Below are 113526 nucleotides of genomic sequence, written 5' to 3' on the forward strand. Positions count from 1 at the left end.
TCGCATCGTCCTTACTCCCTGATCGTGACCAAGGAGAAATAGACATGACAACGAAGAAAAGGCCTGTCGCCCTGATCACGGGTGGATCCTCCGGCATGGGCAAGGATTTCGCCTTGAGGCTGCTTTCGGCTGGGTATGCCGTCTATGGAGCAGCTCGCCGCATCGACCGGATGCGGGACATCGAAGGCGGCGGCGGTGTCGCGCTGGAGATGGACGTTACCGAAGATGTCACGATGGTGGCCGCAGTCGATCGAATAATTCGAGAACAAGGGCAGATCGACGTGCTGATTAATTGTGCGGGTTATGGACAGATGGGCGCGTTGGAGGACGTGCCTGTTGAAGTGGCTCGCCGCCAACTGGAGGTCAATCTCATTGGGGTAGCCCGACTCACGCAACTCTGTAGTGGGCGCCTTGCGTGCCGCCGCGACGCACCTGTGCTGTGCCAACCATTCCTGCGAGCGAGCGGGCCTCCCCGTATCGCACGAACGCTGGCTTACGTCGTTCGCCGGCGTTCGTGCGGTACTGGAGCACGAACACCTTGCGGCCCGTCGGGTAATCTTGCACAGGAACCCGGGTACCAGCATGTCCTGCAGTTCGACGGGCTGCGCTTGAGGTTGTGCCATATCGACGGCGGACTTGGGTGAGCTTGATCTTTGCCATGACGACTCCTCGGAAAGACCCGATTTCCAAGGGTCTGATGGGAGCTATCAGCGGGAAAGCCGGGTCAAGTTTCGAAAAGCACCGACATAGGTTGAACTCACCTGACCCGTTGATAAACCTGCTGTATCGGGTGGTGGCGTAGTCCAGCGAAATGCGATGCTGGAGTCATCGTGAAACGAAAAAGGCGACCGCAAGGTCGCCTTTTTTGTGTTCCACCATTCATCAAAGCAGCCGCAGCCGATAGGCACGCTCGTCCATGCGAGCGAGGCCCCGCGCCCTGAATCGTTCTTCCAGCGCGTCCTGGCTCTCCAGCAGTTCGCTCTCCCAGACATTGCTGGGCCAGCTGCGCACCTCTGCATCGCTGACGGAAAACGGTGGCCCTTCCATCAAGGCCTGATCGTAGTCCAGTGTCACCAGCAAGCCCTGGCTACCAGCCGGCAGTATGTGCTGCAGGTGCCGGACATAACGCTCGCGCATCGCGGGCGGCAAGGCGATCAGGGCCGCGCGGTCGTAGAACAGCGCACAACCCTCGAGCTGCCTGGCATCGAGTGCGAAGAAATCGCCACAGTACAGTTCGATCCGTCCATGTCGGTAAACCCTGAACGCACCTTCCTGGCTAACGTCCGCCTCCAGTCCCCGCTCGCTGAAAAATGCCTCTACGGCCGTCTGCGTCAGCTCCACGCCGATCACCCGATGCCCGCGCTCGGCCAGCCAGGTGATATCCAGGCTTTTGCCGCAAAGCGGTACCAGCACCCGAGCGCCAGCCGGTGCCGCCAGCGTCGGCCAGTGGCGTTGCAGGAATACATTGACCTTCTCGGCGTGAAAACCGATTTGGTTACGCTGCCAACGCGTTTGCCAGAACGCTTCCTGCATGATGCCTCCCAGGAGTAATCAAAAAAACAGATCAAAAACATCATCAAATAGCCGTTGTTCGTCCAGCTTACCTGATAGATCATCCACCTACCTTCAGGAGGTCATCATGTTACCCAGCCTGTTCATTTCCCATGGTTCACCCATGCTCGCCTTGCAACCGGGCGCCAGCGGCGTGGCCCTCACCCGCCTTGCGGCAGAGCTGCCGAAACCACGCGCCATCGTAGTGGTGTCGGCGCACTGGGAAAGCGCCGAGCTGCTGGTGATGAGCGCGGCCCAGCCGCAGACCTGGCACGACTTCGGCGGCTTTCCCCCTGAACTCTATCAGATGCAATACCCGGCGCCCGGCAGCCCGCAACTGGCACAGGACATCCTGCAGCGCCTGAAAGATGCCGGCCTGCCCGCCCGTGCCGATGAGCGCCGACCATTCGATCATGGCAGCTGGGTGCCACTGTCGCTGATGTATCCGCAAGCGGACATTCCAGTGGTGCAAGTCTCCTTGCCCAGCCACCACGGCGCAGCCCTGCAATTGCAGGTCGGCCAGGCACTGGCGGGGCTGCGCGAGCAGAATGTCCTGCTGCTCGGCTCCGGCAGCATCACCCACAACCTGCGCGAACTGGATTTCCACGCCGAGCCGGGAAACGCCGCGCCCTGGGCCGCCGAATTCCGCGACTGGATGGTCGACAGGCTGCAACGCGATGAGCTGGATGCCCTGCTCGACTACCGCCGCCAGGCGCCCCACGCGCGGCAGAATCACCCCAGCGAAGAGCACCTGCTACCGCTGTTCTTCGCCCGCGGCGCGGGCGGTGCCTGCCGTATCGAACACCAGGGTTTCACCCTGGGCGCACTGGGCATGGACATCTACAGTTTTGCCTGAAGACAAGACTGTTCCAGGGTGCTGAGCAGTACCTGCACCTTGGTTATCGACTCCTGGTACTCGGTCTGCCAGACGGAGTCGGCGACAATGCCGCCTCCGCCCCAGCAACTGATCATGCCGTCCTTGGCCAGCAGGCTACGGATGGCGATGGAACTGTCCATCTCGCCACGTACGTCCAGGTACAGCAGCGAACCGCAATACAGGCCACGCCGCGTCGGCTCGAGCTCATCGATGATCTGCATCGCACGGATCTTCGGTGCCCCGGTGATGGAGCCACCTGGAAAGGCCCCCAACAGCAGATCCAGCGCATCCTTGTCGGCGGCCAGCTCACCCGTTACCGCGCTGACCAGGTGATGCACGTTCGGGTAGCTCTCCAGCGCGAACAGCTCCGGCACGCGCACCGAGCCAATGCTGCAGCTGCGCCCCAGGTCGTTACGCAGCAAGTCGACGATCATCAGGTTTTCGGCGCGATCCTTGGGGCTTTCGAGCAAGGTGCGCGCATTGTTCGCATCCTCCTGCTCGTTGCGCCCGCGTGGCTGGGTACCCTTGATCGGTCGCGTTTCCACCTGGCCACGGCTGACCCGGATAAACCGCTCCGGCGACAGGCTCAGCACCGCGCCACCACCTGGTAGCGTCAGGTAGCCGGAGAACGGCGTCGGGCAGGCCTGACGCAGGGCACGGTAAGCCTGCCAGGGCTCGCCCTGATAGGGCGCGCGAAAACGCTGGGCGAAGTTGACCTGATAGCAGTCACCCGAAGCGATATAGGCATGAATGCGTGCGATGGCATCGGCGTATTGATCCGCCTCGATATCGGCCTGAAATGGCTCGAGCAAGGCGAATGGCGGGTTCTCCGACGCTCCTGAGGCAGAACGCTGGAAAAGCTCGAGCAACCGTGCCTGTTCGCTGCCGGCAAGTGACGGATGAAACACCAGTTGGCTGGTTTGCACCTGGTGGTCGCTGATCAATGCCCAGGCATACAGGCCGAAGGTCGCATCACCCAGACCGAGATCATCCCTGGCCTGCTCGGGTAGCGTCTCGATACGACGACCGAAGTCGTAGCCAAGATAGCCCAGCAAACCGCCCGCGAAGGGCAGTTCGAAACCTGCCGGCAGTTCGGCCTCGCCCAAAGCGGACAGCCCCTCACGCAGGCGTGCGAAGAAGCCCGCGCCTGACTCGTCCTCCTGCGGGCTCAGGGTCACCAGTGGCCAGGCGCTGAGCAGGTCATAGCGCCCACGTGAGGCAGCCGGCCGGCCGGCATCCAGCAACACGACACCCGGCGCCTGGCGCACCCGCTCGAAATAAACCGCGGGATCGGCCTGATAGGGCAAGGAGTAGACGAGACAAGTAGACATTAAGCACATCACACAAACAGGGACGGCCGATTGTAGAGCTGCGGAGGGGATCGTCCTAGGGTAACCGTTCGCCGGACACACCTTGCGTGTCTAAACGGGCAAGGATCGATGCAACCTCAGTCCCTGCAGAAAATCTGTCTAGATAGCTAGATCCAAATCAGCTACAAGCCGCAACGTCACGATAAACGTACTGCCCAGCCCCACCCCATCGCTCATACCGATAACTGTGCCGCCATGTGCTTCTACCAGCTCGCGCACAACGGTCAGGCCGATGCCCAGCCCAACATTGTCGAAACTCGTGGCATTTGCATCCTGAACGAATGCGTCGAAGATGTCTGGCAGCACTTGTGCCGAGATGCCTATCCCGTTGTCAGCGATGCTGAGCAGCAGAACATCATCCTCCACCCTCAAGCCCAGTGAAACTGCCCCTTTTTTGGGGGTGTACTTAATCGCGTTGTTCAGGATATTGGCCACAATCTGTACGAGTCGCAGCGAATCGCCAAGCACGTTCAAGGGGCCGTCAGGCAGGTGGCTGGTGAACTCAATCTGGCGCGCTCGCAACATCGGCAGGCTGGCCTCAATCACTGTCTGGATGAGTGGCACCAGATCAACGACGAGAAGATCCATACGCAGCTTGCCGGTGCTTGCTCTGGAGACATCTAGCAAGTCGTCTACCAGACGGGTAAGTTGATCAACCTGACCTTCTATCAGCGCCTGAAGACGCGGCAGCTCTTCAGGCGTTGCGCGGGCCATCTTGCCGGCGATCAAATTGATGGGGGTCAGCGGATTGCGTAGTTCGTGAGCAACCACAGCAAGGATTTTGCGCTCCTGCCCTAGAGCGCGCTCCGCCAGCGCCTGAAGATTCTGTGCGCTCAAGGCAGCTACAATCAGCTGCTCATTAGCGTCGCGGAGCTGTGGGTAGTAGTGCGCCGATTCGGTCTTGTGGACTAAATCAGCGTCCGACTGCGCGGAAAGGATCGTCATGACCAATTGCTGATTGGCTTCTACCAAAAGCGCCACCTGCTGGCGATCACTGACACGATCCTGGGTTTCGACAAGCGTACGTTGAAGCGCAGCTAATACAGCTCGCGCTTCCAGTGTTTGCTCTCCAAGCATCAAGAGTTCGCTGGCGGTTTTTGCCAATGCCCGTTCATTTTGGCTCTTGATGTCAGCCATGACTTCTCACGCTTGACCCCCGCCCGGGCGGGGCGCTTCAACATGCAGCCTTGTAGAACTACCCCCGAGCAGGCCTTCCTGGTCATCCAGCATGTCGCCGATCAGTATGCCCTCGTCGGTGATGCGGTAGAGACGCAGCTCGTCGCAATGAAGGCTCGCGCGCACGTTGACAACGGCCATGATTCGCAGCAGACGGCTCCGAACTTCGATGTAGCGCTGAACAACGATGGCGTCGGTCAGGAAGGCGGCACCGTAAGGGCTGAAGCGCAGGTCGGTGTAGCGGTCTTCCAGTTCGGAGGTCATCAATACAGTGACACCGGCATGGGTCAGTGCGGTGACCATCCTTGAAAGGGATTCGCGAAACGTCGGTGCCAGTGCCAGCTCAAAACCAGACAGTGAGTCGATAACCACCCGTGTCGCTTTCTTGCGACGGACGTCCTTGAGGAGCAACTGGACGATTTCGTCGATGGACAGATCAGACGCGCGGCAATCCACCAGCCCGACTGTTCCATTTTCAATCAACTGCGCCAGCGCTGCGCTCTGTGAATAATTTGGGCGTTGCTCGAACACGGCAATGACCCCGGTCTCGCCTTCGCTGACACCCTGGGCTAAAAACGCCGCCGCCAGAATACTCCTGCCTGAGCCTGATGGGCCTGCGACAAGCAAGAAATAGCCTTGAGGAAGACCGCCGCCGAGCATTTCATCCAGCCCTGGAACACCAGTGGCCAAATGGTTGATTGTCACTTTGGTGGTCATCGGGAAGTACCCTGCGCTTGGAGGGCACTTAGCGGAGCGTCAAACACTGCATCGAGCAAACGAGCGGTGAGCGATACGCCAATCAGCGTGGTCAGCAATTGGTAGAGCGTCCTCAGCAGTTGCTCGCCAAAAAGCAGGGCCTCCTCCTGAGTGCGCGTCTCGATAAGGGAGATGAGGCGTGAGTAATCCGTCTGATCCGACACGCTGCCTAGAGCGTCAACAATATCTGGATAGCTAGGCTCACAGAGATGAAGACTACGACGAAATAGTGCCGTAACGCCTTTGCGGCCAATGATCGGCGCTAAAGCGGTGTCGATGGCTTGCAGCGTTGCAACAATCGCATCGGCGACCCGGGCGTGGTCAGCACCCTGGCCAACACGGTGCGCCAGCGAAAGCGCGATCTTGCTGCCTTCTTCGCTTTCCGTGGGCATGGGGGGGTAGGTTCTTGTGGGCACAGGTGATCGTACACCCTATTGAGCGCACGAAAATTAATCTTTGAACTTATAATCGGTCTTGTTGTTTCCCGAAAATGCGTAGCGCCCAGGAGTGGCTGACCGCGACCTGATCTGACACCACTTTTACCGCTGAGGGTAAGGTGTGTTGATCCAGCGAATACCGAAGATGAGCGCTAGCTCGCTCGGATCAGCCACACGCCTTGCTCAGATGCCAGTTGAGGCTGCCGCACTTCGCTCCACGATGAGCCGACCACATCTGGCATTACCCACGTCAATGACTGGAGGTGAGCATGCAAGCTCAGAGGACACGCTTTATCACCTTGAAAGCAAGATGACCGTGTGGCACCAGTGGTGGTACCTAAATAGAATCTGTTACCGCTTCCTGAGGTACAGCAAGCAATTGCTCAAGGCCCCCAGAACGACTCGGGGGAGCCAATGGCTCCCCCGAGTGTTACAACATCGCGGATCAGTCTTCGCGATAACGGCGCAGCTTCAGCGGCTTGCCGGCAACACGAGTGTCCTTGAGCTTGCTCAGCAGGCGCTCGAGGCCTTCTTCCGGCAGTTCCACCAGGCTGAAGCTCTCGCGGATCTGGATGCGGCCGATGGCCTCACGAGCCAGACCACCTTCGTTGAGGATGGCACCCAGCAGGTTCTTGGCAGCGATGCCATCACGCGCGCCCAGCGCGGTACGGCAACGTGCGCGGCCTTCGCCCAGCGGCATCGGCGCACGGCGCTCACGCAGTTCGCCACGCTCGGAGGAACGCTCACCGCTGCGCTCGCCATCACGGCGCTCACGCGGAGCGCCACCAGCGCCCGGCACCAGTGGCTGCTCACGCTCGACGCTGGCCAGATCCAGAGGCTGACCATTGGTAGCCTTTTTCAGCAGCGCAGCAGCCAGGGCACGCGGGGTGCAGCCGATATCGGCGGTCAGGCGGTCGAGCAGCTCACCGTGGCTGGCTTCGGCATCGGCAACCAGTGGCGCCAGGCTGTTGGTCAGCTTCTTGATGCGTGCATCCAGAACCTGCTGGGCGTTGGGCAGCTTGACCTCACCGACCTTCTGCCCGGTAACGCGCTCGATCACCTGCAGCATGCGACGCTCACGCGGCGTTACCAGCAGCAGCGCACGACCTTCGCGACCGGCACGGCCGGTACGGCCGATACGGTGCACGTAAGACTCCGGGTCGTACGGCATGTCGACGTTGAATACGTGGGTGATGCGCGGTACGTCGATACCACGGGCAGCGACGTCGGTGGCGACGACGATGTCCAGACGGCCATCCTTGAGCGACTCGATCACGCGCTCGCGCTGGTTCTGGGCGATGTCACCGTTCAGCGCAGCAGCCTTGTAGCCCTTGGCTTCCAGCGCAGCGGCCAGATCCAGGGTCGCTTGCTTGGTACGTACGAAGGCGATCAGTGCGTCGAACTCTTCGACTTCCAGCAAACGCAGTACGGCGTTGGTCTTCTGATCGGCATGGATCATCAGATGCGCCTGTTCGATACGCGAGACAGTCTGGGTCTTGGCCGCGATCTTGACGTGCTGCGGATCGCGCAGGTGCTTTTCGGCGATGGCGCGGATCGAGTGCGGCAGAGTCGCGGAGAACAGCACGCTCTGGCGGCTGGCCGGCATGGCTTCGAAGATCACCTCGAGGTCATCCATGAAGCCCAGCTTGAGCATTTCGTCGGCTTCGTCGAGTACCAGGTACTGGATGGTCGACAGTACTTTCTCGTCGCGACGCAGGTGGTCGACCAGACGGCCTGGGGTGGCGACGATAACCTGTGCGCCCTGGCGAATGGCTTTCAGCTGCGGGCCCATCGGCGCACCGCCGTAGACGGCGACCACATTGAGACCGGGCATCTGCTTGGAATAGGTTTCGAAGGCGGTGGCCACCTGCAGGGCCAGCTCGCGGGTCGGCGCGAGAATCAGCGCCTGAGGCTCACGCTTGGCCGGATCGATCTTCGACAGGATCGGCAGGGCGAACGCTGCGGTCTTGCCGGTACCGGTCTGGGCCTGGCCGATCATGTCCTGGCCAGCGAGAATCACTGGAATGGCCTGGGACTGGATGGGCGAAGGCTCTTCGTAGCCGACGGCGATCAGCGCAGCGAGAATATTGGGGTGAAGTCCGAGTGCGGCGAAGCCGCCGATTTCCTGGGTCATGGGTCTGCCTCTAGTGCATCCGCAAAGACCCATGTTCCAAAGCTGCGCATGCCATGTAGGACCTTGTGGGTCACCCTGGCAGCCTGGTCGGCGGGGATTTGCGAAAACGTGGTGAAAAATGAATCGTCAAGATAGCCCGCTTGGCGGACTGGCTGCCGAAAATAGCTTCCGGGCGAGTTGCACTACTTGAACGTGGCCATGAATTGGCCGGCGCGCACTATACCGGAATATCCAGGTGCATGTACGGTTTTTCAAACAAAAAAACCATCGAACTGCCATATGACAGCCCACCCGCGGCGTTGTGCCGCGGTTCTGCCGGCTGCCTGATCGATCGGTCAGGCTCTGCTCGTCAGTTGCGCCTCGATCGCTGCCTTGTCGACCACCGACCAGACTTCAGCGATCTTGCCGGCGCGGAACGCGTAGAACACGTTCTCGCTGAAGGAAACCTTGCGGCCATTCACCGGCAGGTCGAGAAACCGGCCTTTCGGCGAGCAGTGAAAATCCAGGCGGCTGGCGATCATCGACTCTTCGCAGGTCAGCAAGAGGATGTTGAAGCGCAGATCGGGAATTTCGTGAAAGTCCCGCTCGAGCATCTCGCGGTAACCGGACAGACCCAGACGCCGACCATTGTGGATCGCATCGTCGTGAACGAAATCTCCCAGGCTCGGCCAATCCTGACGATTCAGGCAGTCGATATAGGCTCGATACACCGCGGGAAGATCTTGCTCGCTCATGGCATTGCTCCGTCTGAATGGTCTCGGGGCTGTCGATGCTCCACCGTAGCCCCTAGGAAAGACATTGCAGATGCCGGTTAATTCCGGCCTCAGCTGGCCATGCGTACGGCATCGATCAACGGCTGCAGCGAATAACCGAGCCGCGCCTGCAAGGCTGCGGCGCGGCGGCTCACCGCCTCGCGGTCGAACTGCTGATCCAGCTCGGCGGGCACCAGCACCACCACGTTGCCCTCCACCACCGGGCACTCCCAGTAATGACGGTGATAGAGCCCGCGCAACAGCGCCGCGCCCAGGGGCTTGCCATCGTCACCGGCCCACTGATTGATGATCAGCCAGCCGCCCGGATTGAGCTTGGCGCGGCAATCATCGAGAAAGCGCCAGGCCAGATGGCCGACGCCAGGGCCGGTATCGGTATAGAGGTCGACGAAGATCAGATCCGCGGTTTCTGCGCTGGGCAGCAGCTCCATGGCGTCGCCGATGCGCACGGTCAGTCGCGGGTCGTCTTCCAGACCCAGGTATTCCATGGCCAGACGCGGCACGTCGGGGCGCAGCTCGATGGTCTCGACATCCTCGAGCGGCAGGAATTTCAGGCAGGCCTGGGTCAGGTTGCCGGCGCCGAGGCCAAGGAACAACGCCGTCTCCGGCGCTTCGTGACACAGCGCGCCAGCGAACATGGCGCGGGTGTAGTCGTATTCCAGCCAGCTCGGATCCTCGGTGAACACGCAGCTCTGCTCGATCGACTCACCAAACTCGAGAAAACGGTATTCGCCGATTTCCACCACGCGGATCACGCCGAAGGCATCGTGCACCTCGGCCAGTACCACTTCGTCCTTCATTTCCTCCACCGGAGGCAAGCCAGGCATGCGCAGATTCTCCACCATCGCGTCCCCGGCTCAGGCCGGGCTGGTGCCGATTGTCGATGATGCAACGCACTCAGGTCACGCGCTAAATGCCCGGCAATACCGCAACAGGTATGCCTTGGTGCGCACGGTGATCGGTTACCATGGCCGATCATCAATAAGAGATGTCGCCATGAGTCAGCCCTGGAGCCCCGATAGCTGGAGAAGCAAGCCGATCCAGCAACAACCTCTCTACCCGGATTCCGCGCGGCTGAGCCAGGTCGAGCAGACCCTGGCCGGTTTTCCGCCGCTGGTGTTCGCCGGTGAAGCGCGGGAGCTGCGCAAGCAGTTCGCCGAGGTCACCCAGGGCCGAGCGTTCCTGCTGCAGGGCGGCGACTGTGCGGAAAGCTTCGCCGAGTTCAGCGCCGCGAAGATCCGCGATACCTTCAAGGTGCTGCTGCAAATGGCCATCGTCATGACCTTCGCGGCCGGCTGCCCGGTGGTGAAGGTCGGGCGCATGGCCGGGCAGTTCGCCAAACCGCGTTCTGCCAATGACGAGACCATCGACGGCATCACCCTGCCCGCCTACCGCGGCGATATCGTCAACGGCATCGGCTTCGATCCGGCCAGTCGTGCGCCCGACCCGCAACGTCTGTTGCAGGCCTATCACCAGTCGACCGCCTCGCTGAATCTGCTGCGTGCCTTCGCCCAGGGTGGTTTCGCCGATCTGCATCAGGTGCATCAGTGGAACCTGGACTTCATCGCCAATTCGGCACTGGCGCAGAAGTACCACCAGTTGGCCGACCGCATCGACGAAACCCTGGCATTCATGCGTGCCTGCGGCATGGACGGCGCCGCTCAGGTTCGCGAGACCAGCTTCTTCACCGCCCACGAAGCCTTGTTGCTCAACTATGAAGAAGCCTTCGTGCGGCGTGACAGCCTCACCGGTGGTTTCTACGACTGCTCGGCACACATGCTGTGGATCGGTGACCGCACCCGCCAGGTGGACGGCGCCCATGTCGAGTTCCTGCGCGGGGTAGGCAACCCCATCGGCGTGAAGGTCGGCCCGAGCATGACCGACGAGGATCTGATCCGCCTGATCGACATCCTCAACCCGGACAACGATCCGGGCCGCCTCAATCTGATCGTGCGCATGGGGGCCGACAAGGTCGAAGCCGGCCTGCCGCGACTGATCCGCACCGTACAGCGCGAAGGTCGCAATGTGCTGTGGAGCAGCGACCCCATGCACGGCAACACCATCAAGGCGTCGAGCGGTTACAAGACCCGCGATTTCGCGCAGATTCTTGCCGAAGTCCGGCAGTTCTTCGCCGTGCATCATGCCGAGGGCAGCTACGCGGGCGGTATCCATATCGAAATGACCGGTCAGGACGTCACCGAATGCATCGGCGGCGCCAAACCGATCACCGAAGACGGCCTCTCGGATCGCTACCACACCCACTGCGACCCGCGGATGAATGCCGATCAGTCTCTGGAGCTGGCCTTCATGATTGCCGAAACCCTGAAGCAGGTACGCCGCTAGGAAGTGGCAGGTTCTGCCCGGCTTTAACCTGAACCAAGGCAACCGACAAACGGTCTTCCGTTCAGAGACGATCGACACTGATCGCGTGAAGTCTCACCTATCCATAGAAGGAGTCGCACATGCCCTGGTATGCCTGGTTGATCCTGATTGTGGCGATCGGCTCCATCGTCGGCGGCCTGTTCATGCTGCGTGATACGGCGAAGAAACTGCCGCTGAGCGAAGAACAGTTGAAACGCATCCACGAGCGCAATATCGAGCAGGATGCCAAGGACGCTCAAGATCGCTGATCGCTCCCAAGCGCTGTAAACTGCGCCTCTGTTGGGCACGTCTAAAAACGTCGGCGAGGCAGTCAGCGCAAGGCAAAAACAGGCGAGAAAGCGCAGTTTACGAGTTGTAAATGAGCATTTTGATTGGACTCGCACACGAGCCTGTTTTTAACGCAGCGATGACAACGTAGGTAGTTTTTAGAGGTGCCCTGCTCAGGAGGCGCAATGCCCTTACCTCCCCGACTGCTGCTGCCTCTCTTCCCCCTCGCCGCTGGCGTGGCCCTGGGTTTCATTGAGCCTATGGGGTTGCTCGTCGCCTGCCTGTTCATCGCTCTAGTGCTCGCTCCGATACGGTTGCCCGCATGGCTTTGGTACGGCCTGGTCATAGTCGCCAGCCTGCTGCTGGCGGCGCATCGGCTGCCCGGCTTCGAGCCTTGGGTACTTGTGGCGCCCGAGCGGATCAGCGCCGACGCGCCGCCCTACCTTCTGCGGCTGTCGTGGGACAAGCTACTGGTGGGCTGCGCCCTGCTCGCCTGGTGGCTTGGGCAATCCCCAAGACCGACAGACACGTCGATACTGGCCGTACCGGTGTTCGCCCTGACACTGATCGCGGTGCCCGGCCTGGCACTGCTACTGGGAGTCGTGGCCTGGCAACCGAAGTGGCCAGAGATGCTCTGGCCCTGGCTGGTCATCAATCTGGGCGTAGCCGTGCTGGCAGAGGAATTGCTGTTCCGTGGCCTGCTGCAACCGCGCCTGGTCGAGTGGCTCGGCACCTGGCCGGGGATTCTCTGCGGCGCCCTGCTGTTCGGTGCCGCACACATTCCGTTCAGTCCATGGTTCGCGGTAGTGGCGACCGTCGCCGGGATCGGCTACGGCCTGGCCTTCCACCTAACCGGGCGACTGAGTGTCGCCATTGCTCTGCACGGCCTGGTCAATCTGCTGCACTTCACCATGTTGAGCTATCCGCTGCGGATTGCCTGAACATCCTGGAAGGCCATGGATTCATGGAAAGTGGAGATTAAAACGTCAGGACGGCGGCTCGCGCCTCAACCAGGAGCGGTATTCACCCTTAACGTCGGAATTCGAATTGCAGCTCGGCGCCTTCGATCGAATCCCAATAGTCATCGCCGGTCTCCCCAGTGATCAGCTTGCCGCTGAGCTGGAAAGGGTTGAGCGAGGGTTTCTTCTCCTCGAAGAACGACGGCAGGATTGGTGCCAGGCCATCTTTGGCCGCCTGGTCTTCGGCCTCGAGCTTAGCGGCCAACTCCGGCGGCAGGCTCAGATCCAGCTTGGTCTTGGGCGGCGCCTGTACCACCTTCTGCGGTTTCTTCTCCGCCTTGGCACGCTCTACCGCCTTATCAGGTGCTGCCTTTCGCGGTACCGGCGGCTGCGATTTCGGTGCGCTCTCCTCGACGGGCGCGGGCGCCTTGGCAGGCGGCTCGACCGGGTTGGCGGGCTCACGGGTTACCACTGCCGGCTCACTGTTCTTGCGCGGCACATCCCCGCCCCGCTCATCGGAGCCACAGGCGCTCAACAGAAACGCGAAAAGTATTGGCAGTAGGTAACGCATCATGATCGGGGCAGCTCACGCAATTGCGGCTAAAGGGCACCTCTAAAGGCGCATTCTAAAACGGCTGAAAAATAACGCCAGCGGGGCTGCCCGAATGGCAGCACCGCCTGTCGATCACCAGCATCGGCTCAGGGCCCGGGCAAACGCCGCAACTCGGACTCGATATCCAGATCCGGATATTGCGTCTGCAAACGCTCAACCCGCTGTTCAGCCTCTTCGCCCTCACCTCGCGCACGTAGATCGGCGATTTCGCGCAGGGCCTCCACAACCTCATTGTGCAGCGGCGCCGTCTTGGCGGCCATGCGCGCGACGATCTTCGGCGCTTCGGCAGCTTCGGCCATCGCAGAGCTCGGCATGGCCTCCTGGGGGGAGTGCAACGCCATCGGTGCCGGCGCCTGGCGCGTCATGGCCGCGGGTGGCGCGTCATAACTTGGTGGCACCCGCTCCAGGGTTTTCAGGCTCAGGCCAAGCCCCAGCCCAAGCACGGCAAGGCACCCGAAGGCTGCCGACCAGCGCCCACGCCCGGAAGCGCCAGCCAGCCAGTTCTGCAGCCGCTGCCAGGCACTCTCCGTCTGGGGCCTACGCGCCGCCGCAGCCTCAGTTGCAGCCGCCAGAATACGGGCATCCAGCGCCGCCGATGGTTGCTCGCGCTTGTGCTCACGCACGTGCCGCAGCAGATACTCGTCGTCTCGCTCGAGATCGTGCGGATGATCGTTCATGGTGATACCTCTTCGGCCACGCTAAGCAACCGACGCAATTTCTGCATCGCGTAGCGCAGGCGGCTTTTTACCGTTTCTGCCGGCGTGTGAGTCAGCTCGGCAATCTCGTGCAGCTCCAGATCGGCATGGGCACGCAACAGAAAGACCTCCCGCTGCTCCGCCGGCAGGTTATCGAGCGCCGCCTGGATCCGCGTCTGATCCTGGCTCAGACTGAGCTGGCGCTCAGGATCGGGCTCAGCGCTGGGCCGATCATGCAACTGCTCGTCGAACACGTCCTCGTACTGCTGACGCTTGCCATGCTTGCGCCAGTGGTCGATCAGGCGATTGCGGGCGATCTGATACAGCCAGGTTTTGAACAGCACCGCCTCGCGTTGCAGCGACTCGCTGCGGATCAGGCTCATCCAGGTATCCTGGAACACCTCTTCGGCCAAGGCGTGGTCGCTGCACAAACCAAGCAGAAAACGAAACAGGCCGAGCCGATGCCGCTCGTAGAGCTGGGTGAAGGCAACGGCGTCGCCAGCCCGATAGCGACGCAGCAACTCGGCATCGCTGGGCCCGGCGGTAGTTGGGGGATTGGCAGTCACACTCACTCGACTCCGGTGGCACGGGAGTCGCCAGTTTGCAGGCTTTGCGCCAGTTCCACCAGTTGCACGAACTCGCTGCGCAGGCCGAACGGGTCATCGCCCCGACTGCCTCGTGCCAGCGCCACCGTAGCGGCCCAATCGAAATCACCGGTGTAGCGGCTACCACTCAGTTGCTGGGCGAAAGCAGCTACAGAGGCAGCGAAGCGCAGGTCTTCACTGGCCTTGGCGATCGGCACGATGGAGGTCGACGTCTGGATCGCGGTCTCCAGCAAACGGCTGTCGTTCTGTTCGGGCGCCTTGTAACGGATACGCAGCCAGGCCAGCTCACCTTGCCCGGGTGCATCCGCTTGCGCCTTGCCATAACGCAACGGCTCCAGCCAGCCGCGATTGCCTACCGGCACTATCTCGTAGAGCGCGGTCACGCTGTGCCCGGCGCCGATGTCGCCAGCGTCGACCTTGTCGTTACTGAAATCCTCGCGCTGCAGGGCGCGATTCTCGTAGCCGAGCAAGCGGTACTCACTGACCTGGGCAGGATTGAATTCGACCTGAATCTTCACATCCCGCGCCACCGTGGCCAGCGTCGAGCTGAGTTGCTCGACCAGCACCTTGCGCGCCTCACGCAGGTTGTCGATGTAGGCGTAGTTGCCATCGCCGGCATCGGCCAACTGCTCCATCAGTTGCTCGTTGTAATTGCCCATGCCGAAGCCCAGAGTGGTCAGCGAAATACCGGTTTTGCGCTTGTCTGCGGCGAGCGCCTTGAGGCTCTCGAAATCGCTGACACCGACATTGAAGTCACCATCGGTGGCCAGCAGGATGCGGTTGATGCCGTTGCTGATGAACCCTTTCTGCGCCTGTTGGTAGGCGAGCTGAATGCCCGACTCACCCGCCGTAGAACCGCCGGCCTGCAATTGCTCGATAGCCGCACGGATACGCGCCTTCTGCGATCCTGCCGTCGGCTCCAGTACGACACTGGAATCACCGGCATAGACCACCAGCGAGACGCGATCCTGGGGACGTAACTGGTCGACCAGCAGTTTCAGCGTGCTTTGCACCAGCGGCAGGCCTTCCGGCCGATCCATTGAGCCGGACACGTCGACCAGAAACACCAGATTGGCGGCTGGCAACTGGGCAACCTGCATGTCGGATGCCTTGATGGCGATGCGCAACAGTCGGCTTTCCGCGTTCCAGGGGGTCACCGCCAGTTCGGTACCGACGCCGAACGGCACGCTGCCGCTGGGTATGGGATAGGCGTAGGGAAAGTAGTTGACCAGTTCCTCCAGCCGCACCGCCTCAGCCGGAGGCAGACGGCCCTGATTCAGGAAACGCCGTACGTTGGCGTAACTGCCGGTGTCCACGTCGATGCTGAACGTCGATACCGGAGCTTCGGCAACCGACTGCACGGGATTGGCGGCAAGACGTTGGTACTGCTCACGGCTGGCCTGTGCAACTGGCGCATACCGATGGTCTCCAGCTATCGGCATGGCCATGCGCGTCATCATCGGAACGGGGCGGATCGGCGCCTGGATCGATGCGGCTTCGGCGGCAACCGGCGCATGCTTTGCGCTACGCGGCGATTCGGCCGGATCATTCTGGTTGCCACTGCAGGCGCCGAGCAACAGCACGACACCGCCGGTAAGACCGCACAACAACGGTTGGGAAATCATCTTCATGGTGCTTCTCCTGGATCGAAATACCGCTTCGATCCAGTAGACGCAGACACGCCGCGTTTCGGGTTAACCGGGGTCTGTACGAAAGATCGCCGGCCAGATGAGCGACGCTCGAAAGAAGCGCCCTTATCGGAAAAAGTTGCTGGGTGTCGTGCCGAATTGCTTCTTGAACATGCTGGTGAACGCGCTTGGGCTTTCGTAGCCGAGTTCGCCAGCGATATTGATGATCTTCTCGCCCCCGGCAATTCGCTCCAGAGCGAGAAGCAGGCGGGCCTGCTGACGCCACTGGCCAAAGGTCATCGTCGTGGCTTTTTGAAACAGCCGCTGAATGGTTTTTTCATCCAGGTTAAGCCGAGCGCTCCAGTCGGACAGCGTGGAGCCGTCTCCGGGATCCGCCTGCAGGGTCGAACAGATAACCGTGATGCGTGGATCCGTTGGTTGCGGGAGATGCAGCGGCAGCGTCGGCAAGACTGCAAGTTCATCCAGAATCAGGCCCATCACTCTCGCCTCGCGCGAGTTCTGCAAGTACGGCTCCGTTATGTAGACAGAGGTCTTGATCAGTTCACTCAGAAGAGGAGAAATGCTCACGGCCCTGGTTTCGCTTGGCAAATCCGTCAGTTCATCGGGTCGCACGAAAACGCTGCGCATCTTCACCGGGCCTACGCAGCGAACCTCGTGAATTTCCCCACTTGGCATCCAGAGACCCCGGCTCGGTGGCACGATCCACTGGCCCAATGCCGAGCGCACGACCATGACACCCTGAATGGCGTAAATCAGCTGATGCTTGTTATGGCTATGAGGCGCGATATGCCAATCGCTCGGGTAATCGGTAGCGCTGCACCTGACCCGCCAATTCACGGCATCGATCTCGGTAACGAGTTCATTCAATGACTTGATCATTTCGCCCTTTTTGAGAGAGTCATGTCCCTATTCTCGCGAGACAGGCATTTTCATCGCGCCTAGGATAGCGCCGAACCCTGAAATCCAGCAGCCATTTCCGTCGGGCAGACTGCCTGCCGAGCACGCTGCTTTGCCTGGAAGCGTCTCGTATGTCCACCAGCTCCACGTCCTCTGCAACTGCGGCCAGGTCAGTCGCTGACCAGGCCAGTCCTCTGATCATGCGCGTGATCGGCGCCTGCGCCCTGGCGCACCTGATCAATGACCTGATTCAGGCAGTACTGCCGTCGATCTACCCGATACTCAAGGCCAATTACGGGCTGACCTTCACCCAGGTCGGGCTGATTACCCTGGTATTCCAGCTCACCGCTTCGCTATTGCAGCCCTGGGTTGGTTATCACACCGATCGCCATCCCAAACCCTGGCTGCTGCCTGCCGGTTCGCTGTGCACCCTGGTGGGCATTCTGCTGCTGGCCTTCGTCGGCAGCTTTCCGGCAATTCTGCTGGCCTCGGCTCTGGTCGGCATTGGTTCCTCGACCTTCCATCCGGAGGCCTCGCGGATTGCACGGCTTGCCTCGGGCGGCCGCTTCGGCCTGGCGCAGTCGACCTTTCAGGTTGGTGGCAACACGGGGAGCGCCTTCGGCCCGTTACTGGCAGCGGCCATCGTCATTCCATACGGCCAGGGCCATGTGGCCTGGTTCGGCCTGTTCGCGGTATTCGCGATACTGGTGCTCTATGGCCTGAGCCGCTGGTACCGCAATCACCTCAACCTGTTCAGGCTCAAGCAGGGTGGCCAGGCCACTCATGGGTTGTCGAAACGGCGGGTAACTGCAGCCTTGGTGGTGTTGGCGCTGCTGGTATTTTCCAAGTACTTCTACATGGCCGGCTTCACCAGCTTCTTCACCTTCTACCTGATCGAGAAGTTCGGCGTCTCCATCGCCAATTCTCAGATGTACCTGTTCCTGTTTCTCGGCTCGGTCGCTGCGGGTACTTTCTTCGGCGGGCCGATTGGCGATAAGGTCGGGCGCAAGAAAGTGATCTGGTTTTCCATTCTCGGCGCGGCTCCCTTCACCCTGGCGCTGCCCTACGTCGACCTGTTCTGGACCGGCGTACTGAGCATGATCATCGGCTTCATTCTCGCCTCGGCCTTTTCGGCCATCGTGGTCTTCGCCCAGGAGCTGATGCCCGGCAACGTCGGCATGATCGCGGGCCTGTTCTTCGGCCTGATGTTCGGATTCGGCGGTATTGGCGGCGCATTCCTGGGCTATCTGGCGGATATCCACGGCATCGAATACGTATTTTTCCTGTGTTCGTTCCTGCCGTTACTGGGAATCCTGACGATCCTGCTGCCTTCTACCCGGGCGAATAGCGGCGCATGAAACTGTTTCATCGGACATGCGCAGGGCATCGCTCGCGATCTCGGCAGACGCAATCGCCGGATCGCGACGCTCGATGAAGAGGTGGCTGTCGTCTGCCTCCTGGCGGAGCCGGACGACGGCTATATCATCGCACGGCGGGCTCGCTGCAGAGCCCTAGAACCCGCTGGTTGCCGCCTCCTGACAGAGCTGGCTGGCCAGCATGCCCAGGGTCATCAGCGCGCGCTCCGCTTCGCGGTTCCACGGAATGCCGCAATTGAGGCGCACACAGTGGTTGAACTGCTCGGTGTTACTGAAGATCAGCCCCGGCGCAATACTGATGCCCTGCTGCAAGGCGCTGACGTGCAGATCCTTGGTATTGACCCGCGCCGGCAGGCTGACCCAGAGAATGAAGCCTCCATTGGGCCGGGTGATCTGCGTGCCTTCGGGAAAATACTGCTGCACTGCCAACTGAAAGGCGCTGAGGTTCTTGCGGTACTCCTGGCGGATATGCCGCAGATGGCGGTCATAACCACCATTCTCCAGATACGCCGCCACGGCCATCTGGGTGACGCTGCACGCCGAGTGGGTGGTGAACATCTGCAGGCGCTGGACTTCGTCTTGATACTTGCCGGCGATGATCCAGCCGATCCGCACGCCAGGCGACAGGGTCTTGGAAAAGCTCGAGCAGTACACCACGCGTCCTTCCAGATCCCCTGCCTTGAGTGCCTTGGTACGCCCCTGCTCGAACATCAGCTCGCCATAGATATCGTCCTCGACGATCTGGATGTCGAAGTCGCTGGCCAGGCGCAGCAGCTGTTTCTGCCGAGCCTCGGGAATGGTACCGCCCAGTGGATTGCTCAAGCGTGCGGTCAACACCAGTGCCTTGATGGGCCACTGGCTGGCAGCCAGTTGCAGGGCCTCGACGCTGATGCCAGTGGTGGGATCACTGGGGATCTCGATGACCTTGAGGCCAAGCAGATCAGCCAGTTGCAGCAAGCCGTAATAGGTCGGCGACTCGGTGGCGATCAGGTCGCCCGGACGCGTCAGCACGCGCAGACACATCTGCAGCGCGTCCACACAGCCGTGAGTGATCACCACCTCCGAAGGGTCGACCAGCACGCCAGCGTCGCGCATACGGATCGCCACCTGCCGGCGCAGCGGCTCGAAACCCGGGCTGAACATGTAGCTGAAGGCCCGCGGGCTCTGGAAGCGGGTAACCTTGGCCAACTGCTGGTGCAGCGCTCGAACCGGGAGGTAGTCGACATGAGGCACTGCCGCGCCGAGCGGAAATACGCCCTCGCGACGCGCTTCGCCGAGCACCTGGTTGATGATGCTGCTGCGCGTCACCAGGCCGGGTCGTTCGACTCGGGCGATATCCGGGGTATCGGCGGTCAGCGCGGGCGTCTGATGGACGTAGAAGCCGGACTGCGGTCGCGCACGGATCAGGCCGAGATCCTCCAGGTTGGCGTAGGCTTGCAGCACCGTGGCATGGCTAACGCTGAGCTGGGCACTCATTTTACGTACCGAAGGCACCCGCTCGCCCGGCTGATAAACGCCACGGCGGATATCGTCCGCCAACTGCTGAGCGATGCGCTGATAGAGCAACAGATTGGTCATGGCCGCCTCATCCCGGTACTGAACCATAACAGTAGCCCAACTAAATGTTTCTGTACCGGTACAGCCCTGAAATATCTCGACGATACAGCCGTTCGTCAGGCAAGAAAAAATTTCCGGGAGAGATTTTTGACGTCGCTTGTGACGGTCCGAAGGGCAGCCGCCAGGGATGGCAGACCATAAAAAAACCCCGCCCTGCAATGCAGTAGCGGGGTTTCCTGGTCGACAGGCTTAGCGAGTGGCGCCCAGGCGCCCCTGCTCATCGGAAAACACGATCTCGACCCGGCGGTTCTGTGCCCGCCCCTTGGCCGAGGCGTTTTCCGCCACGGGGAAGCTTTCGCCAAAGCCCTGTACCTCGATGCGCTTGGCATCGATACCCAGGTCGGTCAGCGCATCGGCTACGGTCTGGGCGCGGGCCCCGGACAGTTGCAGATTTTCCTCGCGCCCGCCGCTGCTGTCGCTGTAACCCTCGATACGCACGATGCGACGCGGGTTCAGTTGCAGAAACTGCACCAGCTTCAACACGGTGCGGTTGGCGCTGGTCTTGAGCCGTACTTCACCGGCATCGAACAGCACATCACCCAGGGTCATCACCAATCCGCGATCCGTCTGCGCGGTCGCCAGGCTGACGATCCGCTCCTCGAGCCAGGCGTTCTGTTCCTGCACACTGATCAGCTTGGCTTCACGCAACGCCAATTGCAGGCGCTGACGCTCGAGCTCCAATCTGGCCGCACGTTCCTGATCCAGCGCGAGCTGAGCGTGCTCACGGGCGATCTCGCTGTAGCGTTGACTCAGGTAGGCGTAATGGGCCACATCGTCGGCGCTGCCCCAGTAGCCTGACAACCGTTCGGCACGCCCCAGAGACTCGCCGGCACGGATTACGTCCTTGGGCGCACTTCGCAGCACCTGGGGATCTTCCTTGACCGACTGGTAGCTGGCACGGGCAGCCTCCAGCGCGGCATTGTGCTCATCGTTGAGCCCGGCACAAGCCGTCAGGCAGACACCCATCAGCGCCACGGCGCCTACACGCAGGGGGCTCATGGCATTGCTCCAAGCTGATCGCGCAGTCGTTCGATATGACGATTCAATTCCACCAATTGCGCCTGACTACGCAGAGTCAGCACGCGGGCCTCGGCCAGACGCGCATCCAGCTCGGCCTGCTCGGCCTGAATACGCGCGGCACGATACGACTCCTCGTCCATGGCCGTGCGCGCCTGGGCGAGCTTGTCTTCGGCTTGGCTCAGTTCGGCGACAGTTTCGCCCATTGCGACGGTGCGGGCCTGCTCGACCACCTGCTCGGTCAGGCGCATCTGTTCGGAAGGAGCCGGATCGCTGGCACAGCCCTGAAGCAACAGCAGCGCCAGAGCGGCGCCGGTATATCGATAGATCACAGATATGTCCTACTCACTGGCGGCCGGTTGCGGCTGTTGTTCATTCCAGCGCTGCAAGTTGCGTTGCAGAAGGGTTTGCGGCACGCCGGTGGCGGTGAATTCTGTCATTTTCTTGGCCAGCTGTCCGCGCAGCCAGGCATCGTTGCAGGCCGAGTTGTGCGACAGCGCCAAGTGCAGCCCTTCACTGGAAATCGGCGGGTCGAGCACCTGCAGATCGTCCTGCAAACCCAGAGTCGAGGCCAGCGCCTGCCCCGGGTAGCGCTCATAGAGCACGTAATCGGTACGGCCCAGAAGCAGCTTCTGGAAAGCCTGGGTCAAGCTGGAAACGCCTTCGAGGGTGAGGTTGGTCTTGGCATAGGCATCGAACGTCTGCCCGAAGCTGTTGTTGACCAGGGTATCGCCAGTGCGCCCCTGCAGATCCGCCCAACCGGCATACGGAAAATCACTGCCCTTTCGCACCCAGACCACGCTTGGCGTCGATAGATAGGCCGGGTGAATAAAGTCCATGCTCTCCAGGCGCGGCACTGTCAGAAAGGCACCGGCCAGCATGTCGATACGCCCGGTACGCACGTCTTCCTGAGCCCGCGACCATGGCCCGGCGTAGACGACTTCGATACCGACACCGAGCTCCTCGGAAACCGCCTTGAGCAGGTCGACGGTAGCGCCTATCAGCTGCCCCGGGTTTTGCGGGTCACGCCACAGGTACGGCGGGTACTCGGGATTCCCGGTCGCGATCAGCCGCTCGCACTTGCCGGCGGCCTGCGTACCACTCGCCAACATCAATCCAGCAAGCAACCACAGACCTGACCTGACTAAACCTCGCTCAAGCATTGACACTCTCTCGATTCAAATACCGGCCAGCCCTCCATCGGAGGAAGATTCATGACATGCTAGCTCATACGATCTGGATAATCAGCGACAAGACGCAGCATGAAGAAAATGATTCTCGCCGTATTAGTCCTGCTGGCCATCGCCGCGGCGTCGATTCTTTATCTGTCGCCAGCGGCACAATTGGCGGGTTACCAGCACGTTGAGCAATGGCGCGCCGGGCTGCATGAACGCCGCGCCAACGTGAACGACCTGGATATCAGCTATTACGAGGGCGGCCCGCAAAACGCCGAGACCGTGCTGCTGGTTCACGGTTTCGGTGCCGATAAAAGCACCTGGCTGTGGTTCGCCCGGGAGCTTACCGAGCGCTACCACGTCATTGCCGTGGATCTGCCCGGTTTCGGCGCCAGCGACAGGCCCCACGGCAGTTACGATGTCGGTACCCAGAGCGAGCGCCTGGCAGCGTTCATCGATGTGCTATCGATAAGGCGGCTGCACCTGGTCGGTCACTCCATGGGCGGGCATATCGCAGCGCTCTACGCGGCTCGCTACCCGCAGCAGGTCGTCAGCCTCGCCCTGATGGCCAATGCCGGCATCACGGCACCGCAACGCAGCGCTTTCTTTCAGCGTATGGAAGAGCAAGGCGACAATCCCCTGCTGGTGGAAAGCCCGCCACAGTTCGATCAGTTACTCGACTGGCTGTTCGTTGCGCCGCCACAACTTCCAGAGCGCCTCCACCAGTACCTGGCGCAACGCGCCGTCGACGACGGCGCGCATCAGCGGCAGATTTTCGACCATCTGCAACAACGCTATCTGCCCCTGGAACCCGAATTACCACGAATCAACGCACCGACGCTGCTGCTCTGGGGGGATCAGGATCGCATCCTGGACGTATCCAGCGTCGAGGTGATGAAACCGCTGCTGGCCGATGTCAGCGTGGTGATCATGAAAGGCTGTGGCCACACGCCGATGTTCGAATGTCCGGAGGAAACCGCCGGGCACTACCGGCAGTTCATCGATGCCCAGGGGTTACCAACGTCGGGCAGCGCTCAGTAGCCTGTAACGCCCGCAGCCTGACCACACCCAGCACCTCGAAGGAATCACCCTCCGGCAAGCCGAGCTGTGCGTTACCAAACGGTGCCTCGCTCATCGCCCGTGCGCACTGTCGCCACGCAGGGTCATCACCGCACTGGCAATGTTCGCAACCACCTTGCCGTCCTCTGTCCGCACCTCGCAGCGGTAATGGCTGATCATCCGGCCTCGGTGTTCAGCCCAGGCATGTGCTTGCAGGCGTGCCTGCCAGACCGGACGAAAAAAGGTGGCCTTCAGGTCGATACTGGTGAAACTCTCGCCCTCCACCATCAGCGTGGAGTGAGCCGTACCGATGGCAGCATCCGCCAGCTCACAGAGCAGCCCACCATGCACGGTACCTTGCTGATTGCCATGGCGTAGCGCATCGGCTTCCACCTCCACCACCGCCATGGCTTCGTCGATCGCCATGATGCGAAACCCAAGCAGCTGCGAGATCGCCGTGGGATAGCGCATGTGGGTGGTGTGCTCCACCTCGAGCGAGCCATCGAGCTGGCGGCGCAGGTACTCCAGCACGGGAATTGGGCGAACGGTACGCATCATGCCAGCTCCTGTTTCGGCTACACCTCTGGCGACGATAGAGGATCGATTCGCCCCGGGCTTCAAAAGAAAGGTCTCGAGATAAGTTCGAGCCCCAGCACCATCAGAAACCATAGAAAGAACAGACGGAAATGCCTGGTGCTGAGTCGGGTACGAATCGCCTGCCCCAACCACATACCCAGCAATGCCGGCACCACGGCCAGCGAAGACAACCCCAGTTGATCCACGCGAAAGGCTCCCTGCAGTAGCAAGCCGCCAGCCAACGCCAGGGTGGAAACCGTGAAAGACAGGCCGAGCGCCTGCACCAACTCGTCCTTGCCCAGGCGCAAGGCCTGCAGATAGGGAACCGCCGGCATCACGAACACACCGGTGGCCCCCGTGATCAGCCCGGTGACGATGCCCACCAGGGGCGACAGCCTCGCTTCCCATCGCGCAGGCACCGACACGACCGGAGACACCAGGGCATAGCTGGCGTAGACCAGCAGCGCGCACCCCAGCCCGAACGCAGACCAGGACGGATCGACCCGCACCAACAATGCCGTGCTGCTCAAGGTGCCCACCAGGATACCCAGCGCCATCGGCCACAAGCGGCGGAACAAACTCGCCGTCGCCGGCCCCGCCAGGCACTGCCAGACATTGGTGACCAGCGATGGAATCACTAGCAGGGCCGCTGCCGCTACCGGCGACATGAGCGTCACCAGCAGGCCCATGGCGACGGTGGGCAGACCCATGCCGGTCACGCCCTTGACCATTCCGGCCACGAGGAAGATCAGCATCAGCGGCAACAACAGGGATAAGGATTCAGTCATGCAGCCATTTGGCCCGTGAACCTGCCTTGCCACAATCTGGATATTTCATCGTATCCTTCGGTTTTACCGAAGGCTATGGAGTGCTGACATGCGCCCGGATCTGGCAGACCTGCGTCTGTTCATCTGCGTAGTAGAAGCCGGCAGCATCACCCGGGGCGCTGCCCTGGCCAACCTGGCTCTAGCCTCGGCAAGCGAGCGCCTGCGCAATCTGGAGCGCGATGCAGGTGTGCCATTGCTGCTGCGTCTGCCGCGGGGCGTAACACCGACCGAAGCCGGCGAGGCCCTGGCTCACCATGCGCGCCTGATCCTCAACCAGCAGTCGCTGCTCCAGGGTGAATTACGCGATTTCGCCAGCGGAGCACGCGGCACGCTCCACCTGTATGCCAACACCGCTGCACTGACCGATTTTCTGCCGCCCCGGCTGGCCCCATGGCTGGCCCAGCGCAAGGGCCTGCACCTCGAACTCAAGGAGCGCACCAGCACCGACATCGTCAGACTCATCTGCAACGGCCTTGCCGAGGCAGGCATCGTGTCCGACGCAATAGAGGCGCATGGCCTGAACATGCAGCCCGTGGCCAAGGATCATCTGGTACTGATAGTGCCGGCCGGGCACCGCCTGGCCGATCATGGCGCGCTGCGTCTGGCCGACGTGCTCGACGAGCCCTTTGTCGGACTCGCTGCGGGCAATGCGCTGCAGGATCACATCATCGATCACGCTCGCTCGGCGGGTCGCGGGCTGACACTGCGCATCCGTATGAAAACCTTCGAAGGCTTGTGCCAGATGGTGGCCCATGGCGTCGGCCTGGGCATCGTCCCCCAGGGCATCGCCAACCGCTACCGACGGCGCCACGGCTACCGGATAGTGGCCCTGAGCGATGGTTGGGCACGCCGCCAGCTCTGTCTGTGCTTCAGTCAATGGCAGGCGTTGTCCACTCCCATGCGCAGCCTGCTCCTGCACCTTGGTGCCGATCCAGAGAACGATCAGGTCTGACCGAGGGCAATTTCTGGCGGCGCTCGCGACGGCTCGCAGGCAATAAGAAATGGCCGGGAGCCATTTTTAACGTCGCCTGCGACGATCCAAAGAGTGGCCGCCAGGGATGGCAGGCCATAAAAAACCCGCTCAAGCGAGCGGGTTTTCGTGGCTGCAGACGCTGGATCAGACCAGCTTTTCCAGCTCCGGCACAGCTTCGAACAGATCGGCTACCAGGCCATAGTCGGCAACCTGGAAGATCGGCGCTTCTTCATCCTTGTTGATCGCGACGATCACCTTGGAGTCCTTCATACCAGCCAGGTGCTGGATGGCACCGCTGATGCCGACCGCGATGTACAGCTGCGGCGCGACGATCTTGCCGGTCTGGCCGACCTGCATGTCGTTCGGCACGAAACCGGCGTCGACCGCGGCACGCGAGGCACCGACCGCTGCGCCGAGCTTGTCGGCCAGGGTGTACAGGTGCTTGAAGTTGTCGCCATTCTGCATGCCGCGACCACCGGAAACCACGATCTTGGCAGCGGTCAGTTCCGGACGATCGGACTTGGCCAGCTCTTCACCGACGAACGCCGACTTGCCGGCATCGCCGCCCGCCGAAACGTTTTCGATGGCAGCGGAACCGCCTTCGGCCGCCACGGCGTCGAAACCGGTGGCACGCACGGTAATCACTTTCACGGCAGCGGAAGACTGCACGGTAGCGATGGCGTTACCGGCATAGATCGGACGCTTGAAGGTGTCCGGGCTCTCGACGGAGACGATCTCGGAGATCTGGTCGACGTCCAGCTGCGCAGCGACGCGCGGCAGGATGTTCTTGCCGTTGCTGGTAGCGGCAGCCAGGATGTGGCTGTATGCCTTGCCCCCGCTCTGTTCAACAAGAGCAACCACCAGCGGTGCGACGTTTTCCGGCAGTTGGTGGGCGAAAGCGGCATTGTCGGCGACCAGCACCTTGGTGACGCCAGCGATCTTGGCAGCGGCTTCAGCGGTAGCGGCAACGTTCTGGCCAGCGACCAGTACATGGATGTCGCCACCGATGGCCTGGGCGGCAGCGACGGTGTTGAGGGTGGCTGGTGCCAGCGCGGAATTGGTGTGTTCAGCGATAACCAGGATAGTCATTTAGATCACCTTCGCTTCGGTTTTCAGTTTCTCGACCAGTTCGGCAACCGACTTGACCTTGATACCCGCACCGCGTGCAGCTGGAGCTTCGACCTTGGTGGTCTTGACGGTGGAGGCAGTGGAAACGCCCAGCGCGTCAGGGGTCAGGGTTTCCAGTGGCTTCTTCTTGGCCTTCATGATGTTCGGCAGCGAGGCGTAACGCGGCTCGTTCAGGCGCAGGTCGGTGGTGACGATGGCCGGCAGATTCAGCGCGACGGTTTGCAGACCGCCGTCGATCTCGCGGGTGACGTTGACCTTGTCGCCGCTGACTTCCACCTTGGAGGCGAAGGTGCCCTGGGCGTAACCAGTCAGCGCAGCCAGCATCTGGCCGGTCTGGTTGTTGTCGCTGTCGATGGCCTGCTTGCCCAGAATGACAAGCTGCGGCTGCTCCTTGTCGACCACTGCCTTGAGCAGCTTGGCGACCGCCAGGGAGTTCAGCTCTTCGGCCGACTCGACCAGAACGGCGCGATCGGCGCCCAGTGCCAGGGCGGTACGCAGTTGCTCCTGCGCCTGGGTCGGGCCGATCGACACGACCACGATTTCGCTGGCGACGCCCTTCTCTTTCAGGCGCACGGCTTCTTCAACGGCGATCTCGCAGAAAGGGTTCATCGACATCTTGACGTTGGCAAGATCGACGCCGCTGTTGTCCGGCTTGACGCGAACCTTGACGTTGTAATCGACCACTCGTTTGACAGCTACAAGAACCTTCATGGATTCCTCGTTACTCTCCGGTGAATAGGAATGTCGCCAGAAGCGAGCATGCGGGTGATGCAGACAAGCAGAACGCAAACACCATAGCCCAGGCGGCGAGCGCAAAACCGCCCGTATCTTGACCGTACCACCTGGCTCGGTCAATACGCTTTGGCTGCGAGCCATTCGTGTTGTAGTCGGATTCTAGCAGGCCTACAGAAAATTCAAACAAACGTTTGTATTGGCCGTAATCCAGGCTGGCTATATACTGCGCCAGCGTGCTTTGGGAAGGATGCCGGCCCGCCATGAAAAATTAGAGAGCCTTGATGAGGAGATAGCCCGTGGAACGCGAATTTATGGAGTTCGACGTCGTCATCGTCGGCGCCGGCCCTGCCGGCCTGTCCGCCGCTTGCCGTCTGAAGCAGAAGGCCGCCGAGGCTGGCCAGGAAATCAGCGTTTGCGTGGTCGAGAAAGGCTCCGAAGTGGGTGCCCACATCCTTTCCGGCGCAGTCTTCGAACCGCGAGCCCTGGACGAACTGTTCCCCGACTGGAAGGAACTGGGTGCGCCGCTGAATACGCCGGTCAAAGGCGACGACATCTATGTTCTTAGAGATGCCGACAGCTCCGTCAAGGTTCCGGGCTTCTTCGTGCCCAAGACCATGCACAATGAAGGCAACTATATCATCTCCCTCGGCAATCTGTGCCGCTGGCTGGCCCAGCAGGCCGAGAATCTCGGCGTGGAAATCTACCCGGGCTTCGCCGCCCAGGAAGCGCTGATCGATGAAAGTGGCGTGGTGCGCGGTATCGTCACCGGCGATCTGGGCGTCGACCGCGAAGGCAATCCCAAGGAAGGCTACTTCACCCCCGGCATGGAGCTGCGTGCCAAGTACACGCTGTTCGCCGAGGGTTGCCGTGGCCATATCGGCAAGCAACTGATCAAGAAGTATCAGCTCGATGACGAAGCCGACGCCCAGCACTATGGCATCGGTATCAAGGAAATCTGGGACATCGATCCGAGCAAGCACCAACAGGGCCTGGTGGTGCATACCGCCGGCTGGCCGCTGGACGTCTTCGGCACGGAAAACACCGGCGGTTCCTTCCTCTATCACCTGGAGAACAACCAGGTAGTGGTCGGCCTGATCGTCGATCTGTCCTACGCCAACCCACATCTGTCTCCGTTCGACGAGTTCCAGCGTCTCAAGCACCACCCGGTGTTCAAGCAGCACCTGGAAGGCGGCAAGCGTGTCGCCTACGGCGCTCGCGCCATCACCAAGGGCGGCCTCAACTCACTGCCGAAGATGGTATTCCCCGGCGGCGCGCTGATCGGCTGTGATCTCGGCACCCTGAACTTCGCCAAGATCAAGGGCAGCCACACCGCCATGAAGTCCGGCATGCTGGCCGCTGAAGCCATCGCCGAAGCCCTGGCCGCCGGCCGTGAGGGTGGTGATGAGCTGGGCAGTTATGTCGAGGCCTTCAAAGCCAGCTGGCTGTACGACGAACTGCTGCGCAGCCGCAACTTCGGCGCGGCGATCCACAAGTACGGTGCCGTAGTCGGTGGCGGCATCAACTGGGTCGACCAGAACCTGTTTGGCGGCAAGCTGCCCTTCACCCTGCACGACAACAAGCCGGACTATGCCTGCCTGAAGCCTGCGGCAGAGAGCAGGAAGATCGATTATCCGAAACCGGACGGCAAGCTCAGCTTCGACAAACTGAGTTCGGTGTTTCTCTCCAACACCAACCATGAGGAAGAGCAGCCCTGCCACCTCAAGCTGGCCGACCCGAGCATTCCGATCGACAAGAACCTGCCGCTGTACGATGAGCCGGCGCAGCGCTATTGCCCGGCCGGCGTGTATGAAGTGGTCGCCAACGATGACGGCAGCAAGCGCTTCCAGATCAACGCGCAGAACTGCGTGCACTGCAAGACCTGCGACATCAAGGATCCGGCCCAGAACATCACCTGGGTGGCGCCGGAGGGGACTGGCGGCCCCAACTACCCCAACATGTAAGGATCTCTGCGCGTCGGCCCTGCGGCGTTAAAAACAGGCTCGGCAAGCCGCTTGCGGCTAACGCACTTTAGTGCGGCCCCGAAGGGGCGAGCGAAGCGAGTAATGCGTAAACTCCGCTTCCTCGCCTGTTTTTGTGGGGCCGCCTAGGCCTTGCAGGGCTCTAGCTCGCTAGATCGTGCACAAATCCTGGCTATTGAAAGGCTCCCTCGGGAGCCTTTTTCATGGACGCTATTCGAGCGGCCCGATGGGAAAGAAAACCCCGCCGCTCCATACGCCGAGCCAGGGCTGGCCGTCGATCTCGCGGGCTTGCGCCAGTTCGACCAGTTGATAGAAGACGTTGCGATGAATCAGCGCTTCCAGGTTGGCCCGAACGTGGATGTAGGGCGACGGTTCCTGGGTCTGCGCATCCAGCTCGACGCGCAAGAGGTGCTCGTCACCCGCCTCGACCTCGTCACCGACGTTGGTGACGAAACGCAGCACCTGCTCCTCGCCCTGCCCTGCCGCCTGTACAGATACAGCCACGAAAGGCGCGTCCTCGACCTTGATGCCAACTTTCTCCACGGGCGTGACCAGAAAGTAGTCCTCGCCATCGCGGCGAATGATCGTCGAGAACAACCGCACCATGGCCAGTCGGCCGATAGGCGTGCCCATGTAGAACCATGAGCCGTCACGGGCGATACGCATATCGATATCGCCGCAGAAATCGGGATTCCACAGATGCACCGGCGGCATGCCCTTGCTGCCCGCTGGCGGAATCTGCGCCAGCAGATCACCGGCCTTGTCGCTTTCGCTCATTACCTTTCCTCACGCCCACTCAAGCCCTGCGGAGCACCAGGTGGCAGTGCCCTCAACGGCTGAATCCCAGAAGTGTACGCGCATAATCCTCGAGCGGCGCCCTGATCAGATCCTCGGGCCTGGCATCGTAGAACGTCAGGAATCCGCCACGGCTGCGAATCCGCGCCGAGTCCACCAAGTAGCGGGTGTTGGTTTCGATCAGCATCAGTTGCAACACGCTGCGGTCGGTTCCGAGCCGGTCGAAGGCCTCCTGATCTTCCCACTCCGTCATCGTGCCGATGCGGTCGTCGGCGTAGGCGAAGCGAGTGTAGAGCAGGTAGTGGGCACCGGCGGCACGCGCCTCACCGAGTGCTTCTTCCAGGCCGATGGGCGCCTTGGCCCGACGCACCATGGGGAAGTATTCGACGAAGCCCCGGAACGCTTCCTCGGCCACCACATTGGGCCTCGGATAGGCGTGCTTGCCGCTTGGCACGAAGTGGCCCTGGGCGATATAGATGAACGAATCGCCCTGCAGCCGCCAGGACGCCGAGCGCCGTACCTTGCTGTGATCCAGCACGCCCGCATCACGCAGGTGGTAGGTGACGCCATCGGCCATGTCGCTGACATTCATGCAGCCAGCCAGGCTCAGCAACACGGCCGCGACGAACAGATTACGCATGTGAACTCTCCCGACACCGGCGACGGAAAACCGGCGAATGACTGCTCCAAGCAGGTTTCGCGCCAGGCGCCCACTCACGGCCCGAATGGGGCCGCGAATCAGCGGCTCAGGTGGGAGGCGTCTCGCTATCGCGCTTGCGCTTGTTGCCCATGCGCACGCCGATATCCATCAGAAACTGGAAGAAGCCTTCCTGATCTTCCAGCACGTTGCTCCAGAACGGCGAGTGATAGAGCGCCACGGCCCCATGCACCAGCGCCCAGGCGGCGCAGTAATGGAAGTACGGCGGTACGTCCTCGAGCTTGCCTTCGGCGATGCGACCCTTGATCAGTTGGGTGAGACGCTCGAAGTTGGAGGCGCGGATGCTATGCAGGTGCTCGACCAGATCGGGTACCTGATTACCCTTGACCACCTTCTCTTCCAGGCGATCGAACAGCCGGTAACGCTGCGGGTCACGCATGCGGAATTCGAAATAGGCTCGCGACAGCGCTTCCTTGTCACGGTCGATATCGGACGAATGCAGCAATTCGTTCAGATCACGCTCGTAGTCGAGCATCAGCCGCAGGTAGATTTCCGCCTTCGACTTGAAATGCTTGTAGATGGTGCCTTTGCCGATACCCACGGCGTCGGCGATCATCTCCACGGTCACGCTGTCCTCACCCTGCTCGAGGAAGAGTTTCAGGGCGATGTCGAGAATCTCCTGCTCGCGGCGGCGAAACTCACGGATCTTGCGGGGTTCTTTCTGCATAAGGAAATGACAAGGTCGAAATTCAAGTCCGGTATTATGCCTAACTAACGCCAAATTGCACGGATCACGCGCTCATGAATGCCATCATCGACGAGTTTCCCCAACCGGCCGATCTCTACTACCTGAACCACGCTGCAGTTGCCCCCTGGCCGGCACGCACCGCACGGGCCGTGGAGCGCTTCGCCCGAGAGAACATCACCACGGGTGCCCGCGACTATTCGCAATGGCTGGAAACAGAACGCCGCCTGCGCGAACGCCTGGCGCGCCTTCTGAATGCCTCATCGCGGGCCGATATCGCGCTGGTCAAGAACACCTCGGAAGCGCTGTCGTTCGTGGCCTTTGGCCTGGACTGGCGCGAAGGCGACCAGATCATCATCAGTGACGAGGAATTCCCCTCCAACAGAATCGTCTGGGAGGCCCTGCGCCCGCGAGGCGTGGAAGTGCTGCAGGTGAACCTGCAGGGCGGCGATGCCGAAGGCGCCCTGCTCGCTGCCTGCACGCCACGTACTCGGCTGATGGCGATCAGTGCAGTGCAATACGCCAGCGGCTTGCGCCTGGATCTCGAACGCCTCGGTACAGGTTGCGAGCAGCGCGGCGTCCTGCTGTGCGTCGATGCCATCCAGCAATTGGGCGCCTTGGGCATGGACGTGCAAAGCAGCCGCTGCGCCTTTGCCATGGCCGACGGCCACAAGTGGTTGCTCGGCCCAGAAGGCCTGGGCGTGTTCTATTGCCGACAGGATCTGCGTGAACGACTGACCCTGCACGAGTACGGCTGGCACATGCTCGAACACGCCGGCGACTATGACCGCGATGACTGGCAGCCCGCCCGCAGCGCCAGGCGCTTCGAATGCGGCAGCCCCAACATGCTCGGTGCCATGGCGCTGGAAGCGAGCCTGTCGCTGCTCGAAGAGGTCGGCATGCCGCAGGTCGAACAGGCCCTGCATGAGCGCGTGCAGTGGCTGCTCGACGGTCTGCAGGACATCGCCGGGGTACAACTGCGCAGCGTCATCGAGCGTGAGAAGCGCGCCGGTATCCTCACCTTTTCCCTGGACGGCTGGGACAATCGCGCCCTGCATGAGCGCCTGAAGGCCGAGCAGGTCATCTGTGCCCAGCGCGGCGGCGGCATTCGTCTCTCACCGCATTTCTACACCGAGCCGCGAATCATCGAACATACACTGAGGCTGCTGCGGCAATTCGCCAGCGAATGAGCACTCAGCAGCGGGAAAAGTATTCCAAATCCGTTTAAAGCCGAGGATGGACGTCTGCCGCGCATGGCCAATACTTCTAGATACCGGTGCGGCATATCCCCCAAGTGTCGCAGCGGCCGGAGTGCCGAGGATCGCGCACTCCGCTTGACTCCTAATGGTCTTGACCCGGATTCCGCCCCGAAACCGGGTTTTTTTTGTGCCCCGCCATCCCTGGCGGGCACCCTGCGGGCCGTCGCAAGCGACGTCAAAAATCGCTCCCGGCGATTTTTTGACCGCCGAATGCAGGTTGGGCTCAGCAGGCGCTCAGGCGACCCGGGCGAGAGGAAATAGCCGTTTGAAGTTCTCGCCGGTCTGCCGCGCCAGTTCTTCATAGCTGACGCCGCGTAGCACGGCCAGATACTCGGCGACATCACGCACGTACTCCGGCAGGTTGGGCTTGCCGCGGTGCGGGATAGGCGCCAGATACGGCGAGTCGGTCTCGACCAACAGGCGATCGGCCGGCACCTGGCGGGCGACCTCGCGCAGCGCATCGGCATTGCGGAAGGTGACGATACCGGACAGGGAAATGTAGAAACCGATATCCAGCGCTGCCTTGGCCATCTGCCAATCTTCGGTGAAGCAGTGCAGCACGCCGGCTTGCGGCAATGCCGCCTCGCGCAGCAGCGCCAAGGTATCGGCACGGGCTTCGCGGGTGTGCACGATTACCGGCTTGCCGGTGATCTGCGCAGCCTGCAGGTGCAGGCGAAAGGCTTCTTGCTGCAACTCGGCAGCTTCCGGCTCGTAGTGGTAATCCAGGCCCGTCTCGCCAATGGCGACTACGCCAGGGTGATCCAGCTCGGCAAGCAACCAGTCCAGTGCCGGTGCGCTACCCGGCTCGAGATCGAGCGGGTGGATACCAACCGAGCAATCGACGTCGGCGTAACGTTGCGCCAGGTCGCGAACAGCGGCCGCGTTATCGGCACTTACCCCGATACACAGGAAATGGCCGACGCCGCGTGCGCGTGCGGCAGCCAGCGCTTCGTCCAGCGAACCGCCACGGGCGGCCAGGTCGAGGCGATCGAGGTGGCAGTGGGAATCTATAAGCATGGGGTAAAGCCTCAAGCGGCAAGCATCGAGCCGCAAGCAAGTCGCTACTTACTTGTCGCTCGCGGCTGGTAGCTTGCAGCGCTTACATCGTATGAGTGGGACGATCTGACTTGAGGGCGCCGGCCAGATAGGTTTCGATCTTGTTGCGTGCGGTGTTGTCACCCTCGTTGAACTGCACGCCCACGCCTGCAGCGCGGTTGCCCTGGGCACCTTTGGGGGTGATCCACACCACCCTGCCGGCGACCGGAATCTTTTCCGGCTCGTCCATCAGATTGAGGAGCATGAACACTTCATCGCCGAGCTTGTAGCTCTTGTTCGTGGGAATGAACAGGCCGCCGTTCTTGATGAAAGGCATGTAGGCGGCATAGAGCACAGATTTGTCCTTGATGGTCAGGGACAGAATGCCGTTACGGGGCCCCAGATTCGGTGGCAAGCTCATGCATGATTCCTGATGTCGTGACGTGGGCTCGATTCTAGCCCGGTCCAGGCAGGCTTGCCCACTGAACCAGTAAGGCTTCGAGAAGCAGCACACGGTTGAGGTTGGCCTTGCCCAGCACTTTCTGACGCTGTTGCAGCAGCCACTCCTGAATTTGCAGTACTTTGCCCTGCGGCGCCTTCTGGGCCAGGTATTGCACGACCTTGCCCATATCCGCCGGGCCAAGGCCCTGCTCGTCACGCGTCAGCTGATAACGCAGGATCAAATGCGCCCAGTCGCAGAACCAGTCGAACAGCAGCGGCAAGGGCACAGCATTCCAGCTCTCGGTCAGCTGGCTGGCGGAAATCTGCTGCTTGTGCAGCTTCTTCACACCCTCGGCAACCAGAGCACGCTGTTCGCGCACGCCTTGTGCCTGCAGCCTGACCGCCGCCAGCGGTGAACCCGCCGCCAGGTACAGCAACTCGCGGACTTCCTGCTCGGAACTATCGGGCAGCGCCTCGCTCAGCCACTGCAGGCTCACCGCCTCGCTGGGCAAGGGGCAGGCCTGCTGCACGCAGCGGCTCTTGATGGTTGGCAGCAGGCGACTCGGCTGATGGCTGATCAACAACAGCACGGTGTCGCCCGATGGCTCCTCCAGGCTCTTGAGCAGCGCGTTGGCAGCATTCAGGTTCATTGCCTCGGTGGGCTCGATCAGGATCACCTTGCGCCCACCCAACTGAGCCGTCTGCACCACGAAGTTGACCAGCGCACGCACCTGATCGACCTTGATCGGCTTGTCGACCTCTTCCGGTTCGAGCACGTAGTTGTCCGGGTGACTGCCGGCAGCGAGCAGATGACAGGACTTGCACTGCCCGCAGGCCTGCAGCGCCACCGGCGATTTGCACAGCAGCAGTGCCATCAGGCGCTCGGCCAGGGCCCGTTTGCCGATACCTGCGGGGCCGTGGAGCAGGTAGGCATGGGCATGCTGGGTACGCCCGGCCAGTTGCTGCCAGAGCGAGGCCTGCCAAGGATAGACATCAGCCACGCTGCAGCTCCAACAATTGCGGCAGCAGCCCATCCAGATCACGCTGCACGGCTTCGAGCGACTGGGCGGCATCGAGAATGCGGTAGCGCGCCGGCTCGGCATTGGCACGTTGCAGGTAGGTGGCGCGCACCGCTTCGAAGAAGTCGCGACCTTCCTGTTCGAAACGATCCAGGCGACCGCGTGCGGCAGCTCGCGACAGACCGACTTCCACCGGCAGATCGAACACCAGGGTCAGATCCGGGCGCAACGTCCCCTGAACGAAGTGTTCCAGCAGCGCGATGCGCTCGACATCAAGGCCGCGACCACCGCCCTGATAGGCATAGGTTGCATCGGTAAAACGGTCGCAGAGAACCACGGCGCCACGCTGCAGCGCCGGCACGATCACCTGAGCGAGATGCTGGGCGCGCGCCGCGAACACCAGCAGCAGTTCGGTATCGCTGGCCATGGGCTCTTCACTGGGCGCCAGAAGCAGTTCGCGCACTCGTTCGGCCAGCGGCGTGCCACCGGGCTCGCGAGTCAGCAGCACATCGATCCCCTGCTCGCGCAGCCGCGCCGCCAGGTACTCCCGATTGGTGCTCTTACCTGCGCCTTCGGGGCCTTCCAGGGTGATAAACAAACCGCTCACTGGTTGTCCTCATTGTTCCGGGGGATGGGCGCCGGGCTGGAACGATAGTCCGTGCGGCGCTTCAACTGATATTCGCGGACGGCACGGTTATGCGCGTCGAGGGTTTCCGAAAAGACGTGGCTGCCATCGCCGCGGGCAACGAAATACAGGGTCTTGCCGGGCTGCGGATGCAGCGCCGCGTGGATCGCCTCACGGCCGACCAACGCGATGGGCGTCGGCGGCATACCGTCGATGGTGTAGGTGTTGTAGGGCGTCGGTTCGCGCAAGTGGGAGCGGGTGATGCGCCCCTGATAGCGCTCGCCAAGTCCGAAGATCACTGTCGGGTCGGTCTGCAGGCGCATGCCGATCGCCAGGCGCCGGACGAACACACCGGCGATCTCGCCGCGCTCCTCGGGCACGCCGGTTTCCTTCTCGATCATCGAGGCCATGATCAGTGCCTCGTAGGAATCCTTGTACGGCAGGGATTCGGCGCGATTCTGCCACTCTTCGTCGAGCACCACCTGCAGGCGCTTATGGGCCTGCCTGAGCAGATCCAGGTCGCTCATGCCGCGCACATAGCGATAGGTATCGGGGAAGAAACGGCCTTCAGGATTGACGCCAGGCTGTCCCAGTCTGGCCATGATCTCGGCGTCGCTGAGCTCGCTCAGGGTCAGCTCGAGCTTGTCCTGGCGCGCCAGGGCCGCCCGCACCTGGCGAAAGCTCCAGCCCTCGACCAGGGTCAGGCTGTATTGCACCACTTCGCCGCGGCGCCACAGATCGAGCAGATCGCGCACCCGCAGGTCGGGCGTCAGGCGGTACTCACCGCTGTGCAGCGGCTGCCCCTGCAGGTTGAAGCGCCAGTACAGGCGCAACCACAGCGCGCCATCGATCACGCCGTCCGCCTCCAGGCGGTTGAGCACGCCACCAGGCGTGGCACCGGCCGGCACCTCGATCAGGCGCTCCTCACTGAGCACCAGAGGCTGCTCAAGGGCGCGGTGCTGTTGCCAGGCGACAAAACCCAGGGTAAGGCCGGCCAGCACCACGGCAATTTCCAGCACTAACAGCAATTTGCGAATCACGAATCAGCAGTCCAGTAGATGACGGGCAATGGCCTGCAGTTTACGGGTGAGCGGCCCGACCGACCAGTGACGGCCCTGCAACTCACGAACCGGCCATACACCGTACAGGCTGTTGCAGAGAAAGACTTCGTCTGCGGCCAGCAGCTCGTCCAATTCGATATCGCGCACCTGGCAGGCGATACCCAGGGCTTGCGCCTGCTCCAGCAGCTCCGCGCGCATCACCCCGGCCACGCCGCAGCGCGACAGCTCAGGCGTTGACAGCACACCATCACGAACCGAAAACAGATTGCTGAACACGCCTTCGACCACCCGCCCCGACACATCGCGCATCAATCCTTCGGCGTGCTCGGCATCCTGCCACTCGGCACGGGCCAGCACTTGCTCCAGGCGATTGAGATGCTTGAGACCGGCGAGCAGCGGTTGCTCGGCCAGGCGTGTTGCACAGGGGAACAGGCGGATGCCGGTTTCGCCATGCTGCGGCGGGTAAGCCGGCATGGCGCCAGCCTGAAGAATGCGCCGCGGCGCCCCGACCGACGGCGCGTAACCTCGCTGGCCATCACCGCGGGTGACGATCAGCTTGGCAACGCCCTGCCCCAGCTCGGCGCAGAAAGCCAGCAACTCGCTGCGCAGTTGAGCCGCATCCAGACCGATACGCAGCCGAGCACAACCCGCGGTTACCCGCGCCAGGTGGCGCTCGAGCAGCACGGGCCGGCCGCCCTGCACCGCCATGGTTTCGAACAGGCCGTCACCGTAGGCCAGGCCGCGATCCACGAGGGGCAGCGACGTGGCCAGCCGGCCATCGACCCAGGTGAGCATCAATCAGCGTACCGGCGAAATACCAGCGAGCCGTTGGTACCACCGAATCCGAAGGAGTTGGACAGTGCCACCTCGATCGGCATTTTGCGCGCTTCGTGCGGCACGAAATCCAGGTCACACCCTTCGTCCGGCTCGTCCAGGTTGATGGTCGGCGGCGCCACCTGATCACGCAGCGCCAGCACGCTGAAGATCGCCTCCACCGCCCCTGCAGCACCCAGCAGGTGGCCGGTCATCGATTTGGTCGAGCTGACCGCGAGGGCATGAGCGTGATCGCCGAATACCGCCTTGATCGCCGCCACTTCGGCCTTGTCGCCAGCCGACGTCGATGTGCCGTGGGCATTGATGTACTGCACCTCCGACGGCTCGATGCCGGCATCGCGCAGCGCGTTGGTCATGCAGCGGGCTGCACCGGCACCGTCTTCGGGTGGCGAGGTCATGTGGAACGCATCGCCACTCATGCCGAAACCGATCAGCTCGGCGTAGATGGTGGCGCCACGCGCCTTGGCGTGCTCCAGCTCTTCGAGCACCAGCGCACCGGCACCATCGGACAGCACGAAGCCGTCACGGCCTTTGTCCCACGGGCGACTCGCCTTGGCTGGCTCGTCATTGCGGGTGGACATGGCGCGCGCCGCGCCGAAGCCGCCCAGGCCCAGACCGCAGGCCGCCATCTCGGCGCCACCGGCGATCATCACGTCAGCCTCGCCATAGGCGATGTTGCGAGCGGCCATGCCGATACAGTGAGTACCGGTGGTGCATGCGGTGGCGATGGCGTAGTTGGGCCCCTGCAGACCGAGGTGGATCGACAGGAAACCGGAAATCATGTTGATGATCGAGCCCGGCACGAAGAACGGCGAAATACGCCGTGGCCCCTGATCAAACAGCGACTTGCAGTTGTTCTCGATGTTGGTCAGGCCGCCGATGCCGGAGCCCATGGCCACACCGATACGATCACGGTTGGCATCCGTGACTTCCAGGCCGGAATCACGGGCCGCCTGAAAGCAGGCAGCCAGGCCGTACTGAATGAATAGGTCGAGCTTGCGCGCCTCTTTGGCGGACAGATACGGCTCGACATCGAAATTCTTTACCGAGCCACCAATGCGGGTGGAATAGGCGGAAAGATCCATGTGTTCGATCAGACCGATGCCACTGCGGCCGGCCAGAATGCCCTGCCAGCTGCTCGGCACATCGTTACCCAGTGGCGACAACATGCCCATACCGGTAACCACGACGCGTCTACGCGACACAGCAATCTCCTCTTATCAGGTTTTTCGACGCCTTGATGCACCTGGCAAGCCATTGCCCAGGCAGATTGATCATCCGGCGATTGACTCGCGGTGTAATTTCACCCGAGCAGACAGACGCCGTCGGCGCGTCTCTTACATCTTCTACAGCGAACCGTCAAAGAAAAGCCGCACGCCTTTGCAGACGTGCGGCTTTTCCGATTCGGGAAGCGACGAACTGCTTATTGCGCGTGCGCAGTAACGTAGTCGATTGCTTCCTGAACAGTGGTGATCTTCTCGGCTTGCTCGTCCGGGATCTCGGTCTCGAATTCTTCTTCGAGAGCCATCACCAGCTCAACGGTGTCAAGAGAGTCGGCACCCAGGTCTTCAACGAAGGAAGCGCTGTTGGTTACTTCTTCTTCCTTCACGCCCAGTTGCTCGGCAACGATTTTCTTGACGCGTTCTTCGATGGTGCTCACGTGTTGTCACTCCTATTGGACAAATCCAGCCAGCTGGTTGTGCCGGCAAGTGTATAGAAAGGGTTTTCGGCTTTTCAAGCTGAAAGCCAATGGCGCCCACGGAAATACGTCAACGGTCTCATTTTCAAACCTGCGATTTTGCCACGAAGTTTGAATGGATCGAAGACGTTCGCCGACGGCAGCACCCATATTCAGCTCATGTACATCCCACCGTTCACAGGGATAGTAGCCCCTGTGACGTAAGCTGCACCATCGGAAGCGAGGAAAGAAACCACGTTAGCGATCTCTTGCGCCTGCCCCAGACGGCCCAGCGGAATCTGTGTCAGCAGCGCTTCACGCTGTGCTTGCGGCAATTCACGGGTCATATCGGTATCGATGAAACCCGGTGCCACGGCATTCACGGTAATCGAACGCGAACCGACCTCTCGGGCCAGCGCACGACCGAAACCTTCGAGACCAGCCTTGGCCGCGGCGTAATTCACCTGGCCGGCGTTGCCCATGGCACCCACCACCGAACCGATGTTGATGATACGCCCGAAACGCGCCTTGGTCATGCCGCGCAGCACAGCCTTCGACAAACGATAAAGGCTGTTGAGGTTGGTATCGATGACGTCATACCACTCATCGTCTTTCATGCGCAGCATCAGGTTGTCGCGGGTGATACCGGCATTGTTGACCAGAACCAGCACCTGACCGAAATCCTTCTGGATCTTCTCCAGGGTGGCGGCGACGGACTCATCGTTGCTCACGTTGAGCATCAGGCCAGTGCCTTCGATGCCGTTTTCCTTGAGGGTGGCGGCGATGCGCTCGGCACCTGCCTCGGACGTAGCGGTACCGATGACCACGGCACCCTGACGACCCAGCTCCAGGGCGATGGCCTGACCAATGCCGCGGCTCGCGCCAGTGACCAGTGCAACCTTACCTTGCAGACTCATAGCATTCTCCTTGTTCAGACCAGTGCGGCGCGTGCAGCGGCAAAGGCCTCGGGGGTGTCGAGGTTGTGCGTGTTGACGCCCTTGACACAGCGCTTGTTCAGACCCGAGAGCACTTTGCCCGGGCCGCATTCGACCAGATCGGTAACGCCCTGCTCGCCAAGGCGAACCATCGACTCGACCCAGCGCACCGGGCTGTAAAGCTGAGCCAGCAGATCGCGCTTGAGGGTGTCCAGATCAGCCACCACATCGGCGCTGACGTTCTGCACCAGCGGAATCTGCGGTGCTTGCCAGGCAATGGCGGCGACGGACTCGGCGAAGCGCTCGGCAGCCGGGCGCATCAGTTCGCAGTGCGACGGCACGCTGACCGGCAACGGCAGCGCACGCTTGGCACCACGTGCCTTGCACGCCTCCACGGCGCGCGCGACGGCAGCGGCGGAACCGGCGATAACCACCTGCCCCGGCGCGTTGTAGTTAACCGCACTGACCACTTCACCCTGGGCGGCTTCGGCGCAGGCAGCCTGCACATCGGCATCTTCCAGACCGAGAATCGCTGCCATGCCGCCCTGCCCGGCCGGTACGGCCTGCTGCATCAGCTGGCCACGCAGCTCGACCAACTTCACCGCTTCGGCGAAACCGATGGAGCCGGCGGCGACCAGAGCGCTGTACTCACCCAGGCTGTGCCCGGCAACGAACGCCGGTCGCGCGCCGCCTTCGGCCAGCCACAGACGCCACAGGGCGATGGAGGCAGCCAGAATGGCGGGCTGGGTCTTGTCGGTCTGGTTGAGCTGCTCTTCCGGGCCTTGCTGGGTCAATGCCCACAGGTCATAACCCAGGGCGCTCGAAGCTTCGCCGAAGGTATCGAGGATCAGCGCGTGCTCTGCGCCGTGTCCGGCCAACATGGTCAGCGCTTGCGAGCCCTGACCGGGAAAGACGAATGCGAGGGATGCAGACATGTAACGGTTCCCTTAGTGATCTTCTCGTCGAAAAATTACGCTCACCATCGGCAAGCGCTCGAAAACTGACATTTTGGATGGTTGACCATCCATAACAGTCACATATTACGGGAGTAAGTGCTTAATTCGACCACTCAGTCGCTGCGGCAAATTCTCCTGCACATCGGTCATCGCACGACGAATGGCGCTCTTTATACCATCCGGCCCGGCACTGCCGTGACTCTTCACCACGATGCCCTGCAAGCCGAGAAAACTCGCGCCATTGTGCCGCGCCGGCGCCAGCTCGCTACGCAAACGGCGCAGCAGCGGCAAAGCCAGCAGGCCCGTGATGCGCCCCAGCAGCGTGCTCCGGAACAGCGATTCGAGCCGCGACACGATCATGGCCACCAGACCCTCGCTGGACTTGAGCAGGACATTGCCGACGAAACCATCACACACCAGCACATCGGCATCACCGCGGTACAAACCATCGCCCTCGACGAAGCCGATGTAGTTGAGGCCCTCGATGCCCTCGAGCAGCGCAGCTGCCTGCTTGACCTGCTGATTGCCCTTGGTCTCTTCGCTGCCGACGTTCAGCAGACCGACACGCGGTGCCGAGGTACCCTGCACCTCGGCGGCCACTGCGCCCATGATCGCGAACTGACACAGGCGCTCGGCCGTGCAGTCGACGTTGGCGCCGAGATCCAGCAAATGGCAGACGCCATTACGACTCGGAATGGCCGCGATCATCGCCGGCCGGTCGATGCCCGGCAGGGTCTTCAGCACATGCCGCGACAGAGCCATCAGCGCACCGGTGTTGCCGGCACTGACGCAGGCGTGAGCCCGTCCGTCGCGCACCACTTCGAGCGCCACACGCATGGAGGAATCCGGCTTGCCGCGCAGGGCCTGGCCTGGACGCTCGCCCATATCGATGGACTCGGCAGCATGCTCGATTCGCAGGCGCGAGTGATCGACACCGGGAATTCCAGCGATCAGGGTTTCGATAAGGGAGGCTTGGCCGACGAGAACCAGGTGCAACGAGGGGAATTCAGCCAGACAGGCGATGCTGGCCGGAACAATGCAGTGGGGACCGAAGTCCCCACCCATTGCATCAATCGCGATGATCGGAGCGGACAAGATTTACTCGTCAGCGCCCTTGTCGATCACTTTGCGACCACGGTAAACACCTTCCGGCGATACGTGGTGGCGCAGGTGAACTTCACCGGTGCTCTTCTCAACGGACAGAGCGTTACCCTCGAGCGCGTCATGTGAACGACGCATGTCACGGGCGGAACGGGATTTTTTGTTCTGCTGAACAGCCATACTAGTAAACTCCTAAACGTTTGGGTCACGCTTTAACTGTGCCAATACACTGAACGGGTTGGACCGCGTCACCCCGTCCTCGCTCGATTCGGGCTCATCAAGACCCGCCGGCTGCTGGCAATCTTTCGGGTCATGTACCGGCACGATGGGCAAGGCGAGCAACAGCTCATCCTCGATCAAGGCCAGCAGATCCAGAGGATCTTCACCCATTTCCAGTACGTCATAGCCTTGCGGCACGGACTGGGTATTCGCGCCTTCCTTCACCACAGCGTAATCACACTCGCTGAGGATCGGTAAGGTGACCTGATCCAGACAACGCTGGCAAACCATCTTGACTTCGACCTCGAGCTGGCTGTGTATGACCACAGCATGGCGCTCGTCACGCTCGAAAGAAAACTTCGCGCGCACGCTACCGCCATTATCGGCAAGAGGATCGCAGAGCCTCGACAAATCAGCGAGCGGTAACTCACCCTGAAGGGTGGCACCACGGTCGGCGAGTTTGCGTGGATCGACGTGAGGTGGAATCGGGCCATTTGACATAGGCGCCGCATTCTATGGATGCAACCGTGCGCTGTCAAAGGAAATTCCGCCTGTCCAGCCCCTTTGCCGACGGCTAGAATTCTGCGTCCGTCCCGCACAAGGTCAACGCCGATGTCCCTCCTGGTTCTCGCCTCCAGTTCTCCCTATCGCCGTGAACTGCTGACCCGGCTGCGCCAGCCCTTCCAGTGGGCCGCGCCAAGCATCGACGAGTCCCATCGGCCCGACGAATCCGCCGAGGTTCTGGTACGCCGCCTGGCCCAGGAGAAAGCACAGGCGCTGGCCGAGCGCTTCGCGGGGCACCTGATCATCGGCTCAGACCAGGTCGCCGTGCTCGACGGGCAGATTCTCGGTAAACCCCACGATTATAAACGTGCCCACGCACAACTCAGTGCAGCCAGCGGCAAAAGCGTCACCTTTCTTACCGGTCTGGCCCTGCTCGATAGCCGCAGTGGCAGCTGTCAGGTCGACTGCATTCCTTATACGGTACATTTTCGCCCCCTGAGTGCCGAGCAGATCGAGCGCTACCTGCGGGCCGAGGAACCTTATGATTGCGCCGGCAGTTTCAAGGCCGAGGGATTGGGGATCAGCCTGTTTCGCAGCACCGAGGGCAGTGACGTCAACAGTCTGATCGGCCTGCCGCTGATCCGTCTGGTCGACATGCTGCAAGTGGCCGGCGTGCAGGTGCCCTGAAACGGTTTTTTACAACTGGTAAAACTTCCTGCCGCAACGCTTTTCTCCCCTCTATGAATGCCGGCATTGCTCCAGCTCAAGGCTTTCCGAGCAGGGCGGATGCTCGAGCCCGTGTACCTCAGCGCTTTTATCTAAGCTAATTCTTTTAAATTATTGGCTTCGTATTTTTTAGATCGCCTAGTTTGCCTCTACCGGATCACCGGACACCCTGCTGAACCCAGACAGTCCCGTGGCCCGCCTCATTGATGGCTGGCACACCATTGATGAGGCTTACCATGTCACTGCTCCGCCCCGCCCTGATCGCCGCCAGCCTGCTGCTCGCACTGCCCCAGGCCCATGCCGAACCCCTGCGCATCGGTTACCAGAAATCCTCGACCCTGATCAGTATTCTGAAAACCCAGGGCACGCTGGAAAAGGCTCTGGCCGACCAGGACATACAGATCAGCTGGCACGAATTCCCCAATGGCCAGCCCCTGCTGGAATCGCTGAACGTCGGCAATATCGACCTGTCGGCGGATGTCGCCGATACCGTGCCGGTGTTCGCTCAAGCGGCCGGCGCCGAGCTGACCTACTTCGCCCAGGAAGCACCCTCACCCGCCGCCCAGGCCGTCATCGTCCGGGAAGACTCGTCGATCCGCAGCCTGGCCGACCTCAAGGGCAAGAAGATCGCCGTCACCAAGGCCGCCGGCAGCCATTACCTGCTGATCGCCGCCCTGGCCAAAGCCGGCCTCAAGTTCAGCGACATCCAACCCGCCTACCTCACGCCCGCCGACGGCCGCGCCGCCTTCGAGAACAAGCGCGTCGACGCCTGGGTGACCTGGGAGCCCTTCCTCAGCGGTGCCCAGCAACAACTGCCGACCCGCACCCTGGCCGATGGCGAAGGCCTGGCCGACTACCAACGCTATTACCTGACCAGCACCCGTTTCGCCAAGGCCAAGCCCGAGGTACTGGAAACCGTATTCGCCGAACTGGAAAAGACTGGCGAATGGGTACGCAGCAACCCGCGTGAAGCCGCCGAATTGCTTGGCCCGCTGTGGGGCAACCTGGATCCGTCCATCGTCGAGAAAGCCAACGCACGCCGCAGCTACCAGGTGCGCGCGGTGCAGCCAGGCAGCCTGCAGGAACAGCAGAAGATCGCCGACGCCTTCTACAAGGAAGGCCTGCTGCCCGCACCAGTCGATGCGTTGGACGTCGCCACCTGGGCGCCAGAGAAACGCTGACGCCAGGAGCGCATGACAGGGAGGGCCAGGACGATCAATAAAAACTGCCGAAGACATCGACCCAACAACGCCATTGCATCAGATGAAAAGGAGCCTCACATGCACATTCGTTCCCTGTTCGGCGCCGGCGTGATCGCCGTCGCCAGCCTGCTGTCCGCGCCTACCTGGGCCGCCAGCGAGTTTCTGGTCACCACCGACTGGCTGGAGAAGAATCTCGACAACCCCAAGGTGCGCATCATCGAAGTCAGCGTGGTGCCCGGCGTCTATGAACGCGGGCACATCCCCGGCGCGGTCAACCTGGCCTGGCACAGCGATCTGGTCGACCCGGTGAAGCGTGACATCGCCAGCCAGGAAGACCTGCAGAACCTGCTGCGCAAATCCGGCGTATCGGCCGATACCACCACCATCCTCTACGGCGACAACAACAACTGGTTCGCTGCCTGGGGCGCCTGGGTGTTCGATGTCTACGGCGTGGAGAACGTCAAGCTGCTCGACGGTGGGCGGGTCAAATGGGAAGCGGAAAAACGCACCCTGAGCAACCGTGCCAGCAGCCCGGGCAACGGCAATGTCACGCTCAAGGCAGCCAACAAGGATCTGCGCGCTTTCCTGCCGGACGTACTGGCCGCCGCGGAAAAACGCAGCAACGAGCAACTGGTGGATATTCGCTCGGCCGATGAATTCAACGGCAAGGTCTTCGCCCCACAAGGCGTGCAGGAACTGGCCGTACGCGCCGGCCACGTACCGGGCGCCGTGAACGTGCCCTGGGGCCAGGCGGTCGCCGACGACGGCACCTTCAAATCCGCCGAAGAGCTGAAGAAAGTCTACGCAGCCGTGGGTATCGACGGCAGCAAGCCGATCATCACCTACTGCCGCATCGGCGAGCGCTCCAGCCACACCTGGTTCGCCCTGAAGAAGATCCTCGGTTACGACGTCCGCAACTACGACGGCTCCTGGACCGAGTACGGCAACGCCGTTGGCGTACCGGTAGTCAACGTCGCCGGGACGGTCTGGGGCGGCAAATAACCTTCAAGCCACAGCGTTTCACGGGGCGGACGCGCCAAGCATGGCGTCCGCCCTTTTTTTGTGGGTGCCCTGCCCCGGGTATCGCTCAACCAGCATCAATTTTCATATCCGATTCCATCTAACGGACAACCGCCAATGGAGCAACCTTCCATGCTCACCTTGCGCACCGGCAGCGCCACCCTGATCTTCTTCGCCCTGGCCATAGCCGCCTGGCTGCTGGCCACGCCTAGCAACGAAGGGCGGGTTCTGAGCTTTTCGTTGCTGGCTGGCGGCCTGTTCGGCGTGCTGCTGCAGCGTTCGCGGTTCTGCTTCTTCTGCGTCAGCCGCGACTTCATCGAGCGACGCGACCCGCGCGGACTGCTCGGCATTCTCGCCGCCCTGGCGGTCGGCACCCTGGGTTATCACGCGGCTTTCGGCGCCTTTCTGCCCGACCCGGCAAGCGGCCGCCTGCCACCGGATGCCCATATTGGCCCGCTGAGCTGGGTACTGGCGCTGGGCGCCACCCTGTTCGGTCTGGGCATGGCGATTTCCGGATCGTGCATCAGCGCCCATCTTTATCGCCTGGGCGAAGGTGCGCTGGCCTCGGTGATCGCACTGATCGGTGCACTGATCGGCTTCTTCCTCGGTTTCCTGTGCTGGAACACCCTGTACCTGGCCAGCATCCAGGAGGCGCCGGTGATCTGGCTGCCGGCGCAGCTCGGTTACGGCGGCTCACTGTTGCTGCAACTTGCGGTACTCGGCGGCCTGGCTCACCTGCTGCTGCGTTACCGCAAGCACGATGAACCCGGGCAACCGGCTAACAGGTCGTTGAAAAACGTAAGCGAGGCAGCCAGCGCAAGGCAAAAACAGGCGAAAAAGCGGAGTGTACAAGCGGTACATGAGCATTTTGAGCCTGTTTTTAACGCCGCGATGGCAACGCAGGTAGTTTTTCAACGACCTGCTAACAGTCTGCGCCAATTGCTATTCGGCGCGCGCTGGCTGACCTGGGTTGGCGGTGCGCTGATAGGAACCTTGGCCCTGGCCTCCTACCTGCGTGTTGGCCCGCTGGGCGTAACCGCCGAACTCGGTAGTCTGTCGCGCACCGCCGCCAATGGCCTGGGCTGGTTGCCCGAGCGCCTGGAAGGGCTGGATGGCTTTTCCGGCTGCGCCACGGTGGTGAAAGAAACCCTGCTGTCGAACAATGGCCTGTTCATACTCGGCCTGGTCTTCGCCGCCTGGGCCAGCGCCCTCCTCGCAGGTGACTGCGCGCCCCGCTGGCCCAACGCCCGGGAAGCCCTGCGCAACCTGGTCGGCGGCATCCTCCTTGGCTGGGGCGGCATGCTCGCCCTGGGCTGCACCGTCGGCACCCTGCTCTCCGGCATCATGGCCGGCGCCGTCTCCGGCTGGCTGTTCGCCGTATTCTGCTTCATCGGCCTGATCGCCGGGCTGCGCCTGCGCAGGGTGATTGGCTAACGACATACCGCGGTCGTGAAATCCCGTAGGGTGGGTCACGCTCTATCGACCCACCAGGCCATTCAATGCCGATGGTAGCTGGCGAACATCGATACGCCTTTGAACTGCGCTCCGAGCGGGGATCGCAATGGTGGATGAAAAGAGCGTCATCCACCCTACAGGGCCATTCACCGCTGGCGTGCTATATGCTCAACCGCTCCCACAACCCGCTGCGGCGTTCGACGCGGCGCTGGATGGCGGCTTCGAACACGCCGGCGCGGCTTTCGACGAGGCTGAAGCAATGCCGTGCGCGGGTGATGCCGGTATAGACCAGCTCCTTGGTCAGCACCGGATTGAGGTTGTCCGGCAACACCAGGGCGCAGTGGGTGAACTCCGAGCCCTGAGACTTATGCACGGTCATGGCGAATACGGTTTCCACTGCGCCGAGACGGCTGGGCAGGATCGAGCGCAGGCCACCCGAGCCGTCGTTGCGCGGGAACACCACCCGCAGCGCCGAGCGCAACGGGCCGCCCACTTCCAGAGCGGGCTCGGGCAAGCGCAAGGCGATGCCGATATCGCCATTCATCAAACCCAGACCATAGTCATTGCGCGTCACCAACACCGGGCGGCCTTCGTACCAGCCGTGTTCCTGCTCGATCAGTCCGCGCTGCAGCAGCGCATGGGCGATGCGTCCATTGAGCGCCTCGACACCCCAGGGCCCCTTGCGCACGGCACACAGCAGTTGAAAACGATCGAACGCCGCCAGCACCTTCGCGGCCCAGGCATCCCAGAGTTCTTCACCATCCGCCAGCCCTGGCCGCTGCTCACGGAGGATGTTCAGGTAATCGGCATAGCCCACCGGGCGCTGTTCACCGCCCGGCAGACCGTCCAGCAACAAGCGTTCGAAGGCACGATCCTGCTCGCCCGCCAGGCGCAGCTGGTGCAGATCCGTGCCACCGCTCGCCAGCACCTCACGGGCCTCCATGGCCGCGCCGCGGTTGACCGCCAGCGCCAGGCGGCCGATACCGGAACCGCCGGCGAAGCGCCGGGAATGGCGGAGCATGACGATATGCTGCGACAGCGCCCGCTCACCCGGTTGCAGTTGCGCATCGCCAATCCGCTCGCCAGTCTGCTGCGCCAACCACTCGGCGGTGGCCTGGCTGTAACCGCCCGCCTCGGCATCGCGGCACAGATCTCCCAGTACCGCCCCCGCCTCCACCGACGCCAGCTGATCCTTGTCGCCCAGCAGGATCAGCCGCGCGTGCATCGGCAGGGCATCGAGCAGGTTGGCCATCATTTCCAGGTCGATCATCGAGGCTTCGTCGACCACCAGCACATCCAGCGGCAGAGGGTTGGCGGCGTGATGACGGAAGTGTCGGCTGTCCGGGCGGCTGCCCAGCAAGCGGTGCAGGGTGGTGACCGTCTTGGGGATCTGCTCGCGCACCGTTTCACTGACGGGCAGCGTCGCCACCTGCGCACCGATGGACTCGGTCAACCGCGCCGCCGCCTTGCCGGTAGGCGCCGCCAGGCTCAGGCGCAACGGCGCGCCCTGATCCAGCGCAGCCGCCTGCAGCAGCGCCAGCAGGCGTACCACGGTGGTGGTCTTGCCGGTGCCGGGGCCACCGGTGATCAGGGTGAAACGCCCCCGCGCCGCCAGGGCGCAGGCCAGTTTCTGCCAGTCGATCAGGCGCTGGCCATCCAGCTCCAGCGGTTCGGGAAACAGCACCGCCAGGCGTTCGACCAGATCGGCCGGTGCATCCGCTTCGGCCTGCAAGCGCTCGCCGATATCCGAGGCGACGCTGCGCTCGTAATCCCAGTAACGGCGCAGATACAGGCAGGTGCCACGTAGCACCAGCGGCGCGACCTCATCCTCGGCGTCACGCAGCAGCGCACTGTTGACGCAGGCCGCCAGCCAGGCATCCGGGCTCAACCCGGCCAGCACTTCGGAAGGCAGCAGGCTGACGCCCTCGGCGTCCTCGCCCTCCGGCGGCAGCGACAGCGCCGAATCCGGGTCGGCCAGGGTAGTCTGCAGATCGAGGCACACGTGCCCCTGGCCCAGTTGATGGCTGGCCAGCGCCGCCGCCAGCAGCAGCAGGGGTGACGCCTCGGGGTCGAGTTCGGCGAAGAAATGCGCCAGAGTACGATCCAGCTCGCGCAGCCAGCCGCGCTCGCTCCAGGCGGCCAGCAGGGCGAACAGACCTTCGCGGTTGTCGAGCATCGGCGTCATGCCAGTACCTCCACGGACTCGCCGAGAAACAGCGCATCCAGTTTTTCGATCAGCGCCCGCTGCGGTCGTGCCAGGTACTGCCCGGCCCCTGGTGCGCGCAGGAACAGGTACAACGCACCGCCCAGGTGCCTGTCGTAGTCGTAATCGGCCAGGCGCAGCCGCAAGTGGCGATGCAGAGCCAGCACGTAAAGCACGTACTGCAGATCGTAGCGGTGGCTGGCCACGGCCGCGCTCATGGCCTCCCCCGTGTAGGCCTGCTCGTCGGCGCCCAGCCAGTTGGACTTGTAGTCGACCACGTAGTAACGGCCCTCATGCTCGAACACCAGGTCGATAAAGCCCTTGAACATGCCGTTCAGGGTATCGGGGCTCAACAGCGGACGCGCCACGCCGGGCATCTCGAAGCGCTGCACCAGCGCATCCAGGCGCAGCACGTCGACCCGCCGGGCCTCGAACCAGAACTCCAGCTCCGCCTGGTACTCGCCCAGGGTCGCCAGGCTCACCGACTGGCCATTGCCGAGCGCCATGGGTTGCACCAGCAGGCCTTGCAGCCACAGCCACAGCGGCTCGATCCAGGTTTCCAGGCCGCGCCGCTGGCAACGCCGCGCCAGGTGCTCGCGCAGTACATCCGGCGCCGCCGCCATGGCCGCGAAGCCTTCCGCCGCGGCGATCTCCAGCAGGCCATGGAGGAAGGTGCCGGGGTTAGGCCCACGCGGAAAACGGTGCAGGCCCTGGGCGGAAACCGGGATCTGTTCCAGCGCCAGTGCCGGACGCTCGTCATCGCTGGCGATCTGGATAGCCGAGCTGTCCGGAGACAGGTCGTCATGGCGATCCACCGGGTGGCGCCCCACCGAGCTGACCTCGCCCTCTTGCATGCGCAACGCACTGTAGGAAGCGATCCACCAATGCTCGGCGGCGCGGCGTAGCGGCGTGCGCCACTGCGGTTCGAAGGCGTCGGCGTCCTGCGCGCTGTACTGCTGCTCGCTGGCGACCGGTGCGGGCAGCGCCACGCAACGGGGTGGATCGGCCAGCGGGCTCAGCCAGTCGATCAGTTGCGCGCTCTGCGCCAGAGGCTGCCCACCGCCCAGCAGATAACCAAGGGCGCACTGGTGCAGGCGCGAAGTCTTGCCGGTACCGATCTTCAGGTCGGCAACGCCCAGCCAGCAGGCGTGCTGCGCCCGGGTCAACGCCACGTAGAGCAGGCGCAGATCCTCACCGAGGCGCTCCTGTTCGGCCTGGGCCAGGCTGGCCTCGTCGGCCTTGAGCAACAGGCGACGGCGCTCGCCGTCATGCATCTGCACGGGTTTCTTGTCGTCGAGCGGGCGGAAGGAACAGATGAAGGGCAGGAACACCAGCGGATATTCCAGGCCCTTGGATTTGTGGATGGTCACCACGCGCACCAGGGCATCGTCGCTCTCCAGGCGCAGCACCTGCTCCTCGGCGGCCTGACCGCGCCCGGCCAGGGACTCGCCCAGGTGGCGGATCAGCGCCAGTTCGCCGTCCAGCTCGGCAGCCGCCTGTTGCAGCAGTTCAGCCAGGTGCAGCAGGTTGGTCAGAATCCGCTCGCCGTCAGGGCGACTCATCAGCCGTTGCGGCAGACCGAAATCCTGCAGCAACTGGCGCAGCATAGGCAGCACGCCCTGGCGCTGCCAGCGCTGGCGATAACCGCGAAACTGCATGACGCGCGCCTCCCAGAAGCGCTCGTCGAGGTTCAGTTGTTCCAGCTCGGTCAGGCTCAGGCCCAGGGTCGAACTGGCCAGCGCCGCGCGCAGCGGGCGATCCTGATCGGGCTCGGCGCAGGCGCGCAGCCACAGCAGCAGGTCATGGGCCTCCACGGTGGCGAACACCGAATCCTTGTCCGACAGGTACACGCTGCGCACGCCCCGCGCCGCCAGCTCGCCGCGAATCGCCTGGGCCTCCTTGAAGTCGCGCACCAGCACGGCGATATCGCTGGGCCGCAGGGACGTCAGCTCGTCGCCCTTGAGAAAGCCGGCGCGCTGCTGCTGGCCAAGCCCCAGCAGGCGCACGATCTCTGCCGCGGCGCTGCCGGCCAGGGCGTCCAGATAACGGCCCTTGGCGAGCGCTTCGTCGCTGTGCAGGTGCCAGAGATTGAGGGCCGGCTGCGCCTCGCCCTCGACCGTCCAGACTTCCTTGCGCCCCTGGGCGCCGACTGCAATGAACGGCAGATCGTCACGCAGCAGAAAGGCACCCTGCCCGTCCTCGCGGGACTCGGCCAACTGGAACAGCCCATTGACCGCCTCGACCATGGGCTCGCTGGAGCGGAAGTTGGTATCGAGGTTGTAATGCCGCCCGGCGGTGGCACGGCGTGCACGCAGGTAGGTGTGGATGTCCGCGCCGCGGAAGGAATAGATGGCCTGCTTGGGGTCGCCGATCATAAACAGGCCACAATCCGATCTATTGGCTTCAACTTGGTAGAGCGTGTCAAAAATGCGGTACTGCAGCGGATCGGTATCCTGGAATTCGTCGATCAGCGCCACCGGGAATTGCTGGCGAATCACCTCGGCCAGGCGCGGGCCGCTGTCGCCCTGCAGAGCGTCGTCCAGGCGGCTGAGCATGTCGTCGAAGCCCATCTCGGCGCGCTGGCGTTTCTCGCGATCGAAGCGCTGGCGAATCCAGGCGGCGGCGTGGCGCAGCGCGGAATCACTGGGATCGGGAAGATTGAGCAGGCGCTCTTCCAAAGACTCCATATTGGATAAAGCGGCTTGAACAGCCTCGCTCAAATTTAACTCAACGCCTTTCTTACATGCATCTCGCAACCCCTCATGGGTGAGGCGTTTGAAAAAACCAGATTTTCCATAGCTGTCTCTGAATGAAAGGTTTGCAGATTCATCTCCACACCAATCCCGCAACCGCTCAAGGCGTGTATTGAAAATATCCGGTTTCAGCTTATTGCCGTTGAACTTACCTGCCTCGGAGGCCTGCTGATAAAAGGTTTCAAGCTCGGTAATCCAAGTACGCCAAGGTTGCTTGAGGGCGATCAGCGCACGCTGACGCGCCTGCAGGGTACCATCCAGCAGATCGCCGAGCGCCAGGGCGGCGCCATCGTCGTCCTCACCGAGCAGCGGGCGGATGCGCATACCCAGCTCGTCCGGCGCGCCCCAGTTCTCCGCCACCCACTCGAGAGCCAGGCCCTGCAGCGGGTAACAGTGCTGGCGCCAATAGTCGCGCACCACTTCGGCGAGCAGCTCGCTGTGGTCGGTTTCCAGGGTCTGACTGAACAGGCTACCGCTGTCGAAGGCGTGCTCGCGCAGCATGCGCTGGCACCAGCCATGGATGGTGGACACGGCTGCCTCGTCCATCCACTGCGCGGCCAGTTCCAGGCGCCGGGCGCATTCGGGCCATTCGCCGGATGCGAAATCCGCCTTCAGGGTCGCCAGCAAGGCGTCGCCCTCGGCATCGCCGCGAAACACCGTGGCCGCCTCCACCAGGCGCGCCCGAATGCGGTCGCGCAGTTCCCGGGTGGCGGCATCGGTGAAGGTCACCACCAGAATCTGCGGCGGCAGCAGCGGCTCGCGGAAGGCGGCTTCACCGCCATGCTGGAGGATCAGGCGCAGGTACAGCGCCGAGATGGTGTAGGTCTTGCCGGTACCGGCGCTGGCCTCGATCAAGCGGCTGCCGTGCAGCGGAAAACGCAGCGCCAGAGGGCGTGTAGGCTGGCTCATGGCTGGTCGTCCTTGAGTTCGGCGATGTCTGCATCGAGCAGCGATTTGTAGAGCAAGGCGCCCCAATGCGGGAACTGACCGTCACCCAGCAGCGCGTCGAAATCCGGGTATTGGCGAGCCAGGCTGGCGCTCTGCTGCACCTCGCCGGTGGTCTTGTGGCCGTCGCCTTCGTAGACCTTGCGCGCGGCGTCCTCGGCTTTGTCCGCATCCTTCTCGGCGGCAGCGAACCAGGCCGCTGCGGTCTTGATCGCCACCGGCAGCGGCGCCTGCATGCCCTCTGCATACGCCTCCAGCCACTGGCGCAGAATGCGCTCGCCCTCGCCCTGACTCAGCGGTTCGAAGGCCAGGCGCACGTCTTCGGCGACCAGCAGCGTGGTGAGCGGATGCCCACAGGCAGCAGCTACCACATGGCTGACCCAGGGCCTGAGCAGACGGTGCCACTTCAGCGAACGATCCTTGCGCTTCAGGCCACCCGGCTGCAGCTCCAGGCGCGCCAGGGCGTCGCCGGCGCTGCGCAGTTCGCCGAGCCAGTCCTCCAGTTCCAGGCCAGCATGGGCGAAGCTCAGGCGGAGCGGCGACGGCAGGCGATCGGTCCACCTCGCTAGCAGGGCTTCGTAGCCACGCAGTTGCTCCGGCATCGGCTCGAGCAATTGCGCGCGCAGGCGATCACCGAAACCGGCCACCGGCAGCAGACCGCTGCGCTGGATGCGTCGTGCAGCCCGTGCCAGCGCCGCGTCGACACCCTGGCGTTCTTCCAGCGCCAGGGCTGCGGCCTGCAGCAGTTCCTGCTGAATCTGATGGCGCTGCAAGCCATCGAGGGCGAAGGGTTCGGCATCCAGCTCGGCCTGCTCGGCTTCGTCCAGATGCACCTTGAGGCGCACGGTGAAGAAATGCTTCACCGGGTCGCGCAGGAAGCGCTGCAGTTTTTCCAGGTTGAGCGCGGCATCCGCCAGATAAGCGCCCAGAGGCTGTTCGCCTGGTTGCGCCACAGGCGCGCGGTGCGAGGCGGCCCACTCGTGCACATAGCTGAACAGCGGCCCGCTGCCGGAAAAATAGCGGCGGCTGAAGGGTTGCAGTGGGTGTTCGGTGGTCAGGGCGTGGAGCAGATCGCCGCCGTCCGCCAGGCGCCAGGCGCTGGCCAGGTGATCACGCAACTGGCCGATCAGCACAGAAGGCGGTCGCTCGGTATTGTCGCGAATACTGCGCCCCACCCAGCTGATATACAGGCGCTCGCGCACCGCCAGCAGTGCTTCGAGCAGCAGGTAGCGATCGTCTTCGCGGCGCGAGCGATCACCGGGACGGTAGTCGCCGCCCATCAGGTCGAAATCCAGCGGTGCCTGGCTGCGCGGGTAATCGCCATCGTTCATGCCCAGCAGGCACAGATGCCGAAACGGGATGGCGCGCATCGGCATCAGCGTGCACACGTTCACCGCCCCGGCGAGGAAGCGTTGGCTGAGGCCGCCCTGATCCAGCCCGCCCAACCAGGCCTCGCGTACCACGGCCAGCGGCAGTGCTTCTTCCAGGGTTGCCGCATCACAGAGTTCCAGCCAGCCTTCCAGGGCATCCTGGGCCTGGTTGCGCAACACCTCGTCGCGCTCGTCCTGAGGCAGGAAGAAGTCCTCCAGCAGGGCCCGCAGGCGCTCGCCCCAGGTCACTGGCAGCAGCGTTTCGGCCAGGCTGTCGCAATGGGTTTCCAGCACATCCAGTAGGCGCGTCAACGGGCCGATCAGCGCGGCATCCAGACCGCCGATCTCGTCATAGGGTTCGATCCCCGCACGCGCGCCAGCACCGCCCACGGCGTAACCGAGCAGCATGCGGCGCAGGCCGAAGCGCCAGCTGTTCTGCTCCAGCCCGGCGCCCAGACCAAGACTTTCGCGCTGTTCGGCATCCACCCCCCAGCGCACACCGGCGCCTTCCAGCCAGCGGCGCAAGACCGGCAACTGGTCTTCGGCAATCGCGAAACGCGCGCGCACCGCGGCCACATCCAGCAGGTCGAGAATCTCGCTGACGCTGAAGCGGCTGTCCGGCAGACGCAGCAGATGCTCCAGGGCGATCACCAGCGGCTCTTTGCCGCGCAGGCCCTGATCCGCCAGGGTGAAGGGAATGAAGCGCGCATCGTCGCTGGCGAACTGGCCGAACACCGCGCGGATATGCGCTGCATAGGTGTTCACGTCCGGCACCATGACGATGATGTCCCGCGGGCGCAGCGTCGGATCCTCGCTGAACGCCGCCAGCAGATGATCGTGCAGCACCTCCACCTCGCGCTGGGCGCTGTGGGCGACGTGAAAGCGCAGCGAATGATCGTGCTGTGGGTCGACCGCCGGCCAGTGAGTGCGGCTCTCCTCCACCGGGCGCAGGTCGAGAATGTCGTTCTGCAACTGCCCCAGCAGCCGTTCTTCGCCCATCGCGCTGAACAGATCGATGCGCTCGAACTGCTCACGGTAACGCTGCGGCTCGTCGTACTGATCCAGCAGGTTGATGTAGTCGCGCCCCTGCTTGCCCCAGGATGCCAGCAGCGGCTGGCCGTGCTGATGCAGCTCCACGGCGTCGAACAGGCCCAGTTGGCCGGCTTGCCCCGCCTGCCCGCTCGCCTTGCGCTTCTGCCGACGGTACTCGTGGCGCAGCAGATCCTTGTCTTCGACGATATCGCCCCAGTGGTGCTGGGACGGGTTGTGCACGTAGAGCATCACCTGGCTGAAGCGCGCCATGGCGGCCAGCGCTTCCAGCATCTGCGCCGGCAGCGAGGAGATGCCGAACACGGTCACCCGGCGGGACAAACCACGCGGCGGCGTATCCAGCTCCGCCAGTTTGGCGACGAAGCGCGGATGCACGCCGGCACGGCTCTGGGCCAGGTGCTCGTCGCCGACATCCGCCAGCAGAGTACGCCACAACAAGGGTTGCCACAGCGCGGCTTCGTCCAGCTCGCGCACACCGCCGCGGGCCGTGCGCAGCTGATCGCGGCCCTCGGCCCAGTCCGCCAGCCAGTCGGCGCGGTACACCTGGTACTGGTCGAACAGATCGGCCAGGCGCTCGGCCAACTGATGGCGCTTGCGCAAGTCGGCATCGTCCGCCAGGAAGCGCCGCAACGGCGCGAAACAGGGCTCGTTCAACAGGCTCGGCAACAGGCGCATCAACCGCCAGGTCAGCGGCGCCTTGTCCAGCGGCGACTGCTGGGGAATCGCCTCGCTGCCCAACACGCTGCGATAGGCCTGCCAGAGAAACCGCGCCGGCAGGCTTACGTCCGTGGCCGCGGCGATGCCGCACCCCTCCTGCTCGGCCAGCGCCAGCTTGAGCCACTGGGCGATGCCGTTGCTCTGCACCAGCAGCACCTCGTTCTCCAGCGGCCGCAACGGATACCGGCGCATCCACTCCACCGCCAATGCCCTCAATTCCTCGAGGCGGTTGCCATGGATCACGATCAGACCGGGGTTCAGCGCCGACATGGATGGGGTTCCTGGGTGTGCAAATTCAGAGGGCGAATGATGACAGAGGGAGACGACTGCGTGTGACGCGAATACTCGGTATCGGCTGCTGCCAAGCTCAAGGCTTGGCTGGTGGTACGGCGGATACCAACCTCCTCCAGCGCCCGAAGGCGATCGGCAAGAATGTTGCTGGCAATGCCCAGACGGGCCTGGAAAACATCGAAATAATCGTGGTCTGTCCCTCTATTGCTCCAATCTTTCGACAAGATCCCACGTGCAATGACAGCAAAGTGGCGGAAGCAGACATTCGATTTGGTGGGCTTCATGACGTAGGGTGGACGACGTTTCACCTGCGCGGCCCGATCCGTCCACCAACCTAGCGATCGCAATGGTGGATGAAAAGAGCGTCATCCACCCTACGTCTGCTTAACGCCTTATTGCCGCCGATCCATAGGGATACGAGCTCCTGCTATGTACGAACAGGTTCCTAGAGCAAAGAACGCTTTTGCCAATGCCCTGCAGCGAGCCAGATAACACCCACCCAGCAAAAACAAAAAGCCTGATCAGGCTCTAGGGAAATGCATGTGGAGACAGGCCACGAATGGCACGAAATAATCGTGGTCTATCCCTCCGGTTAGCCCCCGTCCTTGCGCGTGGTTCGCTCATTGCTGAGCCGTGCGCGGCGGAAGTTCCAGCCCAGGAACAGCCGCGAGGCCAGGTTTTCGCGGCTGTGCGGTTCGCCGTAATGCAGCAATACAGTGGAGCGCAGCGCTTTCGGGTCACAGGGCTCATTGGCGTGAAGTGAACGGTAGCCCCAAAAAAAATAGGCATTGCCCGGCACGATCTTGATCTTCACGGGTTTGAGCCAGCCGCGTTTGACGGCGAAGGTGATCAGCTTCTGGCTCAGCGTATTCTGCATGACCGCCTTTTCCAGAATGTTGAAATACAGATTCGAACGAATGCGCCGCAAGTTCGGGAAGAAGATGAAATCCCCGCAGTAGCGCCCCTCGGTGGGCGTAACGAGCGGGATCAGCGCAGTCAGCGCTGCGGCGTCGTAGTGGAAATAATAGGACTCGCGCTTGCCGGTCTTGCCCTGCAGGCAACGCAAGGCCGGGAAGATATCCGGGGAGCGCGGTGGCTGGCCGACCCCGGCCTGGTAGATCTGCTGGAACAGATCCATCACCTGGGGCGATACGCTCATCTCCTCGAAGATGCTGCCCTTCACCGCGTCCTGACCCTGCAAGGCGAAATACTCGTGGTCATGCCGTGCCACCTCGTGATTCACATGCTTGCGGGCTGCCTCCAGTTGCTCTTCGGTCAGGAAACCCTTGATGACGGAGTAACCCTCTCGCTCCATTTCGTCGACGATACGAGGCACCACCTGTGGGTCGGCTTTCAGAAAGTTGGCCATCTGTGTCGCTTCCTTATCTGGTGGTTCGACAGTCAGACTAATAATCGGCAGGCTCATTCAGAGTTCTTATCAAGGCTTCCCAGCCAAACCAGACTCGCATGCGTAGCGGCCGCAATGCCGCGCTTCGCCATGCTGCCGAGGCATTTCTGACGAACGGAATACTGGCCATGGGATGGCCACTCGGGCCGGCGCATACCCCGCCGGGCGCGATTCGACGCAGATCCAGGTCATCGATGCAGGGATTGGTCTTTGCCGCACGCTTCAAAGGTAGCAGCCAGAACCATTACGGGGAAAAAGGGGACAGATTCACTGGCCGGCTTTCCTGGCCGGAAAATGAATCTGCCCCTTTCCTTTAGCCGACCTGAACGCAGTACAGCTCGGCACTAGGGCCGTGGTTCCGTCCGTCCGCCAGCGCCAGGCAGGTTGCTCAGCAGCGACCTGGAAAGCACAGCACCTTCGTCCCGGATCAGATCGCGTACCACCTGCGCCCACTCATTGAAACGAAGCACCCCATGAATGATTCCAGGGGCGACTGTCAGGTGCGCCTCCACGCCGGCGGTCTCCAGCTTGCGCTGCAGCGCTCGGTTATCATCCAGAAGCGGATCCAGGTCACCCACCACCAGCCGGGTGGTTGGCAACCCATGCAGATCCGCATGCAGAGGCTGAACCCGCCAGTCGGCCTGGTCGTGCTGTAGATAGCTCTGCCAATAGCCGCGCATCGAATCGGCAGAAAGCCCGTAGCCAGCAAAATTGCTGCAGCGCCTCCACGACTCCGACGTGGTGTCTTTCGAATACACCCCATAGAACAGCAGCAGATGATCCAGCGCCTTCACGCCGTACTCACGTAGCGCGAGCGCCGCTCCCAGCGCCAGGTTGGCGCCAGCTGAGTCGCCGCCGAATGCGAACCGACCGATTTCAAAACCGGCGACCGCACCCATGTCGATCACCTGCTTCGCGACAGCGACAACCTCTTCGAATGCTGCCGGGAATGGATGTTCCGGCGCCAATGCGTAGTCCACAGAAAGGATCGCCACACCGCTTTCGCGCACCAATTGTCTGAGCGGAGCGTCCCACCCCGGCAGTGAGCCATGCCGGAAACCGCCGCCATGGCAATAGAACATCAAACCGGGTGGGTCGCTGCCGTCAGGCCAGTAAAGCTTGCAGGGCACCCGGCGCCCATTTGCCATGAAACCGAGCAGACGCTCGCACTCCAGCGGTACGCTGCTCGCCGCCAGGTATGAGGTCATGCGCTGCAGATAATCCCGGATGCTTGCTACATCGCCGTCAGCGGGCGGCGTCAGCCCGGCGTCACGCAAGCGTGAGACGACCCTGGTGACGTCCGGGTGAACCGCAGGCGCTGTCGTCTCGGCCTGCCCGGCATTGGCATTTTCATCGCAGTTGCTCATGGGCATGCGTCCTTCGCTGCGCGCGCCATCGCTGCGAACAGTGCGTCGTATCCGCTTTGCTGATCGAGAGTCGAAACGAAAGCGAGAACACCCTGCTGCGCTCCCTTGCCGAGGTGTGGAGCAGCCATCTTGCGGAACTTGTTCTCGAAGTCCGCTTCGGTCATGGGCGTCTCGACTGACCCAGGCCCGGTAATGACCTCGCTGACGAGCGCCTCACCGGATCTCAATTTCACGATGACCCGATTGGCCAAATGGTTTGGAAAAAGCTGGGTAAGCACCGGGTCCTCGGTAACCGTGGTTCTCTCCATAAGCCTGGTAACCAGTGGATCGGTTATCTTCTCGAGCGAATAGGATTCGACAGAAATATCCGCATCGATCAATGCCCGCGCCACGTTGTAAGGCAAGCTGTGGTCGGCGGTTTCTCGAGTACGAGGCCGCCATTTATCCACGCCATCGGCCAGCACACGCTTGTTGAACTCGGATGTTTCGATACGAATGGAGTCGACCGCGGATATGTCGCCTATGCGTTGACTGAGTTCAATGCCCGCCCATACGGCGGTGTGCAGCTCTCCGTTGGTGGGGAAGGTCTTGGTCAGGGAGCGCCTGATGGCAAAGTCGTCATTGATGAGCGAGCCGAAGCTGGCCACATCGAGCGAAAAATCCCCGGTGACCTGTTTGTGAAAACCCATTTCGCCTTCGAATATGGGCGATGGCCCGGTCATCCCGTGCCGTGCCATCTGCGCGGAGAATATTGCATTGCGGGCCGCGTTCGCCGCCGAACAGCCTTTCCAGTCGGACAGGGTTCCGGAGCGCACCTGGCGCATCGCAAGATGGCCGCCCAACGATATATTGATCGCCTGCTCGATTTGCTGCTCTGTCAGCTTCATCAGCTTGGCAGCCGCCACGGCCATCGAGACATTGATGTAATTCACATGATCCCAGCCTTTCCTGTTCAAGCTGGCGGCATCCTGCAAGCGCATCTGAATTTCGTAGGCGAGCAAAATGGCAGCAATCAGCTCGCGTCCCCCCGCCTTTTCCGCCTGAGCAACGGCCAGGCAGGCGGGAATGTTGTCACTCGGATGTCCCGGTTCGAGTCCCATGTAGCCATCGTTGTAATCGAGAAAGCGCACCATGACGCCATTGGCAAAGGCAGCGCATTCAGGCGTGGTTTTCAGAAACGTACCGAAAACGCCCGCCTCCCCACTGCGCACGGAAGCAGCATAGGCGACGCTGGCCTGAACGGGCTCCGCGCCATAGGCGCCCACTATGCAGGCAAGGCTGTCCAGCAGCCGATTACGCACAGTGGTGGTCAGATCGTCCGGGTAACCGGTGATGGGAAACTCATACGCGTACCTGGCGATACGCTTCGCTAGGGTGATATCCCCCATGATGCCCTCTCGATTCAAAGCGGGCCGGAAACTGCCCGCGAAACAGGTTGATCTACTTGCACGCGCTCACCCTCTTGCCAGGGGCGGATTCCCGGCACGGCAGCCCCCTCTGGCGGGCTGCGCTTTGCACCGGTAGCCCGCACAACGAGAGGTGAATCCCTGTCTAATCGACAGCGACATCCAGCAGCCGGACGTACTGTTGCCCGGCATGCATATCCCGCTCGACCATTCCGCCCTGCGGGGTCTGCCTGGGATAGGAGATCTTGATCATCTCCAGCTGGGCGACCGGGATGCGTTTTACGAAGGCAGGGTCGGCCCCGTACAGCTTGGCGAACCCCTCGGTAGAGAGGGCTTCACTGTCGTGGTAACGATCGAAACTTTCGCGGCTGTCGAAAAAGATGTCGAAGGTGATCCAGAACGGGCCCGCCTGCTTCGACCTGATGTAGCGAGTCACTTCGCGCAACTTAGGCATGGTGCTTCTCCTGGGTATGGTTGGCTTCAGCCGGGTTCAGCCACTCGGTGCTGACCAGCTCGAAGGGATCGTTCAGCTGCACCACGTGGTTCAACTTGAACTCGTATATCTGGCCACGCGGAATATCGGCGGGTGTGAAAGCGAAACCGTAAGAAGGCAGTTCCTTGCCCATGATGCTGGGATAATGGAAAAAGTACGGATTGCAGGCGTGGGCGATGGTATTGGCCATCTCCTGGGTGGCGGCGGTCGACACGAACAGGATTCCCACTTCAGGAGGGGTTGCCGTGCCTGCCGATGGCCTGAGCCCGGTAACGGCGTTCCAGCCGTACATGCGCAGCGAGATATGGAACTCGCCGAGCTCCTGGGCAGGAATGCACTGACGCGTGCGTGCATACAGGGCTTCCAGCAAGCGATCATGGAACCCATCGATGTCGGCGAGCACATCCGGATCCTGCACGCCCACCAGCATGATCGTCTGGTACTGGCCCGCAGCCGCGCCCTCCAGTTTCATGGTGTAGGGTTTGGCATCCCAGCGTGAGCCCGTCACCCTGACCACCCGCTCATCGAGCAGCCGATACTCGGCCTCTGCCACGTCGAGTACGCCACCGGGTTCGGTGAGGCGGAACGGGTCGCTGTTCTCATACAACATATGCCCGGAGACGCTTTGGGTCGTGCAGCGGTTGCCGGAGTTCAGCGGCTCCACCTCGAAACCGTCGCGGTCTATGCTGAGCAATACTCCGGATCCGGCAGTGGGGTTTTCGGTGCATTGCGCCCCGCACTCGGCGATCTTCCCGGCATGCCAGGAGGGGCCCCAGGGTGCCCCCTTCCAGATCGGAAAAGCGGCGATCACCGCAGTATCGGTGGCCCTGCCGGCCAGAATGATGTCAGCACCACCTTCGAGAGCGGCCACGAAGGGCTCCACGCCAAGGGCAGCGACGATATGCTCGCAAGAGTCGATCGTGGCGTCGTCCAGCGCCTGCGAAGGTGCAAGCGGGGTGATGCGACCCTGCGCGTTCAGCCTTTTGATCGTCTCCTTGTCCTGTTCGCAATGGATCAGTGCGACCTTCGGCGCGATATCCAATTCACCAGCCACCTCCAGCACGATGTCGCGTGTCCAGGCCAGATTGAGGTCACCGCCGGCCTGCCCGGAAGTGCCGATGATGATGGGAATCCCCGTATCCGCGTGGGCCTTCATCAGGATCAGCAGATCACGTTTGACCGCTCCCCGATTGTTCTTCGATTTGCCCAGGGCCAGGTAGGCCGCACCGCTATCGGTAGAGCCCGCATCGGTGGCGATCGCCTGTGCGCCACGCGCCAGCCCGTAGGCGATCTCCTCCTCACGCACGCCAGCGCCCAGGGAGCCGCAGGGCACTATTACTTTGATCGTATCTTTCATGGTGTCTGTCATTGAGGTTTCTCTCTTTCTCGCTTGATGGGGCACGCGCTTGCGCACTCCGGAAAAGTCCGGTTCGCTGAAGATGGATTCACGAAAGCGATTGCGTAGGCTCAGCGACCAGGCATCCTCGCGGAGGCTGCGTGCCGGCGAGCAGCGCCACGACGCAACTCGCCGCAATGGCATTGGTGCGTTGCAACGCTTCGTGGGTCGAGGCTCCCGAATGCGGCGTTGCCACCACATTGGGAAGGCGCACCAGCTCCTTGGTCACCTCTGCCAGGCCTGGATCCGACTCGCTTTCGAATACATCGAGCCCTGCCCCGGCAAGTCGTCCTTCTTTCAGCGCAGCCAGCAGCGCACGGTCGTCAACCAATCCACCGCGCGCGGTGTTGATCAGAAAAGCGCTGCTTTTCATCAACGTCAGTCGGCGCGCGTCGATCAGGTGCCTGTTGTCGGGTTTCAACGGCGCATGAACGGACACGAAATCACTGCGCTGCAGCAGCGTCTCGAGGTCGACGTACTCGATGCCCGCATCCGCAATGGCGGGCTGCGGAGTCGCCACCAGGATGGTCGTATCGAATGCTCGCAAGCGCTTGATCACCTGCCGGGCGATACGGCCTAGCCCGACTATTCCGACTGTCTTGGCATAAAGGTCGTGGCCGATCAGGATCGAACCGGGCCCATCGAGGAGCTGTTGCTGAGACTCTCGAAGGCGATGGGCAACAGCGAGCATCAGCGCCAACGTGTGGTCGGCAACGCTCTCTTCATTGCCTCCAGCGGCGATGGTCACGAACTTACCGGCGTCTACCGCCGCGTCGAGATCGATCCGTTCGTAGCCCACGCCTCTACGCGCCAAGACCTTGAGCCGGGGCAGCGACTGCAGCAGACTCAGCGTCACCCTGGCATGGCCGACTATCCAGGCATCGGCATGCGCCAGGAGCGAGATCAACTCCTCCTCCGTGGCATTGGCATCCGTTCTGCCGTCGGCAAACTCGGCAACCACAACCTCGCAATCATGGGCTTCCAGAAAGCGGATCGTTGAATCATCAATAAACTTGGGCGTTATCACCACGGACTTTCTTTTCATTGATCAGCACCACTATTGAACTTGAGCCTGAAAGGCCGTCGAGGTTAGAAGGCGTAATCGACATACATCCTGAGTTCCTTTCCGTTCACCACGTTATTTGGCTGGGCCGACACCAGGGCAACGAAGTCCTGGTCAATCCAGTAACGGGTATAAATGACTCCCACTGACAAACCCTGGTAATCGGGCTCTTCGAAGCGGTAATTCACGCGATATTCGGTCTGGCTTTCGCGAACATCGGTGGTCATTCCAGAAAGCGGGTTGGTCGCATCGAAGCGACCCCGTTTGAACAAGGCCATCACGTTGAAGCCATCCAGCGAAAGTCCGGCGATGGATTTGCCGTCGAACTCGTATTTAGCGGCTATCTGCCAGGTTCGTTCATCGTCGTTATTGAAGTCGTTACCCGAACGCGTCCAGGCATCCATCAAACCATCGACGTTTTCACCGTGATCGAAGAACGCGTAACCCAGTCTTCCATTGCTCAATTCGGCGCGGGTCTTGGAATAGGAAAGGCCGACGCTCCACCGATCGACTTGCATTCCAAGATTGAGATTCAGCCAACTTGCCTTGTCGTCATAACCCGCCGTACCGTCGAGCCAGTCGCGCTCCCAGATGCTGCCATCGCTGCGGAAATCGTAATACTGGGTCTCGAAGATCACACCGCCGCGCTCTCCGAGCGGCGCACGCAGTGTCATGGCATAACTGGTATTGCGATTGAAATCCTTGGCAACGCCCTGGGCGAATTTCAATGCGAAGAGTTTGGCGTCATAGCCGATACTGAAGGTCTGGATATCGTCTACTTCAAATCCACTGTTACTGACAATGCGTTCGAAGTCTTCCCTGTCTCGCGGAGACACTCTATTGAAGTACGCGGCATCGACGTTCAATACGCCCGGCAACGGGCCGATATCCAGGCCATTGACCTGAATCTGCCCCCTCGCCCCCTGGAGACTGCCCGGCACGGCTCTGGTGTCGAGCGTCACCACCGTACCGGCATCGAACCGCCCGCGGCCCGCCTGAAGCAGGGCGAACCAGTTGTCACCGACATGGCGCAACTTGAGGTTCGCCTGGCCCAACTTCGCGAACCCTTCGCTGTCGCCCGAGGTGTCGTCGAAGAGATCGCGGTTTTCCGGCCGCGCATCGAGCTTCGCCACACCGTAAAGCGAGGCATCGAAGCCGATGCTGTCGCGCCAATAGCCGGAGTTATAGTCCGCCACTAAACCAAGCGCCGTACCACCAAGGCGATCACCGAACGGAAAACCACCGAAGTTATCCTCGATGAGGCCGTTTTCGATCCGCGTATCGATATGTACGGCGCGCAGGTAGAGATTGAACTTACCCTCGTTATTGGTTCTGTTGTAATCATGGATATTGGAAGCGAACGCCTTGGCCTGCGCCCCCATTACCAACAACGAAGCCACCAGAAACATCGTCTTTTTATTGTTCACGTCCTGTTCCTTATATTTATTGTTCACGCAGGAGTTCACTGCAGTTGGCAATCAATCGCCGGCCGCATACAACATTGGTTCACCATGAATGGTTAGGAAATCGCCCCGCTCAGGAAGGCGCCGAGGATGAATACCAGGGACGCCCCGACCGCTGGCAACAATGCAAACTTCTGAAGTTCGCCAACTTCTCTCTTGAGCAAGCCGCTTATTACATAAATGGCAGCGATCAGCGGGCTGAGCGCATGGACGGGCTGGCCGAGCATGGAAGCCCGCGCGATATGAATGGGGTCTACACCATATTCCGCACCGGCTGCCGCCAGGATGGGGACAATGCCGAAGAAATAGGCATCATTGGACATGAAGAATGTAAAAGGCAGCGAGGCGAAGGCCGTGATCAACGCCATATAACTGCCTGCCGCATCCGGAATGATCGAGACAAATGACTGGGACATTGCGTCCACCATGCCCGAGCCGGTAAGAATGCCCGTGAATACACCAGCAGCGAAGATGAGGGTCGCAACCGTAACGGCGTTTTCGGCGTGTGCGGCAATACGTTTCTTCTGCTCAGACAACTGCGGATAGTTGATAACCAGCGCCAAGGCGAAAGTAACCACCATGACCACCGGCAACGGCGCCAACCCGGTTCCCATGGCACCCGCCATTCCAAGCATAAGAAACAGATTGATCCAAACGAGCTTCGGGCGTTGATGGCTACTACCCACCTCAGGCATCTTCACGTCCGCATCCGCCACCAGCATGTCTTTTCCTGGCTCCCAGCCCAGCCGCTTTCGCTCTCTCAGGCCCAGCCACCACGCCACGCCCGTGGCGTAGACCAGGCCCAAAAGGGCAGCCGGTATCAGGCCGACGAAAACGTCCATCACGTCCAGGTGCAGGGCACTGGCTACGCGGGCAGTAGGACCGCCCCAGGGAATGATATTGATCATGGTGTTGGTCAGCAGGATGAGCAACGCAATGATCAGCGGGTTCATTCCAATGCGCAGGTAAACGGGCAGGAATGCCGTCATCACGATCAGTACAGTGCTGGTTCCGTCGCCATCGAGCGAGGTCACCGCACTTAGAAATGCGGTCGCCAGGCTTATGCGCAAGGGATCATGCCCTGCAAAGCGCGTGATCACTCTGACCAGCGGCTCGAACAGCCCAGCGTCATACATGATCGAGAAAAGAAGTATCGCAAATACCAGCATGATCGCGATCGGCGCGACCTGTCGCATGCCATCCATGATCATGCCGCCCATACCACTGCCCAAGCCGGCGATTAACCCAAACACCACCGGAACGAGAATGAGCGCCACGACCGCCGACAATCGTCTGGTCATGATCAACACCATGAACGTAATGACCATCGCGAAACCAATCCAAGCCATTTCATTGTCCTTTCTTATTTTTAGAGGTAGGTGACCTGTTCAGCGATCACGGCACAACGGTACACATTGACGTTTTTTTCGTAAATCTTGATTTTAAACATGCATATTTACTGAATTAATACATGCATGTTATAAGCGCCAATACCTGAAACCCGGGATCTGGTTCACCAGCGGGAGCGGCTTTCCATGAGCGACGAACACCTGTACCTGACGGCCGAGCAGGCGGCTGGCCGCCTCGGCGTGAATCTGCCGACCCTCTACGCCTACGTCAGCCGCAAGAACATCCGTTCCGTGAAAGTCGACGGGTCGCGCAAGCGGCGCTACTGGGCAGCGGATATCGAAAGGCTGGCCAAGGGCGAACGGCGGGCCAAGGTCGCCGAACAACCCGAGCTCGACCTGGGCATCCAGAGCAGTGCCATAACCCTGCTGACGGACAATGGCGTCTACTACCGAGGCGTGAGCGCCACCGAGCTGGCCGACAGCGCGACCGTCGAACAGGCCGCGGAACTCATCTGGCAGTCACCGGGCGCCTTCTCGAAAGCACTCCCCACGATGCCCGCCAGCACGCAGGCGTTGCTCGAGCTGTACCGGCACATGAGCGTGTCGGAAAAGGCCATCGCGCTTTTTCCGCTGGTCGAACACGAAAACCCGCGCGCCTTCGACCTCTCCCCTGATGCCTATGCCCGCACGGGTGCCGACGTGGTGCGCATCCTGGCGTCGCTCATTACCGGCCAGGGCGTTCCCAGTACACAACCATTGCACGAGTTCCTCAGCGCAGGGCTGGGAGTGGATCCGGCGTACCGGGATCTGCTCCGGCGCCTGCTGGTGCTGTTCATCGACCACGAATTCGACCACTGCACCTACAGCGTCCGTGCTGCAGCGCGAACGGGAGTGACCCCCTACTATGCGGCGATCGCAGGGCTTACCACCTATCAGGGCAGGCGAACCGCCTACAGCAGGCATCAGGCAGCCAACCGGCTGCTGACCGAGATATGCACCGCCAGGAACCCCACCCCGACGATACTGCAGTACTTCAGCCAGAGCGGTGAGATCCCGGGATTCAACCACTCCACCCACAAGATGGTGGATCCGCGCGTGGGCAACCTCATGAGCGCACTGGTGGAAGTGTTCGGCGCCGACCCGGAGTTCCAGAACCTGCAGAAAGCCGCAGAGGTGGTCGACGAGCTGGTGGGCAAACCGCCGGAGTTCGTTCTGCTTGCCAGCTTCGTGGGAAGAAAATGCAACCTCGTCGGCGAGGAACTGGCATTGGCCGGCATAGCCCGCGCAATCGGCTGGATCGCCCATGCCAGTGAACAGTGCCAGTTGCCGGTAGCCCGTCAGCGAGCCAACTACACCGGCAAACTACCGGGCTGAACGACGCGCACGCCCGTTCGCCAGGATCCTTCAGCCAATCGAATAGCGCCAGCAGAGCGCCTGAGCGGCCCCGGCCAGGCACTCTGCTGGCCGGCGTTACCGCCACAGCCGCGCGCGCATCACTGCCGCCAGCGCTCATATTGACGATCTGCGTACAGATTTACGACTCGTCAACCAGTGGCATACATTCTCGCCAGCTCACGGGCCAGCCCGGCGCAAGACGCCCCGCCATTCTCCTGATCAGCATCAACGAGACTGCGCTGTTTCGTCGTCGCTCCCGCAGGGAGCGAGCAGCTGAGAGCTGGGATGAACGGCTCTGCCATAGGCCCATTTCTGGCGAGGCGAACGCTCGATGTCGATAGTTGGAACCGTGCCACCGGTACTCCTGCAGATCTGCCTGGCTGCATGTGTCGCTCTTTCACCGAGGGTACTGCCAGCCAGCGAACTGCCAACAGGGCCTCTGGTCGGCGATATGAACCTCGCCCCTTTCTATCGCTGGCACGATGAAATGCCAGCGATGCCCGGCTCACTGCTGCGGAGCGAAACCCTGCCGGTGCAGAAGCAGATGCCCGCAGCCGCGCAGGCCGTTCGCATGCTCTACAGCTCCATGGATCAGCGCTGGAACTCCGGCCCTATTGCCGTCAGCGGCACGCTGTTTGTGCCAGCCGCCGACTCGCCCCCCGAGGGCTGGCCACTGTTGGCCTGGGCACACGGCACACTTGGCATCGCCGACGTCTGCGCTCCCTCCTGGACGGGACTCAAGGATCGCGACGCGGCCTACATCAATCGCTGGTTGGAGCATGGCTTCGCGGTAGTCGTCAGTGATTACCAGGGCCTGGGTGGCCCGGGGCCTCATCCCTATTCGGTCTGGCAGGCAGAAGGCACCTCCGTGCTGGACGCGATTCGTGCAGCCCAGGCGCTCAGGCCGGGCCTGCTGGCGAACCGCGTCATCCTCGCCGGGCAATCCCAGGGCGGCGGCGCGGCGCTGGGCGCGGCGATACTTTCCGCGGCCTATGCGCCCGAGCTCGATATCCGCGCGGCGGTCGTCACGGCGCCCAACAGCACCTTTCCCGATGGGCCAGTGGCGGTTCCAGTTCGCGACTCCATCACCATGTTCCTGTCGTTCGCCACGGGCGGCCTGCGCGCGGACGCCCCGCTCCTGGACGACATACTGTCGGCCAAGGGCCGCGAGCTGCTCAAGGTCGCCCGGCAGGGCTGCACCGGTGAAATCGCCCTCAAGGCCCGAGAGCTGAAGGTCGACTCGTTCATGGATCTGCTGGCCATCTCCCGCGATGCGCTCGCCGCCCTGCGCATGCCGACGACCGATATGCCCCTGGCGCCAGTCTCGATGCCTCTGATGATCGCCACCGGCCAGGCCGACCAGACGATCACGCCGATCAGGCAGTACGCCGTCGCCGCTGCCTTGTGCGCCGCTGGCAACCAGGTCACCTGGCTCAACTATGCGGGGCAGGGCCACGACGGCGTGCTGCATGGTTCGTTGCAGGACGCTTTCGCCTTCGTACAGGCCCACCTCGATGGCCAGGGGGCTGCCTCGAACTGCTCCACTCTTCAGCCGCCCGGCCAGCCGGGAGCGAAGAACCGAACCGCTGCTTTCAACGATGACTGACGAGGAGCGCCCTTGGGCTCAATCATGACAACACGAGGCACCGCCAGGCTCACCGGATGGCTGATACTGATTCTTTTGTCGGCCGGCTCCGCTGCCTTGCTGCATCGGCAGCACGTACCGGCGGCCTTCATGCTCGGCCCCATGCTTGCCGCAGTGGCCATGGCCCTGAGCGGGGCCGGCCTGCGCCTGCACAGGAATTTCTCGCTCGGCGCCCAGAGCGTTCTGGGCTGCTTGATCGCCGCCTTCGTCACCCCGAGCCTGCTCGCCGTATACCTCGAACACTGGTTCGAGCTGACCGCGATCAACCTCGCGACCATGACGGTCATCGTGCTGGTGAGCGTGGTCATCGCACGATACCGCTGGCTGCCCGACACCACCGCCATCTGGGGGCTGTTCCCGGGTGCCGCCTCCGCCATGGTGCTGCTGGCCGACACACACCATTCAGACCCACGGGTGGTGGCGATGATGCAGTACACGCGCATCGTGCTGGTTTCCGTGGCGTCCATCTCCATGGCCGCCTTGCTTGGCGATACCGGCAAAGCCGCCGAAGCGGCAAGCGGCCCGCTGCGGCTCGCCTGGAATCTGCCCACCGACTACCACCCCACCCTCGCCGCACTCGGCCTGGCGCTCTGTGGCTACTGCGCAAGCAAGCTGACCCGCATCGGCGCCCTGGCGCTACTGCTGCCAGCGTTCGCCGGCACCGCCCTGCAGGCCGCGGGCATCGTGGTGATCGATGTCCCGGCCTATCTCTTCATCCCGGCCTTCGCCATGACGGGCTGGTACGTGGGCCTGACCTTCACTCGCAACGCACTCAGGCATTGCCTGGGCCTGTTGCCGATCATGCTGGCTGCGATTGCCGTGATCATTCTCGTCTGCGGCCTGTTCTCCCTCGTACTGGCCAGGCTGATCCCAGGCATCGACCTGCTCACCGCCTACCTGGCACTGAGCCCAGGGGGTATCGAAACCATCGTCATCATCGCCAGAGACGCCAGCGTATTTCTACCGCTGATCCTGGCCTCACAGTTCCTGCGCCTGCTCATGGTGCTATCCCTCGGGCCCTTTGTTGCCAGAACAGTGGCTGGCTGGCAACAAAGGCGCCAGCCGTAAGGGTGCTGAGGTGACGCGCAACGTGCGTGTTACCTCACCTTCCGTACTCATGCAGGTGCTTGGCCTGGCGACCGCCGGACACTCCCTACAGCGCTGAAGTACGCCGCTATGGCGGACTACGATGACAACGCTGATGAGCTTTGCGGATCCACCAACGTACGGCTGGATCAGACGCTAAGGCAAATTCCAATACCCAGGAGCAAAAACGCGGATCGCCCGGCAAGGTAACCGCCCGCTCGTCTTCATAGACTCTCGCCATAGCCGTAGCCGTCGCGCTAACAACAAGAACGCGAGAGTCGAATGAATGCCTACCAGCCGGACATGAAGGCCAAGCTTGGCACCCGCCAGCAACGTGTCGAGGACGCTGCGCTACTGCAGGGTCTCGGACGCTATGCGGATGACGTGGCAGTGCCGCCGGGTACGCTACACGCTGCCATCGTCCGCTCACCTCATGCCCATGCACGCCTGGTATCGATCGATACCGACGCTGCCATCGCACTACCCGGCGTACGTGGTGTGCTCACGGGTGAAGACGTCAAACGCTGGGCCAATCCGTTTCCCGTCGGCGTCCGCGCGCCGATGGAGCACTGGTGCCTGGCAGTGGAAAAGGTGCGCTACGTCGGCGAGCCCGTCTGCGTCGTGATCGCCGAGGATCGCTACCTCGCCGAAGACGCGCTCGATGCCGTGAAGGTGGAGTACGAGCCGCTACTCCCCGTCATCGATCCGGAAGCCGCCGCGACGGAAGACGCGCCAGTCCTTCACGAAGCCGTTGGCGCCAATGTGGTCAACGAGCGGCGCTTTCGCTATGGGGATCCCGAATCCGCCTTTGCCAATGCCGCGCACCAGGTTTCGATCAAGGTGCACTTCCCGCGAAACTCATGCACGCCCATCGAGTGCTACGTCGTGCTCGCTCAATACCAGCGGGCTACCGGCACCTACGACATTCTTTCCAATTTCCAGGGCCCCTTCGCGCTGCACTCGGTGATGGCGCGTGGGCTTAACGTCCCAGGCAACAGGCTCCGTTTGCGCACGCCGCCGGATTCCGGCGGCAGCTTCGGCATCAAGCAAGGCGTGTTCCCCTATGTCGTCCTGATGGGGCTCGCTGCGCGCAAGGTCGGCGCTCCGGTGAAATGGGTGGAGGATCGGCTGGAACACCTGCAGGCGTCATCCAGTGCCACCAACCGGGTCTGCGAGATCGAGGCCGCGGTTGACGGCGACGGACGTGTCCAGGCTCTTCGCTACGACCAGATCGATGACTGCGGCGCGTACCTCCGGGCACCGGAGCCCGCCACCTTCTATCGCATGCATGGCAACCTGACCGGCGCCTACGCCATCGACCACCTGGCCGTTCGCAACCGGGTGGTGCTGACCAACAAGATGCCGACCGGCCTTAACCGGGGCTTTGGTGGCGGACAGGTGTATTTCGCGCTGGAACGACTGATGCAGCGTATCGCGGTCGAGCTTGATCTCGACCCGCTGGAGGTCATACGCCGCAACCTGGTTCCCAGTGGAAGCTTTCCCTATCGGGCGGCGGCCGGCGCCTTGCTGGACTCCGGCGACTACCCCGCAGCCGTAGACCTGGCCGTGCGCGAGGGGCAGTTGCAGGAGTTGCTGAAGCGCCGCGAAGAAGCCCGCGCCGCAGGCCGCCTCTATGGCATCGGCTACACCGCTGCCGTCGAGCCTTCGATCTCCAACATGGGCTATATCACCACAGCCATGACGCCCGAGGAACGCCGCAAGGCAGGGCCGAAGAACGGCGCCGTGAGTAGCGCGACGGTCTCCGTCGGGCCGCTCGGCGATGTCAGTGTGCATATTTCCTCCACGCCACAGGGACAGGGGCACCAGACGGTCGTCGCGCAAGTCGTCGCCGATGTACTTGGCGTCGCGTTGGAACAGGTCAGCGTCAACGTCGAACTGGATACCGGCAAGGACGCCTGGTCGATCGCGTCCGGCAACTATTCCAGTCGGTTCGCCGGCGCGGTGGCCGGTACCGTGCACAACGCGGCTGTCCGTATCCGCGAACGCATGGCCGGCATCGCCGCCGCCATGTGGAAGGTGGAGCCGGAACAGATTCGTTTTGCCGGTGGCAAGGTCTTCGTCGACAACGGCCCCAGCCAACCCTTCCATCGAATCGCGGGCGCCACCCACTGGTCGCCGGGCCTGTTACCGGCAAGCGAGCCCGGCGCCTTGCGGGAAACCGCCTTCTGGTCGCCACCGGAACTGACCGCTCCCGACGATGACGACCGCATAAACAGCTCGCTGTGCTACGGCTTCATCTTCGATATCTGCGCCGTGGATATCGACCGGGTGACCGGTGAGGTACACATCGACCGCTATGTAACCTGCCACGACGCCGGGCGCATCCTCAATCCGATGCTGGTCGACGGACAGATTCGCGGGGCGTTCACCCAGGGGCTCGGCGTAGCGCTGATGGAAGAGTTCGCCTACGGCGAGGACGGCAGCTTCCTCTCCGGCACCCTGGCCGACTACCTCATCCCGACCGCGCCGGAAGCCGTCGAGCCACTGATCCTGCACATGGAGACGCCATCGCCGTTCACGCCGCTTGGCGCGAAGGGAGTCGGCGAAGGTAACAATATGAGCACCCCGGTATGCATCGCCAACGCGGTTGCGGATGCGCTCGGTGTTGGTGACATTCGCCTGCCGCTCACGCCAGCCAAAGTGCGCGCGATGATCGGCCTGGAGGAGCCACCCGCGCCCGAAGGTCTCGAACAGGCGAATCCGCCCCGTGCCGCGGGTAGCCCGTCGCTACAGGCCCGCGACAGCGTCGAGATTCCCGCCGCACCGCAGCAGGTATATGACGCAATCCTCGACCCGCAGACGCTGAAGGCGATTATTCCCGGCTGCCATGCCCTGGAACTGGAAGGCGAGAACCGCTACCGCGCGGACGTGAGCGTTGGGGTCGGGATGATCAAGGCGCGCTTCGCCGCCCGGGTGGTGCTTGACGACCTCGACCCACCGCACGCCCTACGCCTGTCTGGCAGCGGCAACAGTCCGATGGGCTCGGCCAGCGGCAATGCCCTGATCACCCTGGTCGCGCTGGACAACGGCCACACACGGCTCGAGTACGCCTACGAAGCCGCGGTCAGCGGCAAGGTTGCCGCGGTAGGCGGACGCATGCTGCAGAGCGCCTCGCGCGCGATCATCGGGCAGATTTTCGCCCGCCTCGCCCAACGTTTGACCGGCAAGCCAGTGGGCGGCAATGGGTTCTGGCAGCGCCTGCTCTCACTGATCGGCAAGGGGGGCGCTCGATGAAACCTTGCGCATTCGATTACCTGCGCGCGGACAGCTTGAGAGAGGTGCTGGAAGCCCTTCACGCTCACGGCGACAAGGCGCGCGTGCTGGCCGGCGGCCAATCGCTGATGGCCGTGCTCAACATGCGCCTGACGCAACCCGACGTGCTCATCGACATCAACGGAATACAAGCGCTGCAAGAGGTGAAATCGCACCGCGGCATGCTGGAAGTCGGTGCCGCCGTGCGCCAGGTGGAGCTACTGGATCGCCCGAGCCTTGCCGACGACGTGCCGCTACTGGCACAGGCGCTGCCCTGGGTCGGCCACTTCCAGACCCGCAATCGCGGCACCGTCTGCGGCTCGGTCGCCCACGCCGATCCCAGTGCGGAGATTCCGTTGTGCCTGGTCACGCTCGGCGGCGTGGTAGTGCTCGAATCGCTGAAGGGCAAGCGTCGTGAAGTGCCAGCCGTGGATTTTTTCCTGGGGGTGCTCAGCACGGATCGCCGTCCGGACGAACTGGTAACGGCTGTGCGCTTTCCCTTGCGCGAGGAAGGCGTCGACTACCGCTTTCGCGAAGTCGCGATGCGCCACGGCGATTTCGCAATGGTCGCGCTCGCCGCTTGCATTCATCGCGACCACGCCGTGCTCGGTGTCGGCGGAGTCTCCGATCGACCGGTGCGGCGCCAACTTCCCCTCGGCCAGGATTTGCCCGAAGCACTCAACGCCCTTGCCTGGTCACTGGGTGCGCAGGACGACGTCCATGCCACCGCCGCCTACCGCCGCCAGATGGTACGCGAACTGGGTCGACAACTGATCGAAGGAGAACCACATGCTCGCGCGAGCTGACCAGACCGTTCCGATCCGCCTGATGCTCAACGGCCACCCACGTGAGGCTGTCGCTCGGACACGCACGCAACTCTGCGACTTCCTGCGCCACGACCTCGGAGCGACCGGCGTTCATGTCGGCTGCGAACACGGCGTTTGTGGCGCCTGCACCGTGCTGGTGGACGGCGTAGCGAGCCGGTCGTGCCTGATGCTCGCGGTACAGGCGCAGGGCAAACGGATCGACACGGTCGAGTCCCTCGCCCGCGACGAGGTGATGAACGATCTGCAGCAGGCCTTCAGCCGCCATCACGCCTTGCAATGCGGCTTCTGCACGGCCGGCATCCTGATGTCCTGCGTCGAATTCCTCGAGCGCGTAGCGCTGCCGGACGAAGGCCAGGTTCGCGACATGCTCTCGGGCCACCTGTGCCGATGCACCGGCTACACCGGCATCGTGCAGGCGATCCTCGAGGTAGCCCACCAACGACAACAACAAATGGCCTCTTTGGAGAACGCTCATGTTTGATCTGGGACGCAGTTTTCTCGCCGCCGTCGAACGGCGCCCGCACGCCCTGGCGATCAGTGACGGCGACGTCAGGAAGACCTACGAAGATTGGTTCGCGGATATTCAGCGCGCCGCACACGGGCTGGAAAAGCGCGGTCTGCAGAAAGGCGATCACCTTCTGGTGTGCATGCAGAACCGCTGGCAGATGGCAACGCTGCACTGGGCCTGCCAGTTCAGCGGAATCATCATGACCCCGCTGAACTGGCGGGCTACCGCGGATGATATGGCCTGGTGCCTGGCGGATTCGGAAGCACGCGCCATTGCCCACGATGACGTCTCTCGGGAGGCCATCGAAGCATGCCGGATCAGCGGGCTATCCTGCATCACCACCGGAGCCCCCGTCGGCGACCAGGCGATCGCCTTCGACGAGCTGTGTGCCGAGGCACCGGCCAGCACCATCCTGCGTGCCGGTGCAGAAGAGTGGTCGCTGATGCTTTATACCTCCGGCACGACCAACCGGCCCAAGGGGGTTCCACGGCGCCACCGCGCCGAACGTGCCGCGGCAGTCGCGCATGTCGCGCAGAACCTCTATGGCCACGATGAATGCACCCTGGGCGTCATGCCGCTCTACCACACCATGGGTGTGCGCTCGTTGCTGTCGATGGCGCTGCTGGACGGCCACTTCGTCTGCATACCCAAGTTCGACGTCGAAGCCACGCTGGATGCCATCGAGCGGGAAAAGGTCACCGACCTCTATCTGGTGCCCACCCTCTATCACATGCTCATCGAACACCCCGCGTTCAACCGCGAACGTGTCGCCAGTGTGCGCAAGATCGGCTTTGCCGGAGCACCGATGAGCGATGGCCTGCTGCAACGGGTGGAGGCCGCCTTCAAGCCGGAACTGTTCGTCAACCACTATGGCAGTTCGGAGATCTACACCTTCACCATCGACCAGCAGGCGACCCGCAAACCCGGTTCGTCCGGCCGCTGCGCCTTGAACCAGCGCATTCGCGTGGTACCCGTGGACGCGGACTCGCCCAGCCAACAGCTGCGCCCCCACGAGGAAGGCCAGATCATCGCCGACCTCTCCAGCGACGAAGCCTTCGAGGGTTACTGGAAGCGCCCGGAAGCCACCGAAAAGTCGCTGCGCAACGGCTGGTATTTCACCGGCGATACCGGGTTTTTCGACGAGGACGGCGACCTGTTCGTGACCGGACGGGTCGACGATCTGATCATCACCGGTGGCGAGAACGTCAGCCCGGCGGAGATTGAAAACGTCCTCTCCCTACACCCGGACGTAGAGGAAGTCGTGGTGGTCGGCCTGCCTGATGAGCAATGGGGCAAGTTGATCAGCGCCTTCATCAAGGCCCGTCGACCCATCAGCGAAGCTGACCTGGACGCCCACTGCATCGCCTCAGGCCTCGCCCGCTTCAAGCGTCCTCGTCGCTACGAGTTCATCGAGCAGATACCCAAATCCCCTGTCGGCAAGGTGCTGCGCCGGGTACTGGTGGCCGACTACGGCACGCTGAAGGCCGCCAGCTGAATTTCCTATCCCAGAAGGATCCGACCATGAACGATACACAATCCATCGAGCAGTATCTGAAAACGCCATTCGACGGCTTTAGCGTCGAGCTGGATCTCGGCCACGAACGGGCCGACATTGTCCTCGCGCGGCCACCGTTCAACGTCATCGCCATGGCCCAACGCGATGTGCTGAAAACGGTTTTCGAAGCTCTGGACGCACATCCAGGCATCCGCGTGATCGTCCTGCGCGCCCAGGGAGAGCATTTTTCCAGCGGCGGCGACATCAAGGGCTTCCTCGAGGCCTCGCCTGAGCACGTATCGAAACTGGCCTGGAACGTCGCCGCGCCGGCACGTTGCAGCAAGCCGGTGATCGCCGCCAACCGCGGCTATACCTTCGGCGTCGGCTTCGAACTGTCCCTCGCCTGCGACTTCCGCATCGCGTCGGAAACCACGCGCTACGCCCTGCCGGAACAGAATCTCGGGCAGATTCCCGGCTCAGGGGGCTCGGCCCGTCTGCAGAAAATGATCGGCATCACCCGCACCAAACACATCGTCATGCGCGCCAAGCGAATCACCGGGCAGCAGGCCTACGACTGGGGTTTCGCCACCGAATGCGTCGCAGACAGCGAGCTGGAAGGTGCCGTGGCACAACTGGTGGATGAGCTGCGCCGTTTTTCGCCACTGGCCCAGCGCACCGCCAAGAAATTGATCAACGACAACGAAGACGCACCGCTGACAGTCGCCATCGAAATGGAAGGCCACTGCTACAGCCGGCTGCGCAGTTCCAACGATTTCCGCGAAGGCGTCGAGGCATTCCACGGCAAGCGCACCGCCGTGTTCAAGGGCGACTGATCAGCAAAGAAGCATTTCTGCGGGCGTTCGCGCCCGCCTGCACCGCAAAACAACGACAACAGCACAGCGGAGTAACTTCTAAATGAGCAGCGAAACCCACAGCCGTCCGTTGCCGCCCGCCGGCACAGCGACAGAACGTTATCCCATGAGCCAGGTGTTCAGCCTGAAAGCTGTCAGTGCCGGCACGGTCGCCGCGCTGTTCGGCTGCACCGGCCCCGCCCTGGTCGTCATCAATGCGGCGGAAGCCGGGCAACTGAGCAACGGTCAAACCGTCGCCTGGCTGTTCGCCATCTACGTACTCGGCGGGCTGATCAGCCTGTACATGGCCCTGCGCTACCGACAGCCGATCTGCGGCGCCTATTCCATTCCCGGTGCCGCCATCCTGATCTCCGCGCTGGGCGGAATGAACTTCGCCGACGCGACCGGCGCCTTCATCATGGCCGGTGCGCTGGTACTGCTGCTGGGTGTGACCGGCGTGATCGGCAAGCTGATGCGATGGCTACCGATCCCCATCGTGATGGCGATGATCGCCGGCGCGATGATCCGCTTCGCCACCGGTGCCGTGGACTCCGTATCCGCCGCCCCACTGATGGCCGGCGCCGCGGCGCTCGCGTTCTTCCTGGCAATGCGCTTCACCCGCCGCATTCCACCGGTACTGGCGGCCGTGGTCGTCGGCCTGGTGATGGCCCTGGCGATGGGAATGGTAACGCCGAAGGATGTCGATATCGCCTTCGTGATGCCCGCCTTCACCATGCCGCACTTTACCTTCGATGCTTTCCTCGCCATTTCGATTCCGCTGGCCGCGCTCGTCATCGGTGCCGAGAACGCCCAAGCCACCGGCGTACTGATAGCGGAGAAGTACGATCCGCCAGTCAACGCCATGACCGTGATCAGCGGGCTCGGCGGAATGCTTGCCGGTCTTCTGGGCGGCCATAACGCGAACATCGCCGGCCCGATGACCGCCATCTGCTCCAGCGACCAGGCCGGAGACAACCCGCGCACCCGCTATGGCGCCACGCTGGTCAACGGCACCCTGTTTGCGCTGTTCGGCCTCTTCGCCGGCATCGCCGTTCCCTTCATCACCGCCTTGCCCAAGGAGCTGATCCTGGTAGTAGCCGGCCTGGCCATGCTGGGGGTTCTACTCACCTCGCTGCAGCAGGCGTTCCAGAAAGGATCGGCCTGCCAGATCGGCGCCTTCGTTGCCCTGGCCGTGGCGATGAGCAACCTTTCCCTGCTCGGGGTGAGCGCGCCATTCTGGGCATTGGTCATAGGCGTAGCCGTGTCCTGGCTGCTGGGCGAGATGGATCGTTGAACCACACCGGCCGGCGCAACACCTCAGTCGACGGCCAGGCGTCGAAGGAACGCCTGGATCAGTCGCAGCGTTTCCTCACGGGCCTGGTTCTGCGGAAAATGGCGACAATGCTCCAGGAGCACGGTCGTCGCGCTGGGCGACTCTCTTGCGATAATCGCCAACTGCTCCGCCGTCGCGTATTCGTCCTCACGCCCCTGCACCGCCAGCAGGGGCACTTCGATGGCAGGCAACTCGGCGAACAGGTTCCAGTCGCGAAAGTCGTCCCGCAGCCAGGTTTCGCTCCAGCCGCGCAGGGCACCGTCGAGATTGTCGCCGTGATACTCGGCAAGACGCTCGCGCAGGTCACCGCGCCGGAACGCCTCGACGGCCCGGCGAATTCCCACCAGGCAAAGCGCCTCCACGCTGACATGCCCCGCCAGGGAAACGATACCGCGAACACGCGGATCCCGGCGGGCGCCGTAAGCCATGGCGATCGACCCGCCGTCACTGTGGCCGATCAGGATCACGGAGCCACTGGTCAGCCTGTCGAGTACCTGCTCCAGTTCCTCAGGCCCTTCGACGCTCAGGTAATCCCGTGGGCGCGGCAACGCCACCGGGCTGGATCGTCCGTAGCCGATCCGGCTATAGGCCAACACCGCGCAGCCCGTAGCGCTGGCCAGCGCAGCCGGGAAGTCCTTCCACATATCCACGCAGCCAAGCCCTTCATGCAGCAGAACCAGGGTGGGCTTATGGCGATCCAAACCTGGCAGCAGGTGGTACTCCAGACGCTTCGAATCGAGATCCAGATACTGACGATCCAGCATGCTTCGGCGACTCCTGAACTCACGAGTCGCGCAGCCTAACTGAAATTGAAGGGGCCTGGCGCAAGGTTCCGAGGAAAACTCATGCGACACCTTGACCTGAAGGTGCTCGACCAGGCGCTGCAATGGGCACGCGATGGTCACGAGCTCTGGTTGTGCACGGTTCTCTCGACCTACGGCTCTGCGCCGCGCGCGCCGGGCGCGATGCTCGTGGCGCTGGGCGATGGCTCCTTCGTCGGCTCGCTGTCCGGCGGCTGTGTCGAAGAAGCGTTTCTCGACACCCTCAAAGAAGGCGGCCTGCGTGCCACTACCCAGGTCGTCCGCTACGGCGAAAGCAATGAGGATCGACACCGTCTCAAGTTGCCCTGCGGCGGTATCCTCCAGGTGCTGGTTGAGCGCAGGTCGGCAGAGCACGAATGGATCGCGCATCTCGAATTGCTGCAGGCAACACTCCTCGGCCAGCGACGGTTGTGCCGCGAGGTCGATTTCAGCAGCGGCGAAATACGCTTGCGGGAAGACGATCAGGGCGGCGAGCGAGTCGAGGTGCATGACGAAGTCGCCTACATCCGCATCGGCCCTGCGCTGCGTTTGATTCTCGCTGGCCTGTCGCCGGTCGCCGAATATTGCGCCAGCTTCGCTCGCGCCGTCGGCTGCGAGGTGATCGCCTGCGATCCGCGAGAAGAGATGCAGGAGGTGGTATTGGAGGGCGTGGAAATGCAACGCGTGCTGCCGTCGCTGTACATCGCCGCAGGCGGCTGCCACGAAGCCACCGCGGTGGTTGCCCTCACCCACGACCCGAAGATCGACGACCTGGCGGTAATGGAAGCGGTGCGCACACCGGCCTTCTACATCGGCGCGATGGGCTCGCGGCAAACGTCGGCCAGGCGTGCCGAGCGGCTGGCCCGCGTCGGAGGCCTCGGCGAGGCGCAGATCGCCCGCATCCACATGCCTATCGGCCTGAACCTGGGTAGCAAGTCTCCCGCGGAAATCGCATTAGCCGTCGTTGCGGACGTCCTGCGTGTCTATCATGGCAAGTCGCGCGATGAGCTCTGAGGCGAAAGCCAGTGATGTTCACGCCCTGGTGCTTGCCGCCGGGCAGAGCCGGCGCTTCGGTGCGGACAAACGCCTCGCCCGGCTCGCCGATGGGCGAACGGTGCTGCAAGCCAGCCTCGCCAATGCCCTGGAGGCCTTCGACCGGGTAAGCGTGGTAATCCGCGAAGACGATGACCTTGCCACACTCGATCTACCGGCCGCCGTCGAGCCGATCCGCACCCCACGCGCTGCACGCGGGATGGGCGCAAGCCTCGCCGACGGCGTCATGGCGATCAGGCAATACCCTTGCAAGGCATTCGCCATCCTGCTCGGCGACATGCCCTGGATTCCGGTGGTGTTGATGAAACGACTCGCGAGCCAAGCAGAGGCGGATCGGATCCTGCTGCCCGTCCATGGTAACCGTACCGGCCATCCGGTGATCTTTGGTCATGCCTTTGCCGACGCCCTCACCCGCCTCGACGGCGACCAGGGCGCGCGAGCCGTGCTGGTCGAGCACGCCGGCCGCTGCCGACGACTGGAAGTGGGTGAACCCGGCGTCCTCCGCGATGTCGACCACCCAGAAGATGTACAAAATGTGCGGCCGGCTTAGGGTCTGTTGCCGTTTCACGCACGGCCGCGCCGGAGCCCGTTTTGCCGCGAGGCAAGGCACGAGCCGCGAAGTTTAGCTGGCTAAATGAGCCGGCGAGAAACGCAGCATCGCGGCAAAACGGGCCCGGCCCTGCGGGTTGCGCGGGAAATCTCGCCATGCGTCGTTGGAGGACTTGAAAAGGGAATGCCATTCCCTGCGTCCTCCGCCTAACCTGGCGAGATTTCTCGCGGCAACGCGGCTCGCGTTGAAACGGCAACAGACCCTAGAATCGGGTCTATAAAAACAAGTGGATTCCCATACCGAGGAATCCGTGGAGGTCGTGATGTCCAGCGCGCAACGCGTATTCCATGGCGCTTTCGGCCGGGTCGCCCTGCTGAACATGGATCGTTCGCTGGTGCTGCATACCCATTCCGAATGCCATGTGCTGATCAAGGCGGCCGGGGCGGACACCTTCTTCAACGTGAACGGCCGGCAAGTCCCCCTGACTGACCGCACGGCCGTACTGGTCAATGCCTGGGAACCGCATTATTACGATTTCCAGCCGGGTGCCGAACATACCCAGATCCTCGCGCTGTACATCGAACCCGCCTGGCTCGCCAGCGCTCAGCGCTCCCTCGCTCTGAGCGGCCACCCGAAATTCTTCGCCCAACCCTGCATCGACCTCAGTCGGGACAATCGACGGCTTGCCGACCAGTTGATAGCGGAAGCCTACGGCGTTGGCCTGGTTCCTCGGGAGCATCTGGAGTTCCTGCTGTTCGACTTCCTCATCGAGCTCATCGAGCGCTTTTCCCAGTGGCGCCACCTCTGGCGCATCGGCGCAGGGGACATCATTCCCGATGCCCGTATCCGCCGGGGCAAGGACTACCTGCAAACCCACCTGGACGATCCGGATTGCATCGGCAACGCGGCCCGCGCCAGCGGCCTGTCCCGCGCCCAGTTTTTCGCGCTGTTCCGCAAGACTACCGGCGGCACCCCGACACTGGTGCTCAACGCCGCGCGCATGCAGCGGGCCTTCGACTGGCTCGAAAACGAACGAAACGGCACCCTCTGCCTGCTCTCAGACGCGCTGGGCTTCTCGGAACAGGGCCATTTCACCCGTTTCTTCCGCCAACACATCGGTGCCTCGCCCAGCCAGTACGCACGATCAATCGACTCCTACGCCGATGCTCAGGCTGATTGTCCATGAGTGGATTCCCTCGCTGGTAAACGGGCGCTGCAGTTGCCTCAACGAGGTAGCCAGTACGACGCCGACTTATTCAGAGGACGTCAAAATCTATTGGAACCGGGCAAGATCATCATTGCCGGCGCGTGACAGTGAGAACCACCGCGGCGATGCGCTCGACTTGTTCGTAACCGGGTTTGAGCAATTCCTCACCGAACACGTCCGGGTCGACTTCCTCGTAGCGCCAGGCCAGTGAGTGGCCACTCAGCGCGCGCCGCACCTGAGCGAGAAACGGATCGCCCGCGGCGGTCATCGCCACGCCGGTATACAGCAGCAGGCTACCGCCTGGCGCCAGCCTCGATAGCGCGGCCTCGACGATGGCGACGGACAGACCGGCGCCCAGTTCGCCACCACCATCGCGGTAGACACGGGCCTCGCTGTCGAGCATGTACGGCGGATTGGCGACGATCAGATCCAATGTGCCGTCCACTTCGTTCAGCAGATCACTGTGCTGGGCCTGCAGGTTATCCGCACCGGCCAGCGCGGCGTTGATGCGGGTGAAATCCAGCGCACGCGGGTTGATGTCCAGCGCCAGCACCTGCGCGGCTGGCCGAGCCAGGGCAATGCGCAGAGCACCCGGCCCGGCGCCGCAACCGATATCCACGGCACGCTGGATCGGCGGCGTGGAGGACGCACTGAGAAAGGCATCGATGGCTCGCACGAAACGGTAGGTATCCGGGCCGAAGAACACCGCATCGGCCTGCTGTGTGGGATAGCACGAATGCACGAACAGCTGCTCGCCAATGCTCGACCAGCGAACCGAACTACGCCATTGAGCGCCCTCTTCGATCAGCACATCGGCGGCACGCATCAGCTCGATCAGGTCGGCATCGAGCAAATCCGCTTTGAAGGGTCGGCTCCAGCCGAAGACGCCGACCAGATCATGCGCCTCGGCATTCTCTTTTCGCGCGTTAACCTGGCTGTGCGTGAGTGGGGTTCCCGTGGTGAAACGATAACCGCGTTCGTGCAAGGCACGACCAAGGTCTAGCAGCGCCTGAAGCGGCGCTGCCATGGGCTGTTTCGTAGTCATTGCAGCTCCGCCGCGATCAGTCGAGGTAGGCATTGAACAGTCGTGTCGCCAGCAGGCCCGCCGGAGTGAAGTGCCTGGCTGGCGACATCAGCTCGATCAACCGTGCCGGGCGCTGCGTGGCCGGGAGCTCGCGCAACTGGGCATGCAGTGCGCGGGCGTCGGCGTCGATCCCGGAGGCCGCAGCGGCGGGTGTCGGCGCGGCTCGCCGGTGCCTGCTCGCACGCGGCAACGGCCTGGCCCAATCGCCAGCGATCCAGTCGTGCAACAGTTGCTGCTCGTAGGCGCTGAACACGCCGAACATGGCTGCCCCCTCGCCCTGTACCAACTGCCAGAAACGGCTGCGCTGCGGATCCTCGTTACGGCGGATCCAGCCGCGGGCCTGCAGGGCATCGAGGAAGCCACGCATCTGCCCCGGCTCGCTCAGCCACTGGTTGACCGTACGCCCGTCGATTCGGCAGTAATCGGAGTGAACCATGCCGGCCACGCCACGTTTGCGCTCGAGCATGCCAAGCAGCTCAGCTTCGAGATCGAAACTGGCAATCACCGCCGTGGAGCCGATGCCCAGGTCGTTCAGACGGTAACCCGTCGCTACCCGACGATAGAACGCCTCGCCATCCCCGACCTGGGGAAGACTCTCCAGCACCGCCTGCACCGCCTTCTGGGCATGGCCGCTGCTGGCGTTGTCGATGGTCACGTGCAGTTGGAAGTAGTAGGGGTCGATACCCAGTTCGGTAAGTTCGTAGCTGGTGATCAGCAGGTGCAGCGGCAACTGTTCGTAGCCGAGGTTGTAGCCCAGCACTTCCGGCAGATAGTCATCGGCCAGATGACCGAGCGCCAACTGCTGTGCGCCCTGCAGAAAGTGCGCGTCATCCAGTTCGGCCAGCTCGTCGCAACCATGCTTGCTGAGCAGTTGCCTGTAGAGCAGCACATGGTTCTGTGCCGGCACACCATCGCCCAGCTCTTCCAGGTAAGTGCGCAGCAACGGGCGCAGGCGCACCTCCTGCCAATGCGGCAGCAGGCCGTATAGCCATGCGCCATCGACCAGTTTGGTTGGTGCCACGTGGCGCAGGAAATACAACGCATGAGCCCGGTTGCTGAAATAGCGCCGTGGCTGGCCCTGACGCCGCTCTTCCAGATACTCGGCGTAAGCCTGGGTGGTGCGTTGTGCACTCGCGCGCATCCATTCCATCAAAGCCTGGGGTTGTAGCGGCATCTCGCAAGGCAGCTGGCCCGCCTCTTCCAGTTGCGCGTCGATAAAGCGCCTGGCCTCGGCGCGAGCCTCGGTACTGGGTGGAGTCTGCAGCAGTGCCTCGTACATCAGCCGAATCGGGCCGGAGCTGCCGAAATTGGCCCCCTGGCAAGGATCGGCAAAAATCGGGGTCAATGTAGTCATGGTCGAAGCCTTTGCGTGGGCAGTTCAAAGGCAGCGCGAGGATCGGCGGTCTGTTCGCAACGGGAATGTACAAGGTACCGAGTCCCGGGCATTAGCCGCTGTAACCTTGTACGCGGGCCGGCCAGATGGCTGCGCCCCCGTCGGCTGCATGAAATAGTGAGCAGCTCATGCCGCGAAAGATTCCACCTAAAAGATCAACGGCGGCGCCACCCAATCTTTGCCCTGAACTCCCCCACGGCGCCGGCATCCCTTGCATAGGAGCCTGTCCAAGCGAGCGCATCATGCACGACCCCGCTGGTAAAACACCCGGCCCGAGCTTCGGCATCGAAGAGGAATATTTCCTGGTCGACCCGTTGACCCGTGACATCCCCCCTTGCCCACCGCACGGCTTCATCGCCGCCTGCCAGGCGGAGTTCGGTGAGCGGCTGTGTGCAGAAATGTTCCAGAGCCAGATCGAACTGGCTACGCCGATCCTCCATCATTTGAGTGACGCACGGGATCAACTGCTGGAAGGCCGGCAATGCCTGATCGCGATAGCCGAACGCTTCGATCTGCAGGTGGTGTCCGTCGGTGCGCATCCCTTCGCCGACTGGCGAGAGCAACTGGCGACGAAGGAAGGCAGTTATCCGCAGCTGTTCGCCGATCACCAGATGGTGGCGCAGCGCAGCCTGCTTTCCGGCCTGCACGTGCATGTCGGCATCCCGGAAGGTCATGACAGGATTCAGGTGATGAACCGTGTGCTGCCCTGGGTGCCGCTGCTGTTGGCCCTGAGCAGTTCATCGCCATTCTGGGGCGGGCGCAGCACCGGACTGAAGAGTTACCGTCAGGCCATGTGTGGAGAGTGGCCGCGCATGGGTATGCCCGAGCATTTCGCCGACGAGGCTGCGTTCAATGCCTATGTGCAGATGCTGGCAGGCGCGCAGGCCATTCGCAAAGCCAACGACATCTGGTGGAGCGTCCGCCCTTCGGCGCGCTATCCGACACTGGAGCTACGCATTGCCGACGCCTGCCCGCTGGTCGAGGATGCCTTGTGCATCGTTGGCCTGTTCCGCGCCCTGGTCGCCCACGCCCTGACCCTGAGCGGTGGCGTCGCCGATGGCCATGGGCAGCGCCTGGTGACGGGGGAAAACTACTGGCGCGCCCGGCGCTTCGGCGTACAGGCGCAGTTTCTCGACAGCGCCGCTACGACGCTGGAAAGCCTCCCCACCTGGCTGGATCGTGCTGAAACGCTACTCAGCGAGCACTGCACCGATCACCAAGTCTTCGCGCGTGCACGCCACATCGCGAGTAACGGCAGCAGCGCGGATCGACAACTGGCGCTATTCGACCAGGCGCTGGCAACCCCTGTGTCGACCAGCGAGGCGCTGGGGCGGGTAGTCGCCAGCCTGGTCGAGGAAACCGGGCGAGTCGAGTGAACCAGCGCGGTTGCTCAGCTGAGGGCTGCATAGCCCGCGTAGCCATTCGTGGCGCTGGAACGACTGTGCGACCGCATGCCTACCGTCGGTCATACGGGACGAACCTAACGTAGCGCCTGCGGGACGAAAACTGCAGAAGGCCAGCATGGCGTCGGTCGCAGCGATCCCGCAATGCTGGCGTGGTCCCTCGCCATCACCGATAGCCTCATTTCGCGACTATCCGCGATGCCGTAACCACCTGCCGGCCAACGGGAGAATGCACCATGGCAGCGAAACGCGTTACCGCCGAACAGCTCGGCCTGGACAGAGGAATCGCCCGGGCGCATGACGCTGCGCTGTTCAAATGGCTGATCGCCAGCTTTCTCTTCGGTAAACCGATCCAGCAGGGCATCGCCACAGAGGCGTATCGGGTCATCGTCGAGCAGCACCAGCGCGATACACCGCGCAAGCTGGGTAACTGCAGCAAGGCCGAACTGGTGCACATGCTCGGCCAGGCGCATTACGTGCGCTACGACAACTCCACCGCGGAGCGCCTGGTGAAGCTGTGCAGGAAACTCCTCGACGAGTACGGCGGCAAGCTCAGCAACCTGCGCGAGCAGAGCGCCGATCGCGATGAATTCGAGCAACGCCTGCGGGCATTCGACGGCATCGGCCCCAAGACCGTAGAAATCTTCATGCGCGAAGCCGCGCCCGCCCTTTACTGAGCCATCGGCCACCGCTGTGCCTCAGCAAACAGCAATGACGGTTCGTGCCAACAAAACCTGTTACCCATCATGGAAACTGCCCCATGCCCCTGCATCGAGTCACCAGCCTGACGGCACTGCATGATGACCGCCCTACACCAGCACAGATCGGCGAAGAGACCTTCGTTCTGCTGCGCAGCGCCGAGCGGATATATGCCTATCAGGGCCAGTGCCCGCATGCCGGCGCGCCACTGGCCGAAGGCGCGTTGTGCAACGGGCGGCTGGTCTGCCCCTGGCACAAAGCAGCCTTCACCATTACCGATGGCGAACTCTGCGAGCCACCCGCCCTGGAGTCGCTACGCCGCTATCCGGTGGAAGTCCGGGATGGCCAGGTCTATCTCGACGACCAGCCACTGCCACCGGCTGACAGGCAGGCATCGCCCCAGGACAACCGCCTGTTCGTCATCATCGGCGCCGGTGCCGCGGGCACGGCGGCCGCATCGGCCCTGCGCGAACAGGGCTTCGCCGGGAGCCTGCTGCTGATCGACCCGCAGACATCGCCCGGCTATGACCGGACGTCTCTGAGCAAATTCGTGATTGCCGGAGAGATGGCGCCAGCAGAGGTACCGATGCTGAAGGCCGCAGACTTCTACACCGAGCAGCGCATCGAGCAGGTGCATGCCGAAGTAACGCGCCTGAACCCGGCCCGGCAGGAAATCCAACTGAGTGACGGCAGCCGCCATCGCTACGATGCCGCACTGCTTGCAACCGGCGCTCAGCCGAAAATGCTGGACGTGCCGGGAGCACACCTGCACAACGTGCACCTGCTGCGTTCGCGCGCAGATGCCGCCGACACGCTGCAGAGTGCGATACCGGGCGGCCACGCCGTGATCATCGGCGACAGTTTCATCGCTCTGGAAGCCGCCAGCGCATTGCGCAACCGAGGCTTGAAGGTAACGCTGATCGCCCGACACGAAGTGCCCTTCGCCAAACAGTTCGGTACCGAGATCGGGCGGGCCATCCGCCTGCTGCACGAGAGCAATGGCGTGGTCTTTCGGGTTGGCGATGAGGTCATCCGTCTCGAGAGCGAACCCGGAGCGGACGAAGAACAGGTTCGCACGGTGCGTCTCGCCAGCGGCGAACAGCTGGCGGCGGATCTGGTGCTGGTCGGCATCGGCGTGAGCCCCGCAACCGACATGCTCGAAGAGCTGAGCCTGGCGAAGGATGGTGCGGTCAATGTGGATCGTCATCAGCTGGCGGCCCCCGGCTTGTGGGCAGCCGGAGACATCGCACGCTTTCCCCTCGCAGACGAGCCGACACGTATCGAACACTGGCGCGTCGCCCAGCAGCAGGCCCGAGTGGCCGCGCAGAACATGCTGGGCACCCAGGTTTCCTACGAAGGCGTGCCGTTCTTCTGGACGCAGCACTTCGGCAAACGTTTCGACTACCTCGGCCACGCCAGCGACTGGCAACAGACACTGATCGAGGGCGATATTCGTCAGCTGCGGTTCATTGCCCTGCTATGCAACGACGGCCGCGTAGCCGCCATCGTCGCCTGCCAGCAGGAAGCCCTCATGGCCATGCTGGCAGAGCGAATGCGTACTGCTCTGCCCGTCGAAGAGGCGCTGACGCTGGTCAGGGAGCATATGGAGAGCGATCGAGATAGCGGGAAGGCGTGACGCCCGTACTTGCGTCGTTCCCCGCAAGCGCCGGACGCTTTACCCTTTCCATTAACTCTCCGTGATCAATCAGTCTTCGCGCTGCCAATATCGCGATCCTGCTGCGCGTCCTGGTCAGAGCCAGGATTGCCTGCGGGTGGGTTCCAATCGACGCGATTCTTTTTCGCCTCAGCCTCATCCGTGCCTTGCCTGGGCTCTGACTTGGCCTTCTCCAGGCCGGAACTGTGCCCCTCACCGGTGTCGGGAGTCTTGTTGCTCGACTCCTGGAAAGCGCCTTCTGATCCGTTATTTTCGACTGCCATGACAACTCTCCCGTATCAGCGCAGGACATCTGCGCCTACAGGTCTGGAAAAGCATTCGGGGTGGTAGTGCCATGGCTTCGACGGACGGCACGAGAAAGCCCGGCTCAATGCCCACCATTCGCCGCGGGGTCGCGGCGCCTGCAAAAGTGCGCCAGCCCGTAGATACTGCAAATGGCCTACCTGTAGGAGCTGCGGGGGCGCCTAGCCTTGCCAGCGATGGCAATGTACGTCGCGGTACCGAGGCGGATTTCAATATCGTCATCGCCAGCAAGCTGGCTCCTACAGATGTCCGTTGAGCCATCTGCGCTGGGCGGGTCGTATTGCGCCCCTTGTGGAAGCGTCACCCCGGCGCGATGCGATGGTGGCCATCGCATAAAGCGCGTCATGGCCGCCAATCATCGCGGGGGATCGGCTACAGGGCCAGGGCGAACCGCCGTTTTGCGGGCCAAGCGCTTAACTGACTGGCATTAGGCTCAATGGCCGGACTCCCTTTACCACGACCTTCAAGGTTGCCATCTGAAAACCTGCGAGCTAGAGTGCGCCGGTCGCGGTCTATCCCGTGACCGGGAGTCGAAACCCGAGTTGTCTGAGGGCACGGTAGTGTTCGTAGTTGCGTAGCCGGTGCTGATTGCACCGAACTGCTGCATTTCTATGGCGGATCGTGCGGGGCAGGCTTTTGCCTGGCCGGTTCCCTCGGACGCCGGTATTTCGACCCCCGTACGGTTCGCCACCATTTCCGAGTCGAAACGGCATTGGTGGCTCCTTTAACTGTCCGAGGAGCATAAGGAAAATGCGCCATCCAGCTTTTACGCCAGGGCACCACCCTGCTCGCCCATACGGCCTACTGACCTCCATCCTGGAGGTGCCCCATGGCTAATCTACTCGGCCGTGTACTCAACTTCCCCAAACGTCCAAGCCCCATTTCGGGCACCAACTTCCAGCCTCGCAACGCCCAAGCCGACGCAGAACTGCGTGTTGCGCTTTTAGGTGAGTTGTTCGAAGAACTCGCCCGAAAGGAACGAGAACGACCGGACTCGTTAAGGGTGAGAATGGCCTGCTTTACAGCAAAAGAACTGCTCGACGAGCTGACAGTACTCTACCGCCGAGCACTGTCGGAAACGCGGGGAGAAAACAGCCATGGCTAGAGGCACGACCACTACCCTGCCCTCCAACGATGGCTATCCAGGCCTGAAAATCACCTGGGCAAAGGATTGCCGACCCGCCTTTCAACAAGGCGTGCGCGCTGCTGAAAGCTGGCTGGATGGCACACGCACGCATTGGCTTTGGGTTGCGCTGATATCCAACCGAGAAGAACTGACGTGCTCCACGGAACGGAGCGCATTCGAGGTGGGCTTTCTGAGCCGCCTTCATCAGCGAATGGAGGGAGCTAGGTGTAGGGAATAGCTCTTGAGAAACGCCGGAGCATGACGCGATTGCGTTGTGCTCCAGGGCTGTGGGCCAAGTTTTGGCCCAATGGTCATAGCTAAATCTGTCCCCCTTCTTTCCACTCTACTTTAGCTAGCTTTTCGAGCTGCTGCGTATCCAAAAAATCGGAGGTCAAACCTAAGAAGTAGCAACCAAGCTACCATGCCCCATAAAGACGAAGCCCCGCAAGCGCTACCAAAGAGTGAACGCTCCGACTGCCACGTATAATCGAGGAAACCCGATCTAGTCGGTTTCTGCTTCAGGCAGAGTTCAAAAACAGACAAGGACGCTCAATGACCAACATCTCGCCGCAAGCACTAAATAAATCGTCACCCGAGCACACTAGAATCATCCACCTCTACGGCTTATTCATGATTACGTGGTCAATACTGGAAAGCGTGGTTCAGGCGGCGATTATGAAACAGCTAGGGGGTTCACCAACCAAAGCCGTAATAACCACCGGAAAGCTACAGTTTCACCCGCGCATTCAGCTTTTGATCAGTCTGATGAAACACAACAATAATACGCGCGACGAGGAAGCGATAAAGCTGTTGAATAAGATGGAGGGATTCGCACACCGAAACACGATAGTTCACGGCCTAGTAATTGTTGGTGATCCACAGAAGATCACATTCTTAAAATGTGACGGAGCTGTCAGCATCTCTCAGAACTTCACTGCAGAGAACATGACCAAGCACGTTCTCGGCCTCAACGAAAGAATCGAGAAGCTGAAAAACCTGCTCGATGTTTCAGATGCTGATACCCAGTTGATCGCTGACGCCGCCTTAAGCCTAGCGAAGAATTCGAGTAACTCAGAGAAAAAATAAGTTTTCACCTGCATGAAAGAAATTCACGGGTTTAGCTGTATTGCCCCCGCAGTGGACGAAGCCTGCACTAGACGAGATTCGATTGCTTAGGCACCAGCCATCTGTATTAAGGGTGTGCATCCGCTACACCCCGTCCTACAACATTTTCGGCACCAAAAGAGGCACCCGGCGCAGCCCGCAAGGACACGAATGAAATACTTCCTACAGAAAAATTTATCCAAAGGCGTTATCGCGCTTGCCGCTGCAATCGGCGGTGCTTGTCTCGAAGCAACGACAGATATATTGAAAAAGAATGTTGAGCCGGCTCTCTTGGAGGCGAAATATAGCCTTGAAGACTGGTGGTCACCTTTGGCTCCTGATGCTTTGCTCGGTATTAGCCTCAATATCTATGCCCCCACTGAAGACGGGAAACTCCGACCAGAAGGTGCCTCAGCAGCCATTCCCGTAGCGCGCTGCCGTGATCCGAATTGGCCTGGATTGGTGACGCCCTACTCCAACTCAAGCTTGGGCTTCAGCACCAAAGCGATCATTTCCATCCACTGCCGCGCGTCCGGTAGAATATCCATTGACCTATTGCCGCAGTATGGCGATACAGTTCGAATCTTCGAAGGTCACTTCAAGGATGGTGAGAAGGTCGCGTTCCCTGGCGTTGCAGATAGCTACAGCGCTGGAGTGCTTGTCCTACACCACCTCTCCAACATCGAGCCTGTAGGCCCCAGAGTTCCAGTAAACAAATGCCAGCTCACCGACAGCTGCAATCCTGAAGACTGGCTCGTCGACTGATTGGATGAAAGCCCCAGCTACCACCATCGTATAGGATGGAAAAAGGGAAGCGCCGGAAAAGGGGAGATTTATTTATTGATCCGTCCGACGAACTAGGAACATTAATCTGCTCCCGTCTCCAGCATTTTCGTCTAAACCAATGTCCGGGGATAAGTAGACCTCTACAGTTCTCATTACCACGTTAGGGCTCTTCGCCCAGGCTGTGCATTTTCTTGTTCGGCAAAGGCATAACTGGTCGACGGCCAACGTCTGGCCAATATAAGGTAGGCGTGACCTCGCCCCACTGCCCTCTCCGCCTAGACAGCGACTACACACACTCGATGAGGTGTCCTGATCAGAGCGCACCTGCATGGAGCATAAGTGCGCACAAACAAAAAAGCCCGATCATTTCTGATCGAGCTTTGATGTTGGGATTATTTGGTCGGGACGGAGTGATTCTAACACTCTACCCCTTGCACCCCATGCGCTTATTTAGTGGATTTCCATGGATGCCCATGGACGCTACCGGAACGCCAACATCCTAGTAAATACGGGACATACAGGCTATATTGGCGTCCATCACGATCCACCTGCATCCACTGACAGCCAAGCGATTCGGTGGGGTAAAAGTGGGGTAAAAATCCAGGCAGCGGAATTATGCAAGGGGTAGGACATGGCCAAACTGACAGCCAAGCAACTGGAAGCGCTCACCGCCACCGATGACGGCAAGACCCTACGCGAAGACGGTGGCCTGGTCGCCAAAGTCCGCTCAGGTTTGCGTGGCGTGACGGTGCAATTCCGCTATGAGTTCAAGCTGAATGGATTGAAGCGCGACCAGAGCCTGGGCAGTTGGCCGAAGAAATCGCTGGCGCAGATTCGCACCGAACGTGATGAGGTGAAAGCGACAGCCGCCAAAGGCATCGATCCCACTGCAGCCCGCAAAGCCGCCAAGATCGAAGCCCAGGTCGCCATCGCCGCCACCATTGCCGAGGCCGAACGCCAGGCCGCGGAAAACAAGACGGTCGCCGACCTTTTCGAAGAGTGGATGCACGACGGCGTATCCCGCCAGGACGGCAACGCTGAACTGCGCCGCAGCTTCACCAAGGACGTGCTGCCGCTCATTGGCAAGAAGCCGCTGCGCAACCTCACCGAGAAAGACCTGCTCGCCGTCCTGCGCTCGATCAAGGCCCGCGGCCTGAACCGCACCGTCGTGATCCGCAACAACGACATCGGCCAGATGCTGCGCTGGGCCGAAAAGCGCAAACCATGGCGCGGCCTGATGGCCGACGGCAACCCAGCCGACCTGGTGGACGTCAACAAACTCCTCGACCACGGCTACCAGGAACAACGCGACCGCCTCCTCTCCCCCGACGAAATACGCGAACTACGCGACATCTTCGCCCGCCTCGAACGCGACTACGACGCCCTCCCCGCCGGCCAGAAATACTCCGGCATCCGCCCGGTCAACCCACGCGTGCAATGCGCCGTCTGGATCTGCCTGAGCACCCTCTGCCGCATCGGCGAACTGCTCAAATCCGAATGGCGCCACGTGGATCTGGAGAAAGGCACCTGGTTCATCCCTGCCGAGGCTACCAAGGGACATAAGGGCAAGCGCCAGGATCACCATGTATTTCTATCTTCTTTCGCACTGGCACAGTTCAGGCGCTTGAAAGATGAAACCGGCCATACCCCATTCTGCTTCCCCAGCAAGGACGAGAAAAGCCATGTCGACACCAAGACAGTCAGCAAGCTGATCGGCGACCGGCAGTGCCGCTTCAAGAACCGCAGCAAGCCGCTTACTGGTCGCCACCATGACGATTCACTTGTCCTGAGCAAAGGCACAAAGGGTGAATGGACACCTCATGACTTGCGCCGTACTGGCGCGACTATGATGCAGGAGCTGGGTGTCACCCTGGAGATCATCGACCGCTGCCAGAACCATCTGCTAGGCGGATCAAAGGTTCGTCGGCACTATCTACATCACGACTATGCCAAGGAGAAAACCGAAGCATGGCATCAGCTTGGAGACAAACTGGCAGCAATCCTAGCCAACAGCGCAATCAGTGATAGCAGCAACCAATCGCTATCCGCACCATAAACACAAGCAGAAGCCAAATATGAGCAATCGGATAGCGCCGCACCCCAGCACCACCATCTCATACGCGTACTGCTAATCATGATCCAACATAGAACCATCCTTGCCCACGCTCGATGACCTATCATCGCCAAGCCTGGTGAAGCCTCACAGGATATCGGCTTAACGCCCCATTGACTCCGCCCCAATTTCTCCGTTGATTAGAGCACTGCAGTATTCAAGTTGTCGAAACAGTCCACGACACCAAGGTGGGATATGCAGTGAGCAGTTCAAAAAAATCTGGCAGAATATCTGTATTACCAACAGATGGACGCTCTTGTGCAAACCATATCAACCAAGCACACAACTGAGCCTCGCCTCTCCCCTACAGCAATTTATCGCCATACAACATCCATAGGCAAAGCTCTATGCATTGTGCTTGACCGCAATTTCCAACCGTTCAGTGATAACCCTTTTAACGGTGACGGCGGGATGAATGTATGGGACTGCGATACTGACATGGGTAGGAATCCTTACATTGATCGCGGGGTAGATCTGGTTATCGGCTGGTATGGCCAGCCGGCCTTGAAACCAAGAGACAACGTACTCACTCCAATTCCTCGCGGGGTTTGCTTGGACTTAAACCCACATCGTCTACTCATCGCCCCAGGCGTCAGTCAGCAGCAAGTTCGTCTTCTTAGACTGGTCTTCAAGGATCGGGAGGCTCTAGAAAAATATCTGAAGTCGACCTCTTGGCTATGTAGCTTCCCCGGCTCAATTGGCCGGAAATTCCTTCGCTACCAGAAGATCAGACTGTTCAGAATTCTACGCAAGCAATACCGTGAATCACCTCTTTATCTGTCTATCGAATGCAGAGACAAGCCGACCATTCATAGAGACATAGAGATTGCTCGTCACGATGAGAAGCTCGCTCGGCTCTGGCAGCTGCCTAGCTGAATGAATAACCCCTCACTTAGCCCTCTCACCCAAGGACATTCATGGCCGACTCCAGCATCAGCATTGGCAAAGTCATCACCACTAGCACCAGCTTCGTTGATAAAGCAGTGGAGTTTCGACACTTCATGCTGTTGATCTCGTTTCTGCTGGCGTTAGATTCCTGCTTGATGATTTTCTACAAAAAGAATCTTCTACAATCGTTCGACCACTTGAGCGCACCCGAAGTCAGTGTCGCAGGAGCGCTAGTTTTCCTAGGAATTTTTGCATTCCTGATGGCCTTATTCTTTCCTGTTTTACGGCATGTGTTACTAGCAGTTACTACATGGATTAAATATTGCTATCCAACCAAAAATAAAGAGAGAGACCATGACTTTCGCTACCCGAGCACCGTGCGCCGCGAAGCGTTAATTGAGAGAGACAAGTTAATCATTGAGCTACTCGAAAAACAGGACGAACAAAAAAGCAGCCACGAAACCAACATGAATATTGGTTTTGGCTTAGTGATTATGTTCGCCGTTAACTACTTGATCCTAGGAACTGACCAGGCATTGACGCTAGCGCAAACTGCGGCCACGGTACCGGGCATCATCGCAGGGTTCTGGATCAGCCTCTCAATCCAGTTTGTTTTTGGTATTTTCATAATTTTTTTATTAGTGGTACTTACGATGTCTCTTACGCCTGACACTAACGAAAAATTCTACCTACCTGAGTCCGATATGGAGAAGGCTGCACGGACAGAAAGAGAACGAAAAATGAAGAGCTCAGCAGGTGTCCACCTAGATTAAAGAGAAATTAAGCCTATCCCTTAACACTCCTCCTGTTTACGGAGGGTTTAGTGTGTTGCGGCGTCAGGTTGAATCCACACCACAGCCAAAAGTGGACATTGAACGCCACCCGCTAAAGCCTCCGCAGTTCACAAGGCACATGCACGCCTCAGGTCAGTCGGCCTTAAAAGCCCTGAAGTGCTTTTCGTGCACCAAATAGAGGTTTCCTCGCGCACGGGAGCAGGCCACGTAGAGCTTGTTGCGCGTCTGAGCAGGGAGAGCCTCGAAGCTGCCCCCAAGATAGAGCTTCCAGTTTCTGTCGCTCAGTACAACGCACACATCCTGAAAGTGATCCATGCCTTTGCTCGCGCCCCAATTGAACGCATGGCATCCGTACTTGTAGCTCTCCTGGTAGAAGAGCTTCACCACCCCCGGGTCGGCATGGATGGCGTCGGCATGATCCTGAGTGATCACAGGAACAATCGCCGTTTCATCCTGCCTGTGTGACCCGATATTGATCTGAAGGTGGGTCGTAATGAAATCACACACCGTGGTTCCACACCGCCAGCTATGGCTCAGGGTTTCCTTGTCGACCTGAACGCCCACATCACTAAAACGGCGCTCGTAGCGCTGAATATTGTCATGCAATGTGCGGTTGGTGGGGCCATCTCGGCTGGTATCGAAAGTGTGCTGATAGAAATCGCCAACCAACAGGATGTCCACCTGGGCGGGCATCAGAGCGAGCAGAAGATCGAAGTCGTGGCCCGCAAAATCTTGGACCTCATCGACAAAAAGCTGGTCGTAGAAACGCTCAATTCGAGCAATGAGCCGAGGGACAGTCCCCTTGACCTGAAGCAGCTTGGCCAGGCGGTTGTGGAATAGATACCCCTTGCCGTCCTTGTAGTACTCCATCCGAGTACGAGCAAATGCCCGTGTGTGAGCCGGCGGCATTCTGAAGCTCAGCCCACGCGTGCCCAAAGCCAGCTCAAACTGCGGCTTGTAGCAGAAGCCGTTAAGGAACCCAAAATAGGTAAACAGGGAGATGTTGGGAGGTAAAAATCCGAATTTTCGGATGATGCTGCGCTGCAGGTGGGCGTAGTTGTTCTCTGTGTAGGTGATGATCAATGCACGCTGGTCTAGGGTCAGGCGCTCAATGAGCGTCGTGGTTTTGCCAGAACCTGCAACTGCAAACATCACCTCCTTAGCCACGCGATTGCCTCCGCAATGTAGCCAGGAGCAACCAGCTCATCCGCCTTCTTGTCCAGCAACTCAAATGCGGCTTCTGCTTTGTTCGCCAGCATGTATTGCTGAGGGGTCAGGGTCCTTCGCCCTGGAGCAAACAACTCGTCACAGATGGCCGTGTTGTCGGCATACAGACCTATTTCAAAGGTACTGCGCTGGTTGTCAGCATCAGCAAAGATCCTGGCATGCTCGGTCACTAGGTCGGCGTAGTTCTCAACGCAGTTTTCCTCGTAGCTGCCATCGTTATCTCTGATCGCTGCAACCTTGATGTTCAACAGCGCAGCAAGCTCCAAATATCGCTTGAAGCTGGTACCACCGATGGAAATCACATGGACATCATCTTCGGCAGGAAGGCGCCCCGCCAGCTTCGTGTAAAAGGCCTCGAGGAGGATGAACTCCGCATCGCCCTCAACAAGAATCACCCTGCGGGACAGGGCGAACTCAAGAACATTGTTGTCAGGGGCCTTCATAAAGAAGGCGGCTGTATCGTCAGACAGCTGTCTGAGCGTTCCACTACGCTGACCTGGCCCGAGCAGTAACGCGTTGCGCAGATCAAGGCGAGAGCAGATGTGGCTGCTATGGGTCGCGATGAAGAGTTGAGTTCCGTCTTTCTTGGAGAGCTCGTTGACCAAACGCTTCATCAAGGTATGGCTTAGATGGTTCTCTGGCTCTTCAAGCAGCATGACATCGAAGCCAGCTTGGGCTCGGCGCGTGTTGAGAGCAAAGCTCGTCTTGATGAAGCACTGCCGCCCCTTACCTCGATGCTCCAGAGCAATACCGTCCTCAGAAATTACCAGGTCGGTTTCGAGGTTTGAGCGAGCGCCTGAGCGAACCTCAAACTGAAAGCCGTCTAGCCCTCCGTTGAGCTCAGCCAAGTGGTTGTCCTTGAAATTCGACTTCCCCATTCGATACGCATTTTCCAGCTGATATCGAGCCTCCACCGGGGCGTGGAAGTGGAACACAGAGCGAGTGTATTCCCGGGCAGCGTAGTCGCTGTCGATGCGAGAGCTGTCTAGCAGGAGATGGCGAGCAGGTCGGTTGAAGCTCGCATAAAGATTGCGGGCGAAGGTCTGGAACTTAACGGCGTAGTACTCGAATGGAAAATTACGGCCAGGCTGAGCAAGCACTGCCCGAATCTCCGCACCGTAGTCCTGCACCGGCTCGATCGCCAGCCGAATGCCATCCGTCTCCTGGCAAGCCAGATTGCCAACGCCGTAAAGGCCTTCGTCTTGGCCTTCCGCCAGGAACACATCGATGACGAGCGTCGGCAGTTGGTCGATGCCACGCGGGCCATCAAGAAACGCCTCGATGACAGGCTTGCAAAACAAGGCCTCAAACCCGAGGTTCTCGACTCGATTTCGACTGCCGCTTAATGCCAGATCCAGAGCAAGAAGCACAGAACTCTTGCCGGTCTCGTTATCACCGATCAGTACGTTATGGCGCTGATCGAAATCCAGATCCAGCTGCCTAAACTGCTTAAAGTTCTGAAGCATCAGCTTGCGAATGGTGGGCATAGCGGCTCCTTGCTAGCCAGGCAGTGGCATCTTAGAGAATGAGCATAAAGGTCAGGTGAGCAGCCCTTTAGCTAGGCTGACGCCAATTCTTATTTGTTGGCACTGGACTCCAGCACGAGGACATCCGCATAGTGCGGCTATAGGTCAGAGCTGCGGAGCCAAGTAATGTCGCTGTCTTTTCTTGGTTTTCAGAGGATACCTGTCCAGGCGAGCCATCAGCCTTGCTGCGCGGCTTGAACCAATGACTCCAATATGGCTTGTCACGCTCATCGGTCAAATCCAAGCGGTTCGCGAGCACATAGTCAGAGGTTGGGATAGCGGGAACCGTGGCTGATACAGGAACATTGGCATCAAGCTGCGCCAAAAACTCCGCAGGAAGGAGCTTCTTTCCCGTCATCCCCCCATCGTTCTCAGGATCTCTAGCAACCGCGGATATGTATCCCCGTGGAAATAATTCGGGATGGTGTACTCGTCGGACACATCAAACAGAAAGAATTCGGACTTCGGATGCTTTTCTGTTCCACGCGATGTCAGCGACAGCTTATAAGGCCGTTCTCCCGTGGAGAAAATGCACTCAAATACAGCTGCGCCCTGCACGCTTCTGAAACGCTGCAGCTCAATTACATCTCCGCGTGCATTCGTCTGAGCTTTCATGCTTTCGTGCAGAGACTTTAGGTTTTGCATGAGCATCAGGATCACCTTAATACAGGCCGTCTAGCTCGGCACCGAGATACTTGGAGTTATTGGGTGGGGATGTGTGCTGAAGCTTTGCTACCCATCTGGCTAAGCAGAGCCTTGGCATTGCTCAACAACTGATGCCGTACCTCTAGCGGTGGTAGCGCCCAAGCCTCGCTCAGCAGATTGACGGTAATGTCGAAATCCCAGGGCATCACCGGACGCCCTTCCAACTGCGCGAAAGGCCCATCGCTTTCAGGAAGGACCCTATCCTTCGGAAGCTTCTTGGCTAGCGCCTTCCCAGCCGCGGAATGGAAAGCTGCGGGGCCAATGCTGAACCAGCAGCCTTGGCCAGCAGCGGCCTTGAGCTCTGATGCCGTTCCGGTGAACCAATGCAGCACCGGGATGCCGTGGTCAGGGAACTCACTGAGTAGCGCCAACACGTCTGAAACCGCCTGCCTCGAGTGGATGCTGAGCGCACGCCCTCCCAAGTCATGGCATCGCTTCACGGCAGTAGCGAAAACTTGCTTCTGCTTTAGGTAGCTGGGGGCATACCTCTTGGAGCCATCCAAACCGATTTCACCCACAGCAATGGCGCCGTCAATCAGCTCTGTGAGGAGGTCCAATTCTTGGAAGCGCTCACCGACAATCTCAGGGTGAAGGCCCGGGCTAATCAACATTGCTTCGTGATGACCAAGCACCGAGCTCGTTGCCTGGAAAGCCTTCGGGCTCGTAGTTACTAACCACGTGAATGCATTGCGGCTCAGAGCCTCAGCATGTACTTCCCTAGCTTTGGGGTAGAGATCTACATGGCAATGGAAGTCGATCAAAGCAGTTGATCCTGAACAAGAACGGCTTCCAGCTCAGCAAGCCCCTGCTGCAGGACTCGGCGATAGTCTGGGCGTTCCTCAATAGGCGCAAAGGCCAGTGTGCCGCCCAGGAATCGATCCAACCCTCTCTGCTTGGCATCGAGTACAGCCAGAGCCACTGCCATCGGATCATCAGGGCTGCCTGACTTATCGCTACCTACTACTGACGGAAAGCGATAGTTGGTTTGATCGGTTCCCGGTCCCCACGCCAAGAAAGCTGCTCGACGGATCAGGCAAGGCACACAACGGCCACAGTGCTGGCGATTATAAGTCCGGAAGCGCCCGCAGCTTGTGGAGTCCGAAGCCAACTCTCTCAACCTGTCCTGATCGAGACAGCCCCGCATCATCTCTCCTTTGGTTTGGAACCGATAAGGCAGTATCAACTCAACGGATATCCCGAGCTCATCGAGCACGCTTTGAAGCGTGCCGATGAAAAGCGGGTGGGTCGTGCGCGTACTCAGGCTCGAGACTCGGCCAGGGACCAGTGGAGGGTTGATGCAGATAAACCCGTTTTCAGGGATGTAGATTTGCGGCCTGGGCAGATTGATCTTCGTCGAGGCAAGCACGGCAAACGCATAGAAGGCCAAGGATCGAGCACGAGTCGAAGCCTCACGTGCCCCTTTGAAGCTGATGCCATGGCTCCATTGGTAATGCGAGCCAGCGCCCGCAAGCAATCCTGCATAGTCCCGCTGCCGTGCCGAGTCCTTATGCGCAAGCTGGGAAACGAACAGAGGACGTCTTTGTTCCGCGGCCAAATTGATGCCGCCAATCAGACTATCGAGCCCACCTGATAGCAAGGACACGCAGTCGTTTTGGAGATAGGCACCATCGCCATCAGGCGGCTCAACTCCTGCATCGTTGAAAATGAGGATCCAATAGTCGCCAGTTAGAACCTTGAGCATTTCCTCAAGGCGATGCTTTAGAGGAACCCATCGTAGCGGCTCACAAAGACCCACGGTGAGCTGGATCGTACGGGTCCACCCATCTGCACTGGTGCTTCGGGGGCTGGCCAGATCAGCGCTGCAGACCGCAAGACAAAACTGAACGAAGTCCCAAACTGCTGGTGATGGACGGAATCCTGTTCTCTTCAATGACCCATGCCAGCGGTTGGCAATTGCGCCGACGCCATTGCGACTAGCCCCCTTGAAGTACGAGAAAACTCGCTCGTCTGCTTGTAGCTGCTGCGGGATCCTTTCCGCTTTGGAGCACAGAACCTTATTCATTCGGCAAACACCTGCAACGCGGATTGGAGGATTGACTGAGCCAAACTCTTCGGATCCGCATGCGAAGCTTTCTTCTCCTCCATGACGACCCGTACTTCCGCCCAGACCCATTCCCTTATGTCAGCTCGGCGCTCTTGGATCAGTGCCGGGTCATGCACGAGTTTTTCGTAAGTCTGCCCGAGCTGCATATCGATGCGCTGGCAGATTTGGATAGCGATTGTCAGCCCCATCACTTCAGCGATCTGCTCATCAGTGGGAGCCAAAATGTCTATATCCGGATGATTCTCGTAGAGCTTGGCTAACGCCTCTGCGCCGGCGTCACGCAACGAGTCCTCATCAATGCTGCCGGATCCGGAGAAAACCTCCTTAAGGACCTCAAGCGCCAAGTCAGAAGCGGAAAGATTGGTCGATCGGCAACGCGCTACCCAGTCCGTCACTCGCTGGTCAGTGCCATCGCGAGCAGCCATCAGAAACTGACCTAGGGCCCCGGCTCCTCTGGCGGTGCTTCGCATGGTCGAAGCAGCACGGCTTGCTCCCCCCATCCCCTTCGAGACCATGCTCCTAGTCGCGCCCCGAAGATCATCGCGACGGCCATTTCCGAGGTACGAGCCCATTTGCGAGCGGGCAGGACCAAACCGGCGCCCCGGGGCTATAACATTCTCGGGGGTCGCTGGCGCTTCGCCGGCAGTAGCTCCCTCAGCTCCCCCCTGGTCAGAGCTAGATTCGGCTCCGCCTCCGATACTACTGGGGGCCGCTCCATCTGGAGAAAGCCATTCTGGATCAAAAGGAGAGCCTGCACGGCCGCCACTGCTGGATGTTGAAGTGCCCATCAGTGCTTCGCCCCTAGCTGCTCAATAGCCCTTTTAGTTGGACCAGATAGCTCGTTTAGGCCCTTCCAACGCTCCAAGACCTCGAGCGCCCATTTATGGGTACCTAGGGTTGGGATAAAGCCGGGGCCGATTAGTTTTAGAGGCGCTTGCTCCAACAGGCTGGCCGCCTTTTTCCCGAGCTGAGGGAATACCTTGCAGCACTCGACGAGCATCACTGTGTCTTCGTTACGCTTCCAATTGCGCACAGTGGCGCAGCTCTGCCACGCCTTGATCATTGCCAGCTCAGTCTGATCAGGCCCAACTTTATTCATAAGATCCGTGAGGGATTGATGCCCGCTCCTTGCTGTCTTCAGCGCATCACGAAGCTTGCGTGAATCAGGCGTCATGTTGTCATCACCGAAGTCACGAGTACCTGAGTCGCGGCTCAGGTGCAGCAATGGGCGGAGATCTTCCGTGCCGAGTGCTGGAGGCAGTTGGAGCCACTGCCTAGTGAAGGGGTTGTCCTTAAAGGGGTCGGGCAATCCGGTTTGGCTAGCAGCCACGCCTTCCGCATCAGCAAGAACCTGCACTCTACCGTCATTGTCTGAATGGACTTGGCCAGCAATCGCCTCTGCAAGCGATTCATCACAGCGCTCAAGAAGGTGCCATTTCGCCAATGCTGCGATATCTAGCTTGATCCCCTGCGGCGCAGAAAGGGCCTCGCGCAGATAAACCGTGTTTAGGAAGCGCTTCATGAGTCGGGGATTGGCATTGACTGCTGACGAGCCATGGAGAAGTGATGCCAGTCCCTCTGCAAGATCCATCAAGCCTCGTAATGCTTCATTCGTTCCGACCAGCTCGTAGAGAAACTCTTGGTTAATCGTCTCGCCTTTCCAGCTGTTTCGCAGCCTATCGGGAATGAGTTTGAGCGCGCTTTCGAATTGAGCGCTGGTGAATGTGCCAGCTTTGGCCTCTCGCTCAAGCAGGAGTAGCACTAGGTAGGCTTTCGCCTCGTTGAGGCCAAGCCGTGGAACGTTCAGCGGAACCTGGATGAGCTTGTCAAAGTAGTTGGTTGCTACGTCGCTCGAAATGCCCGCTCCATCAAAATGGACTTTCACAGCGGCCTTGATGAAGTCGTTGTCGGCCGCAACAACGAATGCGCTACGGCGAATGAACAGCAGTAGGCGAATAGATTCGAGCGTTGAAATTGCGGTTTGTGGAAGGCATCGATCCAGGTCGTCGACAAAAATCACCAAGGTGATTTCGAGTTCGGCGAGAAGCTCTTCCAAGGTGTCTCGGAAGGCCTGGATGTGCGCCGGCATGGAGAAAGGTTCGCTTGGTTTCAGCAAACCATTGACCGCCGATGCAATGCCCTCAGCGTCTACCGCTACCTCGCCCGGCTTTTCCGGAGAGGAGAAGAGGCCAGCAATTGTGTTGAACGTCTTGCCGAGGGCTCCGACCGGAATCCCAGTTGTTAATGTCAGTGCTGCCTCACCACTCAGCTGGGCAATCCTGAGCAGGTTGATGCGACGCCATAGCTCAGCGGCCTTATCCGCGATGGTCTGGTTCTCTTTGGCAAGCCGAACAATCTCATCGCCGACGATCTGAAGCAGAGCACTGCGAGCAGACTCAAAATCTTGGTACAGCCAGGGATTGAAGGTGAGAACAACGAAGGTGTTACCTGGCTTGCCATCTTCGAAAGGCTTAGCTTCGCCGAGAGCCTCCAGTCGAGACGCAATCATCTTCACCAGCGACGACTTGCCAGCACCCCACCCCCCGGATACACCGATGGAAATGGGTTCGCCATCTGCTCGCGTCAGCATGCTCGCACATGCATCAGCCACTACACCGAAGTTCAGGTAATCAATTGCTGTCTCATTGTCATGCCACATGGCTGAAATCCGTTTCAAAGATACGAGGGACGCGGCAACAATCACCACCGCGCCGCAGGACGAGCAGTGGATAGGCTAACCGGAGCAGTTTCAAATTGCCATCATGCATTTTAAGGGTAACGCCCCCCTTCAGCACCGCCCTTATCTCAAGGATCACCAGCGCGCTTCCTAATACCTTTCTCGGCGCTCAAGGCCGTGGCCTACGACTTCAGCCTCAGCCGTGCGAACGAGCGGGCATGCAAGTCACTTTCCTTGGCAACTGGAACGGCAAGTTGGTGTGTGACGACTTCGCCGGATACAAGGCCAGCTTCACCCAGGGCATTCTTGAAATCGGCTGCATGGCCCATGCCCGGCGCAAGTTCTTCGACCTGCATGCGGCCCAACAAGAGCGCGTTGGCCGAACACGCGCTGCAGGCTATATGAGATCGAACGGCAGGCCAACAGGAGCCTGATCCAGTCGGGCGGACTCAATGGGCAGGATCCGTATGCGTATCTCAAGGATGTACTGACGCGTTTGCCAACGCGGAAGAACAGCGCCTTGGCTGAACTGCTGCCGCATAAATGGGCGCCTGCCGATAAGGGGTGATGGGCGGACGGTTACGGCTGATGCAGCACCATCTGCGATCAGGTGGTGGAGTGCTGCGACGTAGCTAGGACTATGGCACTCTCAGGCAACTACTGACGCACGAAGACGGAGAAGCAGGCCAGCGAGGGCTCAAGCGTCTTCGTTATGCTTGACGCGATACTTGACGAAGGCGATGTACTTTGCAAAGCCAAAGTTGATGATCGGCTTGCGTGCTGAGCCGGCAAGCCATCCCATGGCGAGAAAATAGGCGCCCTCAAGCTGATCCAAACTGTTGAGACGGAACGCCTTCAGCATATCCGCCTCAAGGTGTTCATCTCTGACCAGTAGGCTTGGTTCGGTGCGGTAATCACCACAGTTGAGCCAAGTCTCCCCTTCCTTCCGGTTGACGTTGGTGACCAACCCCCAGAACAAGCGAACCGTCCCTAGGTCGATGTCAGCAAGCTGTCGCTGATGGGAGAGCAACTTACGGACTTCCCCTTCCAAAGCGACTCGACCGCCGTCAGTCGTGATCCGGATCGAAACATCATCCTCTGGGTAGTCGGGATTCTTGATCAGGCACGACAGGATCTGCCGGAGTGATTTGTTGATCGGGTAGTCTGCAGCGTTTGCGTATTTCCGCTGTAGCACGCCCCATGGAGAATCGACTGGCTGCCGCTCTCTGGGCTCTGGAACCAAGATTTCTTGGGGCTTACGCTTATCTAGGTCGACATTGATGCACGTGGTGTCTGTACCTTCCTCTGGCTCAGCCCCTTCATCATCAACGACCAGTACCACCGTTTTGATCTGGCAACCCTCTAGGTGGTGTGCAGCGAAGCAAGCAACACGTTCCCGGCCACCGCTGAATGAACCTCTGACGAACCAGGCGCTGGCCTTGCACTCTGAGCACTCGATGTTACCCGCGTATTTCTCGACATCCTGCTGGTACTGAAACGGACTTATAGGGCCCAGATCCGTTCGGTAAGTGACAGACTGCATGGATTCTTCCGCCCCTACTGACCTTTAATTAGCTGATTTCAAAGCCAACCTATCTCGCGATATTCTGCCCAAGCCACATCAATCCTGAGGATGACAACTGGACAGCAAAATCAGATGGCATTGAGGTGCGTCTAAGAGCATACATTTCGTCCGAGCAAGGTGTTGTTAATCGTGTATGACGCACGACATCCGAAACACCAGATGCTCCCCCCTCTAGAGGCGAAAACACGAAGCTTTCTGCAAGAGACAGCACTGCCACCCTGGCTCTACGGAAATGAAGGCTGCGCAGCGACCTCACTTGAGCAACAGATCAACGATATGTAATCTCAAAAGACGCATCCAGAGTGTTTACATGTACAGGTAAATTTTTCGCGCAGGTGGAGTGGCTATGAAACGCAAGCAATCGATCAAATCCGTGCGCTGGGACTTGGCGCTTCGCTACCGCCTGATCGAAACAGTAGCTTGGTGGGAGGGCCGCCTGACCACTAATCACTTGATGCAGAGCTTTGGAATCAGCCGCCAACAGGCCTCCAAGGACATCAATACCTACATCGCAGAGCATGCGCCGAAGAACCTGGAATATGACAAGCATTTGAAGGGGTATGTGCCCAGCAAACAGTTCAAACCGCTTTTCATCGACGACAGCGCTAGCGCCTATCTTCATCTGCTGAACCAGAATCACGAGCGCGCACCTCACATCGAGGGCCTGGCTCTCGCCTACACGCATACCGAGGTGCTGGGTGTACCGGATCGTTCGGTACGTCCTGAGGTTTTGCGGCCACTGCTCAAGGCCTGCCGAGATAACCTGCGCCTGGAGTGCGATTACGTTTCCTTTAGCACCCCTGAGGGCGAAACGCGCCTGATAGCTCCACATACACTGATCTACACAGGCATACGCTGGCACGTACGCGCCTACTGCGAGAAAAACCGTGACTACCGGGACTTTGTGCTCAGTCGCTTCAGGGACACTCCAGAACTGATGGACGACAGATCCGAGCAAGGCCGCGAACACGATAATGATTGGGAAACACGGGTTTCAGTCATTATCACTCCAGACTCTAGGCTCGAACCACAGCAGCGCTCGATCATCGAAGCCGACTATGGAATGCAAGATGGGCAGCTCGTTATCGAGACCCGCGGCCCGCTGGTGCAATACGTGCTGCAGCGCTATCAGATAGACCCCACTAAGGTGCATACCAAGGCTATTGCTCAGCAGATCGTGGTAGGCAATTTAGATGGATTGCGAGACTGGCTTTACCACTGATAAGGATCTGCCTCTCGCTGGATCTACCCCTCTCAAATCGAAGCCCTTCGTAGCGAATTCATCGACCCGAGGGGCGATAAACCCAATGAAATTAAAAGTTACGATGCTTGATCGCTTACTTGTACGCCTACTTGATCGGTAGCAGCACCTTCAAGCACCTAACTCGCCCAGGTTCACGTGATCCAACTCGATTCAAAAAATCTTCAGACCTGTATTACCTAAGGGAAGACGGGCAGCTATCGCCCTCTTCAGCCCTTCCCTACGTATGGAGTCTGAACGATGTCGATCCACTGTCCTTTCTGCAATTCCGAACGTGTCCGAACACGCAATATCGCCCGCAAGGTGGGCGGGGCTGCTGGCGCTGCGGGTGGTGCGGCGACGGGCGCTGCCAATGCGGTGGTTGGTGCACGCAGCGGTGCGGCCATAGGCGCCGTCGCCGGGCCGGTGGGTATCGCGCTGGGCGGTCTGGCGGGCGCCATTCTTGGCGGCTTGGCCGGGGGCGCCGTGGGCAGTCTGGCGGGTGCCCGGCTCGGTGAGGAGATCGATGCACGGGTGCTCGATAACTTCGAATGCCAGGCGTGCGGCCATGTGTTTTCCGATTCCGACAGCTGACGTCTGCTGTGACACGACGTACCCAGCGCCTTCCCTTTTACTCTGATTCTTGTGCTCGGTGCTGTTGAGCCGAGCGTGGCCAGCCTTGCTGGCAAGGAGACTCTGATGGCTCATCTCATCGAGCAAATGGCTTATGTCGGTTCCACGCCCTGGCATGGCCTCGGCAATCGACTCACACGAAAACAACCCCTCGAGACCTGGCAACGCGAAGCCGGTATGGACTGGCGGATTCTCGAAAGCCCTGTGCATTTCAAGTCGGACGCTATCGGGCATCTGGGCGCCATCCACTCGTTCCCCGAGCAGAAAGTTCTGTACCGCTCCGACACCAAGGCGCCGCTGTCGGTGGTCTCGCAGCGCTACCAGGTGGTGCAGCCTCATGACGTGCTGGAGTTCTACCGGGATCTGACCGAGGTCTCCGGCTACGAGCTGGAGACTGCGGGGGTACTCAAGGGCGGTCGTAAGTTCTGGGCCCTCGCGCGCACCGGGCAAGGTGCAGCGCTCAAAGGCAACGACCAGGTCAATGGCTACCTGCTACTGGCCACCTCCTGCGACGGCACCCTGGCTACCACAGCGACGCCAACCACCGTGCGTGTGGTGTGTAACAATACCCTGACCATCGCCCTGGATGGCGCCAGCCGCGCGATCAAGGTGCCGCACAACACTCGCTTCGATCCCCTGTCGGTGAAGAAGCAACTCGGCATCGCCGTCTCGCAATGGGACGATTTCATGTACCGCATGCGTGCGCTGGCCGAACGCAAGGTGCAGTGGCATGAGGCCCTGGGCTTCTTCATGAACGTGTTGTGCGAAACCTCGCCGACCGGCGCCCTGCCGGAAGTACTGCCGAACGAACGCGCCCTGCGCAAGGTGCAGGAACTGTACGAAGGCCGGGGTCGTGGCTCGAACCTGGAGTCGGCTCGTGGTACCGCCTGGGGACTGCTCAACGCCGTGACCGAGTTCGTCGACCACGAGCGGCGTGCACGCAGCACTGAATACCGCCTGGACTCGGCCTGGTTTGGCCAGGGTGCGCAGATCAAGCAACGCGCTCTGGACACCGCCCTGCAATTGGTCGCCTGACCTCTACCCTCCCCACCCCATAACGCCCGATCAGCCTCGCCGCTGATCGGGCGTTTCTATTTCCGCATGGTGAACACGATGAAAGCGACTGCGTTGAGCAGCACCGGCAAGACTCGCCCGGCGCTGCGCCTGATCAGTACTAAGGAACTGCCCCGCGAAGACTGGTTGGCGGTGCGCAAGCAGGGCATCGGCAGTTCTGATGCAGGCGCGGCCGTTGGCCTAAATCCCTATAAATCGCAGCTCGAACTATGGATGGAGAAAACCGGTCGCGACACCGCACTGCCGAAGGCCGATCCGCACGACGAGGAAAGCCCGATGTACTGGGGCAATGTGCTGGAACCGGTCGTGGCCTGGCACTACAGCAAGCGCACCGGCAACAAGGTGCGACGCATCAACGCCGTGCTGCAGCATCCAAATCCCGAGTTGCCCTGGATGCTGGCCAATATCGACCGCGAGGTGATCGGTGCCGAGGACGTGCAGATCCTCGAATGCAAGACCGCCGGCCTGAACGGGGCACGCCTCTGGCAGGAAGGCGTGCCCGAGTACGTGCAATTGCAGGTGATGCACCAGCTCGCCGTCACCGGCAAGCAGGCGGCAGACGTGGCGGTTCTGCTCGGCGGCCAGACGCTGGAGATCCATCGCATCGTTCGGGACGAGCAGATGATCGCCCGCCTGATCGAGCTGGAGCGCCGTTTCTGGCACTACGTCGAAACCGATACACCACCACCGGCTGATGGCAGTGCTTCTGCTGAATTGGCGCTGCGTTGCCTCTATCCCCAGGACAGCGGCCAGACGCTAGACCTCAGCGGTAATGCTGGCCTGGCAGCAGCCTTCCTGGAATTGAAGGCGGTACGCCAGTCGATTGCCGAGAAAGAAAATCGCGAAGCCGAACTCAAGCAGCGCCTGCAGCAGGCCATGGGCGATGCCACTCGTGCGGCGTTCTCCGGCGGCAGCATCACCTGGAAGAAAGCCAAGGACAGCGTAACCCTCGATGTGGTGCGCCTACTCGAGGACAAGCCCTATCTCCAGGCGAAATACCCGCTGCTGAAACCCGGCTCACGCCGCTTCCTGATCAACTGATTTCCCAATTCCCTCCCCCTTGGCCAGCACCCGCAGTTCGCACTGCTGGGCTGGCTTTTTTCGTTTCCAGGAGAACCACCATGCTGAAAGGCCTGGCAATCACCCCGCCCGTGCTGGGGCGCATCTCCATCGGCAGGGTCGTCGAGAAGAACGGCAAGCGCCTGCCGGAGAAAGACGACCAGTTCACCATCACCTCCCAGGTGCAGAGCAAGGATGGATGGCTGCTGCACCCGCTCAACGACGAGCTGCGCAAATCCCAGGGAGACAAGCTGCGCAGCATCCCGATTCGCCTGCTGTTCAACGAACCGGAGCTGAACTTCCGCGCCGACTACACCCTGTTCGACCGGCAGACCGGGCGCCCGCTGTGTGTCGGCAACGGCGAGACCTGCAAGCGCCTGGGCAAGGACGGTATTCAGTCACTGCCCTGCCCCTCGCCGGATGCCTGCTCGCTGGCCAAGGGCAATGCCTGTAAACCCTACGGTCGGCTCAACGTCGTGATTGGCGACGACGATCCACTGGGCAGCTTCGTGTTCCGCACCACTGGCTTCAACAGCATCCGCACCCTGGCGGCACGCCTGCTGTACTACCGAGCCCTTTCCGGCAACCGGCTGGCCTGTCTGCCGCTGGAACTGCGCCTGCGCGGCAAGTCCACCCGGCAGAGCCACGGCACACCGATCTTCTACGTCGATATCACCTTCAGAAGTGGCATAGGCATGGAAGCGGCGTTGCTCGCCGCCAGGCAGCTCGATGAAGAACGGCAAGCCGCTGGTTTCGACCAGGTCGCGCTGGACGCCGCCGCACGACAAGGACTCGGCAACGGCGCCTTCGAGGACAGCGTGGAAGACAGCGGCGCCATCACCGAAGAGTTCTTCCCGCCCCAGGACGATTCACCCCGCCAACCGGACACAGCGGCGACGGCCAGCCCCACCCTGGCCGCCAAGCTGGAAGCCCAGGCGCAGCGACACGCTACCCCGCCATCCTCCACCGAACGCAAACCCGCGCCCCAGCGCGCCAAACGCGCATGACTCTCCAGGAGCCCTTCCATGAAATTCCACAAGTTGAAAGCCGGCGAAATCGCCGGCAGCTATGTCGTCGAATCGCCCGTCACCGAGGCCGATATCCTGCGCATGGCGCAGCAACTGGCAACCAGCCGCCTGGCTCGCGGTCGCGCCTTGACCGAGCCCGCCCAGGTCTTCGCCCACCTGCAGATCCTCCTGCAGCAGCAACCGCACGAGATCTTCGCCCTGCTTTTGCTCGACAGCAAACACCGGGTCATCGGCTTTCACGAAGTCTTTCGCGGCACGCTCGATTCAGCCTGCGTGTATCCGCGGGAAGTGGTGAAAATCGCCCTGGAACACAACGCGGCTGCCGCGATCCTGGTGCACAACCACCCTTCCGGCGACCCCGAGCCCAGCCAAGCCGACCTCACCCTTACCCGATCCCTGAAGAGTGCGCTCGCCCTGGTGGGCACCCGCACCCTGGATCACATCATCGTCGGCCACGAAGGCTGCGCATCCCTCGCCCAACTGGGTCATCTGTAAGGAGAACGACCATGACCGCATTGCGCTTCATTGGCCTGCTGTTCGTATTCATAGGTGTACTGGCCAGTAGCTCGGCGGCTATCGCGCTGCTGGTACTCATGCTGCGTTTCTGGCCAGTTCTGCTGGTCGCCACTCTGGCCTTCGGCCTGTTCGCCTGGCTTCTCAAACGAGCCGACGTTCAGATCGTCCGCCAGGCCTGAGAACGAAAAGGCGCTCGTCCGACGCCTGCCCGCGACGTTCCGCGCTATCCCCCTTCGATCCCCTCTGGAGCGACCACCATGACCATACGGTGCTTGATCTGTAATTCTTCCGTCGTGCTTTCCAAGGATGCCGCCAAGGCATTAGCCCGTCTGATCGGAACCCTGGGCGGGTTCCTGAACGGTATCCAGCAATCCGCCACCGCTCAGGCCGTGGCGACGCCCCCTAAAGAGAACCATCTGGAGCGCGCCTTCGACTTGATGATCGACGGCGTGTCGGGTGCGGCCTCCAACTGGGCCGATACCCAGGACTTCATCCGTGATGTCAGGAAACACCAGTTCATGGAGTACGACTGCCTGTGCCTGCGCTGCGGTGCAAAGTTCGATGAACAGTCGGATGCCTGAATCGATTCAGTACAGCGCGCTCAATCCTGGCTCAGACGCTCGCTCAGGCGCTCGACCATCTCCACGAGCAATTGCCGGTCAGCCTGATCAAGGGGCGTCAGCAGTCGACTGATCCGGCTGGCCTGGTCATCCGGGCGCGGGCTGGCCTCACTGAGCAACTCAGTGGCTTCGCAGCCGAAGATCGAGGCGAAATCGAACAGGCGAGCGATATTGGGAATGACGATGCCGCGCTCTATGCGTGACACCGCCTCGTTGCCGACGCCCAACCGCTCCGCCACTTCTTCTTGGGTCAGCCCAGCACGTATGCGCTGCCTGGCAATGGCACGGCCTACCGCTTCCGCCAGATCTTTTTGATCGCTACTCATGATGACGCCTCTTCCAGTCGACCCGAATGGTTGGGCATCAACTCGTTGACATGAAGGACAGCAGAGGTCGACAATCAACTTAAAAGGTTGTTTATCGACCTTTCTGCATGCCACAACAGCACACAACACAAGGAAGCTTCTGCATGAACGACAAACTCTTGTTGGCTCTGGCGCTCGCCTGGACGCTGACCAACACCGCCTGGGCCGGAACCTATGAGTGGACTTCGGGATGGGGCCAGGGCGTCGCCGAATACCAGGCCGACGACAGCAATGACAATGCTCTGACCATTTCCTGTCCCGACCACGAGGACGGCTATATCAGTGCCTACGCAGACATTGCCGGAAAAGCCTACTCATCCGACCAGGAAGGCGGCTTCGACGTGATCGTCGACGGCATCCACTACAGCAACCCCTTCTTCACCGACTGCCGTGCCTGCGCAGCCAACTTCCCAGGCTTCTGGGATGCACTGCGCAAGGCGAACAACCTGCAGATAAACGCCGAAGGCAAGACGGTCAACTTACCCACTAAAAACATCGGGCAAATACTGCGCCCGCTCGACCACCCGGAAAACAGTTGCACCGCTTCCTGGTAGTGACGTGCACCCCTGCTTTTCCACCATTTACTGGGAGTAATGAAATGCAAGAACCGAAAGAAACACCTAACGAGTCCACGGACGATCAGGACTTCCCGGGATTAAACCCGGCCATTATC

General features: G+C 61.2%; 106 protein-coding genes and 2 pseudogenes (2 of these 108 running past the window's edge). 47 read left to right on the plus strand and 61 right to left on the minus strand.

What is annotated here, in order from left to right; genetic code table 11:
- Both DNK06_RS12755 and DNK06_RS25565 read left to right on the plus strand, forming a co-directional pair.
- On the plus strand, nt 1-22 hold the 3' portion of the coding sequence (locus DNK06_RS12755) for a quinone oxidoreductase family protein (RefSeq protein ID WP_131180389.1). It extends 962 nt beyond the left edge of the window; only the last 22 of its 984 coding nucleotides appear in the window; the start codon falls outside the window, past its left edge; its stop codon occupies nt 20-22.
- 22 nt (nt 23-44) lie between these two features.
- Nucleotides 45-644, plus strand: coding sequence for an SDR family NAD(P)-dependent oxidoreductase (locus tag DNK06_RS25565; RefSeq protein WP_131180390.1), 600 nt, complete (start codon nt 45-47; stop codon nt 642-644).
- Between the two features lie 238 nt (nt 645-882).
- On the opposite strand, the gene DNK06_RS12765 is transcribed toward DNK06_RS25565, so the two are convergent.
- Nucleotides 883-1533 carry a thiopurine S-methyltransferase gene (locus tag DNK06_RS12765; RefSeq protein ID WP_131180391.1) on the minus strand — a complete coding sequence of 217 codons (651 nt, stop codon included), beginning with the start codon at nt 1531-1533 and terminating at the stop codon, nt 883-885.
- Nucleotides 1534-1639: 106 nt separating this feature from the next.
- Between DNK06_RS12765 and DNK06_RS12770 the strand changes: the two genes are divergently transcribed.
- Nucleotides 1640-2407: a DODA-type extradiol aromatic ring-opening family dioxygenase gene (locus DNK06_RS12770; RefSeq protein ID WP_131180392.1), complete on the plus strand. Its 768-nt coding sequence runs from the start codon at nt 1640-1642 to the stop codon at nt 2405-2407.
- Here the strand turns inward: DNK06_RS12770 and pabB are convergent.
- The 7 genes and pseudogenes from pabB to DNK06_RS12805 all read right to left on the minus strand — a co-directional run bounded on the left by pabB (nt 2392) and on the right by DNK06_RS12805 (nt 9898).
- A complete protein-coding gene (gene pabB, locus DNK06_RS12775; protein ID WP_131180393.1) occupies nt 2392-3759 on the minus strand; it encodes an aminodeoxychorismate synthase component I in 1368 nt (455 codons plus the stop codon). The two genes, DNK06_RS12770 and pabB, sit on opposite strands and share 16 nt — an antisense overlap.
- A 138-nt stretch (nt 3760-3897) precedes the next feature.
- The gene (locus DNK06_RS12780; protein ID WP_131180394.1) at nt 3898-4935 is read right to left on the minus strand and encodes a sensor histidine kinase; all 1038 of its coding nucleotides are present in this window, start codon (nt 4933-4935) and stop codon (nt 3898-3900) included.
- A 6-nt stretch (nt 4936-4941) separates the two neighbouring features.
- Nucleotides 4942-5664, minus strand: a pseudogene (locus tag DNK06_RS12785) (RAD55 family ATPase); the annotation flags it as partial.
- Between the two features lie 23 nt (nt 5665-5687).
- On the minus strand, nt 5688-6122 hold the full coding sequence (locus tag DNK06_RS12790) for a hypothetical protein (RefSeq protein ID WP_242674662.1): 435 nt from the start codon (nt 6120-6122) through the stop codon (nt 5688-5690).
- A 490-nt stretch (nt 6123-6612) separates the two neighbouring features.
- Entirely contained in the window at nt 6613-8301 is a 1689-nt protein-coding gene (locus DNK06_RS12795; protein WP_131180395.1) for a DEAD/DEAH box helicase, read from the minus strand.
- 335 nt (nt 8302-8636) lie between these two features.
- Nucleotides 8637-9035, minus strand: coding sequence for an ester cyclase (locus DNK06_RS12800; RefSeq protein WP_131180396.1), 399 nt, complete (start codon nt 9033-9035; stop codon nt 8637-8639).
- 89 nt (nt 9036-9124) lie between these two features.
- Nucleotides 9125-9898 carry a spermidine synthase gene (locus DNK06_RS12805; protein ID WP_131180397.1) on the minus strand — a complete coding sequence of 258 codons (774 nt, stop codon included), beginning with the start codon at nt 9896-9898 and terminating at the stop codon, nt 9125-9127.
- A gap of 169 nt (nt 9899-10067) precedes the next feature.
- Between DNK06_RS12805 and DNK06_RS12810 the strand changes: the two genes are divergently transcribed.
- The 3 genes from DNK06_RS12810 (at nt 10068) to DNK06_RS12820 (ending at nt 12661) form a co-directional block, all read left to right on the plus strand.
- Nucleotides 10068-11414, plus strand: a complete 1347-nt coding sequence (locus DNK06_RS12810) for a class II 3-deoxy-7-phosphoheptulonate synthase (RefSeq protein WP_131180398.1) — start codon at nt 10068-10070, stop codon at nt 11412-11414.
- Between the two features lie 119 nt (nt 11415-11533).
- The gene (locus DNK06_RS12815) at nt 11534-11701 is read left to right on the plus strand and encodes a DUF2897 family protein (protein ID WP_131180399.1); all 168 of its coding nucleotides are present in this window, start codon (nt 11534-11536) and stop codon (nt 11699-11701) included.
- A gap of 204 nt (nt 11702-11905) precedes the next feature.
- Nucleotides 11906-12661, plus strand: coding sequence for a CPBP family intramembrane glutamic endopeptidase (locus DNK06_RS12820; protein ID WP_131180400.1), 756 nt, complete (start codon nt 11906-11908; stop codon nt 12659-12661).
- A gap of 88 nt (nt 12662-12749) precedes the next feature.
- Here DNK06_RS12820 and DNK06_RS12825 read toward each other — a convergent pair whose 3' ends face one another.
- From DNK06_RS12825 to DNK06_RS12845, 5 genes are all read right to left on the minus strand, one after another.
- Nucleotides 12750-13253, minus strand: coding sequence for a putative periplasmic lipoprotein (locus DNK06_RS12825; RefSeq protein ID WP_242674663.1), 504 nt, complete (start codon nt 13251-13253; stop codon nt 12750-12752).
- Nucleotides 13254-13378: 125 nt separating this feature from the next.
- Nucleotides 13379-13969, minus strand: coding sequence for a hypothetical protein (locus tag DNK06_RS12830; protein ID WP_131180401.1), 591 nt, complete (start codon nt 13967-13969; stop codon nt 13379-13381).
- Complete coding sequence (locus DNK06_RS12835) at nt 13966-14553, minus strand: RNA polymerase sigma factor (RefSeq protein WP_131180402.1); 588 nt, start codon at nt 14551-14553, stop codon at nt 13966-13968. Before DNK06_RS12835 ends, DNK06_RS12830 begins: the two co-directional genes overlap by 4 nt.
- A gap of 2 nt (nt 14554-14555) precedes the next feature.
- A complete protein-coding gene (locus DNK06_RS12840; RefSeq protein WP_131180403.1) occupies nt 14556-16223 on the minus strand; it encodes a vWA domain-containing protein in 1668 nt (555 codons plus the stop codon).
- A 123-nt stretch (nt 16224-16346) separates the two neighbouring features.
- Nucleotides 16347-17120 carry an AraC family transcriptional regulator gene (locus DNK06_RS12845; protein WP_131180404.1) on the minus strand — a complete coding sequence of 258 codons (774 nt, stop codon included), beginning with the start codon at nt 17118-17120 and terminating at the stop codon, nt 16347-16349.
- Nucleotides 17121-17269: 149 nt separating this feature from the next.
- Here DNK06_RS12845 and DNK06_RS12850 point away from each other — a divergent pair, with 149 nt between their 5' ends.
- Nucleotides 17270-18496, plus strand: coding sequence for an MFS transporter (locus DNK06_RS12850; RefSeq protein WP_131180405.1), 1227 nt, complete (start codon nt 17270-17272; stop codon nt 18494-18496).
- A 153-nt stretch (nt 18497-18649) separates the two neighbouring features.
- Here the strand turns inward: DNK06_RS12850 and DNK06_RS12855 are convergent, their stop codons facing one another.
- The 4 genes from DNK06_RS12855 to DNK06_RS12870 form a co-directional block, all read right to left on the minus strand.
- Nucleotides 18650-20092, minus strand: a complete 1443-nt coding sequence (locus DNK06_RS12855) for an aminotransferase-like domain-containing protein (RefSeq protein WP_131180406.1) — start codon at nt 20090-20092, stop codon at nt 18650-18652.
- 228 nt (nt 20093-20320) lie between these two features.
- The gene (locus DNK06_RS12860) at nt 20321-21130 is read right to left on the minus strand and encodes an OmpA family protein (protein ID WP_131180407.1); all 810 of its coding nucleotides are present in this window, start codon (nt 21128-21130) and stop codon (nt 20321-20323) included.
- The gene (locus DNK06_RS12865; protein ID WP_165493628.1) at nt 21127-21399 is read right to left on the minus strand and encodes a DUF4398 domain-containing protein; all 273 of its coding nucleotides are present in this window, start codon (nt 21397-21399) and stop codon (nt 21127-21129) included. The genes DNK06_RS12860 and DNK06_RS12865 overlap by 4 nt, the downstream gene beginning before the upstream one ends.
- A gap of 90 nt (nt 21400-21489) precedes the next feature.
- Nucleotides 21490-22311, minus strand: coding sequence for a substrate-binding periplasmic protein (locus tag DNK06_RS12870; protein ID WP_131180409.1), 822 nt, complete (start codon nt 22309-22311; stop codon nt 21490-21492).
- 99 nt (nt 22312-22410) lie between these two features.
- On the opposite strand from DNK06_RS12870, the gene DNK06_RS12875 reads away from it, so the two are divergent.
- The gene (locus DNK06_RS12875; protein WP_131180410.1) at nt 22411-23364 is read left to right on the plus strand and encodes an alpha/beta fold hydrolase; all 954 of its coding nucleotides are present in this window, start codon (nt 22411-22413) and stop codon (nt 23362-23364) included.
- A gap of 90 nt (nt 23365-23454) precedes the next feature.
- On the opposite strand, the gene DNK06_RS12880 is transcribed toward DNK06_RS12875, so the two are convergent.
- Together DNK06_RS12880 and DNK06_RS12885 are read right to left on the minus strand one after the other, a co-directional pair.
- Nucleotides 23455-23937, minus strand: coding sequence for a PaaI family thioesterase (locus tag DNK06_RS12880; protein ID WP_242674778.1), 483 nt, complete (start codon nt 23935-23937; stop codon nt 23455-23457).
- A gap of 62 nt (nt 23938-23999) precedes the next feature.
- Nucleotides 24000-24746, minus strand: coding sequence for a sulfite exporter TauE/SafE family protein (locus DNK06_RS12885; RefSeq protein ID WP_131180412.1), 747 nt, complete (start codon nt 24744-24746; stop codon nt 24000-24002).
- A gap of 88 nt (nt 24747-24834) precedes the next feature.
- Here DNK06_RS12885 and DNK06_RS12890 point away from each other — a divergent pair, with 88 nt between their 5' ends.
- Nucleotides 24835-25737, plus strand: coding sequence for a LysR substrate-binding domain-containing protein (locus tag DNK06_RS12890; RefSeq protein WP_131180413.1), 903 nt, complete (start codon nt 24835-24837; stop codon nt 25735-25737).
- Between the two features lie 165 nt (nt 25738-25902).
- Here the strand turns inward: DNK06_RS12890 and DNK06_RS12895 are convergent, their stop codons facing one another.
- Together DNK06_RS12895 and DNK06_RS12900 are read right to left on the minus strand one after the other, a co-directional pair.
- Nucleotides 25903-26847 carry an electron transfer flavoprotein subunit alpha/FixB family protein gene (locus tag DNK06_RS12895; RefSeq protein ID WP_131180414.1) on the minus strand — a complete coding sequence of 315 codons (945 nt, stop codon included), beginning with the start codon at nt 26845-26847 and terminating at the stop codon, nt 25903-25905.
- Complete coding sequence (locus DNK06_RS12900) at nt 26848-27597, minus strand: electron transfer flavoprotein subunit beta/FixA family protein (RefSeq protein WP_131180415.1); 750 nt, start codon at nt 27595-27597, stop codon at nt 26848-26850.
- 320 nt (nt 27598-27917) lie between these two features.
- Between DNK06_RS12900 and DNK06_RS12905 the strand changes: the two genes are divergently transcribed.
- Nucleotides 27918-29582 carry an electron transfer flavoprotein-ubiquinone oxidoreductase gene (locus tag DNK06_RS12905; protein WP_131180416.1) on the plus strand — a complete coding sequence of 555 codons (1665 nt, stop codon included), beginning with the start codon at nt 27918-27920 and terminating at the stop codon, nt 29580-29582.
- A gap of 228 nt (nt 29583-29810) precedes the next feature.
- Here DNK06_RS12905 and DNK06_RS12910 read toward each other — a convergent pair whose 3' ends face one another.
- From DNK06_RS12910 to DNK06_RS12920, 3 genes are all read right to left on the minus strand, one after another.
- Nucleotides 29811-30377: a DUF1285 domain-containing protein gene (locus DNK06_RS12910; protein WP_131180417.1), complete on the minus strand. Its 567-nt coding sequence runs from the start codon at nt 30375-30377 to the stop codon at nt 29811-29813.
- Nucleotides 30378-30429: 52 nt separating this feature from the next.
- A complete protein-coding gene (locus DNK06_RS12915) occupies nt 30430-31035 on the minus strand; it encodes a DUF4823 domain-containing protein (protein WP_131180418.1) in 606 nt (201 codons plus the stop codon).
- 106 nt (nt 31036-31141) lie between these two features.
- Nucleotides 31142-31780 carry a TetR/AcrR family transcriptional regulator gene (locus DNK06_RS12920; RefSeq protein ID WP_131180419.1) on the minus strand — a complete coding sequence of 213 codons (639 nt, stop codon included), beginning with the start codon at nt 31778-31780 and terminating at the stop codon, nt 31142-31144.
- A 74-nt stretch (nt 31781-31854) separates the two neighbouring features.
- Between DNK06_RS12920 and DNK06_RS12925 the strand changes: the two genes are divergently transcribed.
- Nucleotides 31855-32988 (plus strand): aminotransferase class V-fold PLP-dependent enzyme, encoded by a 1134-nt coding sequence (locus DNK06_RS12925; RefSeq protein WP_131180420.1) that lies wholly within the window; start codon nt 31855-31857, stop codon nt 32986-32988.
- A gap of 303 nt (nt 32989-33291) precedes the next feature.
- Here the strand turns inward: DNK06_RS12925 and DNK06_RS12930 are convergent, their stop codons facing one another.
- From DNK06_RS12930 to DNK06_RS12990, 13 genes are all read right to left on the minus strand, one after another.
- Nucleotides 33292-34074, minus strand: a complete 783-nt coding sequence (locus DNK06_RS12930) for a TatD family hydrolase (protein WP_131180421.1) — start codon at nt 34072-34074, stop codon at nt 33292-33294.
- Nucleotides 34075-34156: 82 nt separating this feature from the next.
- Nucleotides 34157-34513 (minus strand): PilZ domain-containing protein, encoded by a 357-nt coding sequence (locus DNK06_RS12935; protein WP_131180422.1) that lies wholly within the window; start codon nt 34511-34513, stop codon nt 34157-34159.
- A gap of 34 nt (nt 34514-34547) precedes the next feature.
- On the minus strand, nt 34548-35534 hold the full coding sequence (locus DNK06_RS12940) for a DNA polymerase III subunit delta' (RefSeq protein WP_131180423.1): 987 nt from the start codon (nt 35532-35534) through the stop codon (nt 34548-34550).
- The gene (tmk, locus tag DNK06_RS12945) at nt 35527-36159 is read right to left on the minus strand and encodes a dTMP kinase (RefSeq protein ID WP_131180424.1); all 633 of its coding nucleotides are present in this window, start codon (nt 36157-36159) and stop codon (nt 35527-35529) included. Before tmk ends, DNK06_RS12940 begins: the two co-directional genes overlap by 8 nt.
- Complete coding sequence (gene mltG, locus DNK06_RS12950; RefSeq protein WP_131180425.1) at nt 36156-37217, minus strand: endolytic transglycosylase MltG; 1062 nt, start codon at nt 37215-37217, stop codon at nt 36156-36158. The genes tmk and mltG overlap by 4 nt, the downstream gene beginning before the upstream one ends.
- A 3-nt stretch (nt 37218-37220) precedes the next feature.
- Nucleotides 37221-38033 carry an aminodeoxychorismate lyase gene (gene pabC / locus DNK06_RS12955; RefSeq protein WP_131180426.1) on the minus strand — a complete coding sequence of 271 codons (813 nt, stop codon included), beginning with the start codon at nt 38031-38033 and terminating at the stop codon, nt 37221-37223.
- Nucleotides 38033-39277 (minus strand): beta-ketoacyl-ACP synthase II, encoded by a 1245-nt coding sequence (gene fabF, locus DNK06_RS12960; RefSeq protein ID WP_131180427.1) that lies wholly within the window; start codon nt 39275-39277, stop codon nt 38033-38035. The genes pabC and fabF overlap by 1 nt, the downstream gene beginning before the upstream one ends.
- Nucleotides 39278-39495: 218 nt before the next feature.
- Nucleotides 39496-39732 carry an acyl carrier protein gene (acpP, locus tag DNK06_RS12965; RefSeq protein WP_003245177.1) on the minus strand — a complete coding sequence of 79 codons (237 nt, stop codon included), beginning with the start codon at nt 39730-39732 and terminating at the stop codon, nt 39496-39498.
- Between the two features lie 191 nt (nt 39733-39923).
- Nucleotides 39924-40667, minus strand: coding sequence for a 3-oxoacyl-ACP reductase FabG (gene fabG, locus DNK06_RS12970; protein WP_131180428.1), 744 nt, complete (start codon nt 40665-40667; stop codon nt 39924-39926).
- A 14-nt stretch (nt 40668-40681) separates the two neighbouring features.
- The gene (fabD, locus tag DNK06_RS12975) at nt 40682-41620 is read right to left on the minus strand and encodes an ACP S-malonyltransferase (RefSeq protein WP_131180429.1); all 939 of its coding nucleotides are present in this window, start codon (nt 41618-41620) and stop codon (nt 40682-40684) included.
- Between the two features lie 105 nt (nt 41621-41725).
- Nucleotides 41726-42736: a phosphate acyltransferase PlsX gene (plsX, locus tag DNK06_RS12980; protein ID WP_131180430.1), complete on the minus strand. Its 1011-nt coding sequence runs from the start codon at nt 42734-42736 to the stop codon at nt 41726-41728.
- A gap of 3 nt (nt 42737-42739) precedes the next feature.
- On the minus strand, nt 42740-42922 hold the full coding sequence (rpmF, locus tag DNK06_RS12985) for a 50S ribosomal protein L32 (RefSeq protein ID WP_025167420.1): 183 nt from the start codon (nt 42920-42922) through the stop codon (nt 42740-42742).
- Between the two features lie 12 nt (nt 42923-42934).
- Nucleotides 42935-43462 (minus strand): YceD family protein, encoded by a 528-nt coding sequence (locus DNK06_RS12990; protein ID WP_131180431.1) that lies wholly within the window; start codon nt 43460-43462, stop codon nt 42935-42937.
- A gap of 111 nt (nt 43463-43573) precedes the next feature.
- Between DNK06_RS12990 and DNK06_RS12995 the strand changes: the two genes are divergently transcribed.
- The 4 genes from DNK06_RS12995 (at nt 43574) to DNK06_RS13010 (ending at nt 47847) form a co-directional block, all read left to right on the plus strand.
- Entirely contained in the window at nt 43574-44152 is a 579-nt protein-coding gene (locus tag DNK06_RS12995) for a Maf family protein (protein ID WP_131180432.1), read from the plus strand.
- A 275-nt stretch (nt 44153-44427) separates the two neighbouring features.
- Nucleotides 44428-45372: an aliphatic sulfonate ABC transporter substrate-binding protein gene (locus tag DNK06_RS13000; protein WP_423228056.1), complete on the plus strand. Its 945-nt coding sequence runs from the start codon at nt 44428-44430 to the stop codon at nt 45370-45372.
- 99 nt (nt 45373-45471) lie between these two features.
- Entirely contained in the window at nt 45472-46395 is a 924-nt protein-coding gene (locus DNK06_RS13005; protein WP_131180434.1) for a sulfurtransferase, read from the plus strand.
- Between the two features lie 150 nt (nt 46396-46545).
- Nucleotides 46546-47847, plus strand: a complete 1302-nt coding sequence (locus tag DNK06_RS13010) for a YeeE/YedE family protein (RefSeq protein ID WP_207390006.1) — start codon at nt 46546-46548, stop codon at nt 47845-47847.
- 181 nt (nt 47848-48028) lie between these two features.
- Here DNK06_RS13010 and recD read toward each other — a convergent pair whose 3' ends face one another.
- The 11 genes from recD to DNK06_RS13070 form a co-directional block, all read right to left on the minus strand.
- Nucleotides 48029-50053: an exodeoxyribonuclease V subunit alpha gene (gene recD, locus DNK06_RS13015; protein WP_131180436.1), complete on the minus strand. Its 2025-nt coding sequence runs from the start codon at nt 50051-50053 to the stop codon at nt 48029-48031.
- The gene (recB, locus tag DNK06_RS13020) at nt 50050-53733 is read right to left on the minus strand and encodes an exodeoxyribonuclease V subunit beta (RefSeq protein ID WP_131180437.1); all 3684 of its coding nucleotides are present in this window, start codon (nt 53731-53733) and stop codon (nt 50050-50052) included. The genes recD and recB overlap by 4 nt, the downstream gene beginning before the upstream one ends.
- On the minus strand, nt 53730-57176 hold the full coding sequence (gene recC / locus DNK06_RS13025) for an exodeoxyribonuclease V subunit gamma (protein ID WP_131180438.1): 3447 nt from the start codon (nt 57174-57176) through the stop codon (nt 53730-53732). The genes recB and recC overlap by 4 nt, the downstream gene beginning before the upstream one ends.
- A 613-nt stretch (nt 57177-57789) precedes the next feature.
- Nucleotides 57790-58566, minus strand: a complete 777-nt coding sequence (locus tag DNK06_RS13035) for a hypothetical protein (RefSeq protein ID WP_131180439.1) — start codon at nt 58564-58566, stop codon at nt 57790-57792.
- A gap of 383 nt (nt 58567-58949) precedes the next feature.
- The gene (locus tag DNK06_RS13040; protein WP_131180525.1) at nt 58950-59972 is read right to left on the minus strand and encodes an alpha/beta hydrolase; all 1023 of its coding nucleotides are present in this window, start codon (nt 59970-59972) and stop codon (nt 58950-58952) included.
- Nucleotides 59969-61360 carry an MmgE/PrpD family protein gene (locus DNK06_RS13045; protein ID WP_131180440.1) on the minus strand — a complete coding sequence of 464 codons (1392 nt, stop codon included), beginning with the start codon at nt 61358-61360 and terminating at the stop codon, nt 59969-59971. The genes DNK06_RS13040 and DNK06_RS13045 overlap by 4 nt, the downstream gene beginning before the upstream one ends.
- Before the next feature lie 163 nt (nt 61361-61523).
- Nucleotides 61524-61832 (minus strand): DUF4387 domain-containing protein, encoded by a 309-nt coding sequence (locus DNK06_RS13050; RefSeq protein ID WP_131180441.1) that lies wholly within the window; start codon nt 61830-61832, stop codon nt 61524-61526.
- The gene (locus DNK06_RS13055) at nt 61825-63285 is read right to left on the minus strand and encodes an acyclic terpene utilization AtuA family protein (protein ID WP_242674664.1); all 1461 of its coding nucleotides are present in this window, start codon (nt 63283-63285) and stop codon (nt 61825-61827) included. Before DNK06_RS13055 ends, DNK06_RS13050 begins: the two co-directional genes overlap by 8 nt.
- Before the next feature lie 31 nt (nt 63286-63316).
- Nucleotides 63317-64312: a phosphoglycerate dehydrogenase gene (locus tag DNK06_RS13060; protein ID WP_131180442.1), complete on the minus strand. Its 996-nt coding sequence runs from the start codon at nt 64310-64312 to the stop codon at nt 63317-63319.
- Between the two features lie 44 nt (nt 64313-64356).
- Complete coding sequence (locus DNK06_RS13065; RefSeq protein ID WP_131180443.1) at nt 64357-65757, minus strand: OprD family outer membrane porin; 1401 nt, start codon at nt 65755-65757, stop codon at nt 64357-64359.
- A gap of 92 nt (nt 65758-65849) precedes the next feature.
- Nucleotides 65850-67142: a CitMHS family transporter gene (locus DNK06_RS13070; RefSeq protein WP_131180444.1), complete on the minus strand. Its 1293-nt coding sequence runs from the start codon at nt 67140-67142 to the stop codon at nt 65850-65852.
- Nucleotides 67143-67328: 186 nt separating this feature from the next.
- On the opposite strand from DNK06_RS13070, the gene DNK06_RS13075 reads away from it, so the two are divergent.
- The 9 genes from DNK06_RS13075 to DNK06_RS13115 all read left to right on the plus strand — a co-directional run bounded on the left by DNK06_RS13075 (nt 67329) and on the right by DNK06_RS13115 (nt 79516).
- Nucleotides 67329-68516, plus strand: a complete 1188-nt coding sequence (locus tag DNK06_RS13075; RefSeq protein ID WP_131180445.1) for a citrate synthase — start codon at nt 67329-67331, stop codon at nt 68514-68516.
- Between the two features lie 472 nt (nt 68517-68988).
- Nucleotides 68989-70143, plus strand: coding sequence for a lipase family protein (locus tag DNK06_RS13080; protein ID WP_131180446.1), 1155 nt, complete (start codon nt 68989-68991; stop codon nt 70141-70143).
- A 24-nt stretch (nt 70144-70167) separates the two neighbouring features.
- On the plus strand, nt 70168-71250 hold the full coding sequence (locus DNK06_RS13085) for an AbrB family transcriptional regulator (RefSeq protein WP_131180447.1): 1083 nt from the start codon (nt 70168-70170) through the stop codon (nt 71248-71250).
- 300 nt (nt 71251-71550) lie between these two features.
- Entirely contained in the window at nt 71551-74523 is a 2973-nt protein-coding gene (locus DNK06_RS13090) for a xanthine dehydrogenase family protein molybdopterin-binding subunit (protein WP_131180448.1), read from the plus strand.
- Nucleotides 74520-75347 carry an FAD binding domain-containing protein gene (locus DNK06_RS13095; RefSeq protein WP_131180449.1) on the plus strand — a complete coding sequence of 276 codons (828 nt, stop codon included), beginning with the start codon at nt 74520-74522 and terminating at the stop codon, nt 75345-75347. The genes DNK06_RS13090 and DNK06_RS13095 overlap by 4 nt, the downstream gene beginning before the upstream one ends.
- A complete protein-coding gene (locus tag DNK06_RS13100) occupies nt 75331-75849 on the plus strand; it encodes a (2Fe-2S)-binding protein (protein WP_131180450.1) in 519 nt (172 codons plus the stop codon). The genes DNK06_RS13095 and DNK06_RS13100 overlap by 17 nt, the downstream gene beginning before the upstream one ends.
- Entirely contained in the window at nt 75842-77371 is a 1530-nt protein-coding gene (locus DNK06_RS13105; protein ID WP_131180451.1) for an AMP-binding protein, read from the plus strand. Before DNK06_RS13100 ends, DNK06_RS13105 begins: the two co-directional genes overlap by 8 nt.
- Nucleotides 77372-77397: 26 nt before the next feature.
- Nucleotides 77398-78204: an enoyl-CoA hydratase/isomerase family protein gene (locus DNK06_RS13110; RefSeq protein WP_131180452.1), complete on the plus strand. Its 807-nt coding sequence runs from the start codon at nt 77398-77400 to the stop codon at nt 78202-78204.
- Nucleotides 78205-78286: 82 nt separating this feature from the next.
- A complete protein-coding gene (locus tag DNK06_RS13115) occupies nt 78287-79516 on the plus strand; it encodes a benzoate/H(+) symporter BenE family transporter (RefSeq protein WP_131180453.1) in 1230 nt (409 codons plus the stop codon).
- A gap of 23 nt (nt 79517-79539) precedes the next feature.
- Here the strand turns inward: DNK06_RS13115 and DNK06_RS13120 are convergent, their stop codons facing one another.
- Complete coding sequence (locus tag DNK06_RS13120) at nt 79540-80319, minus strand: alpha/beta fold hydrolase (protein ID WP_131180454.1); 780 nt, start codon at nt 80317-80319, stop codon at nt 79540-79542.
- 81 nt (nt 80320-80400) lie between these two features.
- On the opposite strand from DNK06_RS13120, the gene DNK06_RS13125 reads away from it, so the two are divergent.
- The 3 genes from DNK06_RS13125 to DNK06_RS13135 all read left to right on the plus strand — a co-directional run bounded on the left by DNK06_RS13125 (nt 80401) and on the right by DNK06_RS13135 (nt 83144).
- Nucleotides 80401-81369, plus strand: coding sequence for an XdhC family protein (locus DNK06_RS13125; RefSeq protein ID WP_131180455.1), 969 nt, complete (start codon nt 80401-80403; stop codon nt 81367-81369).
- On the plus strand, nt 81359-81958 hold the full coding sequence (locus DNK06_RS13130; RefSeq protein ID WP_131180456.1) for a nucleotidyltransferase family protein: 600 nt from the start codon (nt 81359-81361) through the stop codon (nt 81956-81958). Before DNK06_RS13125 ends, DNK06_RS13130 begins: the two co-directional genes overlap by 11 nt.
- Before the next feature lie 322 nt (nt 81959-82280).
- A complete protein-coding gene (locus DNK06_RS13135) occupies nt 82281-83144 on the plus strand; it encodes an AraC family transcriptional regulator (RefSeq protein ID WP_131180457.1) in 864 nt (287 codons plus the stop codon).
- Nucleotides 83145-83253: 109 nt separating this feature from the next.
- On the opposite strand, the gene DNK06_RS13140 is transcribed toward DNK06_RS13135, so the two are convergent.
- Entirely contained in the window at nt 83254-84210 is a 957-nt protein-coding gene (locus tag DNK06_RS13140) for a N5-glutamine methyltransferase family protein (RefSeq protein ID WP_131180458.1), read from the minus strand.
- A gap of 16 nt (nt 84211-84226) precedes the next feature.
- On the minus strand, nt 84227-85603 hold the full coding sequence (locus DNK06_RS13145; protein ID WP_131180459.1) for an iron-containing redox enzyme family protein: 1377 nt from the start codon (nt 85601-85603) through the stop codon (nt 84227-84229).
- Nucleotides 85604-85884: 281 nt separating this feature from the next.
- Between DNK06_RS13145 and DNK06_RS13150 the strand changes: the two genes are divergently transcribed.
- The 3 genes from DNK06_RS13150 (at nt 85885) to DNK06_RS13160 (ending at nt 89380) form a co-directional block, all read left to right on the plus strand.
- Entirely contained in the window at nt 85885-87018 is a 1134-nt protein-coding gene (locus tag DNK06_RS13150) for a carboxylate-amine ligase (protein ID WP_131180460.1), read from the plus strand.
- 263 nt (nt 87019-87281) lie between these two features.
- Complete coding sequence (locus DNK06_RS13155) at nt 87282-87722, plus strand: DNA methylase (RefSeq protein WP_131180461.1); 441 nt, start codon at nt 87282-87284, stop codon at nt 87720-87722.
- Between the two features lie 83 nt (nt 87723-87805).
- Complete coding sequence (locus tag DNK06_RS13160; protein WP_131180462.1) at nt 87806-89380, plus strand: FAD-dependent oxidoreductase; 1575 nt, start codon at nt 87806-87808, stop codon at nt 89378-89380.
- A 65-nt stretch (nt 89381-89445) separates the two neighbouring features.
- Here DNK06_RS13160 and DNK06_RS13165 read toward each other — a convergent pair whose 3' ends face one another.
- The gene (locus DNK06_RS13165) at nt 89446-89682 is read right to left on the minus strand and encodes a hypothetical protein (protein WP_131180463.1); all 237 of its coding nucleotides are present in this window, start codon (nt 89680-89682) and stop codon (nt 89446-89448) included.
- 869 nt (nt 89683-90551) lie between these two features.
- On the opposite strand from DNK06_RS13165, the gene DNK06_RS13170 reads away from it, so the two are divergent.
- From DNK06_RS13170 to DNK06_RS13195, 6 genes are all read left to right on the plus strand, one after another.
- Complete coding sequence (locus tag DNK06_RS13170; RefSeq protein WP_131180464.1) at nt 90552-90827, plus strand: hypothetical protein; 276 nt, start codon at nt 90552-90554, stop codon at nt 90825-90827.
- Entirely contained in the window at nt 90820-91086 is a 267-nt protein-coding gene (locus DNK06_RS13175; protein ID WP_131180465.1) for a LasR-specific antiactivator QslA, read from the plus strand. The genes DNK06_RS13170 and DNK06_RS13175 overlap by 8 nt, the downstream gene beginning before the upstream one ends.
- A gap of 314 nt (nt 91087-91400) precedes the next feature.
- Nucleotides 91401-91934, plus strand: coding sequence for a hypothetical protein (locus DNK06_RS13180; protein WP_131180466.1), 534 nt, complete (start codon nt 91401-91403; stop codon nt 91932-91934).
- 189 nt (nt 91935-92123) lie between these two features.
- Entirely contained in the window at nt 92124-92717 is a 594-nt protein-coding gene (locus tag DNK06_RS13185) for a hypothetical protein (protein ID WP_131180467.1), read from the plus strand.
- 652 nt (nt 92718-93369) lie between these two features.
- Complete coding sequence (locus tag DNK06_RS13190; protein ID WP_131180468.1) at nt 93370-94794, plus strand: tyrosine-type recombinase/integrase; 1425 nt, start codon at nt 93370-93372, stop codon at nt 94792-94794.
- 974 nt (nt 94795-95768) lie between these two features.
- Nucleotides 95769-96512, plus strand: coding sequence for a hypothetical protein (locus DNK06_RS13195; protein WP_131180469.1), 744 nt, complete (start codon nt 95769-95771; stop codon nt 96510-96512).
- A 153-nt stretch (nt 96513-96665) separates the two neighbouring features.
- Here DNK06_RS13195 and DNK06_RS13200 read toward each other — a convergent pair whose 3' ends face one another.
- The 7 genes from DNK06_RS13200 to DNK06_RS13230 all read right to left on the minus strand — a co-directional run bounded on the left by DNK06_RS13200 (nt 96666) and on the right by DNK06_RS13230 (nt 104715).
- Nucleotides 96666-97700, minus strand: coding sequence for a DEAD/DEAH box helicase (locus DNK06_RS13200; protein ID WP_131180470.1), 1035 nt, complete (start codon nt 97698-97700; stop codon nt 96666-96668).
- Nucleotides 97685-99247, minus strand: coding sequence for an ATP-dependent nuclease (locus tag DNK06_RS13205; RefSeq protein ID WP_131180471.1), 1563 nt, complete (start codon nt 99245-99247; stop codon nt 97685-97687). The genes DNK06_RS13200 and DNK06_RS13205 overlap by 16 nt, the downstream gene beginning before the upstream one ends.
- Nucleotides 99248-99640: 393 nt before the next feature.
- Entirely contained in the window at nt 99641-99937 is a 297-nt protein-coding gene (locus DNK06_RS13210) for a hypothetical protein (protein ID WP_131180472.1), read from the minus strand.
- Nucleotides 99938-99987: 50 nt separating this feature from the next.
- Nucleotides 99988-100752, minus strand: a complete 765-nt coding sequence (qatD, locus tag DNK06_RS13215) for a Qat anti-phage system TatD family nuclease QatD (protein ID WP_131180473.1) — start codon at nt 100750-100752, stop codon at nt 99988-99990.
- On the minus strand, nt 100749-102014 hold the full coding sequence (qatC, locus tag DNK06_RS13220) for a Qat anti-phage system QueC-like protein QatC (protein ID WP_131180474.1): 1266 nt from the start codon (nt 102012-102014) through the stop codon (nt 100749-100751). The genes qatD and qatC overlap by 4 nt, the downstream gene beginning before the upstream one ends.
- Nucleotides 102011-102481 carry a hypothetical protein gene (locus tag DNK06_RS25210; protein ID WP_207390021.1) on the minus strand — a complete coding sequence of 157 codons (471 nt, stop codon included), beginning with the start codon at nt 102479-102481 and terminating at the stop codon, nt 102011-102013. The genes qatC and DNK06_RS25210 overlap by 4 nt, the downstream gene beginning before the upstream one ends.
- A 362-nt stretch (nt 102482-102843) precedes the next feature.
- Nucleotides 102844-104715 (minus strand): KAP family P-loop NTPase fold protein, encoded by a 1872-nt coding sequence (locus DNK06_RS13230; protein ID WP_131180476.1) that lies wholly within the window; start codon nt 104713-104715, stop codon nt 102844-102846.
- A gap of 174 nt (nt 104716-104889) precedes the next feature.
- Here DNK06_RS13230 and DNK06_RS13235 point away from each other — a divergent pair.
- Nucleotides 104890-105301 (plus strand): annotated as a pseudogene (locus DNK06_RS13235) (transposase domain-containing protein); the annotation flags it as partial.
- A 129-nt stretch (nt 105302-105430) separates the two neighbouring features.
- On the opposite strand, the gene DNK06_RS13240 reads toward DNK06_RS13235, so the two are convergent.
- The gene (locus DNK06_RS13240) at nt 105431-106276 is read right to left on the minus strand and encodes a hypothetical protein (protein ID WP_131180477.1); all 846 of its coding nucleotides are present in this window, start codon (nt 106274-106276) and stop codon (nt 105431-105433) included.
- 388 nt (nt 106277-106664) lie between these two features.
- Between DNK06_RS13240 and DNK06_RS13245 the strand changes: the two genes are divergently transcribed.
- The 8 genes from DNK06_RS13245 (at nt 106665) to DNK06_RS13280 (ending at nt 112449) form a co-directional block, all read left to right on the plus strand.
- On the plus strand, nt 106665-107540 hold the full coding sequence (locus DNK06_RS13245; protein WP_131180478.1) for a helix-turn-helix transcriptional regulator: 876 nt from the start codon (nt 106665-106667) through the stop codon (nt 107538-107540).
- A gap of 279 nt (nt 107541-107819) precedes the next feature.
- The gene (locus DNK06_RS13250) at nt 107820-108152 is read left to right on the plus strand and encodes a hypothetical protein (RefSeq protein WP_131180479.1); all 333 of its coding nucleotides are present in this window, start codon (nt 107820-107822) and stop codon (nt 108150-108152) included.
- A 105-nt stretch (nt 108153-108257) separates the two neighbouring features.
- The gene (locus tag DNK06_RS13255) at nt 108258-109226 is read left to right on the plus strand and encodes a DUF932 domain-containing protein (RefSeq protein ID WP_131180480.1); all 969 of its coding nucleotides are present in this window, start codon (nt 108258-108260) and stop codon (nt 109224-109226) included.
- Nucleotides 109227-109304: 78 nt separating this feature from the next.
- A complete protein-coding gene (locus DNK06_RS13260) occupies nt 109305-110306 on the plus strand; it encodes a YqaJ viral recombinase family nuclease (protein WP_131180481.1) in 1002 nt (333 codons plus the stop codon).
- Nucleotides 110307-110386: 80 nt separating this feature from the next.
- Complete coding sequence (locus tag DNK06_RS13265; protein ID WP_131180482.1) at nt 110387-111331, plus strand: recombination directionality factor; 945 nt, start codon at nt 110387-110389, stop codon at nt 111329-111331.
- 18 nt (nt 111332-111349) lie between these two features.
- Nucleotides 111350-111847, plus strand: coding sequence for a RadC family protein (gene radC, locus DNK06_RS13270; RefSeq protein WP_131174538.1), 498 nt, complete (start codon nt 111350-111352; stop codon nt 111845-111847).
- 11 nt (nt 111848-111858) lie between these two features.
- Complete coding sequence (locus DNK06_RS13275) at nt 111859-112047, plus strand: hypothetical protein (RefSeq protein ID WP_131180483.1); 189 nt, start codon at nt 111859-111861, stop codon at nt 112045-112047.
- 78 nt (nt 112048-112125) lie between these two features.
- Nucleotides 112126-112449 carry a hypothetical protein gene (locus DNK06_RS13280; RefSeq protein WP_131174540.1) on the plus strand — a complete coding sequence of 108 codons (324 nt, stop codon included), beginning with the start codon at nt 112126-112128 and terminating at the stop codon, nt 112447-112449.
- A gap of 20 nt (nt 112450-112469) precedes the next feature.
- Here DNK06_RS13280 and DNK06_RS13285 read toward each other — a convergent pair whose 3' ends face one another.
- Nucleotides 112470-112817 carry a helix-turn-helix domain-containing protein gene (locus DNK06_RS13285; RefSeq protein ID WP_131180527.1) on the minus strand — a complete coding sequence of 116 codons (348 nt, stop codon included), beginning with the start codon at nt 112815-112817 and terminating at the stop codon, nt 112470-112472.
- Between the two features lie 140 nt (nt 112818-112957).
- Here DNK06_RS13285 and DNK06_RS13290 point away from each other — a divergent pair, with 140 nt between their 5' ends.
- Complete coding sequence (locus tag DNK06_RS13290) at nt 112958-113407, plus strand: hypothetical protein (protein WP_131180484.1); 450 nt, start codon at nt 112958-112960, stop codon at nt 113405-113407.
- Between the two features lie 44 nt (nt 113408-113451).
- Nucleotides 113452-113526 carry the 5' end (the start) of a hypothetical protein gene (locus DNK06_RS13295; protein WP_131174542.1) on the plus strand. The gene runs 297 nt beyond the window's last position, so the window shows 75 of its 372 coding nt (coding positions 1-75); the start codon lies at nt 113452-113454; its stop codon lies beyond the right edge, outside the window.

The organism is Phytopseudomonas daroniae (assembly GCF_004327285.1).
GTDB classification, from domain to species: Bacteria; Pseudomonadota; Gammaproteobacteria; order Pseudomonadales; family Pseudomonadaceae; genus Aquipseudomonas; species Aquipseudomonas daroniae.

Excerpts from the sequence above, each read along its gene's own strand:
- DNK06_RS13120 (WP_131180454.1), bottom strand. The coding sequence starts at position 80,319 with ATGCTGGATCGTCAGTATCTGGATCTCGATTCGAAGCGTCTGGAGTAC.
- DNK06_RS12910 (WP_131180417.1), bottom strand. The coding sequence starts at position 30,377 with ATGAGCGAAAGCGACAAGGCCGGTGATCTGCTGGCGCAGATTCCGCCA.
- DNK06_RS12795 (WP_131180395.1), bottom strand. The coding sequence starts at position 8,301 with ATGACCCAGGAAATCGGCGGCTTCGCCGCACTCGGACTTCACCCCAAT.
- DNK06_RS12840 (WP_131180403.1), bottom strand. The coding sequence starts at position 16,223 with ATGAAGATGATTTCCCAACCGTTGTTGTGCGGTCTTACCGGCGGTGTC.
- DNK06_RS12885 (WP_131180412.1), bottom strand. The coding sequence starts at position 24,746 with ATGACTGAATCCTTATCCCTGTTGTTGCCGCTGATGCTGATCTTCCTC.
- DNK06_RS13280 (WP_131174540.1), top strand. The coding sequence starts at position 112,126 with ATGACCATACGGTGCTTGATCTGTAATTCTTCCGTCGTGCTTTCCAAG.
- DNK06_RS13105 (WP_131180451.1), top strand. The coding sequence starts at position 75,842 with ATGTTTGATCTGGGACGCAGTTTTCTCGCCGCCGTCGAACGGCGCCCG.
- DNK06_RS12805 (WP_131180397.1), bottom strand. The coding sequence starts at position 9,898 with ATGCCTGGCTTGCCTCCGGTGGAGGAAATGAAGGACGAAGTGGTACTG.
- DNK06_RS13135 (WP_131180457.1), top strand. The coding sequence starts at position 82,281 with ATGTCCAGCGCGCAACGCGTATTCCATGGCGCTTTCGGCCGGGTCGCC.
- DNK06_RS13125 (WP_131180455.1), top strand. The coding sequence starts at position 80,401 with ATGCGACACCTTGACCTGAAGGTGCTCGACCAGGCGCTGCAATGGGCA.
- DNK06_RS13080 (WP_131180446.1), top strand. The coding sequence starts at position 68,989 with ATGAACCTCGCCCCTTTCTATCGCTGGCACGATGAAATGCCAGCGATG.
- DNK06_RS13240 (WP_131180477.1), bottom strand. The coding sequence starts at position 106,276 with ATGCAGTCTGTCACTTACCGAACGGATCTGGGCCCTATAAGTCCGTTT.
- DNK06_RS13175 (WP_131180465.1), top strand. The coding sequence starts at position 90,820 with ATGGCTAGAGGCACGACCACTACCCTGCCCTCCAACGATGGCTATCCA.
- DNK06_RS12875 (WP_131180410.1), top strand. The coding sequence starts at position 22,411 with ATGAAGAAAATGATTCTCGCCGTATTAGTCCTGCTGGCCATCGCCGCG.
- DNK06_RS12765 (WP_131180391.1), bottom strand. The coding sequence starts at position 1,533 with ATGCAGGAAGCGTTCTGGCAAACGCGTTGGCAGCGTAACCAAATCGGT.
- DNK06_RS13155 (WP_131180461.1), top strand. The coding sequence starts at position 87,282 with ATGGCAGCGAAACGCGTTACCGCCGAACAGCTCGGCCTGGACAGAGGA.
- DNK06_RS12895 (WP_131180414.1), bottom strand. The coding sequence starts at position 26,847 with ATGACTATCCTGGTTATCGCTGAACACACCAATTCCGCGCTGGCACCA.
- DNK06_RS12800 (WP_131180396.1), bottom strand. The coding sequence starts at position 9,035 with ATGAGCGAGCAAGATCTTCCCGCGGTGTATCGAGCCTATATCGACTGC.
- DNK06_RS12815 (WP_131180399.1), top strand. The coding sequence starts at position 11,534 with ATGCCCTGGTATGCCTGGTTGATCCTGATTGTGGCGATCGGCTCCATC.
- DNK06_RS12820 (WP_131180400.1), top strand. The coding sequence starts at position 11,906 with ATGCCCTTACCTCCCCGACTGCTGCTGCCTCTCTTCCCCCTCGCCGCT.
- DNK06_RS12915 (WP_131180418.1), bottom strand. The coding sequence starts at position 31,035 with ATGCGTAATCTGTTCGTCGCGGCCGTGTTGCTGAGCCTGGCTGGCTGC.
- DNK06_RS12825 (WP_242674663.1), bottom strand. The coding sequence starts at position 13,253 with ATGATGCGTTACCTACTGCCAATACTTTTCGCGTTTCTGTTGAGCGCC.
- DNK06_RS13070 (WP_131180444.1), bottom strand. The coding sequence starts at position 67,142 with ATGGCTTGGATTGGTTTCGCGATGGTCATTACGTTCATGGTGTTGATC.
- DNK06_RS13140 (WP_131180458.1), bottom strand. The coding sequence starts at position 84,210 with ATGACTACGAAACAGCCCATGGCAGCGCCGCTTCAGGCGCTGCTAGAC.
- DNK06_RS13100 (WP_131180450.1), top strand. The coding sequence starts at position 75,331 with ATGCTCGCGCGAGCTGACCAGACCGTTCCGATCCGCCTGATGCTCAAC.
- DNK06_RS25565 (WP_131180390.1), top strand. The coding sequence starts at position 45 with ATGACAACGAAGAAAAGGCCTGTCGCCCTGATCACGGGTGGATCCTCC.
- DNK06_RS13075 (WP_131180445.1), top strand. The coding sequence starts at position 67,329 with ATGAGCGACGAACACCTGTACCTGACGGCCGAGCAGGCGGCTGGCCGC.
- DNK06_RS12995 (WP_131180432.1), top strand. The coding sequence starts at position 43,574 with ATGTCCCTCCTGGTTCTCGCCTCCAGTTCTCCCTATCGCCGTGAACTG.
- DNK06_RS13145 (WP_131180459.1), bottom strand. The coding sequence starts at position 85,603 with ATGACTACATTGACCCCGATTTTTGCCGATCCTTGCCAGGGGGCCAAT.
- radC (WP_131174538.1), top strand. The coding sequence starts at position 111,350 with ATGAAATTCCACAAGTTGAAAGCCGGCGAAATCGCCGGCAGCTATGTC.
- DNK06_RS12920 (WP_131180419.1), bottom strand. The coding sequence starts at position 31,780 with ATGCAGAAAGAACCCCGCAAGATCCGTGAGTTTCGCCGCCGCGAGCAG.
- DNK06_RS13165 (WP_131180463.1), bottom strand. The coding sequence starts at position 89,682 with ATGGCAGTCGAAAATAACGGATCAGAAGGCGCTTTCCAGGAGTCGAGC.
- DNK06_RS13195 (WP_131180469.1), top strand. The coding sequence starts at position 95,769 with ATGGCCGACTCCAGCATCAGCATTGGCAAAGTCATCACCACTAGCACC.
- DNK06_RS12780 (WP_131180394.1), bottom strand. The coding sequence starts at position 4,935 with ATGGCTGACATCAAGAGCCAAAATGAACGGGCATTGGCAAAAACCGCC.
- pabC (WP_131180426.1), bottom strand. The coding sequence starts at position 38,033 with ATGCTCACCTGGGTCGATGGCCGGCTGGCCACGTCGCTGCCCCTCGTG.
- recB (WP_131180437.1), bottom strand. The coding sequence starts at position 53,733 with ATGAGCCAGCCTACACGCCCTCTGGCGCTGCGTTTTCCGCTGCACGGC.
- DNK06_RS12810 (WP_131180398.1), top strand. The coding sequence starts at position 10,068 with ATGAGTCAGCCCTGGAGCCCCGATAGCTGGAGAAGCAAGCCGATCCAG.
- DNK06_RS12790 (WP_242674662.1), bottom strand. The coding sequence starts at position 6,122 with ATGCCCACGGAAAGCGAAGAAGGCAGCAAGATCGCGCTTTCGCTGGCG.
- DNK06_RS13005 (WP_131180434.1), top strand. The coding sequence starts at position 45,472 with ATGCACATTCGTTCCCTGTTCGGCGCCGGCGTGATCGCCGTCGCCAGC.
- DNK06_RS13250 (WP_131180479.1), top strand. The coding sequence starts at position 107,820 with ATGTCGATCCACTGTCCTTTCTGCAATTCCGAACGTGTCCGAACACGC.
- DNK06_RS13150 (WP_131180460.1), top strand. The coding sequence starts at position 85,885 with ATGCACGACCCCGCTGGTAAAACACCCGGCCCGAGCTTCGGCATCGAA.
- DNK06_RS13230 (WP_131180476.1), bottom strand. The coding sequence starts at position 104,715 with ATGTGGCATGACAATGAGACAGCAATTGATTACCTGAACTTCGGTGTA.
- DNK06_RS12860 (WP_131180407.1), bottom strand. The coding sequence starts at position 21,130 with ATGAGCCCCCTGCGTGTAGGCGCCGTGGCGCTGATGGGTGTCTGCCTG.
- DNK06_RS13170 (WP_131180464.1), top strand. The coding sequence starts at position 90,552 with ATGGCTAATCTACTCGGCCGTGTACTCAACTTCCCCAAACGTCCAAGC.
- recD (WP_131180436.1), bottom strand. The coding sequence starts at position 50,053 with ATGACGCCGATGCTCGACAACCGCGAAGGTCTGTTCGCCCTGCTGGCC.
- DNK06_RS12880 (WP_242674778.1), bottom strand. The coding sequence starts at position 23,937 with ATGCGTACCGTTCGCCCAATTCCCGTGCTGGAGTACCTGCGCCGCCAG.
- DNK06_RS12830 (WP_131180401.1), bottom strand. The coding sequence starts at position 13,969 with ATGAACGATCATCCGCACGATCTCGAGCGAGACGACGAGTATCTGCTG.
- qatC (WP_131180474.1), bottom strand. The coding sequence starts at position 102,014 with ATGAATAAGGTTCTGTGCTCCAAAGCGGAAAGGATCCCGCAGCAGCTA.
- DNK06_RS13190 (WP_131180468.1), top strand. The coding sequence starts at position 93,370 with ATGGCCAAACTGACAGCCAAGCAACTGGAAGCGCTCACCGCCACCGAT.
- pabB (WP_131180393.1), bottom strand. The coding sequence starts at position 3,759 with ATGTCTACTTGTCTCGTCTACTCCTTGCCCTATCAGGCCGATCCCGCG.
- DNK06_RS13210 (WP_131180472.1), bottom strand. The coding sequence starts at position 99,937 with ATGCTCATGCAAAACCTAAAGTCTCTGCACGAAAGCATGAAAGCTCAG.
- DNK06_RS13085 (WP_131180447.1), top strand. The coding sequence starts at position 70,168 with ATGACAACACGAGGCACCGCCAGGCTCACCGGATGGCTGATACTGATT.
- DNK06_RS12990 (WP_131180431.1), bottom strand. The coding sequence starts at position 43,462 with ATGTCAAATGGCCCGATTCCACCTCACGTCGATCCACGCAAACTCGCC.
- DNK06_RS13045 (WP_131180440.1), bottom strand. The coding sequence starts at position 61,360 with ATGGGGGATATCACCCTAGCGAAGCGTATCGCCAGGTACGCGTATGAG.
- DNK06_RS13090 (WP_131180448.1), top strand. The coding sequence starts at position 71,551 with ATGAATGCCTACCAGCCGGACATGAAGGCCAAGCTTGGCACCCGCCAG.
- DNK06_RS13050 (WP_131180441.1), bottom strand. The coding sequence starts at position 61,832 with ATGCCTAAGTTGCGCGAAGTGACTCGCTACATCAGGTCGAAGCAGGCG.
- DNK06_RS13160 (WP_131180462.1), top strand. The coding sequence starts at position 87,806 with ATGCCCCTGCATCGAGTCACCAGCCTGACGGCACTGCATGATGACCGC.
- DNK06_RS13180 (WP_131180466.1), top strand. The coding sequence starts at position 91,401 with ATGACCAACATCTCGCCGCAAGCACTAAATAAATCGTCACCCGAGCAC.
- DNK06_RS13095 (WP_131180449.1), top strand. The coding sequence starts at position 74,520 with ATGAAACCTTGCGCATTCGATTACCTGCGCGCGGACAGCTTGAGAGAG.
- DNK06_RS12865 (WP_165493628.1), bottom strand. The coding sequence starts at position 21,399 with ATGCGCCTGACCGAGCAGGTGGTCGAGCAGGCCCGCACCGTCGCAATG.
- DNK06_RS13110 (WP_131180452.1), top strand. The coding sequence starts at position 77,398 with ATGAACGATACACAATCCATCGAGCAGTATCTGAAAACGCCATTCGAC.
- DNK06_RS13010 (WP_207390006.1), top strand. The coding sequence starts at position 46,546 with ATGCTCACCTTGCGCACCGGCAGCGCCACCCTGATCTTCTTCGCCCTG.
- DNK06_RS13185 (WP_131180467.1), top strand. The coding sequence starts at position 92,124 with ATGAAATACTTCCTACAGAAAAATTTATCCAAAGGCGTTATCGCGCTT.
- DNK06_RS12870 (WP_131180409.1), bottom strand. The coding sequence starts at position 22,311 with ATGCTTGAGCGAGGTTTAGTCAGGTCAGGTCTGTGGTTGCTTGCTGGA.
- DNK06_RS12890 (WP_131180413.1), top strand. The coding sequence starts at position 24,835 with ATGCGCCCGGATCTGGCAGACCTGCGTCTGTTCATCTGCGTAGTAGAA.
- DNK06_RS12845 (WP_131180404.1), bottom strand. The coding sequence starts at position 17,120 with ATGATCAAGTCATTGAATGAACTCGTTACCGAGATCGATGCCGTGAAT.
- DNK06_RS13115 (WP_131180453.1), top strand. The coding sequence starts at position 78,287 with ATGAGCAGCGAAACCCACAGCCGTCCGTTGCCGCCCGCCGGCACAGCG.
- DNK06_RS13275 (WP_131180483.1), top strand. The coding sequence starts at position 111,859 with ATGACCGCATTGCGCTTCATTGGCCTGCTGTTCGTATTCATAGGTGTA.
- DNK06_RS13290 (WP_131180484.1), top strand. The coding sequence starts at position 112,958 with ATGAACGACAAACTCTTGTTGGCTCTGGCGCTCGCCTGGACGCTGACC.
- DNK06_RS13060 (WP_131180442.1), bottom strand. The coding sequence starts at position 64,312 with ATGAAAAGAAAGTCCGTGGTGATAACGCCCAAGTTTATTGATGATTCA.
- DNK06_RS13130 (WP_131180456.1), top strand. The coding sequence starts at position 81,359 with ATGAGCTCTGAGGCGAAAGCCAGTGATGTTCACGCCCTGGTGCTTGCC.
- DNK06_RS12770 (WP_131180392.1), top strand. The coding sequence starts at position 1,640 with ATGTTACCCAGCCTGTTCATTTCCCATGGTTCACCCATGCTCGCCTTG.
- DNK06_RS12850 (WP_131180405.1), top strand. The coding sequence starts at position 17,270 with ATGTCCACCAGCTCCACGTCCTCTGCAACTGCGGCCAGGTCAGTCGCT.
- DNK06_RS13035 (WP_131180439.1), bottom strand. The coding sequence starts at position 58,566 with ATGGCCAACTTTCTGAAAGCCGACCCACAGGTGGTGCCTCGTATCGTC.
- rpmF (WP_025167420.1), bottom strand. The coding sequence starts at position 42,922 with ATGGCTGTTCAGCAGAACAAAAAATCCCGTTCCGCCCGTGACATGCGT.
- DNK06_RS12930 (WP_131180421.1), bottom strand. The coding sequence starts at position 34,074 with ATGCTTATAGATTCCCACTGCCACCTCGATCGCCTCGACCTGGCCGCC.
- fabD (WP_131180429.1), bottom strand. The coding sequence starts at position 41,620 with ATGTCTGCATCCCTCGCATTCGTCTTTCCCGGTCAGGGCTCGCAAGCG.
- DNK06_RS12855 (WP_131180406.1), bottom strand. The coding sequence starts at position 20,092 with ATGACCAATCTGTTGCTCTATCAGCGCATCGCTCAGCAGTTGGCGGAC.
- DNK06_RS12935 (WP_131180422.1), bottom strand. The coding sequence starts at position 34,513 with ATGAGCTTGCCACCGAATCTGGGGCCCCGTAACGGCATTCTGTCCCTG.
- DNK06_RS13245 (WP_131180478.1), top strand. The coding sequence starts at position 106,665 with ATGAAACGCAAGCAATCGATCAAATCCGTGCGCTGGGACTTGGCGCTT.
- DNK06_RS13000 (WP_423228056.1), top strand. The coding sequence starts at position 44,428 with ATGTCACTGCTCCGCCCCGCCCTGATCGCCGCCAGCCTGCTGCTCGCA.
- DNK06_RS12925 (WP_131180420.1), top strand. The coding sequence starts at position 31,855 with ATGAATGCCATCATCGACGAGTTTCCCCAACCGGCCGATCTCTACTAC.
- fabG (WP_131180428.1), bottom strand. The coding sequence starts at position 40,667 with ATGAGTCTGCAAGGTAAGGTTGCACTGGTCACTGGCGCGAGCCGCGGC.
- DNK06_RS13265 (WP_131180482.1), top strand. The coding sequence starts at position 110,387 with ATGCTGAAAGGCCTGGCAATCACCCCGCCCGTGCTGGGGCGCATCTCC.
- DNK06_RS13205 (WP_131180471.1), bottom strand. The coding sequence starts at position 99,247 with ATGCCCACCATTCGCAAGCTGATGCTTCAGAACTTTAAGCAGTTTAGG.
- DNK06_RS12900 (WP_131180415.1), bottom strand. The coding sequence starts at position 27,597 with ATGAAGGTTCTTGTAGCTGTCAAACGAGTGGTCGATTACAACGTCAAG.
- DNK06_RS13040 (WP_131180525.1), bottom strand. The coding sequence starts at position 59,972 with ATGAGCAACTGCGATGAAAATGCCAATGCCGGGCAGGCCGAGACGACA.
- DNK06_RS25210 (WP_207390021.1), bottom strand. The coding sequence starts at position 102,481 with ATGGCTGCTCGCGATGGCACTGACCAGCGAGTGACGGACTGGGTAGCG.
- DNK06_RS13255 (WP_131180480.1), top strand. The coding sequence starts at position 108,258 with ATGGCTCATCTCATCGAGCAAATGGCTTATGTCGGTTCCACGCCCTGG.
- recC (WP_131180438.1), bottom strand. The coding sequence starts at position 57,176 with ATGTCGGCGCTGAACCCCGGTCTGATCGTGATCCATGGCAACCGCCTC.
- DNK06_RS13260 (WP_131180481.1), top strand. The coding sequence starts at position 109,305 with ATGAAAGCGACTGCGTTGAGCAGCACCGGCAAGACTCGCCCGGCGCTG.